This window comes from Micromonospora sp. DT228 (assembly GCF_049841595.1).
GTDB lineage: Bacteria > Actinomycetota > Actinomycetes > Mycobacteriales > Micromonosporaceae > Micromonospora.
This window is the reverse complement of the sequence record NZ_JBNCKO010000003.1, coordinates 167,063-278,564: the sequence shown is the minus strand read 5'-3', so window position 1 is coordinate 278,564 and position 111,502 is coordinate 167,063. Positions and strand designations below refer to the sequence as shown.

General features: G+C 71.1%; 110 protein-coding genes, 4 tRNA genes and 4 pseudogenes (2 of these 118 cut by a window edge). 63 read left to right on the top strand and 55 right to left on the bottom strand.

What is annotated here, in order from left to right; translation table 11 throughout:
• The 4 genes in view from ACLQ29_RS08055 to ACLQ29_RS08040 are tightly spaced (each overlapping or abutting the next) and all read right to left on the bottom strand, a layout consistent with a single transcriptional unit that may run on beyond the window.
• Nucleotides 1-847 carry the 5' portion of a SpoIIE family protein phosphatase gene (locus ACLQ29_RS08055; protein WP_425771005.1) on the bottom strand. The gene continues 167 nt to the left of window position 1, outside the view, so the window shows 847 of its 1,014 coding nt (coding positions 1-847); the start codon lies at nt 845-847; its stop codon lies off the left edge, out of view.
• Nucleotides 844-1,263 carry an anti-sigma regulatory factor gene (locus ACLQ29_RS08050; protein ID WP_425771004.1) on the bottom strand — a complete coding sequence of 140 codons (420 nt, stop codon included), beginning with the start codon at nt 1,261-1,263 and terminating at the stop codon, nt 844-846. Before ACLQ29_RS08050 ends, ACLQ29_RS08055 begins: the two co-directional genes overlap by 4 nt.
• Nucleotides 1,260-1,670 carry an STAS domain-containing protein gene (locus tag ACLQ29_RS08045; protein WP_393365510.1) on the bottom strand — a complete coding sequence of 137 codons (411 nt, stop codon included), beginning with the start codon at nt 1,668-1,670 and terminating at the stop codon, nt 1,260-1,262. The genes ACLQ29_RS08050 and ACLQ29_RS08045 overlap by 4 nt, the downstream gene beginning before the upstream one ends.
• The gene (locus ACLQ29_RS08040) at nt 1,670-2,536 is read right to left on the bottom strand and encodes an STAS domain-containing protein (protein WP_425771003.1); all 867 of its coding nucleotides are present in this window, start codon (nt 2,534-2,536) and stop codon (nt 1,670-1,672) included. Before ACLQ29_RS08040 ends, ACLQ29_RS08045 begins: the two co-directional genes overlap by 1 nt.
• Before the next feature lie 163 nt (nt 2,537-2,699).
• Between ACLQ29_RS08040 and ACLQ29_RS08035 the strand changes: the two genes are divergently transcribed.
• A complete protein-coding gene (locus ACLQ29_RS08035; RefSeq protein ID WP_007454464.1) occupies nt 2,700-3,056 on the top strand; it encodes an STAS domain-containing protein in 357 nt (118 codons plus the stop codon).
• A 13-nt stretch (nt 3,057-3,069) separates the two neighbouring features.
• Here ACLQ29_RS08035 and ACLQ29_RS08030 read toward each other — a convergent pair whose 3' ends face one another.
• On the bottom strand, nt 3,070-4,350 hold the full coding sequence (locus ACLQ29_RS08030) for an MFS transporter (RefSeq protein ID WP_425771002.1): 1,281 nt from the start codon (nt 4,348-4,350) through the stop codon (nt 3,070-3,072).
• A gap of 110 nt (nt 4,351-4,460) precedes the next feature.
• Here ACLQ29_RS08030 and ACLQ29_RS08025 point away from each other — a divergent pair, with 110 nt between their 5' ends.
• The 4 genes from ACLQ29_RS08025 (at nt 4,461) to ACLQ29_RS08010 (ending at nt 6,449) form a co-directional block, all read left to right on the top strand.
• Entirely contained in the window at nt 4,461-5,141 is a 681-nt protein-coding gene (locus ACLQ29_RS08025) for a FadR/GntR family transcriptional regulator (protein ID WP_425771001.1), read from the top strand.
• Nucleotides 5,142-5,180: 39 nt separating this feature from the next.
• Nucleotides 5,181-5,642, top strand: coding sequence for a large conductance mechanosensitive channel protein MscL (mscL, locus tag ACLQ29_RS08020; protein WP_425771000.1), 462 nt, complete (start codon nt 5,181-5,183; stop codon nt 5,640-5,642).
• Nucleotides 5,643-5,723: 81 nt separating this feature from the next.
• Nucleotides 5,724-5,975, top strand: a complete 252-nt coding sequence (locus tag ACLQ29_RS08015) for a hypothetical protein (RefSeq protein WP_425770999.1) — start codon at nt 5,724-5,726, stop codon at nt 5,973-5,975.
• 102 nt (nt 5,976-6,077) lie between these two features.
• Complete coding sequence (locus tag ACLQ29_RS08010; RefSeq protein ID WP_425770998.1) at nt 6,078-6,449, top strand: hypothetical protein; 372 nt, start codon at nt 6,078-6,080, stop codon at nt 6,447-6,449.
• 68 nt (nt 6,450-6,517) lie between these two features.
• On the opposite strand, the gene ACLQ29_RS08005 is transcribed toward ACLQ29_RS08010, so the two are convergent.
• Nucleotides 6,518-7,759: a benzoate/H(+) symporter BenE family transporter gene (locus ACLQ29_RS08005; protein WP_425770997.1), complete on the bottom strand. Its 1,242-nt coding sequence runs from the start codon at nt 7,757-7,759 to the stop codon at nt 6,518-6,520.
• Between the two features lie 57 nt (nt 7,760-7,816).
• Between ACLQ29_RS08005 and ACLQ29_RS08000 the strand changes: the two genes are divergently transcribed.
• The 8 genes from ACLQ29_RS08000 (at nt 7,817) to ACLQ29_RS07965 (ending at nt 14,507) form a co-directional block, all read left to right on the top strand.
• A complete protein-coding gene (locus ACLQ29_RS08000; RefSeq protein WP_425770996.1) occupies nt 7,817-8,377 on the top strand; it encodes a helix-turn-helix domain-containing protein in 561 nt (186 codons plus the stop codon).
• A 115-nt stretch (nt 8,378-8,492) separates the two neighbouring features.
• A complete protein-coding gene (locus ACLQ29_RS07995) occupies nt 8,493-9,212 on the top strand; it encodes a PP2C family protein-serine/threonine phosphatase (protein WP_425770995.1) in 720 nt (239 codons plus the stop codon).
• A gap of 103 nt (nt 9,213-9,315) precedes the next feature.
• On the top strand, nt 9,316-9,654 hold the full coding sequence (locus tag ACLQ29_RS07990; protein WP_425770994.1) for a PadR family transcriptional regulator: 339 nt from the start codon (nt 9,316-9,318) through the stop codon (nt 9,652-9,654).
• Nucleotides 9,651-10,496, top strand: a complete 846-nt coding sequence (locus tag ACLQ29_RS07985) for an ATP-binding cassette domain-containing protein (protein WP_425770993.1) — start codon at nt 9,651-9,653, stop codon at nt 10,494-10,496. Before ACLQ29_RS07990 ends, ACLQ29_RS07985 begins: the two co-directional genes overlap by 4 nt.
• A complete protein-coding gene (locus ACLQ29_RS07980; protein WP_425770992.1) occupies nt 10,493-11,185 on the top strand; it encodes an ABC transporter permease in 693 nt (230 codons plus the stop codon). The genes ACLQ29_RS07985 and ACLQ29_RS07980 overlap by 4 nt, the downstream gene beginning before the upstream one ends.
• A 59-nt stretch (nt 11,186-11,244) precedes the next feature.
• Nucleotides 11,245-12,435, top strand: a complete 1,191-nt coding sequence (locus tag ACLQ29_RS07975) for a GNAT family N-acetyltransferase (RefSeq protein WP_425770991.1) — start codon at nt 11,245-11,247, stop codon at nt 12,433-12,435.
• A 54-nt stretch (nt 12,436-12,489) separates the two neighbouring features.
• Complete coding sequence (locus ACLQ29_RS07970; RefSeq protein ID WP_425770990.1) at nt 12,490-13,239, top strand: ZIP family metal transporter; 750 nt, start codon at nt 12,490-12,492, stop codon at nt 13,237-13,239.
• 68 nt (nt 13,240-13,307) lie between these two features.
• Complete coding sequence (locus ACLQ29_RS07965; protein WP_425771244.1) at nt 13,308-14,507, top strand: hypothetical protein; 1,200 nt, start codon at nt 13,308-13,310, stop codon at nt 14,505-14,507.
• Between the two features lie 9 nt (nt 14,508-14,516).
• Here the strand turns inward: ACLQ29_RS07965 and ACLQ29_RS07960 are convergent, their stop codons facing one another.
• The 3 genes from ACLQ29_RS07960 to ACLQ29_RS07950 form a co-directional block, all read right to left on the bottom strand.
• Nucleotides 14,517-15,599 carry an NAD-dependent epimerase/dehydratase family protein gene (locus ACLQ29_RS07960; protein ID WP_425770989.1) on the bottom strand — a complete coding sequence of 361 codons (1,083 nt, stop codon included), beginning with the start codon at nt 15,597-15,599 and terminating at the stop codon, nt 14,517-14,519.
• A gap of 216 nt (nt 15,600-15,815) precedes the next feature.
• Nucleotides 15,816-16,865 (bottom strand): GlsB/YeaQ/YmgE family stress response membrane protein, encoded by a 1,050-nt coding sequence (locus tag ACLQ29_RS07955; RefSeq protein ID WP_425770988.1) that lies wholly within the window; start codon nt 16,863-16,865, stop codon nt 15,816-15,818.
• Nucleotides 16,862-17,281, bottom strand: a complete 420-nt coding sequence (locus ACLQ29_RS07950; RefSeq protein ID WP_425770987.1) for a PadR family transcriptional regulator — start codon at nt 17,279-17,281, stop codon at nt 16,862-16,864. Before ACLQ29_RS07950 ends, ACLQ29_RS07955 begins: the two co-directional genes overlap by 4 nt.
• Nucleotides 17,282-17,800: 519 nt before the next feature.
• Between ACLQ29_RS07950 and ACLQ29_RS07945 the strand changes: the two genes are divergently transcribed.
• The 4 genes from ACLQ29_RS07945 to ACLQ29_RS07930 all read left to right on the top strand — a co-directional run bounded on the left by ACLQ29_RS07945 (nt 17,801) and on the right by ACLQ29_RS07930 (nt 19,605).
• On the top strand, nt 17,801-18,301 hold the full coding sequence (locus ACLQ29_RS07945; RefSeq protein WP_425770986.1) for a cupin domain-containing protein: 501 nt from the start codon (nt 17,801-17,803) through the stop codon (nt 18,299-18,301).
• A gap of 626 nt (nt 18,302-18,927) precedes the next feature.
• Nucleotides 18,928-19,203, top strand: a complete 276-nt coding sequence (locus ACLQ29_RS07940; RefSeq protein WP_425770985.1) for a type II toxin-antitoxin system RelE/ParE family toxin — start codon at nt 18,928-18,930, stop codon at nt 19,201-19,203.
• Nucleotides 19,193-19,300 carry a hypothetical protein gene (locus tag ACLQ29_RS07935; RefSeq protein WP_425770984.1) on the top strand — a complete coding sequence of 36 codons (108 nt, stop codon included), beginning with the start codon at nt 19,193-19,195 and terminating at the stop codon, nt 19,298-19,300. Before ACLQ29_RS07940 ends, ACLQ29_RS07935 begins: the two co-directional genes overlap by 11 nt.
• Entirely contained in the window at nt 19,300-19,605 is a 306-nt protein-coding gene (locus ACLQ29_RS07930) for a helix-turn-helix domain-containing protein (RefSeq protein WP_425770983.1), read from the top strand. Before ACLQ29_RS07935 ends, ACLQ29_RS07930 begins: the two co-directional genes overlap by 1 nt.
• Nucleotides 19,606-19,776: 171 nt before the next feature.
• Here ACLQ29_RS07930 and ACLQ29_RS07925 read toward each other — a convergent pair whose 3' ends face one another.
• The 4 genes from ACLQ29_RS07925 to ACLQ29_RS07910 form a co-directional block, all read right to left on the bottom strand.
• Nucleotides 19,777-20,145, bottom strand: a complete 369-nt coding sequence (locus ACLQ29_RS07925) for a hypothetical protein (RefSeq protein WP_425770982.1) — start codon at nt 20,143-20,145, stop codon at nt 19,777-19,779.
• The gene (locus tag ACLQ29_RS07920; RefSeq protein ID WP_425770981.1) at nt 20,142-20,456 is read right to left on the bottom strand and encodes a hypothetical protein; all 315 of its coding nucleotides are present in this window, start codon (nt 20,454-20,456) and stop codon (nt 20,142-20,144) included. Before ACLQ29_RS07920 ends, ACLQ29_RS07925 begins: the two co-directional genes overlap by 4 nt.
• A 58-nt stretch (nt 20,457-20,514) precedes the next feature.
• Nucleotides 20,515-21,654 (bottom strand): hypothetical protein, encoded by a 1,140-nt coding sequence (locus ACLQ29_RS07915; RefSeq protein WP_425770980.1) that lies wholly within the window; start codon nt 21,652-21,654, stop codon nt 20,515-20,517.
• Between the two features lie 225 nt (nt 21,655-21,879).
• Nucleotides 21,880-22,146 (bottom strand): SitI3 family protein, encoded by a 267-nt coding sequence (locus tag ACLQ29_RS07910; RefSeq protein WP_425770979.1) that lies wholly within the window; start codon nt 22,144-22,146, stop codon nt 21,880-21,882.
• 233 nt (nt 22,147-22,379) lie between these two features.
• Between ACLQ29_RS07910 and ACLQ29_RS07905 the strand changes: the two genes are divergently transcribed.
• Nucleotides 22,380-22,454 (top strand) — tRNA-Lys (locus ACLQ29_RS07905).
• A gap of 654 nt (nt 22,455-23,108) precedes the next feature.
• Here the strand turns inward: ACLQ29_RS07905 and ACLQ29_RS07900 are convergent.
• Nucleotides 23,109-24,377 carry an acyltransferase family protein gene (locus tag ACLQ29_RS07900; RefSeq protein ID WP_425770978.1) on the bottom strand — a complete coding sequence of 423 codons (1,269 nt, stop codon included), beginning with the start codon at nt 24,375-24,377 and terminating at the stop codon, nt 23,109-23,111.
• A 216-nt stretch (nt 24,378-24,593) separates the two neighbouring features.
• Between ACLQ29_RS07900 and ACLQ29_RS07895 the strand changes: the two genes are divergently transcribed.
• The gene (locus tag ACLQ29_RS07895) at nt 24,594-25,364 is read left to right on the top strand and encodes an IclR family transcriptional regulator (protein WP_425770977.1); all 771 of its coding nucleotides are present in this window, start codon (nt 24,594-24,596) and stop codon (nt 25,362-25,364) included.
• Nucleotides 25,365-25,460: 96 nt separating this feature from the next.
• Here ACLQ29_RS07895 and ACLQ29_RS07890 read toward each other — a convergent pair whose 3' ends face one another.
• Nucleotides 25,461-25,613, bottom strand: a complete 153-nt coding sequence (locus ACLQ29_RS07890; RefSeq protein WP_425770976.1) for a hypothetical protein — start codon at nt 25,611-25,613, stop codon at nt 25,461-25,463.
• A 230-nt stretch (nt 25,614-25,843) separates the two neighbouring features.
• Between ACLQ29_RS07890 and ACLQ29_RS07885 the strand changes: the two genes are divergently transcribed.
• Nucleotides 25,844-27,274, top strand: coding sequence for an extracellular solute-binding protein (locus ACLQ29_RS07885; RefSeq protein ID WP_425770975.1), 1,431 nt, complete (start codon nt 25,844-25,846; stop codon nt 27,272-27,274).
• Nucleotides 27,271-29,307: an ABC transporter permease subunit gene (locus ACLQ29_RS07880; protein ID WP_425770974.1), complete on the top strand. Its 2,037-nt coding sequence runs from the start codon at nt 27,271-27,273 to the stop codon at nt 29,305-29,307. The genes ACLQ29_RS07885 and ACLQ29_RS07880 overlap by 4 nt, the downstream gene beginning before the upstream one ends.
• An 87-nt stretch (nt 29,308-29,394) precedes the next feature.
• On the opposite strand, the gene ACLQ29_RS07875 is transcribed toward ACLQ29_RS07880, so the two are convergent.
• Together ACLQ29_RS07875 and ACLQ29_RS07870 are read right to left on the bottom strand one after the other, a co-directional pair.
• Nucleotides 29,395-29,952: a GNAT family N-acetyltransferase gene (locus tag ACLQ29_RS07875; protein ID WP_425770973.1), complete on the bottom strand. Its 558-nt coding sequence runs from the start codon at nt 29,950-29,952 to the stop codon at nt 29,395-29,397.
• Nucleotides 29,953-30,041: 89 nt separating this feature from the next.
• A complete protein-coding gene (locus ACLQ29_RS07870; protein WP_425770972.1) occupies nt 30,042-30,647 on the bottom strand; it encodes a dihydrofolate reductase family protein in 606 nt (201 codons plus the stop codon).
• Nucleotides 30,648-30,777: 130 nt separating this feature from the next.
• Between ACLQ29_RS07870 and ACLQ29_RS07865 the strand changes: the two genes are divergently transcribed.
• Entirely contained in the window at nt 30,778-31,650 is an 873-nt protein-coding gene (locus tag ACLQ29_RS07865) for a LysR family transcriptional regulator (RefSeq protein ID WP_425770971.1), read from the top strand.
• A 35-nt stretch (nt 31,651-31,685) separates the two neighbouring features.
• Here the strand turns inward: ACLQ29_RS07865 and ACLQ29_RS07860 are convergent, their stop codons facing one another.
• Nucleotides 31,686-32,330, bottom strand: a complete 645-nt coding sequence (locus ACLQ29_RS07860; protein WP_425770970.1) for a TetR/AcrR family transcriptional regulator — start codon at nt 32,328-32,330, stop codon at nt 31,686-31,688.
• Between the two features lie 56 nt (nt 32,331-32,386).
• Here ACLQ29_RS07860 and ACLQ29_RS07855 point away from each other — a divergent pair, with 56 nt between their 5' ends.
• The 3 genes from ACLQ29_RS07855 to ACLQ29_RS07845 are packed head-to-tail and all read left to right on the top strand — an operon-like array spanning nt 32,387 to nt 33,995.
• Nucleotides 32,387-32,680 (top strand): hypothetical protein, encoded by a 294-nt coding sequence (locus ACLQ29_RS07855; RefSeq protein ID WP_425770969.1) that lies wholly within the window; start codon nt 32,387-32,389, stop codon nt 32,678-32,680.
• Nucleotides 32,680-33,594, top strand: a complete 915-nt coding sequence (locus tag ACLQ29_RS07850) for a class I SAM-dependent methyltransferase (RefSeq protein ID WP_425770968.1) — start codon at nt 32,680-32,682, stop codon at nt 33,592-33,594. The genes ACLQ29_RS07855 and ACLQ29_RS07850 overlap by 1 nt, the downstream gene beginning before the upstream one ends.
• A 5-nt stretch (nt 33,595-33,599) precedes the next feature.
• Nucleotides 33,600-33,995, top strand: a complete 396-nt coding sequence (locus tag ACLQ29_RS07845; RefSeq protein ID WP_425770967.1) for a hypothetical protein — start codon at nt 33,600-33,602, stop codon at nt 33,993-33,995.
• 10 nt (nt 33,996-34,005) lie between these two features.
• On the opposite strand, the gene ACLQ29_RS07840 is transcribed toward ACLQ29_RS07845, so the two are convergent.
• Entirely contained in the window at nt 34,006-34,956 is a 951-nt protein-coding gene (locus ACLQ29_RS07840; protein WP_425770966.1) for an alpha/beta fold hydrolase, read from the bottom strand.
• Between the two features lie 80 nt (nt 34,957-35,036).
• Here ACLQ29_RS07840 and ACLQ29_RS07835 point away from each other — a divergent pair, with 80 nt between their 5' ends.
• Nucleotides 35,037-35,684: a TetR/AcrR family transcriptional regulator gene (locus ACLQ29_RS07835; protein WP_425770965.1), complete on the top strand. Its 648-nt coding sequence runs from the start codon at nt 35,037-35,039 to the stop codon at nt 35,682-35,684.
• On the opposite strand, the gene ACLQ29_RS07830 is transcribed toward ACLQ29_RS07835, so the two are convergent.
• Entirely contained in the window at nt 35,668-36,831 is a 1,164-nt protein-coding gene (locus ACLQ29_RS07830) for a low temperature requirement protein A (RefSeq protein WP_425770964.1), read from the bottom strand. The two genes, ACLQ29_RS07835 and ACLQ29_RS07830, sit on opposite strands and share 17 nt — an antisense overlap.
• Nucleotides 36,832-37,004: 173 nt before the next feature.
• Here ACLQ29_RS07830 and ACLQ29_RS07825 point away from each other — a divergent pair, with 173 nt between their 5' ends.
• Nucleotides 37,005-37,469, top strand: a complete 465-nt coding sequence (locus tag ACLQ29_RS07825) for a hypothetical protein (protein WP_425770963.1) — start codon at nt 37,005-37,007, stop codon at nt 37,467-37,469.
• A 35-nt stretch (nt 37,470-37,504) separates the two neighbouring features.
• Here ACLQ29_RS07825 and ACLQ29_RS07820 read toward each other — a convergent pair.
• A pseudogene (locus tag ACLQ29_RS07820) lies at nt 37,505-37,774 on the bottom strand (glycosyl hydrolase family 65 protein); the annotation flags it as partial.
• Nucleotides 37,775-37,967: 193 nt separating this feature from the next.
• On the opposite strand from ACLQ29_RS07820, the gene ACLQ29_RS07815 reads away from it, so the two are divergent.
• Nucleotides 37,968-38,597, top strand: coding sequence for a phosphatase PAP2 family protein (locus tag ACLQ29_RS07815; protein ID WP_425770962.1), 630 nt, complete (start codon nt 37,968-37,970; stop codon nt 38,595-38,597).
• A gap of 25 nt (nt 38,598-38,622) precedes the next feature.
• On the opposite strand, the gene ACLQ29_RS07810 is transcribed toward ACLQ29_RS07815, so the two are convergent.
• Entirely contained in the window at nt 38,623-39,297 is a 675-nt protein-coding gene (locus ACLQ29_RS07810) for a prepilin peptidase (RefSeq protein ID WP_425771243.1), read from the bottom strand.
• A gap of 730 nt (nt 39,298-40,027) precedes the next feature.
• On the opposite strand from ACLQ29_RS07810, the gene ACLQ29_RS07805 reads away from it, so the two are divergent.
• The 12 genes and pseudogenes from ACLQ29_RS07805 to ACLQ29_RS07750 all read left to right on the top strand — a co-directional run.
• Nucleotides 40,028-40,594, top strand: coding sequence for a hypothetical protein (locus ACLQ29_RS07805; protein WP_425770961.1), 567 nt, complete (start codon nt 40,028-40,030; stop codon nt 40,592-40,594).
• Nucleotides 40,588-41,547 carry a hypothetical protein gene (locus ACLQ29_RS07800; protein ID WP_425770960.1) on the top strand — a complete coding sequence of 320 codons (960 nt, stop codon included), beginning with the start codon at nt 40,588-40,590 and terminating at the stop codon, nt 41,545-41,547. The genes ACLQ29_RS07805 and ACLQ29_RS07800 overlap by 7 nt, the downstream gene beginning before the upstream one ends.
• Nucleotides 41,544-42,203, top strand: coding sequence for an SAF domain-containing protein (locus ACLQ29_RS07795; RefSeq protein WP_425770959.1), 660 nt, complete (start codon nt 41,544-41,546; stop codon nt 42,201-42,203). The genes ACLQ29_RS07800 and ACLQ29_RS07795 overlap by 4 nt, the downstream gene beginning before the upstream one ends.
• A 2-nt stretch (nt 42,204-42,205) precedes the next feature.
• Nucleotides 42,206-43,006 carry a ParA family protein gene (locus ACLQ29_RS07790; protein ID WP_425770958.1) on the top strand — a complete coding sequence of 267 codons (801 nt, stop codon included), beginning with the start codon at nt 42,206-42,208 and terminating at the stop codon, nt 43,004-43,006.
• Nucleotides 42,996-44,537: a CpaF family protein gene (locus ACLQ29_RS07785; RefSeq protein WP_425770957.1), complete on the top strand. Its 1,542-nt coding sequence runs from the start codon at nt 42,996-42,998 to the stop codon at nt 44,535-44,537. The genes ACLQ29_RS07790 and ACLQ29_RS07785 overlap by 11 nt, the downstream gene beginning before the upstream one ends.
• A pseudogene (locus tag ACLQ29_RS07780) lies at nt 44,498-45,444 on the top strand (type II secretion system F family protein). The gene ACLQ29_RS07785 and the pseudogene ACLQ29_RS07780 overlap by 40 nt, the downstream one beginning before the upstream one ends.
• A 58-nt stretch (nt 45,445-45,502) precedes the next feature.
• Nucleotides 45,503-46,372, top strand: a complete 870-nt coding sequence (locus tag ACLQ29_RS07775; protein ID WP_425771242.1) for a type II secretion system F family protein — start codon at nt 45,503-45,505, stop codon at nt 46,370-46,372.
• A 25-nt stretch (nt 46,373-46,397) separates the two neighbouring features.
• On the top strand, nt 46,398-46,634 hold the full coding sequence (locus tag ACLQ29_RS07770; RefSeq protein ID WP_425770956.1) for a hypothetical protein: 237 nt from the start codon (nt 46,398-46,400) through the stop codon (nt 46,632-46,634).
• 5 nt (nt 46,635-46,639) lie between these two features.
• On the top strand, nt 46,640-47,086 hold the full coding sequence (locus ACLQ29_RS07765) for a TadE family protein (protein ID WP_425770955.1): 447 nt from the start codon (nt 46,640-46,642) through the stop codon (nt 47,084-47,086).
• The gene (locus ACLQ29_RS07760; RefSeq protein WP_425770954.1) at nt 47,083-47,550 is read left to right on the top strand and encodes a TadE/TadG family type IV pilus assembly protein; all 468 of its coding nucleotides are present in this window, start codon (nt 47,083-47,085) and stop codon (nt 47,548-47,550) included. Before ACLQ29_RS07765 ends, ACLQ29_RS07760 begins: the two co-directional genes overlap by 4 nt.
• Nucleotides 47,547-47,993 (top strand): pilus assembly protein TadG-related protein, encoded by a 447-nt coding sequence (locus ACLQ29_RS07755; protein WP_425770953.1) that lies wholly within the window; start codon nt 47,547-47,549, stop codon nt 47,991-47,993. Before ACLQ29_RS07760 ends, ACLQ29_RS07755 begins: the two co-directional genes overlap by 4 nt.
• 14 nt (nt 47,994-48,007) lie before the next feature.
• A pseudogene (locus ACLQ29_RS07750) lies at nt 48,008-49,087 on the top strand (LysM peptidoglycan-binding domain-containing protein); the annotation flags it as partial.
• A 507-nt stretch (nt 49,088-49,594) separates the two neighbouring features.
• Here the strand turns inward: ACLQ29_RS07750 and ACLQ29_RS07745 are convergent.
• Complete coding sequence (locus ACLQ29_RS07745; RefSeq protein ID WP_425770952.1) at nt 49,595-50,449, bottom strand: DUF2231 domain-containing protein; 855 nt, start codon at nt 50,447-50,449, stop codon at nt 49,595-49,597.
• Nucleotides 50,450-50,635: 186 nt separating this feature from the next.
• Here ACLQ29_RS07745 and ACLQ29_RS07740 point away from each other — a divergent pair, with 186 nt between their 5' ends.
• A complete protein-coding gene (locus ACLQ29_RS07740) occupies nt 50,636-51,436 on the top strand; it encodes a crotonase/enoyl-CoA hydratase family protein (protein WP_425770951.1) in 801 nt (266 codons plus the stop codon).
• Nucleotide 51,437: 1 nt separating this feature from the next.
• Here the strand turns inward: ACLQ29_RS07740 and ACLQ29_RS07735 are convergent, their stop codons facing one another.
• The 9 genes from ACLQ29_RS07735 to ACLQ29_RS07695 form a co-directional block, all read right to left on the bottom strand.
• On the bottom strand, nt 51,438-55,124 hold the full coding sequence (locus ACLQ29_RS07735; RefSeq protein ID WP_425770950.1) for a discoidin domain-containing protein: 3,687 nt from the start codon (nt 55,122-55,124) through the stop codon (nt 51,438-51,440).
• Between the two features lie 188 nt (nt 55,125-55,312).
• Nucleotides 55,313-58,228 (bottom strand): discoidin domain-containing protein, encoded by a 2,916-nt coding sequence (locus ACLQ29_RS07730; protein WP_425770949.1) that lies wholly within the window; start codon nt 58,226-58,228, stop codon nt 55,313-55,315.
• 140 nt (nt 58,229-58,368) lie between these two features.
• Nucleotides 58,369-59,997, bottom strand: a complete 1,629-nt coding sequence (locus ACLQ29_RS07725; RefSeq protein WP_425770948.1) for a glycoside hydrolase family 13 protein — start codon at nt 59,995-59,997, stop codon at nt 58,369-58,371.
• Between the two features lie 140 nt (nt 59,998-60,137).
• Nucleotides 60,138-61,025 (bottom strand): carbohydrate ABC transporter permease, encoded by an 888-nt coding sequence (locus tag ACLQ29_RS07720; protein ID WP_425770947.1) that lies wholly within the window; start codon nt 61,023-61,025, stop codon nt 60,138-60,140.
• A gap of 11 nt (nt 61,026-61,036) precedes the next feature.
• Nucleotides 61,037-61,993, bottom strand: coding sequence for a carbohydrate ABC transporter permease (locus ACLQ29_RS07715; protein ID WP_393365425.1), 957 nt, complete (start codon nt 61,991-61,993; stop codon nt 61,037-61,039).
• Between the two features lie 87 nt (nt 61,994-62,080).
• Nucleotides 62,081-63,460 (bottom strand): ABC transporter substrate-binding protein, encoded by a 1,380-nt coding sequence (locus ACLQ29_RS07710; RefSeq protein ID WP_425770946.1) that lies wholly within the window; start codon nt 63,458-63,460, stop codon nt 62,081-62,083.
• Nucleotides 63,461-63,799: 339 nt separating this feature from the next.
• A complete protein-coding gene (locus ACLQ29_RS07705) occupies nt 63,800-64,804 on the bottom strand; it encodes a LacI family DNA-binding transcriptional regulator (RefSeq protein WP_425770945.1) in 1,005 nt (334 codons plus the stop codon).
• A gap of 490 nt (nt 64,805-65,294) precedes the next feature.
• On the bottom strand, nt 65,295-65,660 hold the full coding sequence (locus tag ACLQ29_RS07700) for a hypothetical protein (protein ID WP_425770944.1): 366 nt from the start codon (nt 65,658-65,660) through the stop codon (nt 65,295-65,297).
• A 489-nt stretch (nt 65,661-66,149) separates the two neighbouring features.
• The gene (locus tag ACLQ29_RS07695) at nt 66,150-67,625 is read right to left on the bottom strand and encodes a dihydrolipoyl dehydrogenase family protein (protein ID WP_425770943.1); all 1,476 of its coding nucleotides are present in this window, start codon (nt 67,623-67,625) and stop codon (nt 66,150-66,152) included.
• A gap of 91 nt (nt 67,626-67,716) precedes the next feature.
• On the opposite strand from ACLQ29_RS07695, the gene ACLQ29_RS07690 reads away from it, so the two are divergent.
• Complete coding sequence (locus ACLQ29_RS07690; RefSeq protein ID WP_425770942.1) at nt 67,717-68,793, top strand: serine hydrolase domain-containing protein; 1,077 nt, start codon at nt 67,717-67,719, stop codon at nt 68,791-68,793.
• Here the strand turns inward: ACLQ29_RS07690 and ACLQ29_RS07685 are convergent, their stop codons facing one another.
• Nucleotides 68,794-70,119 (bottom strand): cryptochrome/photolyase family protein, encoded by a 1,326-nt coding sequence (locus ACLQ29_RS07685; RefSeq protein WP_425770941.1) that lies wholly within the window; start codon nt 70,117-70,119, stop codon nt 68,794-68,796.
• A complete protein-coding gene (locus tag ACLQ29_RS07680) occupies nt 70,116-71,039 on the bottom strand; it encodes a phytoene/squalene synthase family protein (protein ID WP_425770940.1) in 924 nt (307 codons plus the stop codon). The genes ACLQ29_RS07685 and ACLQ29_RS07680 overlap by 4 nt, the downstream gene beginning before the upstream one ends.
• Before the next feature lie 65 nt (nt 71,040-71,104).
• On the opposite strand from ACLQ29_RS07680, the gene ACLQ29_RS07675 reads away from it, so the two are divergent.
• The 8 genes from ACLQ29_RS07675 (at nt 71,105) to ACLQ29_RS07640 (ending at nt 76,671) form a co-directional block, all read left to right on the top strand.
• On the top strand, nt 71,105-72,247 hold the full coding sequence (locus tag ACLQ29_RS07675) for a polyprenyl synthetase family protein (RefSeq protein ID WP_425770939.1): 1,143 nt from the start codon (nt 71,105-71,107) through the stop codon (nt 72,245-72,247).
• Nucleotides 72,248-72,275: 28 nt separating this feature from the next.
• Nucleotides 72,276-73,757 carry a phytoene desaturase family protein gene (gene crtI, locus ACLQ29_RS07670; RefSeq protein WP_425770938.1) on the top strand — a complete coding sequence of 494 codons (1,482 nt, stop codon included), beginning with the start codon at nt 72,276-72,278 and terminating at the stop codon, nt 73,755-73,757.
• Nucleotides 73,754-74,374 carry an isopentenyl-diphosphate Delta-isomerase gene (gene idi, locus ACLQ29_RS07665; RefSeq protein ID WP_425770937.1) on the top strand — a complete coding sequence of 207 codons (621 nt, stop codon included), beginning with the start codon at nt 73,754-73,756 and terminating at the stop codon, nt 74,372-74,374. Before crtI ends, idi begins: the two co-directional genes overlap by 4 nt.
• Nucleotides 74,364-75,308 (top strand): MerR family transcriptional regulator, encoded by a 945-nt coding sequence (locus ACLQ29_RS07660; RefSeq protein WP_425771241.1) that lies wholly within the window; start codon nt 74,364-74,366, stop codon nt 75,306-75,308. The genes idi and ACLQ29_RS07660 overlap by 11 nt, the downstream gene beginning before the upstream one ends.
• Before the next feature lie 77 nt (nt 75,309-75,385).
• On the top strand, nt 75,386-76,165 hold the full coding sequence (locus tag ACLQ29_RS07655; protein ID WP_425770936.1) for a polysaccharide deacetylase family protein: 780 nt from the start codon (nt 75,386-75,388) through the stop codon (nt 76,163-76,165).
• Nucleotides 76,166-76,319: 154 nt separating this feature from the next.
• Nucleotides 76,320-76,392: transfer RNA gene (locus ACLQ29_RS07650), tRNA-Glu, on the top strand.
• 31 nt (nt 76,393-76,423) lie between these two features.
• Nucleotides 76,424-76,497: transfer RNA gene (locus ACLQ29_RS07645), tRNA-Asp, on the top strand.
• A 100-nt stretch (nt 76,498-76,597) separates the two neighbouring features.
• Nucleotides 76,598-76,671: transfer RNA gene (locus tag ACLQ29_RS07640), tRNA-Phe, on the top strand.
• A gap of 224 nt (nt 76,672-76,895) precedes the next feature.
• On the opposite strand, the gene ACLQ29_RS07635 is transcribed toward ACLQ29_RS07640, so the two are convergent.
• Nucleotides 76,896-78,155, bottom strand: a complete 1,260-nt coding sequence (locus ACLQ29_RS07635; RefSeq protein WP_425770935.1) for a hypothetical protein — start codon at nt 78,153-78,155, stop codon at nt 76,896-76,898.
• 166 nt (nt 78,156-78,321) lie between these two features.
• Between ACLQ29_RS07635 and ACLQ29_RS07630 the strand changes: the two genes are divergently transcribed.
• Nucleotides 78,322-78,849, top strand: coding sequence for an SRPBCC family protein (locus ACLQ29_RS07630; protein WP_425770934.1), 528 nt, complete (start codon nt 78,322-78,324; stop codon nt 78,847-78,849).
• A gap of 95 nt (nt 78,850-78,944) precedes the next feature.
• Here the strand turns inward: ACLQ29_RS07630 and ACLQ29_RS07625 are convergent, their stop codons facing one another.
• A complete protein-coding gene (locus ACLQ29_RS07625; protein WP_425770933.1) occupies nt 78,945-79,652 on the bottom strand; it encodes a DUF2786 domain-containing protein in 708 nt (235 codons plus the stop codon).
• 126 nt (nt 79,653-79,778) lie between these two features.
• On the opposite strand from ACLQ29_RS07625, the gene ACLQ29_RS07620 reads away from it, so the two are divergent.
• Complete coding sequence (locus tag ACLQ29_RS07620; RefSeq protein WP_425770932.1) at nt 79,779-80,219, top strand: hypothetical protein; 441 nt, start codon at nt 79,779-79,781, stop codon at nt 80,217-80,219.
• 55 nt (nt 80,220-80,274) lie between these two features.
• Here ACLQ29_RS07620 and ACLQ29_RS07615 read toward each other — a convergent pair whose 3' ends face one another.
• Nucleotides 80,275-80,664, bottom strand: a complete 390-nt coding sequence (locus ACLQ29_RS07615; protein ID WP_387189626.1) for a hypothetical protein — start codon at nt 80,662-80,664, stop codon at nt 80,275-80,277.
• Between the two features lie 155 nt (nt 80,665-80,819).
• On the opposite strand from ACLQ29_RS07615, the gene ACLQ29_RS07610 reads away from it, so the two are divergent.
• Nucleotides 80,820-82,163 carry an ABC transporter substrate-binding protein gene (locus ACLQ29_RS07610; protein ID WP_425770931.1) on the top strand — a complete coding sequence of 448 codons (1,344 nt, stop codon included), beginning with the start codon at nt 80,820-80,822 and terminating at the stop codon, nt 82,161-82,163.
• Between the two features lie 63 nt (nt 82,164-82,226).
• Here the strand turns inward: ACLQ29_RS07610 and ACLQ29_RS07605 are convergent, their stop codons facing one another.
• Both ACLQ29_RS07605 and ACLQ29_RS07600 read right to left on the bottom strand, forming a co-directional pair.
• The gene (locus ACLQ29_RS07605; protein ID WP_425770930.1) at nt 82,227-82,970 is read right to left on the bottom strand and encodes an enoyl-CoA hydratase/isomerase family protein; all 744 of its coding nucleotides are present in this window, start codon (nt 82,968-82,970) and stop codon (nt 82,227-82,229) included.
• Nucleotides 82,967-83,824, bottom strand: coding sequence for a 3-hydroxyacyl-CoA dehydrogenase family protein (locus ACLQ29_RS07600; RefSeq protein ID WP_425770929.1), 858 nt, complete (start codon nt 83,822-83,824; stop codon nt 82,967-82,969). Before ACLQ29_RS07600 ends, ACLQ29_RS07605 begins: the two co-directional genes overlap by 4 nt.
• A 176-nt stretch (nt 83,825-84,000) precedes the next feature.
• On the opposite strand from ACLQ29_RS07600, the gene ACLQ29_RS07595 reads away from it, so the two are divergent.
• Nucleotides 84,001-84,288 (top strand): hypothetical protein, encoded by a 288-nt coding sequence (locus ACLQ29_RS07595; protein ID WP_357243566.1) that lies wholly within the window; start codon nt 84,001-84,003, stop codon nt 84,286-84,288.
• A gap of 43 nt (nt 84,289-84,331) precedes the next feature.
• Here the strand turns inward: ACLQ29_RS07595 and ACLQ29_RS07590 are convergent, their stop codons facing one another.
• Entirely contained in the window at nt 84,332-85,111 is a 780-nt protein-coding gene (locus ACLQ29_RS07590; RefSeq protein ID WP_425770928.1) for a class I SAM-dependent methyltransferase, read from the bottom strand.
• A 55-nt stretch (nt 85,112-85,166) separates the two neighbouring features.
• On the opposite strand from ACLQ29_RS07590, the gene ACLQ29_RS07585 reads away from it, so the two are divergent.
• Entirely contained in the window at nt 85,167-85,556 is a 390-nt protein-coding gene (locus ACLQ29_RS07585) for a PPOX class F420-dependent oxidoreductase (RefSeq protein ID WP_425770927.1), read from the top strand.
• Between the two features lie 82 nt (nt 85,557-85,638).
• Here the strand turns inward: ACLQ29_RS07585 and ACLQ29_RS07580 are convergent, their stop codons facing one another.
• Nucleotides 85,639-85,848, bottom strand: a complete 210-nt coding sequence (locus ACLQ29_RS07580; protein WP_007073996.1) for a BldC family transcriptional regulator — start codon at nt 85,846-85,848, stop codon at nt 85,639-85,641.
• 250 nt (nt 85,849-86,098) lie between these two features.
• The gene (locus ACLQ29_RS07575; protein ID WP_393365386.1) at nt 86,099-86,938 is read right to left on the bottom strand and encodes a hypothetical protein; all 840 of its coding nucleotides are present in this window, start codon (nt 86,936-86,938) and stop codon (nt 86,099-86,101) included.
• A gap of 192 nt (nt 86,939-87,130) precedes the next feature.
• Between ACLQ29_RS07575 and ACLQ29_RS07570 the strand changes: the two genes are divergently transcribed.
• Together ACLQ29_RS07570 and ACLQ29_RS07565 are read left to right on the top strand one after the other, a co-directional pair.
• Nucleotides 87,131-88,213 carry a Glu/Leu/Phe/Val family dehydrogenase gene (locus ACLQ29_RS07570; protein WP_425770926.1) on the top strand — a complete coding sequence of 361 codons (1,083 nt, stop codon included), beginning with the start codon at nt 87,131-87,133 and terminating at the stop codon, nt 88,211-88,213.
• A 301-nt stretch (nt 88,214-88,514) separates the two neighbouring features.
• The gene (locus ACLQ29_RS07565; protein ID WP_425770925.1) at nt 88,515-88,730 is read left to right on the top strand and encodes a DUF3073 domain-containing protein; all 216 of its coding nucleotides are present in this window, start codon (nt 88,515-88,517) and stop codon (nt 88,728-88,730) included.
• A gap of 137 nt (nt 88,731-88,867) precedes the next feature.
• Here the strand turns inward: ACLQ29_RS07565 and amcA are convergent, their stop codons facing one another.
• The 5 genes from amcA to ACLQ29_RS07540 form a co-directional block, all read right to left on the bottom strand.
• Nucleotides 88,868-89,095 carry a multiple cyclophane-containing RiPP AmcA gene (amcA, locus tag ACLQ29_RS07560; protein ID WP_393365381.1) on the bottom strand — a complete coding sequence of 76 codons (228 nt, stop codon included), beginning with the start codon at nt 89,093-89,095 and terminating at the stop codon, nt 88,868-88,870.
• Nucleotides 89,064-90,167, bottom strand: coding sequence for a cyclophane-forming radical SAM peptide maturase AmcB (gene amcB / locus ACLQ29_RS07555; RefSeq protein WP_425771240.1), 1,104 nt, complete (start codon nt 90,165-90,167; stop codon nt 89,064-89,066). Before amcB ends, amcA begins: the two co-directional genes overlap by 32 nt.
• Nucleotides 90,168-90,293: 126 nt before the next feature.
• Nucleotides 90,294-91,448 carry a phosphoribosylformylglycinamidine cyclo-ligase gene (purM, locus tag ACLQ29_RS07550; RefSeq protein ID WP_425770924.1) on the bottom strand — a complete coding sequence of 385 codons (1,155 nt, stop codon included), beginning with the start codon at nt 91,446-91,448 and terminating at the stop codon, nt 90,294-90,296.
• A 59-nt stretch (nt 91,449-91,507) separates the two neighbouring features.
• Nucleotides 91,508-93,046, bottom strand: coding sequence for an amidophosphoribosyltransferase (gene purF, locus ACLQ29_RS07545; protein ID WP_393365377.1), 1,539 nt, complete (start codon nt 93,044-93,046; stop codon nt 91,508-91,510).
• 165 nt (nt 93,047-93,211) lie between these two features.
• Entirely contained in the window at nt 93,212-93,565 is a 354-nt protein-coding gene (locus tag ACLQ29_RS07540) for a sterol carrier family protein (RefSeq protein ID WP_425770923.1), read from the bottom strand.
• 161 nt (nt 93,566-93,726) lie between these two features.
• On the opposite strand from ACLQ29_RS07540, the gene ACLQ29_RS07535 reads away from it, so the two are divergent.
• Nucleotides 93,727-95,700, top strand: a complete 1,974-nt coding sequence (locus ACLQ29_RS07535; RefSeq protein WP_425770922.1) for a hypothetical protein — start codon at nt 93,727-93,729, stop codon at nt 95,698-95,700.
• A 190-nt stretch (nt 95,701-95,890) separates the two neighbouring features.
• On the opposite strand, the gene ACLQ29_RS07530 is transcribed toward ACLQ29_RS07535, so the two are convergent.
• The 4 genes from ACLQ29_RS07530 to purS all read right to left on the bottom strand — a co-directional run bounded on the left by ACLQ29_RS07530 (nt 95,891) and on the right by purS (nt 100,319).
• Entirely contained in the window at nt 95,891-96,646 is a 756-nt protein-coding gene (locus ACLQ29_RS07530; protein WP_425771239.1) for a 2-phosphosulfolactate phosphatase, read from the bottom strand.
• A gap of 4 nt (nt 96,647-96,650) precedes the next feature.
• Nucleotides 96,651-99,308, bottom strand: a complete 2,658-nt coding sequence (purL, locus tag ACLQ29_RS07525) for a phosphoribosylformylglycinamidine synthase subunit PurL (protein ID WP_425770921.1) — start codon at nt 99,306-99,308, stop codon at nt 96,651-96,653.
• Nucleotides 99,309-99,375: 67 nt separating this feature from the next.
• A complete protein-coding gene (gene purQ / locus ACLQ29_RS07520; RefSeq protein ID WP_425770920.1) occupies nt 99,376-100,059 on the bottom strand; it encodes a phosphoribosylformylglycinamidine synthase subunit PurQ in 684 nt (227 codons plus the stop codon).
• On the bottom strand, nt 100,056-100,319 hold the full coding sequence (purS, locus tag ACLQ29_RS07515; protein ID WP_184180400.1) for a phosphoribosylformylglycinamidine synthase subunit PurS: 264 nt from the start codon (nt 100,317-100,319) through the stop codon (nt 100,056-100,058). The genes purQ and purS overlap by 4 nt, the downstream gene beginning before the upstream one ends.
• A gap of 334 nt (nt 100,320-100,653) precedes the next feature.
• Here purS and ACLQ29_RS07510 point away from each other — a divergent pair.
• Both ACLQ29_RS07510 and ACLQ29_RS07505 read left to right on the top strand, forming a co-directional pair.
• Nucleotides 100,654-101,247, top strand: a pseudogene (locus tag ACLQ29_RS07510) (S1 family peptidase); the annotation flags it as partial.
• A 24-nt stretch (nt 101,248-101,271) separates the two neighbouring features.
• Complete coding sequence (locus ACLQ29_RS07505) at nt 101,272-101,835, top strand: YbjQ family protein (RefSeq protein WP_393365366.1); 564 nt, start codon at nt 101,272-101,274, stop codon at nt 101,833-101,835.
• Nucleotides 101,836-102,003: 168 nt separating this feature from the next.
• On the opposite strand, the gene purB is transcribed toward ACLQ29_RS07505, so the two are convergent.
• The 4 genes from purB to ACLQ29_RS07485 all read right to left on the bottom strand — a co-directional run bounded on the left by purB (nt 102,004) and on the right by ACLQ29_RS07485 (nt 108,325).
• Nucleotides 102,004-103,428, bottom strand: a complete 1,425-nt coding sequence (gene purB, locus ACLQ29_RS07500; RefSeq protein ID WP_425770919.1) for an adenylosuccinate lyase — start codon at nt 103,426-103,428, stop codon at nt 102,004-102,006.
• Between the two features lie 60 nt (nt 103,429-103,488).
• On the bottom strand, nt 103,489-105,864 hold the full coding sequence (locus ACLQ29_RS07495; RefSeq protein WP_425770918.1) for a hypothetical protein: 2,376 nt from the start codon (nt 105,862-105,864) through the stop codon (nt 103,489-103,491).
• Nucleotides 105,857-106,837 (bottom strand): glycosyltransferase family 2 protein, encoded by a 981-nt coding sequence (locus tag ACLQ29_RS07490; RefSeq protein WP_425770917.1) that lies wholly within the window; start codon nt 106,835-106,837, stop codon nt 105,857-105,859. Before ACLQ29_RS07490 ends, ACLQ29_RS07495 begins: the two co-directional genes overlap by 8 nt.
• A 195-nt stretch (nt 106,838-107,032) precedes the next feature.
• Nucleotides 107,033-108,325 (bottom strand): acetyl-CoA C-acetyltransferase, encoded by a 1,293-nt coding sequence (locus ACLQ29_RS07485; protein ID WP_425770916.1) that lies wholly within the window; start codon nt 108,323-108,325, stop codon nt 107,033-107,035.
• Nucleotides 108,326-108,380: 55 nt separating this feature from the next.
• Here ACLQ29_RS07485 and ACLQ29_RS07480 point away from each other — a divergent pair, with 55 nt between their 5' ends.
• The 3 genes from ACLQ29_RS07480 to ACLQ29_RS07470 all read left to right on the top strand — a co-directional run.
• Entirely contained in the window at nt 108,381-109,739 is a 1,359-nt protein-coding gene (locus tag ACLQ29_RS07480) for a 3-oxoacyl-ACP reductase (RefSeq protein WP_425770915.1), read from the top strand.
• A 140-nt stretch (nt 109,740-109,879) separates the two neighbouring features.
• A complete protein-coding gene (locus tag ACLQ29_RS07475) occupies nt 109,880-110,695 on the top strand; it encodes a MaoC/PaaZ C-terminal domain-containing protein (protein WP_425771238.1) in 816 nt (271 codons plus the stop codon).
• An 80-nt stretch (nt 110,696-110,775) separates the two neighbouring features.
• Nucleotides 110,776-111,502 carry the 5' portion of an NUDIX hydrolase gene (locus tag ACLQ29_RS07470; protein ID WP_425770914.1) on the top strand. 26 nt of this gene lie beyond the right edge of the window, so the window shows 727 of its 753 coding nt (coding positions 1-727); its start codon is at nt 110,776-110,778; its stop codon lies beyond the right edge, outside the window.

Below are 111,502 nucleotides of genomic sequence, written 5' to 3'. Positions count from 1 at the left end.
CCGGTGCGAGCGGGTAGTCGTACTCCCGGATTGTCGGCCGTTGGTGGCCGGCGATGCCGGGCAGTGACACCAGCCCTCGGCGGCGACCGTCACCTTCGACGACCACGCCGGAGATGTTACCGAGCCCGGCGTAGCGCAGCATGCCGGCCGCCGGCGCCAGCTCGGCGACCGCGAGCGCGGCGCCCCGGGTGTGCGACATGCTCCGGTGCAGGTGGGCCACCACCGCCGCCGGTGGTCCGGCCGGGGCGTTCCGGAACGCGGCGAGCGCCGCGTCGGTGGCGGCGCCGGCCAGCGGGCCGTGCCCGAGCCCGTCGCTGACAAGCACCTGGTGCCGCCCGTCGGCGATCCGGACGGCGTACCCGTCGCCGCTCACCGTCTCGCCGGTCAGCGGTCGGGTGAGGGCGCCGGCCCAGGACGACTCAGCCGCCTCCACCGGCCAGATCTGCACGGCGAGGACGGTGCCCCGGCCGGGCAGCGAGTATCCGTCGAACCAGCTGGCCTGCCGGACGATGGCGCCCAGACCGATGCCGAGAGTGCCGGTGGTGGAGTGCCCGTCCTGTGACGAGACGGTCAGGTCAGCCATGCCGGGGCCGGAGTCGATCGCGATCAACTCCACGCCGGCCTCCCCGGCCCGGCGTACCGGCCGGAGCAGCAGGACGCCGTCGTCGGCGTGCTTGACCAGGTTGCTGGTCAGCTCGGCGGCGACGATGGCCAGGTCGGCGATGCGGGCCGCACTCAACTCCACCTGCGCGCCGAGGCGTTCGGCGGCCCGCCGCACGGCGCTCGCCGTGCTGCTGGCCTCCACCCGGAACCAGATGCCGCTGTCGGTGACCGTGTCCGAGTTCACCGGGACCACTTGGTGACCGTGATCCGCGTGCCTGACCCAGGGGATGTCTCGATCTCGAATTCGTCGACGAGTCGGCGGGACCCGCTGAGGCCGAGGCCGAGGCCACCGCCGCTGGTGTAGCCGTCGGTCATGGCCAGATCGAGGTCGGCGATGCCCGGCCCGGAGTCGGCGAAGACGATCCGGACTCCCTTACGTCGGCCGTTGTCCACAGTCGTCACCTCGACCGAGCCGCCACCGCCGTACACCAGGGTGTTGCGGGCCAATTCGCTGGCCGCGGTGACCACCTTGGTCTGGTCGACGAGGGACAGCTTGACGGCCACCGCCACGCTGCGGACCAACTGCCGGACCCGCACCACGTCCTCGTCGCTGCGGACCGACTGCGCCTGCGGCTGGCCCAGGTCGATGTCCGCGGTCACGTCGTGGCCGTCTCGGCGTCCGGATCGTCGTCGAGCTGGTAGTCGAGCTCGTCGGCGTGGGCCGCCGCGATCAGCTCCATGCCACGCTCGACGTTCAGCGCGGTACGGATGCCGTTGAGTGAGAGCCCCAGTTCGACAAGGGTGATGGCGACGGCGGGGCGCATCCCGACCACCACCGTTTCCGCGTCGAGCACCTTGGAGATCGACGCGATGGTGGAGAGCATCCGCCCGACGAAGGAGTCGACGATGTCCAGCGCGGTGATGTCGATGATGACGCCGTGGCAGCCGGTGTCCACGATCCGCTCGGCGAGATCCTCCTGGAGCTGGACCGCCGTCTGGTCGGACATGTCGAGCTGGATGGAGACGAGCAGGATGTCGCCGATCTTGAGGATCGGCACCCGTTCCATCAGACGCCCCGACGTGGCTGCTGGCGGCGGGCGGTCTCCACCCCGGTGAGCCGCAGTACGTGACGCAGCGCGTCGGCGAGGCTCGCCTTGGTGGCGATGTCACCGAACTCGATGCCGAGCGCCACGATGGTCTGCGCGATCTGCGGGCGGATGCCGGAGATGATGCAGTCGGCGCCCATCAGCCGGGCGGCCACCACGGTCTTCAGGATGTGCTGGGCGACCTGGGTGTCCACCGCCGGGACGCCGGTGATGTCGATGATCGCGTACGGGGAGCCGGTGTCGACGAGGGTCTGCAGCAGCCGCTCCATCACGACCTGGGCCCGCGCCGAGTCGAGGGTGCCGACCAGCGGGACGGCCACCACGCCCTCCCAGAGCTTGACCACGGGCGTGGAGAGTTCGAGCAGCTGCTCGGCCTGGTCGGCGATCAGGCTCTCCCGGGTGCGGACGAAGCTCTCGAAGGTGAACAGGCCCATCTCGTCGACAAGCTTCGAGAAGGCGACGAAGTCGTGCAGCGCGTTGGGGCCGCCGGCCTCCTGCACCAGCTCGGCCAGCACGTCCTTGAGCGCGAAGATGCTGACCGTGGTCTCGGTGGCGGAGAAGCCCTGCCGGGCCCGGCCACGGGACAGCTCGGTGAGCGCGGCGCGCAGCTCGGCGGCACTGTCGGCCGACAGATCGATGTCGCCGCCCTGCTCGCCGGCGGCGACGAGGACGCGGTGCAGGTCCTGGACCTGCCGGCGCAGCTCGGCCTGGCTCAGCCGGCCACGCAACGAACTGGTGACGATCTCGGTCCACCGAGACGTGACCCGTTCGGCCTGCCCGCTGAGCAGCGCGGCGAGCCGACCACTCTCTTCGGTGCTCAACGCCATTTGGAACCCCCTTGACCTGGACCGGGCGGACTCTATCACCGGGGTCTGATCAACTACTTGCCCCGTAGCAACGGAATGACGACGGCCATCGGGTCCCGGCTCCCGTTCTGCGTACGACCCCGGTCGTGGGATACCGTTCCCCCGATAACAGGAGGTCTGGCAAATGTCCTTGACGGTGCACACGGAACAGCGCGGCGACGTGGTCGTCGTGTCGGTCGCGGGCGAGCTGGACATGGCCACCGCACCGCAGTTGCAGGACCAGATCACCGACCTGCTCGACAAGGGTCGTAACCGGCTGGTGTTCGACCTGGCGGACGTCTCGTTCTGCGACTCGACCGGTCTGTCGGTCTTCGTCCGCGCCAAGAACAGCTGCGACGAGGCCGGCGGCGTGGTGCGTCTGGCCGCCCCGCAGCGGGGTGTGTTGCGCATCCTCGAGGTGAGCGGGCTGGTCGAGGTGCTGCACACCTACCCGACGGTGGACGAGGCAGTCGCCGGCGAGCCGACGCCGGCCTCATCCTGAGCTCTGCCGTCCGTCACTCGTCCTCGACGTAGCGGGGACGAGCGATGGCCATGCCCGCTGCCGTCTGCACGGCGAGCGCGCCCAGCAGGAACCCGAGCGGCGCGGTCCAGCCGCCGGTGACCTCGTAGAGGATGCCGACCATCAGCGGGCCGAGCGCGGCGATCACGTACCCGGTGCTCTGCGCGAACGCGGAGAGCGCGACGGTCCCCTCGGCGGTGCGGGCGCGTAGACCGATGGCGGTCAGGATCATCGGGAACGCGCCCTGGCCGATCGCCAGGAGCGCGACCCAGAGCAGCGCGGCACCTCGCGGGGCGAACGCCAACCCCAGGTAGGCGAGCGTCGACGCGGTGGTCAGCCCGAGCACAAGCGGACGCAGGTTGCCCATCCGACCGGCCACGGTGGGCATCAGCAGCGCGATCGGCACGCCCAGCGCGGTCACCCCGGCGAGCAGCAGTCCGGCCGACTCCGGGTGGTAGCCGGCGTCCCGGAACAACTGGGCCAGCCAGCCCATGATCGCGTACCCGCTGAGGGACTGCGCCCCGAAGTAGACGGCCATCGCCCAGCCGAGCCGGGTCCGTGCCGGTCGGACACGCACCGGCGTGGCGACGGCCGCCGTCGGGGTCGAGCGCCGCGCGCCCGCCCGGGTCCGCAGCGCGAGTGGCACCCACGGGAGTACGGCCACCGCGGCCATCACGGCCCAGGCCCCCAGCCCGGCCCGCCACGAGCCGAAGGCGTGCGCGATCGGCACCGCGGTGGCCGCGGCCACCGTCGTGCCGACTGTCAACGCCATCGTGTACGCCCCGGTGACCAGCCCGGTCCGGTGCGGGAAGTGTTGCTTGACAAGCATCGGCAGCAGGATGTTGGCGACCGCGATGCCGGCCAGCGCCAGGGCGCTGGTGAGCACGAAGATCCAGGCCGAGTCGGTGGTGGCCCGGAGCACCTGGCCGGCGGCGAGGGCGACCATGGCGACCACAAGCACCCGGGCCGGTGCCACCCGGCGGACCAGCCACGGGGTGAGCGCGCCGAGGCCGGCGAACGCGATGGTCGGCAGGGTGGTGACCAGACCGGCCATGGTGCCGGAGAGCCCCAGCCCGGCGCGGACCTCGTCGAGCAGGGCGCCGACGCTTGTCACCGTGGCGCGCAGGTTGAGCGCGATGAGCAGCATCCCGACCAGCACGAGCGCGCCACCGGTCGCCGGGTGCGTCCGTCGGCCCGCACCGGTGTCGCGCGTCGGGGGTGGGTCGACGAGGACGGGAGCGGGCGGCGCCGGAGCGGCGGTGGGTGGCGGGGTCATGACCACTAACCTACAATCATGGGATGAATTTTGGGCCGGTGATGTAACCAGTGCCACCGTCTGGCGATTCCCCCTCCGCACCGCAGGTGCCGCCCCGCGGCCAGCCCGCCGTGCCACCCCGTGACCAGCCCGCCGTGCCACCCCGGGGCCACCGGGTCCGGCAGACCATCGAGCAGCTCCGCGCCCGGATCCTCGGCGGCGAGTGGCCCGTTGGCGGGCGCATCCCCACCGAGCCGCAACTCGTCGCCGCGCTGGGCGTGGGGCGCAACACCGTCCGGGAGGCCGTCCGCGCCCTGGTGCACGCCGGGGTGCTGGAGTGCCGGCAGGGCTCCGGCACGTACGTGGTGTCCACCGACGAGCTGGCCCCGGTGGTCGCCCGTCACCTCGGCGACGACCGGATGACCGAGGTCATCGAGGTGCGGCGCGCCTTCGAGGTGGAGGCCGCCCGGCTCGCCGCGCTGCGGCGTACCCCGGAGGACCTGGCGGCGCTCGACGGCGTGCTGGCCGAGCGCGAGGCCGCCTGGCGCGGCGGCCGGGTCGACGCGTTCGTCGAGGCCGACGCGGCCCTGCACACCGCGGTGGTCGCCGCCGCGCACAACGCCATGCTCGCCGAGCTGTACGCCTCGGTCGGCACCGCCCTGCGCAGCACTGTCGCCCAGGCGATGGGTGGCGCGCTCACCCCGGAGCGCTACGTCGACCACACCCGGCTGGTCGAGGCGATCCGGGACGGCGATCCGGACCGGGCGGCGATCGAAGCCGGCGCTTTTCTGGAACCCGCCGAACGGGCATAGGTTGTGCCCGACAGAAAAGCGGACACCTCGGGAGTACGGATGCTCAAGGGTTTCAAAGACTTCATCATGCGCGGCAACGTCGTCGACCTGGCGGTCGGTGTCGTGATCGGCGCCGCGTTCACAGGCGTGGTCACCGCCCTCACGACCTCGTTCCTCAAGCCGATCATCAAGCTGGTTGGCGGCGGAGACGATCAGTTCGCTGGCCAGTGGAGGATCAGCAAGGACAACTACATGGACTGGGCGGGATTCATCAACGCCCTGATCACGTTCCTGCTCACGGCCGCGGTGCTCTACTTCTTCGTGGTGTACCCGATGAACAAGCTGGCCGAGCGGCGGCGTCGGGGCGAGGAGCCGCCGCCCGCGGCGCCGAGCGAGGAGGTCAAGCTGCTCACCGAGATCCGGGACGCGCTGGTCTCCGCCGGCCACACCACCCCCGGTCAGCAGCGTGGGGCGCTTGACGACGTGCTGGGCCGCCGCCCCGAGCCGCCGACGCAGCGCTGACCCGAACGGATGCACATCGGCCCCTGCGGGATTCCCGCAGGGGCCGCACCTTCTCGTACGTGTGTTCGATAGAGTCCCGCCATGGAGCAGCGGAAGCACTTGTGGAACGGGAAGTGGGGGCGGCTGGCCCGACGGGATGTCTTCCTCCGGGTGGACGCCGACCGGTGGCACGTCGAGCAGCGGGCCGGCGGGGCCGAGGGCATCTCCCGGTTCTACGAGTACGGCAGTGCGGACGAGGCCGAGGACACCGTCCGGGCGCTCATCGAGGGTCCGGACACCTGGCGGGAGCTGTCCCCCCGCCCGCCCGGCGGCTGGACCCTCCCGAACGGCTGAGCAGCCAGGCGGCCTGATGCTCCGGCCCAGCCGGGGGTCCCACCGCCTCCGCGCGGAGCGGGCGGGCGTTTAGCGGCGCGCCGCGCTGGGAACCGCAGCGGGATGGACCAGCAGGACGAGCAGCAGGCGACCATCGCACGGATCACCACCGGGATGCCGGTGATCGACTCAGCCGGCACCGAGGTCGGGACCGTGGACCTCGTCCAGCGGGGTGACCCGAACGCGGTGACCGTCCAGACACCCACCGCCGACCCGGGCAGCAGCCTGGACGAGCTGATCGAGGCGACCGCGGTCGAGGAGCCGGACGTCCCGGCCGATCTGGCGGCGCGGCTGCTGCACAGCGGCTATCTGAAGGTCTCGACCGACCTGACCCGCACCGGCGCGGTCTACGTGCCGGCCGACCGGATCGGGTCGGTGGCCGACGGCCGGGTGCTCCTGGCCGTGGGCGTGGCCGACCTGCCGCCCGAGGAGTAGCCCCACCGCCCTGATCGACCCCGGGTTCACGGAAATCGGGGCGTCCGGAGCCTCGGGACAGCACGACTTCATGAAACCCGAGTGGATCTCCCCTCCGCCGCGGGGGCGGGCTGGTCCGGTGCCGTGCGGGTGGGCTGGTCGGGCGAAGGCGGGGCCTGTGGGCGGCGGTGGAAGAGCAGCAGCATCAGGCAGCCCGCGATCAGACCCCAGAACGCCCCGCCCACGCCGATCAGGGTCACCCCGGAGGCGGTCACCACGAAGGTGACCACGGCGGCCTCCCGGGTCGCCGGTTCGGTCACCGCCGCGGCGAGCGCGGTGGCGAGGGCGCCCAGGAGGGCCAGCCCGGCCACCGCCTCGATGAGGATCGGCGGGGCGACCGCGACCAGCGCGGTTGCCACGCCCGCACCGAGGCCGAGCAGGGCGAGCCCCGCACCCGCGGTGACCGAGGCGACCCAGCGGCGCTCCGGGTCCGGATGGGCGTCCGGGCCGGCGGCCAGCGCGGCGGTGATCGCCGCGAGGTTCACCGCGTGCCCACCGGCCGGTGCGGCGAGCAGGCTGGCCAGGCCGGTGGCTCGCAGCGCGGCGCCGAACGGCGGCCGGTAGCCGTAGCCGGCCAGCACCGCCATGCCGGGAACGTTCTGTGCGGCCATGGTGACCAGGAACAGCGGTAGCGCGAGGCCGACAAGCGCCGACGCGTCCCAGGCCGGCGCGGTCAGGGTGATCGACGGGGCCAGCGCGGCGCCGGCCAGTCCGGCCGGCGGCGCGGTCAGCGCGATCGCGACCACCGCCACCAGCAACGCGCCGGGCACCGCCCAGCGGCGGGCGAACCGGTGCAGCAGCAGCCAGCCGATCACCACCGGACCCGCCACCAGGGGCAGCTCCACAAGTGCGCGGACCGGGGCCGTGCACAACGGGAGCAGCACCCCGGCGAGCATCGCGCCGGCCACCGGCTTGGGGATGGCGGCCACCGCACGGCCGAGTGGCGGAAACAGTCCGGCCGCCACGATCAGCGCACCGGAGACGAGGAAGGCGCCCACCGCGACCGGCCAACCGCCAGGCGGCGCGCCGGTGGCCACCAGCAGCGCCGCGCCCGGCGTTGACCAGGCCACGCTCATCGGTATCCGGTGCCGCCAGCCCAGCCAGGCCGCCGCGAGCCCGCACGCCACGCAGAGGGCGAGCAGGCCGGAGGCGGCCTGTGCGTCCGACGCGCCGGCCGCCCGGAGCCCGGCCAGCACGACTGTGAACGAGCTGGCGAAGCCGACCAGGGCGGTCACCACGCCGGCCAACACCGGTTGGACGCGTCCGGCCATGTCCACCCTTCCGGATTGTTCCGTTTACGGAACAACAGTGTGTAGCACGATAGCCGGGTGCCGCAGCCACCACCAGCCCGCCGCCCCGGCCTCGACGTGGATCCCGCCGTCGTCGGCCGCCGCGTCCGCGCCCTGCGCGAGGAGCGGGGGATCTCGCTGTCCACCCTGGCCCGGCTCGCCGGCGTCGGAAAGGCCACCCTCTCCGGCCTGGAGCACGGCACCCGCAACCCGACCCTGGAGACGCTCTGGGCGGTCACCGCGCAGCTCGGCGTACCGTTCACCGCCCTGCTGGCCGAGCCGACCGCCGGGCCCACCGCACAGGGCACCGCGGTCACCGCCACGCTGCTGGAGGTGTTCACCGACACCGACGCGACCTACGAGCTGTACCGGATGCGGGTCGCGCCCGGCCCCGGGCAGGTCTCCCCCGCCCACCAGCCCGGCGTCACCGAGCACGTCACCGTCTTCGCCGGGGTGCTGCGCGCCGGTCCGACCGACGCGCCGCTGACCGCGCCTGCCGGTGGTCACCTCCGCTGGGTGTCCGACGTCCCGCACAGCTACGCGGCGGTGGGAGACGAGGAGGTCGCCGCCAGCCTCCTGCTGCGCTACCCGCGACGCTGAGGCCCGGCCGATCGGTCACGCACCGTTGGGTTCGTCGACGAAAATCGCAATCATTTCTCGACGCACGCAGGAGGCGTAGAGACGAAGGCGGGGTGTTCTTGGCAAGCTTGACCCCATGACGCTGATCCTCCGCTCGGTCATCCTCAACGACATCGGCCTGGTCCGCACCAACAACGAGGACTCCGCCCTCGCCGGTGACCGCCTGATCGCCGTCGCCGACGGCATGGGCGGGCTGCCCGCGGGCGAGGTGGCGAGCGAGATCGTGATCCGGATCCTGGACGAGCTGACCCCGCCCACCGACCCCGACGGCGCCGCCGACGCCCTGCGTGCCGTGGTCAGCACCGCCAACCAGCGCATCCACGCCGCCATCACCGTCGACCCGAGCCGCGACGGGATGGGCACCACGCTCACCGCGGCGCTGCTGGCCGGCGAGACGCTGGTCCTGGCCCAGGTCGGCGACTCCCGCTGCTACCTGTTGCGCGACGGGGAGCTGACCCAGCTCACCCGGGACGACACGTTCGTCCAGGCCCTGGTCGACCAGGGCACCCTCGCCCCGGAGCAGGCCCGCCACCACCCGCAGCGGTCCCTGGTGACCCGGGCCGTGCAGGGCGCCGACACGCCACCGGCGGTCGGTGTGCTCACCGTGGTCCCCGGCGACCGGCTGTTGCTGTGCAGCGACGGGCTCTCCGACTACGTCGAGGACGACGCCATCGCGGCGACGCTTGGCATGTACGCCGACCGCCAGCAGTGTGGCGAGCAGTTGGTGAAGCTCGCGCACCACGCCGGCGCACCTGACAACGTCACGGTCGTGGTCTCCGACGTCGTCGCCCGCTGACCGGGACGGCTCCCTCGGCGGCTCGCCCGAACCAACCGGTTCGGGTACCGCCGGCCATAGTAGGTAGTTGTGCCATCTAGCTTGCACCGCTACTGTCCGACGCGTGGATTCCGACAGGCGCGGGCAGTGGCTGCGGGGGGTGCTCGACATCTGCGTGCTGGCCCTGCTGGCCGACCGCGAGTCCTACGGCTACCAGCTCGCCCAGGCGCTCGACGCCGCGGGCATGGGGCCCATCCAGGGCGGCACGCTCTATCCCGTGCTGCTGCGCCTGCAGAAGACCGGCCTGGTGACCGCGCGGTGGCGGGAGGGCAGCGCCGGTCCGGCCCGCAAGTACTACCGGCTCACCGACGACGGGTACGCGGCACTCCGCGCGGGCGGCAGCGCCTGGCTCACCTTCGTCCAGCCGGTGAACGACATCGTCACGAAGGGGGTCACCCGGTGAACGCCGACGATTGGCTGCGAACGCTCACCGCCGAGCTGCACCAGCGCCGGGTCGCGGCGGACGCCGCCCGGCACGTAGTCGCCGAGGCGGCCACACACCTGCGCGAGGGTGGTGGCGACCCCTGGGTCGTCTTCGGCCCACCCCAGCAGTACGCGGGCGCGGTCGTGGAGAGCATCGGCACCGCGCCCGGACCACGCCCCGGACCGGTCCGGCTGCACGCCGAGGGCATCACCAAGCGGTACGGGCGACAGACGGTGCTGCGCGACGCCACGCTCACCGTCCGGGCCGGACAGATCGCCGCCGTCGTCGGGGCGAACGGCTGCGGCAAGAGCACCTTCCTGCGGATCTGCGCCGGCCTGATGTCACCCGACGCCGGCGAGGTGACCGTCTCCGGCCGGCTCGGCTACTGCCCGCAGTCCGGCGGCACCGCCGACTTCCTGCTCGCCGACGAACACTTCGTGCTCGTCGGCGCCGGTCGGGGCGTGGCCCGCGGGCCGGCGCGCCGGGCCGGTCGGGCGGCGGCGCGGCAGCTCGGCTGGGAGGCCGGCGGGGACGTGCAGGCCCGCCACCTGTCCGGCGGCACCCGGCAGAAGCTCAACCTGACCATGTCCACCCTCAGCGCCCCCGACGTGCTGCTGCTCGACGAGCCGTACCAGGGCTTCGACCAGGGCACCTACGTCAACCTCTGGGACCAGCTCAGTCGGTTGCGCGACGGCGGCGCGGCCATCGTGGTGGTGACCCACCTGCTCAACCAACTCGACCGGGTGGACCTCGTGCTCGACCTGACCCCGACGCAGGAGGCCGGGTGGCACACGCCACGTGTCCAGGGAGGCCGCCGGTGAACCGGCTCGTCGTCGTCGCCGAGATGACCCTGCGGGAGCTGCTGCGGCGTCGGGGCGTACTCCTGCTGTTGTTGTCGATGCCGTTGACCTTCTACCTGATCCGGCGGGACGCCTACCTCGGGCAGTCGGTTCGCTCGCTGCTGCTGGGCGTGGGCTGGGCGGTGAGCACCGCCGCGCTGTTCGCCACCACCGCGGCCCGCGAGTTGGAGCCGAGGCTGCGGCTGGCCGGCTACCGGCCACACCATCTCTACCTCGGCCGGGTGCTCGGTCTGTGGACGGTGGGGCTGGTCATCTCCGTGCCGTTCTTCCTGCTCCCCATGCTCGACGGCGCGGACCTGCGGTACGGCGGCCTGGCCGCCGCGCTGCTCTGCTCCGTCGCGGTGGCGGCGCCGTTCGGGATGCTGATCGGCGCGCTGCTGCCCCGCGAGATGGAGGGGACGCTGCTGCTGCTCACCGTGGTGACGGTGCAGATGTTGATCGACCCGGCCGGGTCCGGGGCCAAGCTGACGCCGTTCTGGTCGACCCGGGAGATCGCCACCTGGGCGGTGGACCACACCGACCAGGGCTACCTGTCCCGTGGCGTGCTGCACGGGCTCGCCGTCACCGCCCTGCTCGTCGTCGGTGTGGCCGCAGTGGTCAACATCCGCCTGCGCCGCCGCCGGCACCTGCGACACCTCCCGGTCGGATGACCGGCGCGGATACCGCGAATCCGGTTGCCGGGGCCAGCACGGCAGGTTGAGATGGGCGGATGACCATCCGCCGAGTGACCGCCGACGAGCGTCTCACCACCAGCTTCCCGCTGGCCGCGTACGCCTTCGAGTCGTCGCCGCTCGGTGCTGCCCGGACCGAGGAGTTCCGCGACTACCTGCCCTACAACCAGGGCAACCGGACGCTCATCGCCGAGGAGGGCGGTGTCACGCTGGCCGCCGTCTCGTCCATCCCGATGCGACAGAACCTGCGCGGGGCGGTGTTGCCGATGGCGGGCGTCGCCGGGGTCGCCACCCACCCGCTGGCCCGCCGGCAGGGGCACGTACGGGCGCTGCTGCACCAACTCCTCGACGAGGTACGCGACGAGGGGCATCCGGTCAGCGCGCTCTATCCGTTCCGGCCCAGCTTCTACGGCCGGTTCGGCTACGTCGGGTTGCCCAAGGCGCGCAGGGTCACCTTCTCCCCGGCGCACCTGGGCTCGCTGCTGCGCGTGGACCTGCCCGGCGAGGTGGGCTGGGAGCGCATCGCCGCCGGTTATCCGGCGTGGCGCGCGTTCACCGAGCGTTGCCTACAGGAGCGGCACGGCTTCGCGCTCTTCCCGGACTACCGGGCGAACGGGATGCGCGACCGGGACGAGTACTGGCTGCTGACCGCCCGCGTCGACGGCGCGGTCACCGGCGCGGTGACCTACCGGATCGACGAGCACGGCGGCACAGTGCACGGCAACGAGCTGCTGGTCAGCGATCCGCTCGCGCGCGTGTTGCTGTTGCAGTTCTTTGCCCGGCACGTCGACCAGGTCGAGCGGGTCACCGTCCAGATCCCGCCGGACGAGCTGCCGGAGCTGTGGTTGACGGACCTGGACGTGCACGTCGAGGCCAAGACAGCGATTCCGGGTTCGTCCGCCCCGATGGCCCGGTTGTTGTCGCTCGACGCGTTGAGCGGGTTGCCGGTCGGTCCCGGTCGGGTGCGGGTCGAGCTGACCGGGGACCGCTGGCTGGCCGGCACCCATCTGCTGGACGGCACGACAGGCACGCTGGAGCTGGTCGCCGACACCGCCGGCCGCGCGCCGACCGCCACCCTCACGGCGGCCGGGCTCTCCGCCCTGGCGTACGGGGTGCTCGATCCGGCCGAGCTGCCGTTACGGGATCTGGGTGTGGTGCCGGTGGACGCCGCCGCGGAGTTGCGCAGCATCTTCCCCCGCCGCGTGCCGTACCTCTTCGCCGACTTCTGAGTCACCCTCACGATCGGGTTTGTCGGCCCGGCGGCCGTGGGTAGGGTCCCGCGAATGCCGGAGTGGTTACAGGCGGGTGGGTGGGGGCTGCTGGCCGGGTCGGCCCTGCTGGTCGGGGCGGCGGTCGGTTGGTTCGCGCGGGTGCCGCAGCGCGTCATCGCGTCGATCATGGCGTTCGGGGCGGGCGTGCTGCTCTCCGCCGTGTCGTTCGAGCTGATCGCCGAGGCGCACGCGCAGGGCGGGCTACTGCCCACCGCGCTCGGCGCGGGCGGCGGCGCGCTCGTCTACACCATGGCCAACCTGGCCCTCGCCCGGCACGGCGCGCGGCACCGGAAGCGCTCCGGCGACCAGCAGCCCTCCGAGGGTGAGCAGCCCGGCTCGGGGTCGGCGATCGCGGTGGGCGCGCTGCTGGACGGCGTACCGGAATCCGTGGTGATCGGCGCGAGCCTGCTCGGCGGCGGCGCGGTAAGCCTGGTCACGGTGGCGGCGGTCTTCCTCAGCAACGTGCCGGAGGGGCTGTCCAGCGCGGCCGGCATGCGTCAGGCGGGCCGATCCCGGCGGTACGTCTTCCTGCTCTGGATCGGGATCGCGCTGATCAGCGGGGTGGCCGCGCTGCTCGGCAACACGTTGCTGGGGGGCGCGCCGCCGGAGGTGCTGGCCGGAATCACGGCGCTGGCCGCCGGGGCGATCCTCGCCATGATCACCGACACCATGGTCCCGGAGGCGTTCGAGAACGCCCACCTGCTCGTCGGTCTCATCACGGTCGCCGGCTTCCTGACCGCCTTCGCTCTCTCCCACGCCTGACCACCGTCCGGACTCCGCCTCGGCTCGACCGAGGACTTTGACACGCGCCCTAGCATCACGGGGTGCGCATGACGTCGGTTGCCGCCCTGCTCGTCCTCGGTGTCGCCACCGCGACCCTGCCCGCCTGCGCGTCGCCCGAGCCGGCCCCCGCCTTCGAACCCGGCTCGTCCGCCTCGCCGGCCGCCCCGCCGACAGGTGCCCAGTCCGAGACGCCGCAGACCCGCGACGGCCTCGGTGGCCCGGGAGCCAGCGCGAGCCCGAAGCCCGCCGCGAAGGTGCTCGCGGCCGGCAACCCGAACGGCAAGGCCACCGTGCCGGCCGAGGCCCGGGCGGTGGACACCTCGAAGCCGACCCGGACCATCGGCACCGGCACCCCGGCGAGCTGCACCTCCGCGGCGGTCGTGAAGGCCGTCGCGGCCGGCGGTGTCATCACGTTCAACTGCGGACCCGCCCCGGTGACGATCAAGATGACCGCCACCGCGAAGGTCCGCAACGCCAACGGGCCGAAGGTCGTGCTGGACGGCGGCGGCAAGGTCACCCTGAGCGGCCAGGGCCAGCGCCGCATCCTCTACCTGAACACCTGCGACGAGGCCCAGGGCTTCACCACCTCGCACTGCCAGAACCAGGACCACCCGCAGCTCACCGTGCAGAACCTGACCTTCGCCGACGGCAACTCCACGGGCGAGAAGGCCGAGGGTGGTGGTGGCGGGGCGATCTTCGTACGCGGCGGGCGGTTCAAGGTGGTCAACTCGCGCTTCGTCCGCAACCGCTGCGACCGCACCGGCCCCGACCTGGGCGGCGCGGCCATCCGGGTGCTGAGCCAGTTCGAGAACAAACCGGTGTACGTCGTGAGCAGCACCTTCGGCGGCGCGTCCGGCCAGGGTGGCTCCTGCTCCAACGGTGGCGCGTTGAGCAGCATCGGCGTCTCCTGGGTGGTGCTGAACAGCGTGCTCAGCCACAACGAGGCGATCGGCAGCGGTGCCAACCCGGCCAAGTCCGGCACGCCCGGCGGCGGCAGCGGCGGCGCGATCTACTGCGACGGCAACGAGTTCACCGTACGGATCGCCGGCACGATCATCGAGAACAACAAGGCCAACGAGGGCGGCGGCGCGGTCTTCTTCGTCAGCAACAACCGCACCGGCACCATGAAGATCGAAAGCTCGACCCTGCGCCGCAACCCCAGCGGAAAGTTCGAGACGCGGGGCTTCCCCGGCATCTTCTTCCTGGGCGCCCAGAACCCCACGGTGACCGGCTCCACGCTCTCCTGACCGGAGAGGTCAGTAGGGGTTCCCCTCGCCGGGCGGGCGGGCGTGGAGGAGTGCGGCGGGGCGGCCGGGCAGGTCCCGTGCGCCGGACATCGGTGGGCTTGCCGTGTGGTCGCCGTCGGCCATTCCGGCGAAGAGTTCCTGGAGCGCCGTCAGCGCACTGATCCTGGGCTGCCAACCCAGCTCGGTCTCCGCGCGCTCGCTCGACATCAGCGGGGCGTTCAGACCCAGCTCCACCCAGCCCGCGTCGACCGGCTGCAACCGCGCCCGCCAGGTCAGCGCCGCCGCCACCCGCAGCACCGGCGCGGCGACCGGCACCGTCCAACCGTGGAAATGCCGAGCCACAAGCTCCGGGGTGAGCACCGGGTCCGCGGCGACGTTGAAAGCGCCGCGCACATCACTCACGACCGCCCGGGCGTACGCGTCGGCCACGTCGTCGGCGTGCACCGCCTGCATCCGCAACCGGCGGTTCGTCGGCACCAGCGGGATCCGGCCGAAGCGCAGCAGCCGCACCGGCGCCAGCGGGCCGAGAAAATAGCGGGTGATCTCCGCGCCGGCGGCCCGCTGGAAAATCAGCCCGGGTCGCATCCGCACCACCCGTAGCGTCGGGTGATCACGCTCGATCCCGTCCAGCAGCGCCTCCACCTCGGCCTTGTGCTCGCTGTACGACGAGCCGGGCACCCCCGTCGCCGGCCACCGCTCACTTATCGGGTGGTCCTTCGGGCCAGGGGCGTAGGTGCCTACCGACGAGGCGTACACCAACGCCGGCACACCGGCCCGGACCACCGCCTCGAACACCGCCCGACTGCCCTCGACGTTTGTCCGCCGCAACACCCGCTGGTCACGGCTGGGCTGGATCTGCCAGGCCAGGTGCACCACCGCGTCCGCACCCGAGAACACCTCGACGAGCTGCCCCGCGGCGCCCGGCGCGCCGATGTCGCAGGAGTGCCACCGCACCTGGTCGTACGGCTCACCGGCATCCGGGGCGGGCAACCGCCGGACCACCCCGGCCAACTCCACGTCCCGCTCCTGGCGCAGCCGCCGCAGCACCGCCGTACCGACATTGCCGCTCGCCCCCACCACCACGATCCGCATGCTCGACCCCATACCCGCCCAGCAGCCGCTCAATCGCCCACGCCGCCGGTGCGGACGGCCCACGGGCCCGCCGCTTAATCCACTCGACTTCCTGAAGGTCGCGGTATCCGAGCAGCCAGGACCGCCCGACTTCCGGAATCCCGAGTCGATCGAGATCGACGGCCGAGGCCGTTGACACCGTGCGGACACCGGAGGTAGCTGAGGGCTGCGGGAAGATCACGCCTCCGCTGCCACCTCCGGCCGATGTCCGCAGGTCGGGCAGGTGCTGTCGAGTGCACTACGCCGGACGGTCCGATGTCGTGTGGCCTGACCCGCGACGGCGATTGTCAGCAGCGCCACGCCCGCGAGAAGGATCGACCCGGTGGTGACGGCGAAGGCCGCCGGGGTGGGTCCGCCGCCGCTGGTACCCCAGATCGCCTGGCTGAGCTGGTCGGCACCGAACAGGCCGGCCGGGGTGGCGAGCAGCAGGGCCGCCCAGAGGCCGGCGTCGTCGGCTCGCAGGGCGCGGCCGAGCCCGACCAGCAGGACCAGCGCGAACATCAGCCCACCGGCCATCGCCAGCAGCTCGGGAGTCGAGCCGTACGAGGTGAACATGCCCCCGCCGCTCTCGGCGGCATTCAATGCAACGGATGCGGCCGTCACACAGCCGGCGGTGAGCGGCGGCAGGCTACGTGCGACCCAGCCGGGGTGGGAGGGCAGCGCGAGGGTGGCCAGGCCGAGCGCGGCGGCGGGGAGTAGCACGAACAGTGGCGGCCCGGGTTGTCCGGTGAGGGCGGCCACGGGCGGCACAACGCCGGTCAACAGGAGAGCACCGGCCGCGACAGAACGGGCCCAGGCCCCGGGAAGCACAGCGGCGGTGAGGCCGACGAGCAGCCAGCCCAGCCAGATGACGGCGCCGAGGGTCTGGACCGGGCCGACCGGGTCCAGTCGGTCGAAGCGGGGGTCTTCGAACTCGACCTGCAGGAGTAGGAAGGTCGCTACTGCGACGAGGGTGTTCAGCGCGGCGGTAGCGGCCAGCGGGAGAGCCGCAACCATCCCTAGCACGCCGTACCCGCGCAGTCGCTCCCGAAGCCCGGCCCCGAGCAGATCGACGGCGTCGTGTGGGGAGGGCCAGCGCCGGCCCGGTTCGACGGTGTCGAGGTACGTCCCGACGATCTCGTCGCCCCGCTCAGCCTGGTAGTCACCCGGGTAGGCCCACAGCAGCCGCCGGTAGCGGGAATCCAGCGGTGACCCGGCCTGTTCCTGCGCGGGGTTGGGCTGGTTCATAACGGACCTCCGGTCGGTCGAAGGATGGGGCGGGCGGCCGCACCTGGGAGGTTGCGAGGGCCGCGTGCGACGCCGCCGGCGGTGCGGCCCGCGGGCCGAGCACGTAACCGCTGCGTGGCGGCCTCGACGTTGCGGCGCAGTCGTTCGGTCTCGGCGGTGAGCACGGACCGACCCGCTTCGGTGAGCCGGTAGTAGCGGCGCAGCCGTCCCTCGACGACCTCCTCGTGGTCCCGCTCCACCAGCCTCTCGTCGGTGAGGCGGTCGAGTGCGCCGTAGAGGGTTCCGGGCCGCAGCGCCAAGCGCCCACCGGAGAGGGCCGCGACGTCGCTGATGATGCCGTAGCCGTGCATGGGCTCCCGCGCGAGCGCGGTGAGGATCAGGAAGGTGGGTTCCCGCAGCGGCGTGGGTGTGGCCATGGCCTCAATATAACGGTGATGAAGCTATACCGGTGACAAAGCGGTGCTGAACTCGCCGCAGGTCTGCGGACACGACCGCTCCCAGTTGTTCGGGCGGCCGGATGCCGACCCCCGGGACCGCGTGCACGAGCACCGCTGGCCGCGGCACTGAACGCCGAGGCCGCCCGCCACCCGGGCTGTCCGGGCTGTTCGGGCCGGGCTGTCCGGGGCACAATTGGATCGTCACGAGTTCGATGCCGCGGTGCGCCAGTTGCGGGAGAGTACGGCGCGCCCTGTCCTCGCCGGCCCCTTCGCCCCGCTGTGGCGCCGTTACCTGGCGACTGCCCTGCGCCGGTGCGTGCAGGTGGTCGAGGCGCAGCAGCCGCGGCGGTAACAGTCCCGGCCAGCCACCGGAAAGCACGCGAGGTGGCGGTGCTCTCCACGAGGATCAAACGAGCGACCCCGTCGAATTGCCACCGTGGGACACGCCGTTGCCCAGCCGATCGCACCAACGACCGCACACCCCAGGAGACGATCACGATGATTCCCGACGACGATCCCACTCGCTCGCTGACCGTGGCGAACCCCGAGGATCCCGACACGACCTACATCTCCCTGGTGGGCGACACCTACGGCATGTTGATCACGGGCGAGCAGACAAACGGCGCGTACTGCCTGATCGACATGCGCGTCCCCGACGGCGGCGGCCCGCCGCCGCACCGGCACGACTTCGAGGAGATGTTCACGATCCTCGAGGGCGAGATCGAGTTCACCTTCCGCGGCGAGAAGCACGTCGTGCGGGCCGGCTCCACGATCAACATCCCGGCCAACGCGCCGCACAACTTCCGCAACACCTCCGGTGCGCCGGCCCACATGCTCTGCATGTGCACCCCGGCCGGGCAGGACGAGTACTTCACCCGCATCGGCGACGTCGTCGCGGGCAGGGACGCACCGCCGCCGCAGCTCTCACCTGACGAACTCGCCGAACGCCGCCGCCGCGGTGCCGAGCTGGCCTCGACCTATCGCAGCGAGTTCCTGTGAGCGGCCAACCGCTGGCGCTGTGACGATATCGAGCCCGAGCAGCAGCATCTCCGTCGGGCTGACTGCGGAAGGGGTCCGAGCCGCAGGGGCGCGGCTGGGACCCCTCGCAGCCTGCGTCTTCCCAGTTCACCTGCCATTGGTGGGCCGCCGGGACTCGAACCCAGAACCTAAGGATTAAAAGTGCGCAGAACGAGACAAAGCCACTTCGGGGCATCGGAGTTTTCTGCCGCCCGGATCCCGGCCGTGTTGTCCTGCTGCGTCTGGGCTGGTCCGCGCCACGTCTATGGGGAGCGACGCCCATGATGAGTGACCGGCGGAGGCGCGAATCCGGCCATCGCGATGTGAGTCCGTCCGGCACCGGAGCATCCGAGCGCCCGTGGAGCACCCCCGGTCCCGGGTGCTGCCCGCTTGCGGGCCACTTCTCCTTGCCTCCGGGCGGTGGAGGACTATGGCGACCGCCCAGCAAGGAGGTCCGAGCCGGTCGCGCCCATCCATGCGCTCGGGGCTGAACTCGGCACCGATGACCGGCGGCAGCGGGAGGTCTCGTCCCTGGCGTCAACTTCTACCCTCGGCGCGCGCTCTCACTTCCAATAACGCAGGCATTATTTCTGGGCTATAGTGGGTGTGTGAGCGAGTGGGAGGTCGGCCTTACCGAGGGCGTCGAGGACTGGCTGCTTGACCTGGCGAAGTCTGACCCCGACTCCGCTGACCAGGTGGCTGCGGCCATTGATCTGCTCGCCGCCGAGGGTCCGGCGCTCGGTCGACCCTTGGTTGATCGAGTCAAGGGCTCGAACTACAAGAACATGAAGGAGTTGCGGCCAGGCTCGGCAGGCGGGAACCGAGATCCGTATCCTGTTCGCCTTCGATCCTCAGCGGGAAGCCATCCTGCTGGTGACGGGTGACAAGAGCGGTAACTGGAAGGGCTGGTACGAAACCAGCATTCTCGAAGCCGACAGGAAGTTCGCCGATCATCTGCGAGAGCTGAAGGGACAGCACTGATGGCGCAAAGCTGGCGGGATGTCCGCTCCCGCATGAACCTCGACGAGGCCAAGGTTGAGCAGCACAAGGAGCGCATGCATGGCGAGGTACGCGCGACGCGGCTGCGTGAGATGCGCGAGAAGCGCGGCCTGACTCAGCAGCAGGTTGCCGACCGCATGAACGTTTCACAGCCGCGCGTCGCCGCGATCGAGAGCGGCGAACTGCCGAAGACTGAGGTCGGCACGGTTGCCCGGTACATCGCTGCCCTTGGCGGCAAGGCCGAGTTTGTTGCCGAGTTCGATGGCGAACGGGTGGCCCTGAGTTGATGTCTGGGGCATGAGGGCGGTGCCGAGTGCTCGGCGTACCAGTTGGTCCCGTAGTGAGGCAGGCCGCGACTGCCTGTAGCCCTTCCGTCGCCACGTCAGCCCTGACCTATCTGAGTTACCGCCGCTCAGAGGTTGTGTGTGGTGGGCGGCTGCGAAACTTCGATTGGGTGTCTATCCCCGCGCGGCACCGGGTGGAAGAGCGAGGAACTGCTCGATGTCGGCGATGGCGTCCTCCACCGTGCCGCCGACCTCCGGGTCGCGCAGCCGGGCGCGCAGGGCGGGCAGGACTTTGTCGGTATCGAGTTGGTGGTGGATGCGGGCAAGGTGGCCAAGGCAGATCGCTGCCGTGGCCCGGACGTCCTCCTCCGGATGATCCAGCACGCGTAGGTAGAAGTCCTGGCACCAGCGCCAGTCCGCATCGTGCAAGGCGAGCCCGACCATCGAGTCGGTGAGGGTGTCGATATCGCCTGCTGCGAGCGCGGCTGTAGCCGTGTCGTGGCTCGCCGGCGCTGGTTCGTAGTAGCTGCGCTGTGTGCTCAAGTCTCGTCCTTCGGCGGCGCGGTCGTCCTGCCCTTCTTGTCTACCAGTCCGCCGCGCTTGAGGGCGTTGCGCATGTCGTCGTTGAGGCCGTCCGAGCTGGTGTCCTCCCAGTTGCGAACATGGCCGTGGTAGATCTCGACGACGTCGTCGCCAGGGCTGGACGGCTCGATGCGGCGGTGCCGATCGAGAATGACAATCTCACCCGTCTGGTGATCGACGCCGATACGGCGACGCTCGTTGGTCTCCTTGATCTGCACCGACCGGTCCAGTGCGCTCTGACCGTTGGTGGGGGCACGGCTCGCGCTGCCCATGGCCAGATTGCGTTCGGTGTCCCGCTGCTTGGGTCGTTGCTGAATCGTGCTCGCCGGGTCAGTCGAGCCCGGCTCGATCGAGCCGGTCCAGCAGGCTCGGCTTACGGGCATGCCGCTCCCGCAACTGCCGCACCCGTTGCCGAAACGCCTCGGCGCCGCCGTCCCGATCGGCCAGCGCCTTCAGGTCGGCCAGCGAGATGATGGCAGCGTCGTACTCCTTCGGTCGCTTCGCCTCGATCATCGCGGACACCCGCTGCCACTCCTGCTCCTGCCGTCCGGCCAGCGCGTTCAGCCGCTGCTCGCGCGCAGCGACAGCCGCCCGCTTCCGACGCTCCGACTCGGCCGCCTCACGCTGCTGGGCGAGCTGCTGTCGTCGTGACCAGCGTTCTTCCGCAGCGGCCAACAACGTCCCGGCGGTGCGTCCGGCAGTGGTGCCCCCGTTCGGTGTCGTGCCGTGGAAGCGCGCCAGCAGCTCCGACCGCAGGTGTACGTCGTCGCCACGCATCAGCCGTACGACCAGGTCGTTCTTCTCGGGCTCTGCCAGTGCCTTCACCCAGCGGGACAGCGCCGCCACCGATGGCGCTTGCTCTCTTAACGGTGAGCTCTCCTTAGCCGCCACGGCGAGCAGGTCCGGGTCCAGCCGCAGGAAATCGACCAAGGCGCGCTGCGATCCGGACAGGTCCTTCAGACCAGGCGGGACGGGCGGCTCCGGCTCGTCGTCGGCAAGCTCGCGGCCCTGTACGCACAGCAGCCACGCCAGGTACAGCAACCGCCGATCCCCGGCGGCCAACTCGGCCCGGGCGGGAAGGATCGCTGCGAGGTGACCACCACCGTCGTAGAAGACTTCGTCGCCGTCCTCGTCTTCGCTGTGCAGGTCGAAAATCACATGGGTGCGGGTTGCCCACGAACGGGCCGACTCCCCGACGCAGTACTCCGCAGCGACGGCCGGTGGAAACACCCCGATTGGCAGCCGCAGCGCGACCCGGTGCGTGCCCCAGTTAGCCAGGTACAGGAACGCGTCGAAGTACCGCTGCATCCACTCCCGCGGGTCACCCTTCAGGTCACCCCACTGGTAGTCGTTGACGAAACTCGACGAGGTGATCCGCGCCCGCGTCGACAGGGCCCGCAGCTCCCGCTGCTGCGCCGATGTCAACGGGTGGTCGACCGCCACGAACTCGTAGTACTGGTACTCGCTCACCGTTGATCCTCTCCGCCCAGCGCCGGCACGCCTCGATCCACTCTGCGCCCGGTGGTGATGGCTCCGGCATTGGAAGATCCAGAAACTACGTCACGAACGGCACCGCCAAGTGCTCCTCGATCATCGAATACAGGCCGATCAACTGCTCGTCATCGTCTAGGGGAAAGTTAATTGGTGCGCGGCGTTCCACTCGGCCCTGGGACGGAAATCCCAACTCGCGGACTTCTAATCAGGCGGGACGAGGGTCGAGGCCGTAGTTGTTCCACCACGACGATCAGTGCCTTCGAAGGCTCCTGCGACTCGGGTCAGTAGCAGCCAGTTACCGTTCAGTGTCAGTGCCGCGTCCTCCGGCCTGCTGGCGAGCAGTCGGTCGACGGCCGCGACCATGTCGGGGACGGCCCTGCCGGACGTGTCGTCCTTGAGCATGTGGAAGACGATGTTGACGTCGGGTTCCCATTGCCTTGCCATCAACCTGACGTCCTGGACCAGCACCCCCCTCTGCACGCGGCCTCTACGGCCGGCACGGCTACACCGCCCGCCCGCCGATCGTCCTGCCGGGCGGTCCAACCCTGCACCCGATGCGCCGCAACCCCGAGTCAGCCGGCGAGCGGCCGTCGGTCATCACCGCTCGGGAGTCGCCGCCGGGCGTAGATCAGCTTCGCTCGTCTGGACCGGGGGGCGGACATCAACCTGGGCGCAGGTGGTCGGGTAGCCTGAAGCGCAGAGGGCTGTTAGCTCAATGGTAGAGCTGAGGACTTTTAATCCTTAGGTTCTGGGTTCGAGTCCCAGGCGGCCCACCATACAAGCGCTTTGCTCAGTCGATCCTGCCGGTGACCATGACGAACCGCATCGCGGGCTAGACCCACTCGGTCAGTCCTTGCTGAGTCCGCAGCGGCACAATCAGTCGACCCCGGCAAAGCCCTGTGAGCGGGCGGGGCACCTGTCGGCCGCTCTGGTGGGCGGCTGCGGCCTAAATGCCTTGGGCTCCGCCCCCGACCCCTCGCAGAGATGCGGTCGCAGGTCCTTACTAGGGGCTACCAGCCTTCGTGCAAGGTCGCCGACTGCCCGACGAGAAGTGTTGTTCGCCCGGCGGAGAATCAGGTAGGGGCCACTACCTAGCGTTAACCTGGGGTGATGATCACGAGGGCCAGGGACGGCCGCAGGTGGCGCATCGGGACGGGCGCTGAGGTTGCCTGGATTACCGCTGGCACGTCGGTGGGCCTGACTGCCGCTGCCGCCATCCCACCGGGTTTCGAGGCCCACGCCACGGTCGTGTTGCCCTTTGCCGATGAGGGACAGGACCAGCACGACCAGGTCTTGCTCGCCCTTCTTTGCGAGCAGTCGGCAGCAAGATGCCGCGAATGGCGAACAGCAGGGCCCAGATGGCGGCGGCATAACCAGCCCAGACCGACCGACGGCGAGTGGAAGCCTCAGTGCCGGTCGCGTCGGCTGAGTCATCGAGCGTCGAAGCTCCCGGTGCTCCGGTAGACGCCTGGCTCGAATTCCTGACCCACGACCCCGCGCCCGGTCAGGACGACTTCGGTGGGCTGCTCAGCCGCGACAACCAAAGCCTGCGGCTCCTGCTCCGCGGGCGCCGAGGGCGGTGCGGGCGGCGCGGACGGTGCCGGCGGCGCGGGCGGCACCCGGCGGGGGTAGAGATTGCGCAGGTACCTCTCCACCGGGTGTTCGACCCAGCGGTAGCAGGCCCAGGCCAGGGCGATGCCCAGCACCGTCCAGATCAGGAGGACCTTGACGTTCGTCCAGCTCGCGGGGCCGGCCTTCACCGTGCCCATCAGCCAGTAGATGACCGACAGGTGAACCAGGTAGAAGGCGTAGGACCAGGCGCCGAGGGCGACAAGTGGTTTGCTCCGGAAGATCGAGGGGCGTCCGGAGATGTCGCGGATCGCCGCCGCGAGCACCACCAGTACGCAGGCGGGCACCAGGCCCTGCTGCGACCAGTGCGCACCCCACCAGCCCAGCTGCGCACCCCACCACAGCAGCAGCACCGAGGCGGGCACCGTGGACAGGGCGACCCACAGATTGAGTTTCGGCCGCCAGCCACGGAGGAGTGCGGCGGCGGCGATCATTCCCAGCAGGAATTCGATGAATCGGATCGGCGGGAAGCGGAGGAACCAGGAGAGCTGGATCCAGTACTCCTTCGGGTCGATCAGATCCTGCACGAAGAACCAGTACGCCCACTCGACGAACAGGCCGGCCGCCGCGATGATCGCGAGCGCCGGCAGCCGCAGCCGCAGCAGCGGCCGGATGACGAACGGGAAGAGCAGGTAGAAGAAGGCCTCGCAGGAGACCGACCAGGCCACCGGGTTGGCGACGAGATGCGCCGCCGGAGGGAACCACGACTCGGTCAGCGACAGGCTCAGCAGGGTGCGCTTCCAGGAGTCGTGCCAGACCTGGTCGAAACTGACCCAGGCGATGGCGGTGCTGACCACGAGCGCGGGCCAGACCCGGGCGAAGCGGCGCCAGTAGAACGTCCCGGTGCCCACCGTGGGAGAGAACGACCAGGTCAGCACGAAGCCGGAAAGAACGTAGAAGAACGTGACGCCGGCGTCACCGAATCGGAAGAAGTCGCCGAGCTTGATGCCGTAGACCGTGGGCAGCTTGATGATCTGGTTCGCGTGGAACAGGAACACGGCGAACGCGGCGAACCAGCGCAGCCCGGTCAGTGACTCGACCCGAGGCATGCGTTCTTTGTGGGAATTCATCGTGATCTGGCACCTTTTGGGCATCGGCCTGACCGAGGGTCGGCTGGCGCTCCAGGCATAATGCCAGGCTTCCATCTGCCGTGGCAGAGGGGCCGGACAGCGGGCGGCGCGCTGGTCGCCGCGTCCCGTACCGGCGTTGACGCAGTTATCCTCTTCAGGTGCTGGTCCGTGTGCGGCGCGCTGACACGGGTCCGGCATTTCGAAGGGACTATCGACATGCCCCGTGTGGTATCGGCGGTCATCCGCGCACTCGACATCCTCGAACTGTTCCTGGACCATCCCCAACTGTCGGCCCGTCAGGTGATGGAGCGGCTCGACCTGCCCCGCACCACAGTTCACGAACTGCTCGTCACGCTCGAGGCCCGCTCGTACCTGATCTCCGTACCGGGCCAGCCGGTGCAGTATCGGCTCGGCATGCCGCTGTTCCAGCTCGGCGCGGCGTTCGCCGGCCGCCTTGATCTGGTCCGCGAGGCGCAGTGCGTCGCGCGGGACGTGGCGGCCGCGTGCGACGAGGCGGTCCACGTGGCCGTGCTCGACGGGGCCGACGTCATCTACCTCGTCAAGTTCGACAGCACCCACCCGGTCCGGATGGTCTCCGCGGTCGGGCGGCGACTGCCGGCGCACTGCACAGCGGTCGGCAAGGTACTGCTGTCGGGCCTCGACCAGGCCGCGCTCAACGAGGTCCTGAAGACGGGCGACCTGCCGGGCATGACGCCGGACAGCATCACCGACCCGGACCGCCTGCGCGCCCATCTCGAACGTGTCCGGGAGGAGAGCGTCGCGGTCGACGTCGGCGAGTCGGACAGCGCCATGCGCTGCGTCGCCGCGGCGATCCGCGATCATTCCGGTACGACGATCGCCGGGATGAGTCTGTCCGCGCCGATCATCCGCTGGACGCCCCAGGCGCACGTGCGGTGGACCGGGTTGGTTCGCGAGGGTGCCGCCGCACTGTCCGCACGGATGGGCTACCGGGCGCAGCCTCGATAGCCGGCCTCGCGCTTTCGGTTCGAAACACCGTCGAAACATTGACATCTGTCAGAATGCTGCTCTAGCGTCGCGACCACTCGATACGGTATCTCGAACTCAGTTCGAAATCTCGAACGGTGGTGGTCCCGTGGCCCGGCCGAACTGGAACGTCAGCGCCACCTTCTCGGCCCGGACGCCGACCACCTCAACCTCGACGTGCCACCCGGCGAGCGGCACGCGACATCTCTCCCACGGCTCGCTCGGACGCACACGCAGAGCGTGCCCGAACGGACTTCCGACGGTGAACGGCGGCACGGGCGGGCCCGACGCCACCGTGGCAACCCCACCAGCTCCGACAACGAGTACGCGATAGCACTGATCGATGCGGCGACGTGCCCGCGGTCGCCGACCAGAGACACACCTTGGAGCACGAGCATCGCACTGTTCGCCATGTACTCCTTCGGCGTCCAGCGGTGCCGAAACGATGGAGGCGATGGTCCATGAAGGACAACCCGGCGTGGTCCCGGCGCGGCTTTCTCGGGATGGGGGTGGGGGTGCTCGGCGCGGCAGGTCTGGCCGCGTGTGGGGGCGACTCCGAGCCAAAGAGCACGGTGCAGCCGGAGGTTCCGCAGGAGCTGATCGACGCTGCGGCGGCGATGAAGGGCTCCTCGATGGGGATGCTGTCGCAGAAGCTCTATTCGACGGCCGCGAACGAAGCACTCGACAGCTCGATCAAGAAGTTCGCCGACACCACCGGCACGAAGATCGAGAACAGCCTGGTCCAGGCCGACGCCGGTGACGTGGTGGCCAAGATCGACGCCGAGGTCAAGGGCGGGGTGGCGCGCGACCTGGCGTTCATGACCGACTCACGGTTCGTCGCGCAGTTCCAGGCGCTGGGTGACCTGGAGGACGTCACGGACGTGGTGACGGCGCTGACCGCCAAGTACGGCGAGCCCTGCGCCGAGGCCAAGAACTTCTGCGTCTTCGACGGCAAGTGGTTCGCGATCCCGTACCACTTCATCGGGATCGGGTCGTTCCTGCGCAAGGACTGGATGCAGGACAAGGGCATCACCCCCAAGGACATCTACAGCTGGGAGGAGCTGCGGGATCTGTGCCTGGAGATCTCCGATCCGACCAAGCGCCGGTTCGGCTGGGGCATGACGGTGAACCGGTCCGGTGACGGCAACGGCATGATCGAGGCGCTGATCAACGCGTACGGCGGGTCGATCGCCTCCAACGACGGCCGGAAGGTCACCTTCAACTCCCCGGAGACGGTGCAGGCGGTTACCTTCCTCGGCGACATCTACACCAACTCCAAGTACAAGGCGATGCTGCCTCCGGGGATCGCGAGCTGGACCGACACCAGCAACAACGAGAACTGGCTCGCCGGAATCCTCGGCTACACCCGCAACCAGTTCAGCGTCTATGCCGACTCGCGGACCAAGAAGAACCCGGTGCACGCGAACACCCACGTGTTCTCCGACTGCATCGGGCCGGCGACCGACAATCCGCTGCTGCTCGGCCAGTCGCAGGGCTTCGTCGTCTTCAAGGGCGCCAAGAACCCGGCGCTCGCCAAGCTCCTGGCGCAGTACCTGGTCAGCGCGCCCGCGCTGCTCGGGGTGGCGAAGGAGGCGCCCGGCCTGGTCATGCCCGCCTGGGAGAAGGTCTGGGATGCCGACCCGTTCTTCACGAGCGGCGACGCGGCGTTCCCCATGCTGCGCAGAATCACTGAACTGAAGCTGCCGCTGAACACGAAGAACGGCCTGGCCTTCCCGCAGAAGGCCAGCGCGGGCCAGCAGGCGGTGGGGTCGGCCTACGTCCTCACCGACATGATGCAGCAGGTCGTGCAGGGAGCGGCGCCGGCGCAGGCCGTGAGTTCCGCCCACGCGAAGATGGTGCAGATCTTCAACCAGCAGGGGCTGCGGCAGTGAGCTCGACCCGTCCCGCGCGGGTCCCGGCGGCGAGGAAATCCCCGCCGTCGGGACCCGGCTCCCTCACGGCGGTCCAGCGGCGGCTGGGGCGTGACTGGCGGCTGGCGGCACTGTTCCTGGCACCGATGGCCGTGCTGGTCGGCGGACTCGTTCTCGTGCCGATCGCCCGGTCGATTGTCACCAGCACCACGGAACGGCACGGGCAGGACAGCGTCTTCGTCGGCCTGGACAACTATCTCGCCCTCGCCGGCGACGAGCAGTTCCACACCGGCGTGGTGAACTCGTTCGTCTTCACCGCGTACGCCGAGGTTTTCAAGGTCGTCCTGGGGTTGGCCGCGGCCCTGCTGCTGCACCATCGACGCCGCGGGCGGGCCGTGCTCGCCGGGCTGCTCCTGGTGCCGTGGGTGGTGCCGACTGTGGTCACGGCGTTCAGCTGGCGCGCGCTGCTCGACCCGATCTTCGGCAGCGTCAACACGCTGCTCACCGCCACCGGGATCGGGCCGCTGCTGGCCAGCGCGCACCTGGTCGACAGCTGGCCGGCGGGCTGGCTGTCCGACCCGTCGCTGGCCATGCCATCGGTGATCCTCGTCAACGTCTGGAAGGGGGTGCCGTTCTTCACCGTGTGTTTCCTCGCGGGGTTGAAGGCCATCCCGGCGGACCTCTACGAGGCGGCGACAATCGACGGCGCATCGGCGTTGCAGCGGTTCAGAAACGTGACTCTGCCCGGACTGCGCCACGTGATCACCGTGACGGTGACCCTGTCGTCGATCTGGACGTTCAACAACTTCGACCTCGTCTGGTTGCTGACGCAGGGCGGCCCGGGCGACGTGACCGCGCCGTACGTGCTCATCGCCTACTCGAAGGCGATCCTGCAACTCCAGTACGGCGCGGGCGCGGCGGTCACGCTCGTCATGCTGCCGATCATCGGCGGGCTGGTGTTCGTCCTGGTCCGGTTGTTGCGCCAGGACACAAACATCAAACTGCCCCGGCGACGCCGGACAGCACGGTGGATCGGGACCCGGCGGTGGGCTCCGACTGCGCGGAAGGCCCTGCCGTGGGTCGTCACCGCGCTGGTCACTGGTTTGCTGGCCTGGGCCTCACCGCAGATCTTCTGGAAAGCGGCGGTGGTCCTCGGGGTGATCCTGCTGATCGCCGCGGCGGTCGGCCGGGTCGTCTCGACCCTTCAGTCCCGAGGCGGTCGCCGGTCGTCGTCAGTGGTATCGGGACTGGGTTCCTGGGCCGCGCTGGCCGGGTTGCTCTTCTTCGTGCTGGGCCCGCTGTACTGGATCGCCGTCACGGCCTTCAAGTCCGAGGGCCAGGTCGTCATGCGTACCGACGACCTGTGGCCGACGCCGTGGACGTTTGAGCAGTTCGGCGCGCTGTTCGACAACCAGCCGTTCGGCCGCTGGTACCTCAACACCCTGCTGGTGTCCGCGGCGTCGACCGCCGTGGCGCTTGTCTGCGCCGCCCTGGCGGGCTACGCGCTGGCCCGGCTGCGGTTCCGCGGGGCGCAGGGCTTCACCGTCACGGTGCTGCTCACCTACGTGATGCCGGGCGCGCTGCTGTTCATCCCGCTGTACCAGATGCTCATCGGCGCCCGGCTGACCGACTCGTTGTGGTCCCTGGTGGTGACGTACCCGACCTTCACGCTGCCGTTCGCCACCTGGCTGCTGGTGGGGTACTTCTCGTCGATCCCGATCGAGTTGGAGGAGGCCGCGCTCGTCGACGGTTGCAGCCGCATCCAGGCGTTCGGCCGGGTGGTGCTGCCGCTGGCCAAGCCAGGCCTGCTGGCGGTCGCGCTCTTCACCCTGACCAACGCCTGGAACGAGTTCCTCTTCGCATTCGTGTTCATCACGAAGGACGAGTACAAGACGCTCCCCGTGGGGATGCAGTCGATGATCGCCGGAGATGTGGTGCCGCAAGGCCAACTCGCCGCCGCGTCGTTGCTGGTCAGCATCCCCGTGGTGGTCATGTACGCCTTCGGGCAGCGCTTCCTCACCGAAGGGCTCACCGCAGGCGCGGTGAAGGGCTGATCGAGCGTACGAGCGGGCCCGCTGGTGCCGATCGGGCACCAGCGGGCCGGCACCGGAGACCCCACGACGACTCCCGCCTGCGGCGGATCAGCGAGTGGCGTCGCCCGCTTCGACATCTGTCCCGATCATCGAAAAGACGGCCAGGTCGTGTGCCTTCTCGCCATCCCAGTCGGCCATCCGTAAGGTGCCCTCCCGCTGGTATCCGGCCTTTTCCGCGACCCGTAGGGAAGCGACGTTGTCGAGCCGGGCGTGCAACTGGACACGTCGCAGTCCGCCGTCGGTGAGCGCCCACCGGCCGACCACGCGAGCCGCGGTGCTCGCGTGGCCTCGGCCACGACAACTGACCCGCACCCCGTAGCCGATTTCGCCGCGTCCGGCCTTCCAGTCGACGTCACGCAACCCGATGCTGCCGACGATCTCGCCACCGGCCACGTCCACAAGCGCCAGGAGCACACCGTCGCCGTCCAGCCGCCGGCGCACGATCCCGGTCATCCACTCGTTGACGTCCGCGACGGTTTGCGGTGAGCCTGGCGGCAGTGCCGTCCGATCGTCCGCCGCCACGAAGGCCGCCACCTGCGCGGCGTCCTGCGGCCCGAACTCACGAATCTCCAGACCACCCGAGACGATCTGCACCGGCGCGAACATGGTGCGGAGCGTAGAGCCCTGCCCGCAGTCGCCGCGCGCCGTTATCCCGCCGAGTGGGGGGAACAGGTTCGGCGCGGCAGGACCGCCGCTCACTCTTTTCCGGTCTGGGCGCGCGTGTAGGTGAGGATGAGCGCGCCACTGTCCAGGACGGTGTGGTCGGTCAGACGCCAGGTACGCGGTGCGAAGACGGCGTCGCGGCCGAAGAGCGGGATGCCGGCGCCGATGGTCAACGGGGCCAGCTTGACGATCAACGTGTCGATCTCGGGGTAGAGGGCGCCGGCCAGGGCCCCGCCGCCGATCACCCAGACGTCCTTGCCGTCGTGCCGCTTGAGCTCTCGTACCGTGGCGATGGGGTCGGTGGCCAGGACCTCGACGGCCGGGTCCGGGCTGCCGCCGAGCGTGCGGGAGAACACCAGGTGGCGCAGGTGCGGGTACGCGTCGGTCACGCCGGCCCGCAGACCCACCTCGTAGGAGTGCCGCCCCTCCAGGACGGTGTCGAAGCGGCTGCCCTCGTCGGTGATGCCGAACGCCTGCCGGGCCGGGCCGGGCAGGGTCTCCGGATACTCGGCGACGAGGTGGCGCAGGTAGTCGTCCGGGAGGGGCCAGAATCCGTCCGGGCCGGTGGGGTCGGCCCCGTCCGGACCGGCGATGAAGCCGTCCAGGGTGGCGGCGATGTAGTAGACGAGCTTGCGCACGAGCGTCTCCTTGGCTGAGGCGTGTTCCTCGCTCCGACGTCGACAAGCGTGCGCGGTGACAACCCCGTCCACAAGATCATTTCTGGTAACGTGCCATAACCCTTCGCTAATTCACGAAACGAGATAAGCGGTGGAGCTTCGGGACATCGAAATCTTCCTCACCCTGGCGGAGGAGCTGCATTTCACCCGCACCGCGCAGCGACTGCACGTGACCCAGGCCCGGGTCAGCCAGGCGATCAAGAAGCAGGAACGGCGGATCGGCGCCGCCCTGTTCGAGCGGAACAACCGACGGGTGGCACTGACACCGATCGGCCAGCGGCTCTTCGACGACATCCAGCCCATGTATCGGGGCCTGTGCGAGGGGATGGATCGGGCCAGGCGCGCCGCACGCGGCAGGACCGGGGTGCTGCGGGTCGGCTCGATCGCCGTCAACCTGCACGACTTCCGCGAGTTGTTCACCGCGTTCGCACAGGGCCACCCCGAGTGCGAGGTGCAACTCCGGCACGTCGACTTCGGCGACCCCTTCGGTCAGCTACGCGCCGGCGACATCGACGTGCAGATCGTGTGGTTGCCCGTCCAGGAGCCGGACCTCACCGTCGGCCCGCTCATCTACACCGAACCCATCGTGCTGGCAGTCGGGGCGAGCCACCCGCTCGCCACCCGTGAGTCGGTCTGCTATGAGGACCTGGCAGACGTGACGGTGATGGGCGGGGCCCGGCCGGACTACTGGCGGGAGATCCTGGTGCCCCTGCGCACACCGAGTGGGCGCCTGATCCGCATCGGCCCGTCCGTCTCCAACTTCCAGGAGATGATCCCGATTCTCGTCACCGGCGAAGCCGTCTCACCGGTCCACGCCCACGCCGCCCGCTACTACGCGCGGCCGGACATCGCGTACGTGCCGATTCGCGACGCCCGGCCCGGCCGGTGGGGCCTGATCTGGCGCACCGGCAACGAGACGGAGCTGATCCGCTCGTTCGCCGACAGCGCACACCGCCTCAGGTAGCCGGAGGTCAGCAACGCCACGGAGCCGGCCGGACGCTATTCGGCGCCGGCGATGATCGCGCCGCTGACGGTGTCCACGTACCACCGCTGGTACTGCTCGATCTCCCATCCGCGTTGCCGGACGAGCCAGTCGAAGTTGCGGACGTCCTGGGCCAACCAGAGGACGTCGGCCACCTGGTCGATGCCCAGGTCGGGGCGTACGCCTCCGGTGCCGACGAGTTCGGCGGCGAACATGGCCATGCCGCGGCGGCGGTCGTCGACGTTCTTGCGCCAGATTTCGGCCGCATCTGGATCGGCGGTGGCCGCGCCGGCAAGCGCGAGCATCACCTGCGCCTGCCGGGCGTTGACCTCGGCCAGGTGCTGGGCGTAGCGGGAGAGCTTGGCTCGGGGGTCGGCGAGTGCGCGGATCTCGGCGACGAAGGGCCGGTCCGGCAGCGCCACCGGTTCGTCGTCGCCGGCCAGTGTGACGTCGACCAACTGGGAGAGCAGTTGCCGCTTGCTGCCGAACACCGCGTACAGGGTCTGGACCGCGACGCCGGCTTCCACCGCGACGGCGGTCAGCGGTGTGGCCGCGTAGCCCGGGTCGACGAACAGCCGGCCAGCCGCCTCGAGGATCGCCCGCCGGGTCTGTCGGGCCTGCTCCTGTCGGCGGGAAGAGTCATAACGTCTCTTGACAACCACCTCTCGACTGTAGTGCTCTATTGGATAGAGTTTCGCTCTATCGAGAGGGGACGGCCATGCCGTTCGGTGTGTTGCAGGAGATGCCCGGTGTCAGCGAGGCGGAATACCGGCAGGTGGAGCGACACCTCGGACCGGACCGACCGCCGGGCCTCCTCGCCCATGTCGCCGGGCCGGCAGAGAACGGCTGGCGGATCATCAACATCTGGCAGGACGAGGCGGCATTCCGCCGGTTCCAGTCCGAACGGCTGGTCCGGGCTGCTGGCCTGGCGGCGCAGGAGGACGGCTTCGACCCGACGAAGGCGGCTCACTTCCGCTCGGTGAGCGTCGACGGTGCCGAGATGCCGTTCTGATGGCCGACACCGCCAGCCTGCGGGCCCGCGGCGCCGCTTTCTGGGCGGGGGCGGCGGCTGGCTGGATTCGCCACGCCGATCGGCAGGACGAGACCGGTCGACCGCTGGGCGCAGCGGCCATGGATCGACTGGCCGCGCGACCCGCCGAACGAATCCTCGACGTGGGCTGCGGCTGCGGCGGCACCACGGCCGAGATCGCCGCCGCGGTCGGCGAGACCGGCGCGGTGATCGGTGTCGACATCGACGAGGCGATGGTGGCCGCCGCTCGACGCCGGTTCCCCGCCGACGGCTACCCGGGCGTCCAGTTCCACGTGGCCGACATCGAGACTGCCGATGTCGCACCGGGCGCCCCGTTCGACGCGGCGTTCGCGCGAATGACACTGATGCTGTTGGCGGACCCGGTTGCCGGCTGCCGCACGATCCGGCGATCACTGCGCCCGGGAGGGCGCCTCGCGGCGACAGTCTTCCGCGACAGCGGCGTCAACCCGTGGCTGTCCGCGGCGATGCTCGGCGCCGCACCGCATCTCGGGCCGCTACCACCGCTCCCGGTCGGTGACGAGCCCGGCCCGTTCGCGTTCGCCGACCCGGCGCGGCTCGTCCGGATCCTCACCAACGCCGGCTTCACCGCCGTCACGGTCACGCCGTGCGATGTCGCCCTGGAAGCTCCGGACGACGCCGACGCGGTGGCCGAATGGCTCGTCGAGGTCGGCCCGGCCGGCGCGGCGTACCGGGCGGCTCCGCCGGCTGGGCAGGCCGCGGCCCGGGCGGGGGTCGCCCGGCTACTCGACCGCTTCCGTTCGCCCGGCGTCGGCTACCGGCTGCCCACCGGCCTCTGGCTCGTCGCCGCCCACTCCGTCGGGGCTGGCAACCCATCCGCCACCCACCACCAACCACGTCAGGACGAAACCGAATGAGAACGATGATCCGTTTGCTCGCGCCGACCGTCTGCCTCGTGGTGGCCACGACGGCATGTACCGCGACCCCCGCGCCCGAGCCCGGGACTGTGGCGTCGGACAGCCCTACCGCGACCGCCGCCCCGTCCGGCGCGGCCGGATCCCCTCCGGCCGGCGGCTCCACGCCGGTGTCGGCGAAGGCGGTGTGCGCCTACCTGGCCGGCCAGTTGCCGACCCTGAAGGGGATCGGGTCCGAGACGGGCGCGATGGCCAACCTCACCGTGAATCTCTATTCCTGGTACGAGTTGCAGGGCCCCGTGCCGACCGGCCGTCAGATCGACGACCAGACCCGGCAGGAATGCCCGGCGACCCGGACCGAGGTGCTGGACATCGCCGGCATGGAGAGCTTCGAGCGGCTGTAGTCGCCCCGCATCACCGGACAGCGCGGGCCGTCGGTGCTTCACCTGCTTCTCGAAAGCGAGCGCTACCGGTTGCCACGAGGAAGTCCTCCAGGATCTCGGTGAACCGCACGGGCTGCTCCTCGGCCACGTAGTGGCCGCAGTCGTCGACGATCACGCCGGTGACGTCGTCGGCCGCCAGCCGCATCGTCTCGGCGGGCGCCGCGCCGCTGTACCGCGCCCCGCCGACGGCGAGCACCGGCAGCGTCAGCCGGGTCTTCCTGCGCTGCTCGTTCTGTGCGATCGTCTCGTCCAGCGCCCGGTAGTACGCGAAGCTCGCCGGCAGCCCGCGCGGGTCCGCGACGATCGCGTCGACGTAGACGTCCACGGCGTAAGCGGGGATCGCGTCCGGGGTGGCGGCCTTCTTGGCGAACTGGTAGCCGAAGAAGAGCCGCTCCCGCCCCCGGACCAGTTCCTCGTTGAGGTCGGTGAGCCGGTTGAAGCCGAAGTGCCAGAGCCGCTGGTTGACCGCGGCCGGGCTGAAGACCGACGGGGTCGGCGTGAGGCCGGGGATGATGGCGTCGACGACGGCGAGCCGGTCCACCCGTTCGGGGTGGTCGGCAGCGAGGGCGTATCCGGTCCACATGCCGATGTCGTGGCCGACCACGTCGAACCTGTCGTGCCCGAGCGCGGCCATCAGGGCGACCAGATCGACGGCGAGGGTGCCGGCGTCGTAACCGTCGTCGGGCTTGTCGGAGAGCCCGGCGCCGCGCGAGTCGACGGCGACGACGGTGTGCGCCCGGGCGAGCGCGGGCATCACGTGCCGCCAGGCGTACCAGGTCTGCGGCCACCCGCCGACAAGCAGCAGCGGCGGGCCGTCCCCGCCGGTGACGGCGTGCAGCCGTAGCCCGTTCACCTCCACGAGGCGACTGGTGAAGACGTCGGTGAACCCGTCGGGCAGCCGTAGCGAACTCAGGTTTGTCATGTCGGCCACCCTACGCATGTTGGAACGATCAGTACAAGACCTTTGGAACGATCAGTACAAGATGTGTAGGCTGACGAACCATGGCGGGCCGCAAGCAATTCGACGTGGACGAGGCACTACGACGCGCGATGCACGTCTTCTGGCGCTGGGGCTATTCGGAGACGTCGATCGATCGCCTCACCGAGGGCACGGGCCTGGGCCGGGGCTCGCTCTACGGCACCTTCGGCGACAAGAGCACCCTCTTCCGCAAAAGCCTCCAGCGGTACGCGCAGACCTACCACCCGCTGTACGAGCAGGCGCTGTCCGGCCCCCACCCGAGCCCGAGCGCCGTTGTGGCTGCCTACCTGCAGGTCACCCTGAACCGCATCGCCGACCCGTCGGTCCCGGATGGCTGCCTGCTCACGGTGTCGGCAACGCAGTTTCCGGCCCTCGACGCGGAGAGTCAGGCGATGGTCCGCGCCATGATCGACGGTTTGCGGGCGATGCTGCGGCAGGCGTTGCTGGCGGCGGGGGCCGGTGAGCAGGAGGCGGCAGAGTTGGCGTTGTGCACGCTGGCGACGAACAAATCCCTGGCGGTGCTGAGCCGCACCGGCTTCTCGAGCCAAGACCTGGCAACCGTCGCCGCAGCCGCCGCCCGTAACCCCTCCCCGGCGCCCCCCGCTGCCACTGATGGCCGAGGGCCGCATGAGCCCGGAGCCCATACTCCTGACTTTAGTCAGGATTCTTGATCCGGCGATAGGAGCGGATGCCGGCGTGGTCCAGGACGACCACCGTGAGCACCACCCCGGTGGCGACCGCGCTGACCGCCAGCAGCGGCAGCCGCAGGACCACCGCCGCACCGGACAGCACGAACAGGGCGGCGACCCGGGGCCAGGAGAGTCGCCGGTGGATCGCCACCGAGAACAGGGTCCGCCCGAGAAGGAACAGCGTCGGACCTCCCAGGATGACGACGGCCGACGTCAGGTCACTCGCCTTCGTGGGGTGGGCGATGCTCAGTTCGGCCCCGACGGCGGTGACCACCAACCCGGCGACCATCACGAGGTGCAGGTAGCCGGTGATGACACCGAGTCGGGCTGGGTCGGCGCGATCGATGGCCGGCCCCAGGCGCTGACCGGCAGGCGTCACGTAGAGCAGACCGATCAGCACGGCGGCGGCGAAGACCAGCAGGAAGGCGGCGGTCTGCGGGGGGTCCAGGTGGGTACCGGCGTACGAGAGACCGGCGACCAGGACGAGTTCGCCGAGCGCGATGATCATGATTTGTTGGTACCGCTCGGCGAAGTGTTCGCTGGCGAGACGTAGTTCCTGCCGGGACGTCCGTCCCAGCCGGGGAGTGGGCCAGCCGATTCGTGGGCCGGTGAAGTCGATCGCGAGAGCGAACAGCCAGAGCGGCACCCGCCACTCCGGCAGGAGCCCACCGACCAGCCACGGCACGGCGGAGACGCTGAACCAGCAGAGGATCCGCAGCGCCCTCTTCTGTCGAGGGTGACCGCGCAGCGCGAACGCGGTCACCGCGCCCCGGGCGATGTGGACCGCGACGTACGCACCGGCGAAGAGCAGGCCCCGCCCGTCCAACGCCTGCGGAATCGCCACCCCGGCCAGCAGGCTGCCCAGCGAGGCACCGACCAGCAGCCACCGGACCCACGGGCTGTCCGGGTCGTACCAGTCGGCGAACCAGGTGGTGGTCACCCAGATCCACCACACCCCGGCCAACAACAGGGCGGTACGCAGCACCCCGGGCAGGGTGAGGTCGTGCAGCAGATGCTCCGCGAGCTGACTGAGGGCGAGCACGAACGCCAGGTCGAAGAACAGCTCCAGGAACGAGGCGCTCAGCGGTGCGTCATCGCCCCGCAGCACTTGTTCGGGCCTGCTCGCCATCGGCGCTCCTCCCGGTGGCCCGCCCTGCGTCCGTCGTACCACCTCGGGTGGGCCACCGGAGGCGAAAGCGGGTCAGCGGGGACGACCCGCCGACCCCTCGTGTCGTTGATCCGGCAGCACCCACAGTCGTCGCTGACCACGGTGGGGGCACCGACTCAACGAGGGGGACGACGATGACCGTTCAGCGGGAGACCGTGCAGGTCGACCACGACCTGTTCCGCGCGGTGTACGACTCGCCCGCGGCACTGCCCGGCCGACACCGCTGGACCACCCCGGAGTCGGACGTCCGGCGGCTGGAAAAGCTGCTCGGCATGCCGGCGCGCAGCATCGGCGCCCCGCTCTGGGTCAGCGGCGACGAACCCGACTGCCCGAAGTGCGGCCGGCGGGTCACCTGGTACGACATCGTCTCGTCGGCAGTCTCCGGCCTGCACGACAAGGCCATGATCGCCACCGTCATCCTCGGTGAGCGCAAGTACGTCAACACCGAGATCCCGGCAGCCATCGCCGGTGTGCGCTGCTCCGACTGCCACACCGCGATCGACGGCCTGCGCAGTTTCAAGTGCCACAACTGGGCGTACGCCTTCGAGGCGCTGGAGGCCGTGCGCGAGCGCATGGCCGGCCACCCCGGGCCGACCTGAGCCCTCCGCGCGAACCCGAGCCGGGCCGGTGTGGCTCAGCCGGCCGAGCGGCGAGTGGGGCGGCGACCGGGCGGGGAGGGCGGCTCCGGCCCGGGATCGGGCACCTGCGGCATCGGCCGGGTGACCGGCTCGGCCTCGGTGATCCGCAGCGACTCACCGTGGTGCCACAGCTCGACCTCGGCATCCGGGCCGGTGCCGGGCAGCTCGTAGCGGGCCTCGGTCGGCGGCACAGTGACTCGCAGCCGGTGGCCACGCCAGCGCAGGCTGAACGCCATCCGGTCGATCCGTCGCGGCAGCCGGGGATCGAAGGAGAGCCGCTGAACTCACCGGGGCAGAGCTGCATGGCCGACGTCCTCGACAAGCCGAGCAGATCCGGCTGAACGAACCCTGGACGAAGGTCAGGAGACCCGACCGACCTTCGACTGCTCCGCTACCCGCTGCCGCGTTCCTAGGGTGTCCCGGAGATGAACAAGGTATGAACGTGAGGTGAGGTGATGCATGGCCGCCAACGGCAGCATGGACGTTCCGGAGATCAGTGCTGAGTGGTACCGCGATGTCGTCGACGCCGCCGCCAGCAGCCCAGAGCCGGTGCAGTGGTTCGTCGGGCACGCCACCGAGGGGGTGATCCTGCTGCTCGGCGCGCTGCTGGTGCTGGCCGCGCTGACCCGTCGGTCCGGCGGACCGCACGACCGGGCCCTCGCCCTGGTCGCGCCCCTGCCGGCGCTGCTCGCGTACGCCGGCAGCGAATGGTTCAAGACCGTGGTGGACGAGGACCGCCCCTGCCGGACGGTCGGGCGCGCGATCATCGCGGGCGCCTGCCCGCCCCCGGGCGACTGGTCGTTCCCCAGCAACCACGCCACGATCGCCGGCGCGCTGGCGGTGACCACGCTCCTGCTCTCCCGCCGACTCGGCCTGGTCGCGCTGCCGTTGGCCGCGCTGGGCGCCTTCTCCCGGGTCTTCGTGGGCGTGCACTACCCGCACGACGTGATCGCGGGCGTGCTGTTCGGTGCGCTGGTCGCCGTGCTGGCAACCCCGCTACTGGCCCGCCCGGCCGCCGAGGCGCTACGCCGTCGAACCGACCGCGCCGAGCGCCCGGTCCCGAAACTGGCGAGCCGCACCCGCCAGTGACCCTCCGCGCCGTCCACGGTTCGCGTCAGTTGGTCAGTAGGAGCGCGCCTACCGTGCCGAGCAGCAGGAACGGGCCGAACGGCAGGTGCGTGCTCCAGCGGGCCCGACGCGTGGCCAGCAGGCCCACGCTCACCAGCGCGGACAGCCCGAAGGCGAGCAGTAGCCCGAGCAGCAGCACCGGCCAGCCGTACCAGCCGAGCAGCGCCCCCACACCGAGCGCCAGCTTGGTGTCACCCAGCCCGAAGCCGCGGCGGCCCAGCAGCAGCGTGGTGCTGGCGAAGAACAGCGCCAGCCCCGCGCCGCCGACGGCAGCCCGCAGCCACGGCCCCGGCTCGCCGGCAAGGACGGCGGCGACGCCGAGCAGCAGCCACGTACCGGCCGCCGCCGGCAGGGTGAGCCGATCCGGCAACCGGTGCACGGCCAGGTCGACGAAGACCGCCGGGATCGTCCAGCCGAGCCACCAGGCCAGCGCCGGCAGCGCCCCGCCCGACGGGCCGACGAGTGCCAGCAGCAGCACCGCGCTGAGCCCGGCCAGCTCGACCGTGCCCGGCGGTGGGCCGACAGGTGCGCGGCAGCGCCCGCACCGGGCCGCCGGGCCCAGCGCGGGCCAGGGTCGGGTCAGGCTCACCGGGGCGCCGCAGGCGTCGCAGCCGGTCCGGTCCGGCAGGCCCGGGGGTACGGCGTAGCGCAGCGCGGCCATCCGCAGCAGCGGGCCGACCGTGAGGAACGCGAGCACGGTCGGGACCCGCACGCGAGCCACGGCCGCGGCGGGTGCCGCCGGGCTCCGATCGGGTGGGTTTTCCCGACCGGGGGCGGCCGCGGGGGGGCCGGTCAGCGCCATGTCCCCGCCAATGCGCACAGGGGTCGCCCCGGGATGGCCAACACGGATCGTGATGGAACGATCGCTGCGGTGTGGCGGATGGCGCGGAAAGCGACCTGCCCACCCGACCACCGCAGGGCGCCCTCCACCGGATCGAAGCCGGGCGCCCCGTCGGGCGGGACCTGTCGTCGACAGGTCGACAACCCCGCCGGGATGCCGGGATGAGGCCGCGATGTCCCCCTCTCAGGGCCGGTGACGAGACTGCGCCGGGCCGATCCGGCGCGACGCCGCCCGGCCACTGACGATCGCTCGCGCCACAATTGCGCCGGACGTAGCGCGGGCACCCGCCACCACCACCCTTCATCACGCAGAGTGTTCGGTTGAATTGCCTCTGTTGCATCGGCGAGCGTCAGCCTATGCTCGCCCCTTGGGTGTGACGCAAGCCTCACCTTAACCACCCGAGGACACAGGACCTGCATTTGTAGAAGATCCGTAACGGTGAATGCGGAAGCGCAATGATCGGCTCCGGATGTGCTGATCCGGGCGCGCTTCCGCATGCCCTGCGGCGGTGATCCGTCACCACGCCGGGCGACCACGAGGAGGCTCGACGGTGCGCGGACGGCAGCTCAGACGAGCGGCGATCTGCCTGCTGGCGGTCGTGGCGGCGATGCCGGTCACCGCCTGCGTCAGCGGGCAGGAGGCCGTCGAAAGGCCGGCGGCAGCCCAGGACGACGGGCAACGGGCAGCTCCCGACGGGGAACGACACGCTGCCGAAAAGGCGGCGCTCGACGCGTACGCCGGTTATTTGGCGGCCTCGCGGACGGCGAGTGGACGCAGCGATCCGCGCGCGCCGGAACTGTCCCGATTTCTCGCTGATCCACTTCTGACCCGTGTGCAATTGTCCATTCGCGACGCTAAGGAGCACGGTGCCGTGCGTACCGGGACGTTGAAGTCGGACCCGACCGTGACCGCCGTGAGCCTGGACGCGAATCCGGCCACCGTCGAGATCCAGGACTGCCTGGACCTGACCGGCTACCGGCTGGTCTACGCCAAGGACAAGCGTGTCGTCCCGGGCAGCGGGGGCGGCAGGCACCTCTCCACCGCCACGGCGACCCGGTATCCCGACGGTCGCTGGCTGATCAACTCGGGCGCGTCGCACCGGGAGCAGCCGTGCTGACCTGGGCAGGAGGGGACGCTCCGGCCCGTACCCTCCGGGCCTCGACAGCGCGGCGGGCCTTCGCCGGGATCGGGCTCGCGCTCCTCCTGGTGGTCGGAACGACAGTGCCGGCCGCCGCGGCTCGGCGCGCCGGCCCCGGGGCCAGCTGCCCGCCCGACCAGCCCGACTGCAGCGTCTGGGACGACGAACCCGGCAACCCGGGCGGCGGCGGCGACAACGGCGGCGGCGACGACGATGACGGCGGTGGCGGCGGCGGTGGCGTCTGCCGGTGGGAAGGGCGGACCGTCCCCTGCTACGACGATCTCAAAGGCTGGTTCAACAGCGGCGACGGCTGCTACTACGAGCTGGCCGAGCCGCAGCGGGAGGCACCCGAGGGTCAGCACTGGTACGTGCGGACCTGCAACGGCGGCGACGACATCGGCAACATCACCGTGGTGTTGCGGGAGGAGCCGCCCGGCTTCGGCGCGCCGCCCAATCCGGAGGAGTTGGCCCGACGCGCCCTGGCGACGATCACGCTGAAGCCGGCGCCGCTGGCGGTCGCGCCCCGCAAGGACAACGGCCCCGGCCTGGTCGGCCTGCCGGTGTGGATGTGGTCCGACAAGCGTGCCGACTACTTCGGCCCGATCCCCGCCAGGGCGACCGATCGGGGCGTGACCGTCACCATCACGGCGGCGGTCGACCGGATCGTCTGGGACATGGGCAACGGCGACCACGTGACCTGTGCCGGCGCCGGCACCCCGTACGACGCGACTGACGACAACCTCGCCGGCCGCACCTCCCCGACCTGCGGCTACCACAAGGGCTACCAGAAGGCCGACACCTACGACGTCACCGCCACCACGCACTGGAAGGTGACCTGGAACGGCGGTGGCGAGAGCGGAGAGATCCTGGTGACCCGGAACAGCGGCATCGTGCGGATCCAGATCAACGAACTCCAGGTGGTGACCCGATGAGCCTCGCGACGCGCAACGGAACCGGATCGGTCGACGCACCTGTCAACCCGCCCAAGGTGGTCCGGCAACGTCGGGTCCGCCCAGGGCTGCTCGGCCTCGCCGTACTCCTGATCGCCCTTGGCGGGCTCGGCGCGGCGTTCGCCGTCACCTCGGTCCGGGCCACCGGCAGCTATCTCGCGGTCGCCCGGCCGGTGGAGGTGGGCCGGGAGATCAGCGCCGCCGACCTGGTCACCGTGCAGGTCGCCGGCGGTCACGGGCTGCGCCCGGTGCCCGCCGGCCGGCTAAACGAGGTGGTCGGCAAACGGGCCGCGGTGAAGTTGGTCCCGGGCACCCTGCTCACCCTGGGGCAGGTCACCGCCGATCCGCTGCTCGGCCCCGACCAGCAGCAGATCGCGCTCGGCCTCAAGACCGCCCAGGTGCCGGCTCGGCAACTGCATCCCGGGGACAAGGTGCTGCTGATCAGCACCCCGGACCGCAGCACCAACGGGGACCCGGCCGCCGTCAGCACCAGGTTCCCGGCCACCGTGATCGACATGGTCAGCCCGGCCAACGACGCCAAGGTGCTGTACCTGGCGCTGCCCACCCGGGACGTGCCCGCGGTGGTGGCCCTCACCGCGCAGGCGCGCATCGCCGTCGTGCTGACCGAAGCGGCCTGAGCATGGCGATCATCGCGCTGGTGTCGGCGAAGGGTTCGCCCGGCGTCACGACCTCCGCGCTGGCCTGCACCCTGGCCTGGCACCGACGGCTGGTGCTCGCCGAGTGCGACCCGGCCGGCGGCTCGATCCTCGCCGGCTACCTCGGCGGCCAGTTGGACGGCCCCCGCGGCATCGGTGAACTGGCCGTCGGGGAGCTGCGCGACGGCAACCTGGAGACCGCGTTCTGGTCACAACTGGTCGACCTGGACGCTCCCCGCCGGGAACGACTGCTGCTGCCCGGGCTTGTCGACCCGGCCCAGGGCGGCAGCGTCACCCCGCTCTGGCAGCGGTTCGCCGACTACTTCACAGCCCTCGACCGTGGCACTCCCGGCTACGACGTCCTGGTCGACTGCGGCCGGTTGCACGTGACCGGACCACCGTGGCCGGTGCTGCGGGCGGCCTCGGTGGTGCTGCTGGTGACCCGGGCGCACCTGCCGGACCTCTCCGGCACCCGCGCGGTGGTCACCGCGATCGAACGGGACTTCGCCGAGCACCGGGTGCCGCCCGGCACCCTGCGGCTGCTGCTGGTCGGCGGCGGACACGGGCGAGCCGAGATCAGCCGCGCCCTGAAACTGCCTGTCATCGCACGGCTGCCACACGATCCGCGTACCGCCGGGGTGCTCGCCCTGGGCGGGACCGTGCGGACCGGACGGCCGCTGATGCGCGCGGCCGCCGCGTTGGAGGTGCCGATCGGCGCGCTCCTGGACCGGCGGCAGGCCCGGTTGGCGTGGCCCGCGCAGCAGGGGGTTCCGGATGCGGTTTGAGCCGGTCTCCACGGATCCTCGCCAGCAGCCACCGGGCGCGACCTCCACCGAGCCGCCGCTGGCCGGGTCGAACGGCCGGCACCAACAGTCCGTGCCGACGCCGCAGCCGACGCCCGCCGCCACACCGCCGACGGCATCGGCGCCGCGACCCCGGATGGACTTCCAGGTGGTCCGGGAGCTACGCCGGGAACTCACCGAACGGCTCACCCTGTGGCAGCGCGGCCGGGAGTTCAGCGCCGACGAGGAGGACACCGAACGAGCCCGGCTGGCCGTCACGGTGGTCGCCCAGTACGCGGACTTCGTCCGCCGGGCCGGCACCCCGATGGCTGCCGGTGACGAGCGTCTGCTGCTCGACCAGGTGACCGCGGAGCTGGTGGGGCTCGGTCGGCTACAGACGCTGCTCGTCGACGACACCATCGAGGAGGTGCACATCCTCGGCTGCGACCAGGTGCGCATCACCAGGCACGGCGGTGGGGTGGACTGGGCCGAGCCGATCGCCGACAGCGACGCCGAACTGGTGGAGATCCTCCAGGCGGCGGCCCGCCGGGCGGGCGCGACCGAGCGGTCGCTGTCCACCGTGAAGCCAACCCTCGACCTGCAACTGCCCGACGGCAGCCGGCTGGCGGCGGTGTTCCTGGTCAGCCACCGCCCGTACGCCGTGATCCGCAAGCACAACACGCTGGACGTGAGCCTCGACGACATCGCGGGCACCCGGGGTGACCTCGACGAGATGATCGATCCGCTGCTGCGCGACTTCCTGCGCGCGGCGATGCGCGCCGGGTTGAACATCATGGTCGCCGGGTTGGCCGGCGCCGGCAAGACCACGATCATCCGGGCGTTGATGAACGAGATCCCGCCCGACGAGCCGTACGTGCTGCTGGAGGAGAGCCGCGAGTTGCTGCCGGCCCGCCGCCGGGAGCGGCACCGGGCGGTGATGAGCTTCGAGGCCCGGGAGGGGCACGGGGAGCGCGGCTTCGACGGCCGTCCGGCCGGTGAGGTGACGATCGCCGACCTGATCCCCCTGTCGCTGCGGATGGGCGTGTTGCGGATCATCGTGGGTGAGGTGCGGTCCCGGGAGATCGTGCCGATGCTCCAGGCGATGACCACCAGCCGGGGCTCGATGTGCACCATCCACGCCCGTACGGCCGCCGGGGTTGGCGAACGGATCGTCGAGCTGGCGTTGGCACACGGCCGCGAGATGACAGTCGACCAGGCCCGCCGGATGGCCGGCAACGCCCTCGACCTGATCGTCTACGTCACCATCGAGGACGAGACCGCCATCGGCGGGCGAAAACACCGGTTCGTCTCCCACGTGGAGGAGGTGATCGGGGCCGGTGAGGCCGGTCGGATCACCACCACCACGGTCTTCGGGCCCGGCCCGGACGGTCGGGCGGTCCCCCGGCACCTGCCGGAGCGGGTCCGCGACCAGTTGCTGCGGGTGGGTTACGACGTGCGGTTGCTGACCCGGTGGGTGGAGGCTGGCGCCGGCGCCTGGCGACGCCCCCGGCAGACCCGACTGGCCCGGCGGTGACCTGATGCTGGCCAGCCTTGAGTTGATCGCGGTGGTCTCCGGGGCCGCCTGTGTGGCCGGGTTGCTGTTGGCAGTGGTCGCGCTCGTCGGCACCCACCGGCCACCCGGGCCTCGTCCGGGAGCCGGGCCGGGTCTGGGTCGACTGTGGCGTGGGCCGGGCGCCACGGTGGCCGAGCAGCGGGCCTACCAGACGCTGCTCGTCGCCGCGCTTGGTGCCGGCGCGTTGGCGTTCCTGCTGACCGGGTTGCCGGTGGTGGGCCTGCTGGTGGCGGTGGCGGTGCCCGGCACCCCGTGGCTGTTCGGGGTGGGCCGGGCCGAGCAGAGGGCGATCGCCCGGATCGAGGCGGTGGGCGAGTGGACCCGCCGGCTCAAGGACGTCTCCGGCACCGGGCAGGGCCTCCAACAGTCGATCATCGGCACGATCGGCAGCGTGCCACCCGGCATCGAGGACGAGGTACGACTGCTCGCCGCCCGCCTACAGGCCGGTTGGCTGGCCCGATCCGCGCTGCTGGCGTTCGCCGACGAGATCGCCGACCCGGTCGGTGACCAGGTGGTCGCGGCGCTGATCCTGCACCTCTCGGACCGGGGCGAGCGGCTGGGTGACGTGCTGGGCTCCATCGCCGGCGCGGCATCCGCCGAGGTGGCCACCCGCCGGGAGATCGAGGCCAAGCGGACGCAACCCCGGTTCGCGGTCCGCTTCCTCACCGGAATGACCCTGGCCACCCTGGCGTACGGGCTGCTCAACGCCGAGTACATCGAGCCGTACGGCTCGCCGGTGGGTCAGGTGGTGATGGCCGCCCTCGGCGCGGCCTTCATCGGCCTGCTGGCCTGGGTGCGGTCGATGAGCCAGCCGCAGCGGCCGTCCCGGTTCCTGCCGGCGCCCGACCCCGCCGAGGTGATCGCGTGAGCGCGAGGAGTGCAGCGCAGCGGAGCGCCGCAGTCGCGAACGAAAGGCGGCTCCCATGATGCTGAACTGGCAGCTCGCCACGGCGGTCTGTGGTGGCGCCGGCATCGGGCTGGGCGTGTTCCTGGTGGTCCGGGAGTTGGCGCCGGCGACCCCGGCGCTCGGGCCGGCGCTGCGCCGGCTGCACCAGCCACCGGGCACCGGCCGGGCCGCCACACCCGCCTCTCGGCGACTGGACTCGCTGACCGGGTTGTCCCGCTGGTTGCGACCGCCGCACCGGCAGCTCGCCCTGATCGGCCAGACTCCCGAGCAGTACGCGCTGTCGGTGCTGCTCTCCGCACTGATCGGGCTGGCCACACCGACCCTGCTCGGGGTGGCGCTGCTGGTGCTCGGCGTCTCGTTTCCGCTCGTCGTACCTGTGCTCGGCAGCCTCGGCCTGGCACTGATCGGCGGGCTGCTGGCACACCGGGCCGTCCTGACCAAGGCCGAGGCCGCCCGGGACGAGTTCCGCGCCGCCGTCTGCACCTACCTCGACCTGGTGGCGTTGCAGCTCTCCGCCGCGCACGGGCCGGTGCAGTCGCTGGAGCGCGCCGCGGCGGTCTGCGACGGCTGGGTGTTCGACCGGCTCCAGGAGTCGCTGCGGATCGCCCAGATGCAGATGCACGCGCCCTGGGACGAGCTGCGCGACCTCGCCGACAAGATCGGCATCCCGGAGCTGGGCGACGTCGGCGCGATCATGCGCTCCTCCGGCAGCGAGGGGGCACAGGTGCACGAGACCCTGCGCAGCCGGGCCGACTCGCTGCGCGACCAGATCCGCACCGACAACCTCGCCCGCGCCGAGGGAGTGACCAGCCGACTCGACATCCCGGGCGCACTTCTGGTCTTCGTGCTGCTCGGCTTCGTTCTCTACCCGTTCGTCGCCCGTGTTTGAAGCCCTCCCCCTGAAGGAGAACGCCATGTCCATCCTCAGCTACCTGCACGTCGTGCTGACGACGCGCCTGGCCGAGCTGCGCCGCGACAGTGAGCGCGGTGACAGCCCGGTGCCCACCGCGGTGATCATCGCCGGCCTGGTCGCCGTCGCCATCGCCGTCACCGCCTTGGCCCTGACCAAGGCCGACAACTGGATGACAGGCATCCCGAACCACCCAGGCGGCGGCACCGCCCCCGGCGCCGGCGAAGGCGCGGGCGGGTAGCCGGGATGCGTCGAGCCGCGTTCCCCGGGTGGCGCCGGGTGGTCACCGCCACCCGGCGTCGCCTCGCGGGTGGCGACCGGGAGCGGGGTGCCAACCCGGTGGAGCTGGCCGTGATGATGCCGCTGATCCTGGTGCTGCTCTTCGCCTCGATCCAGGTCGCGGCCGTCTTCCTCGCCCGCTCGACCGCCTTGCACGCCGCACAGAGCGGTGTCAACGCACAACGGTCGTACCAGGCGCCCAACGGTGCCGGCGTGGACAGCGCGACCCACTTCCTCCAGGCCGCCGGCGGCTGGCTGGTGGGCTGGGACAGCGCCGGCCCGACCTGCGCGATCATCGACGAGATCGAGGTCACCTGCACGGTGCACGGCAGGTCCCTGTCGGTGGTGCCAGGCGTGGACTTCGCGATACGGCAGACCGCCCACGGAACGGTGGAGCGGGTGACCGAGCCATGAACCGCACCGCCGAGCGGGGCTCGGTCTCCATCGAGGTGGCGGTGCTCGCCCCCGCGTTCATCGCGCTGATGGTGCTGGCCGGCGTCGTCGGGCGTACCGCCGTGGCGGCGGAGGCGATCGACGCCGCGACACACGACGCCGCCCGCGCCGCGTCGATCTCCCGGGATTCGGTCACGGCCCGGCAAGCGGCGCTGAAGGCCGTCCAGGATCAGCTGGACTGGCGCGGGTTGGCCTGCGCCAACGATCTGGAGCCGGAACTCACGGCCAGGGTGGGCGGCAGTCCCACCCCGTTCGACGACGCCTTCACCAGCGGGATCGGTGCGGACGCGACGGTGACGGTGACACTCGTCTGCCTGGTGTCGTTCCGGGACATCTCGCTCGACGTCCTGCCCGGCATGCCGGGCGAGCGGCAGATCGAGGCGACCTTCACCTCACCACTGGACCGTTACCGGGGCCGAGAATGACCGCGGATGTCCGGCGTCCCCGCTCGGGCGAACACGGCCGGGTGAGCATCTTCCTGGCGGTGACGATGATCGGCGTGCTGGCCATCGTGGGTCTCTCCTTCGACGGCGCCGGCCAGCTCCGCACCCTGCAACATGCCGAGAATCTCGCCGCCGAGGCGGCCCGCGCCGGTGGTCAGGCCATCGACCGGGCGGCCGCGATCGATGGCCGGCCGACCCGGATCGACAGGGACGACGCGGTGGTGGCGGTCGCCAACTACCTGGCCGCCGCCGGGGGGACCAGCGGCCACACCGTGAGCTTCCCCGAGGTCGCCGGGGAGACCCTGATCCGCGTCACCGTCACGATCACCTACAACCGCTCGATGCTCGGACCCTTCGTCGGCGACAAGTCGGTCACCGTCACCGGCGACGCGACCGCGCGCGCCATCACCGCAGCAGCACCGTAGGAAGGAAGGCAGCCATGCCCGTAACGGCTGGGTCCGTCGTACGGCGGACCGGACGCGTCCTCACCGGCCTCGGCGCACTGGCCGTGCTGTGTGCGCTGCTGGTGGGCGCGCCGATCGCACTGCTGGCCTTCGCCGGCAATCCCCTACCTGATCACCTTCCCACCGTCGCCGAGATCGGCACCGCGCTGACCAGCAGAGACGACGGCCAGCTCTTTCTGCGGGCGCTGGCGGTGGCCGGCTGGTTCGGTTGGGCCACGTTCGCCTTCTCCGTCCTCGTGGAGTTGGGGGCGCAGACCCTGCGCCGCCCGGCGCCGAAGCTGCCCGGGATGAGTCGCCAACAGAAGGCCGCCGCCGCGCTCGTCGGCTCGGTCGCGCTGATCCTCGCGGCCAGTCCGGCCGCCGCCAGCGCCGCCGCGGTCTACGGCGCCCCGGCGTACGCAAGCACGAACGCACCGGCCGCCGCCACCCTGGCCGCGCCGACCCGGGTGGGCGCGACGCCCGACACGGCAGCCCCGCTGACGCGAAGCGGGCTGATCGGCAGGGCCGAGACGGGGTTCGCCGCACCCGGTGGCTCGACAGCCAACGACGAGGCCGCGCCGGTGTACCGAGTGGCGCGGGGCGACTACCTCGGCGAGGTCGCCGAGCGTTACCTGGACGAGTTCGGCGACTACCGACAGCTCGCCAAGCTGAACAAGCTCGACGACCCGGACCGCATCCGCCCTGGTCAGCTGCTCCGACTGCCCACGGAGGCCGCCGACCAGGGTGCCCGGCAGCACGCCACCGGACGGCTCGTCGACCGGCCGGCGGTACCGAAGCCACCCGCGCCCCGGCCGGCGCCCGAACGGGCCGCACCGGCGCGGCCGGCCCCACCACCGACAAGCGGTACGGATTCGGCGGGCCAACCGCCCGCGATGACCGTCGGCGCAGCCCGAGCCGGCACCGAGGACCGGGTGAACCGACCGCTCGCCGTCTCGGCCGTACTGGCGGTGGCGAGCATCGTCGGCGCTCAGATCGGCGCGGTCCTGGGGCTGCGCCGCCGCCCGGCCACCGCCGGCGTGGCTCCCCGGTTGGCCGCGTCCGCCCGCGGTGCCCGGGGCGGTGCGGCCCGGAGCACCGGTGCGAGCACGAGCCGGGGCGTCAGCGCGGCGCGGACCGGTGGGTCGGCGGGAAGTGGTGTCGCCTGGGCCGCGAGGCGGGCGGCCGCGGCCCTCGAAGCGCCCGCGACGCGCGACAACGGCACGACACCGACAAATCCTCGCGACGGCGGCGCCGCACCGAACGGCAGCGGGATCGCACCTCCCGGCAGCGGTACAGCGCACACTGGCGCGTCGGGCTGGGGTGGCGACGAGGGTTGGGCCGGTCGCAGCCCCGACGGCGGGTTGTTCGACGGCGGGCACGGGCTGGACTCGGTACCGGACGGGCCGTCGGTCGGTCGACACCGACGCAGCTGACCCGAAGGCCGAGCACGAGCTGTCCCGCACCGCCACGGGGTGTCGGTGCGAACCGGTGACCCGGGCGCGGCGCAGCGGCGTCAGGGCAGGCGGTTCAGGGCAGGCGGGTCAGGGCAGGCGGGTCAGGGCAGGCTGGTCAGGGCCGGCGCTTCAGGGCAGGCGGGTCTGGAGCACGCCGTTCTGGATCCGGGTGGGCAGGATCTGCTGGTCGTTGCCGGAGGGTCCCTGCATGACCTCGCCGCCGTTGAGCCGGAACGCGCTGCCGTGCCACGGGCAGACCACGCAGGCGTGGCCGTCGATCTCCTGCACCTCGCCCTCGCCGAGCGGACCGCTCTGGTGCGGACAACGCTCCAACATCACGGTCACCTCGTCACCGTGCCGGTAGAGGATGACCGAGATGTCGTCGTCCACCTCCCGGGTGATCAGGGTGCGCTGCGGCAACGTCGCCATGTCGGCGAGCGAGTGCCAGCCGTCGGTCATCCGATGCAACTCGGAGACGCTCTGGTTGACCTGCGCCCCCTGCTTGTACGCGAGGTGACCCCCGACGTACGCCCCGAGGCTCACGGTGGAGAGCCCGAGGAAGCCCAGCGCGCGGCCGACGCCGTACCGACCGGACAGCCGTGCGGCCAGCGAGCCGGCGTAGAGCGCCATGCCGACGGTGTTGGTGGCGGCGTGCACGAGGCCGACCCGGCGCTGGTCCCGGGCGAGTGCCGCCCAGTCGTTCAGCCCGGCGACCGCCGCCGGCAGCGCGCTGACGGTGCCCAGGCCGACCAGCACGGTGGCGGGTCGACGTTGCCCGGGCATGAGGTCCAGCACCGCGGCGCTGATCCACGCGCCGACCGGCACCTGCACCATCGCCGGGTGTAGTGGATGCCCGAGGGTCACCCCGTGCAGCAGGTCCCGCAGTCGCCGCGGACGCAGCGTCCCCAGGACGACCTTCTGCAACCGGTCACCCGCGCGGTCCAGCCGGGAGTCCTGCTCAACTTTCGTCAAAAGTGCTCGCACGAGTACCGACTTCCCGGCGCTCGCCGTCGCAAACCGGTCGACGAGAACAAACCTTGCCGCCCCACCCAAGCCGCCGATCTTGCACTTTGTGTCCCGACAAAACCCGGCACATGTCGCGAATCGGCGACAGAAAGTGCAAGATCGACGGGGATTGTGGGGTGGGGGCGGGGCGGGCATGCTGGCGGGATGGGTGTGCGGGTGGAACGGGTCGGGGCGGTCAGCACTGTGGTGCTGGACCGGGCGGACGTTCGCAACGCCGTTGACGGGCCTACGGCTCGGGCGCTCGCCGACGCGTTTCGGGCCTTCGACGCCGACCCGGACGCCGCGGTGGCCGTGCTCTGGGGGGCCGGTGGCACGTTCTGCGCCGGAGCCGACCTCAAGGCCCTCGGCACGCCGAGCGGCAACCGGGTCGAACCGGAGGGCGACGGCCCGATGGGCCCGACCCGGATGACGCTCAGCAAACCGGTGATCGCGGCGATCTCCGGGTACGCGGTGGCGGGCGGGCTCGAGTTGGCGCTCTGGTGCGACCTGCGGGTCGCCGAGTCCGACGCGACGCTCGGGGTGTTCTGCCGCCGCTGGGGGGTGCCGCTGATCGACGGTGCCACCGTGCGGTTGCCCCGGTTGATCGGCGAGAGCCGGGCCATGGATCTGATCCTCACCGGCCGCCCGGTGCCGGCCGAGGAGGCGTACTCGATGGGTTTGGTCAATCGGTTGGTGCCACCCGGCCAGGCACGGGCCGCGGCCGAGGAACTGGCGGCGGCCATCGCCCGGCACCCGCAGACCTGCCTGCGCAACGACCGGGCGGCGGTGCTGGCCGGTGCCGGACGGCCCGAGCCGGAGGCGCTGGCGACCGAGTTGGCGTACGGGTTGGATTCGCTGGCCACCGACGCGTTCGCCGGTGCGGCCCGGTTCGTGGCGGGCGAGGGCCGACACGGCACGACGCCGCCGGGAGGAGTGCACCTCCCGGCGGCATCCGGTGCTGGCTAGATCAGTTGCGGTTGATGGTGAAGGTTGTCGTGGGGTTCTGGATGTCCACCGCGTTGTTGCTCAGCCGCAGGTTGGTGAAGGTGACCGACCCGACAGCCGGCCCCTGCCCGGCCTCCGGCATCGGGTTGGCCCAGACGGCGAAGCCGGACTTGGCGTCGTAGGCATCACCGCTCTTGCGCGCCCCGCTGATCGAGACGTTCGTGAAGACCGTGTCGGTGATCGGGTTCTGCGGCTGCCCGCCGACGTAGTTGGTCTGGAACATGATGCCGCTGTAGGTCGGGTCGACGATGTCGACGTCGCTAACCCGGATCCCCTGGAACACCTTCGAGGCGGAGAAGACCCAGATCGCCGGGAAGGTCTGCCCACCCCAGAAGTGCCCACCGGCCCGCACGATCGAGATGTTCTCGAATCGGGTCGGCGGGTTGGCGCCGAAGCCGTTCATCGGGTAGCCGAAGTCGAGCGAGCTGATGGTGATGCCCGAGTAGACCAGGGTGTCCGCGATGTAGATGTTGCGGAACGTGTTGCCGTAGCCGCCGTAGACGGCCACACCGGCGGCCCGCCAGGTGAGGGTCGAGGTCAGGTTCTCGTAGACGTTGTCCTTCATGTCGGCGCCGCCCGCGTCGATCGCCGAGAACAGCGCGAAGCTGTCGTCGCCGGTGGCCCGGGCGTCGTTGTTGCTGACCAGGTTGTTGGTGCTGCCGTTTGTCATGTTGATGCCGTCGGCGAACATGTTGCGGATCCGGGAGTTCTTGATCGTCATGTAGTCGGTGTTCGCGCCCCAGTAGAGGCACACCATGTGCTCGTTCCAGATGTTGTCGATCACGATGTTCGACACGTTGGCGAAGTCGAACACCTTGCCCGGACCGTCGATCCGTGAGGTGTAGTTGCCGAAGTAGGCGAAGTTCTTGAACGACGAGTTCGCCGCCGAGTTCTCGGCCCGGAAGCCGATGTCGGTGTTGTCCTGGCCCGCCGGTGCGTTGAACCGGGTGTACCAGGGGCCGGCGCCGGTCACCTGGACCGCCTTGCCGTACACCTGGAACTTCGACGAGGTGGAGTAGTTACCGGCCGGCAGGTACACGCCGACCAGATTGCCGGTGGTGTCCATCCGCACCCGGTCCAGGGCGTTCTGCACGTCCTGGTGGGTGAAGCCGGCCGGCGTGGTGTAGCGCGTCGGGTCCGGGTTGGCGATCGGCGACACCTGCTCGGTGTTGATGAAGTCGATCGCGTAGTTGGTGGTGTTGGCCGCGTCCTTCTGGAGGCGGATCTTGCTGCCGGCCGGGACCGTCGAGTTGAGCATGACGTTGGCTTCGTCGTAGATGTGCCGCGGCCCGCCAGCGCTCGGCGAGTTGCCGGGGCTGGCCTCGCTGCCGTAGAGCCAGGCGTACCGGGACGTCAGGTCGATGGCCTTGTGGAACGTGCCGTTGACGTAGACGTTCAGCGTGGAGCTGATGCCGCCACCGCCCGGTGCGTCCGGGATGGAGAAGCGGGTGACAAGCGTGTTGGTGCTGGCCCGGGTGGTGAACTCGACGTAGCTGCCGGTCGAGTTGAGGGTCACCGCCCGCCGACCGGACGCCTCGCCGGCCAGGTCGCCGATCTCCCGGTTCGGTCCGACGACGCTGGCGCCGCCGCCGACCGCGCCGTCCTCGGCCTCGTACATGTCGTACGGCATGTTGGCGCCGCGACCGACGAAGAGTGGACGGTCGCTCGTGTTGTTGCCCTGCTTGACCGGCAGCTCGTTGCCGTCGGCCGCGAGCACCACCCGGACGGTGTACTTGCCGTTCGCCGCGGTCCAGGTGCCCAGGTTGACCGGGCCGACCGTCGCACCGGCGTTGATCACACCGGAGTACGAGCCGGTCAGGGTACGGACCACGGTGCCGGACTCGTTGAGCACGGTGAGCGTGATGCCGTGCGAGCCGGACGCGGACGCCACACTGCCGGCGTTGCGGATCGACACCGAGAAGGTGACGGTGTTGCCGGCCGACGGGTTGCCCGGCGACCAGGCCACCGACGAGGCGACCAGGTCCGACGTGGCAACCGCGCTGACCACCAGCGGGCTGGGGTTGGAGTAGCTGTTGTTGGTGTCGTCGGACTCGACGACGGCGTTCGACTCGTCGACCTTCGCGCTGAGCGGGTAGCTGCCCGCGTCCCGGGTGCCGATGCTGGCGCTGACAGTCGTCGAGGCGCCGGCCGCGAGGCTACCGACCGACGCGGTGCCGACCCGGGTGGCGCCCAGGTAGAAGGTGACGTTCGTCGCGCCGGAGGCCGTCGAGCCCGCGTTGCGGACTGTCGCGGAGAGCGTGATGGTGCTCGTCTCCACGGGCGCGGACGGGCTGAACGACATGCCGGTCACGGTCAGGTCCGGGTTCGGCGCGGGGGTGCCGAAGACCTGGAACTCGGCCACCTGCCCGGCCGGGGCGCCGGTGTTCGAGGCGATCGAGAGTCGTACGTCGGCCGCCGCGCCGGAGACCGGGATGGTCACCGTGTTGCCGCTGCCCGGGTTGAAGGAGTAGTTCGCCGCGCCCACCAGCGTGGTGAAGGACGACGAGCCCTGGTCCCGGCCCAGCACCGTGATGTTCTGCGTACGCGCACCCCACGCCGAGTCCGGGTTGAGCTTCACGACGACCTGGCTGAGGCTGGCGTTCGCGCCGAGCTGCACGGTCAACGTGCTCGGGTTGCCGTTGCCCTCCCAGTAGGTGGCCACGTTGTTGTCGTTGGCGTTCGTGGCCACGAACGTGTGCACGAACCCGGAGGCGGTGATCGGCTTGCCGACCGCCAGGTTGCTCCCGGTCGGCGGGTTGCCGGTGCCGGTCCGGGTCACGGTGTTGCTGTTCGCCGACTGGTTGCCGGCCGCGTCCCTGGCCCGCACGTAGTACGAGACCGTGGCGCTGTCCGACTGGCTGTCGGTGTAGGTGAGCGTCGAGCCGTTGACGCTGCCGCGCAGCGCGCCGCCCGCGTACACGTCGTAACCGGTGACCCCGACGTTGTCCGAGGACGCGGACCAGGTGAGCCGGATCTGCCCGCTGGCGGGCTGGGTGTACGCCAGGTTGCCGGGAGCGCTGGGGGCCTGGGTGTCGGTGCTGCCGGTGGCGCCGTACACCTCGACCTCGGAGAGCTGCGCGGCCGGCCAGCCGGTGTTGCCGGTGAGCTGCACGCGGACGTAGCGGGTGCTGGCGGCGGTGAAGCTGACGGTCGCGGTGTTGCCGCTGGCCGGGTTGAAGGTGTAGCCGGCGGACGCCTTCAGGGTGCTGAAGGACGAGCCGTTTGTGGAGCCGAGCACCGACAGCGTCTGGGTGCGGGTCTGCCAGTCCGACGACGGCGGCAGCTTGAGCACCACCCGGTCGACGTTGACCGTGGCGCCCAGGTCCGCCTGGATCCACTGCGGGAACGCGTTGTTGGCGCTCTCCCAGTAGGTCGACGCGTTGCCGTCGTTGGCGTTGCCCGCCACGTAGTTCTGGTTGTAGCTGCTGGCGGTCATGGTGGCCGACAGTCCGGCGAGCAACGCCATGCGCGCGGCGGCCGCGGACGGGTCGGCCGCCGGTGCCGCGGTCGCCGTGGGGGTGACGACCGGGGCGGTGGCCAGGAGCATCCCGGCGAGTACGCCGGCGAGGAGCCGCCGGCCACGGGTGCGGGGGACGGGATTGGGCGCGCCGCTCGGCGGCGTGCCTCGTCTGGTGCCGTTACTGGACATGGAGTCGCTACACCTCTTTCGGGGGTGGGTGCGGGTGCGTTGCCGGCGACGGGTGCAGGGGTACGCCCGTCGTTCCGCGACAGGTGGGGGACGGTGCGGTTGGGGGACGGGTCGGCGAGCCGGGGCTACGTCGCACCGGACCGCCCGGATCGGGAGGCCCCCGCCCTGGGCGGACGGGGGCGCCCGAGCTAGCTGGAATAGACCTCGAACTCGCTGAGCTGACCGGCTGGCCAGCCGGTGTTACCGGTGACGGTCAGCCGCAGGTACCGCTGGCTGGTCGCCGTGAAGGTCACGGTGACCGTGTTGCCGCTGGCCGGGTTGAAGGTGTGGCCGGCGGACGCCTTCAGGGTGCTGAAGGACGAGCCGTTTGTGGAGCCGAGCAGCGCGAGCGTCTGCGTACGCGTCTGCCAGGCCGACGACGGTGGGAGTTTCAGGACGACGCGGGACACCGTCCGGTTGGCGCCCAGGTCCACGGTCAGCGACTGCGGGAAGGCGTTGTTGGCGCTCTCCCAGTAGGTGGTCGCGTTGCCGTCCACCGTGTTGGCGGCGGCGTACACGTCGGAGTGGCTGGTCTCGGTGACCGACCTCCCGGCCGCCAGGTTGCCGCTGGGCGGCGGGGTCGTGGGCGGCGCCGTGGTCGGGGGTGGAGTGGTGGGCGGCGCCGTGGTCGGGGGTGGAGTGGTGGGCGGCGGGGTGGTCTGCGTGCCGCCGTACACCTCGACCTCGGACAGTTGGGCCGCCGGCCAGCCGGTGTTGCCGGTGACTGTCACCCGGAGGTAGCGGCGGTCACCGGAGGGCAGGCCGATCGACACGGAGTTGCCCGAGCCGGGGGCGAACACCCGACCGGCGGACGACGCCAGGGTGGCGTACGAGGATCCGTCGGTGGAGCCGAGCACGGACAGGGTCTGGGTGCGTTGCTCCCAACCGCTGGGCAGTTTGAGCACCACCCGGTCGACGGATCGGGCCGAGCCCAGGTCGACGGTGACCGACTGCGGGAAGGCGTTGTTGGCGCTCTCCCAGTAGCTGGCCGCGTTGCCGTCCACCGCGTTGGCCGCCGTGTAGCTCTGGTTGGTGCTGGTCGCGGTCGCCGACCGGTTCAGCGCCAGGTTCCCCCCGCTGGTGGGTGGCGGCGTGGTCGGTGGCGGCGTGGTCGGTGCCGCCGTGGTCGGTGCCGGGGTGGTCGGCGGTGGCGTGGTGGGTCCGCCGCCCCACTGCGGGTCCGGCCACGGGCCGCAGTACGGGGCCGACGTGTACCAGCCGGAGTTGCCGCTGCCCTGGGTGATCTGGAAGCCACCGCCGACGCAGTTGTGCATCGGGTTGCTCTGCGCGATGTTCGTGGCCCGCACGTTCGTGAACGACACCTGGCTGGGTGCCTGCACCTGGAGCGCGTACGTGCCGGCGCCGTCGATCCGCACGTTCGTGAGGTTGATGCCGCTGGTCTGGCCCTCGATCCAGTGCAGCGCCGCGTACGAGCTGTCCAGGATGTCGGTGTCGGTGATGTTGATGGTGGCCTGCTGGAACGACTCGTTGAGGGCGGAGAACCAGATCGCCCCGACGCCGAAGTTCCAGTTGTAGTCCGAGTTGCCGTTGCGGATCAACGTGTTCCGGGCGATCGTCCAGGTGCCCCGGACCGCGGTGTCGCCCTGCACACCCGGATAGCGGTTCGCGACGTGGATGCCGCCGCCGTTGGTCAGCGAGTCGGCCGTCACGTTGTCGGTGATCTTGATGTCTCGGCCGCCGTAGCTGACCAGGTGGTTCGCCAGCAGAGTCACGCCGATGGTGTTGTGGGTGAAGGAGTTGTTGACGTTCGGCACGCTCTGCGCCCACATCGCCAACGCGTCGTCGCCGGTGTTGCGGACGAACGTGTTCGTCACCGTCGAGTTGGTCACGCCGGTGTGGAAGTTCACCCCGTCCGCGGTCTGGTCCAGGATGCGACTGTTGCGGATCGTGAAGTTGTCCATCGGGCCGTCCATCCACGCCCCGACCTTCGTGTTCTCCAGCCACAGGTTGTCGACCACCGAGTTGGTCATCGCCCCACCCAGGGCGTTCACCTGGTCGTCGTCGATCCGCTCGCGGATGTCGCCGATGATGGCGAAGTCCCGCAGCGTGACGTTGCGGCTCGGCCCGTTCGCCTCGTGCGCGCGGACCGGGCCGGTGTAGCCGCCACCGGGGACGTACTTGCCGTAGATGCCGACCGACCGGTTCCGGTCGGTGGGGTGCCGGCCGCCGAGCACCGAATACCAGGGGCCCGCGCCGCGCAGGGTCACCCCGTCGACCACCACGTGGTCCCAGAGGGTGAAGGTGCCGGTCGGGATCCAGACCGCCCGGCCCTGAGCCTTCCCGGCGTCGACGGCCGCCTGGAACTTCGCGGTCGAGTCGGTCGCGCCGCTCGGGTCGGCGCCGAAGTCGGTGACCACGTCAAGCACACCGGAGGGCTTGCTGATCGCCGGGGCGACCAGCTCGAAGTCGGCCAGGTCGATGGTGAACGAGGGCGACTGGGCGGTCGAGGAGACCTGGAACCGGATCTTCGTGCCGGCCGGCTGGGTGCTGCCGAACATCGCCCGGGTCTCGTCGTAGAAGTGGTGCGGGTTGGTGTCGCCCGGGTTGTTGTTGAACGGGTATCCGCCGTAGTACCAGCCGTACCTCGACGTCACCGGGACCGACTTCAGCAGCGACCCGTTGGCCCGCAGGTCGATGGCGGCGTCCCGGCCGGTGCCGGAGGGGCTGTCCGGCAGGCTGTACCGGAAGGTGACCGCGTTGGCCGGCGCGGTGAGGGTGAACTCGACGTACTCACCGACGCTGTCGAGGGTGACCGCCTCCCGGCCGGACGCCTCGGACGGCAGCGTGCCGTAGCGCCGGTCCGGGCCGATCTTCGAGCCGTTGTGGGCGACCTCCTCCGCCTCCTGTTCGACGAACGGGACGGTGGCGCCCCGGCCGGAAATGTCGAAGGGGGACAACCCGGCCGCCGCGGCCGGAGTCGCGGTGCCGGTGACCGCGAGGACTGTCACCGAGGTGGCGGCGAGCAGGGTGGCGGCGATGGCGGCCAACCCTGCCCGGGTCGGGTGTCGAAGGTGGTGCGGGGTGCCGGTGGTGTGGTTGGCCATGAGCTGCGCTCTCCCTTTCGTCAGGCAGGCCAGATCCCCCCGTGTCGGTGCGGTGTGACGCGTTCCCCCTTGCTTCTCCTTTCTTCAGGTGAGGTGGTGGCGGCGGCCGGGACGAGCCGCCGGCACCACCGCGAGCAGAATCAGGTCAGGCCGGGTCCGTCCGCCGCGCGCGGCTCGTCCGCCGATCCGGCGGTACGCAGCCAGACCGCGGTGTCCGACGGCAGCAACCCGTCGTCGAGGGGGCCGCTGGCCAGCAGCAACTCCCCCTCGGCCGGCATCGGCACCGGCGCGTCGGAGAGGTTGACCAGGCAGCTGAAGCCACCGCCACGGCTGAAGGCGAGCACCCCGTCCGGGGCGGGCAGCCAGGTCAGCTCACCGTCACCGAGCGCCGGGTCGGCCCTGCGGGCCTGGATCGCCGCCCGGTACAGCTCCAACATCGAGGCCGGGTCGCCGGTCTGCGCGGTGGCCGTCCGCTCCTTCCAGTCGGCCGGCTGGGGCAGCCAGGGTGCAGCGGCGCCGTCGGGGCTGAACTCGAACGGCGGCTCGTCACCGGCCCACGGCAGGGGTACGCGGCAGCCGTCCCGGCCCGGGTCGATCCGGCCGGACCGCTCCCACATCGGGTCCTGCCGCAGCGCGTACGGGATGTCCTCGACCTCGTAGAGGCCCAACTCCTCGCCCTGGTAGACGTAGGCGGCGCCGGGCAGCGACAGCGAGAGCAGCGCGGCGGCGCGGGCCCGACGGGTGCCCAACTCCAGGTCGGTGGGGGTTCCCTCACGCTTCGCGGCGAAGCTGAACCGGGTGTCCGCCCGACCGTAGCGGGTCACGTGTCGGGTGACGTCGTGGTTGGAGAGCACCCAGGTGGCCGGCGCGCCGACCGGCGCGTGCGCGCTGAGCGTCCCGTCGATGCTCTCGCGCAGCGCCGCAGCGTCCCAGGCGCAGCCGAGGAAGTCGAAGTTGAATGCGGCGTGCAGCTCGTCCGGGCGCAGGTAGTTGGCGAAGCGCTGCCGGTCCGGCAGCCACACCTCGCCGATCAGGGCCCGCTCGCCCGGGTAGGAGTCGGCGACCCGCCGCCAGCCCCGGTAGATGTCGTGCACGCCGTCGAGGTCGTGGAACGGGTGCGGGTGGTCCGGGCGGACCTCGGGCAACTCGCCGTCCTTGACCAGGAGCCCGGCCGAGTCGATCCGGATGCCGTCCACACCCCGGTCGAACCAGAACCGCAGGATGTCCTCGAATTCCGCACGTACCCGGGGGTGGTCCCAGTTGAAGTCCGGCTGCTGCGGGGCGAACAGGTGCAGGTACCAGTCACCGGGGGTGCCGTCCGGGTTCGTGGTGCGGGTCCAGGTCTCGCCGCCGAACTCGCCGACCCAGTCGGTGGGCCGCTGGTCGCCGTTCGGGCCCCGGCCCGGCCGGAACCAGAACAGGTCCCGTTCCGGCGCTCCGGGCCCGCCGGCGAGCGCCGCCTGGAACCAGGGGTGCGCGTCGGAGCAGTGGTTCGGCACCACGTCGACGATGGTCCGGATGCCCAGCGCGTGCGCCTCGGCGATCAGCGCCTCCGCCTCGGTCAGGCTGCCGAAGACCGGGTCGATGTCGCGGTAGTCGGACACGTCGTAGCCGGCGTCGGCCATCGGCGAGGGATACCAGGGACTGAACCAGATCGCGTCGACGCCGAGCGCGGACAGGTGGTTCAGCCGGGACCGGATGCCGGCGATGTCACCGATGCCGTCGCCGTTACCGTCGGCGAAGCTCCGGGGATACACCTGGTAGATCACGGCTCCACGCCACCACGGACTTCTGTCAGCTGTGGACACGAGCACCTGCTTTCTGCGTCAGTACGTCGGCGGGTTCGCCGGACCTGGTTATGTGTCGGGCGAACTGTCGTTGTTCGCCGCGCGGGAGGATACGGTGCCGGCTATCCCTTGATGCTGCCCGTGGTCAGACCGGACATGATGTTGCGTTGGAAGATCAGGAAGACGATGACCGTCGGGATCGCGGCGATGACCGACGCGGCGATAACCACGTTCATGGGCGTTCCGCCCGCGAAGGAGTAGATGCCGACGCTCACCGTCCGGGTCTCCGGCGACGGCATGACCAGCTTCGGCCAGAGGAAGTCCTTCCAGACTGCCGTCATGGCCAGAATCGCGACGACGCCGAGGATCGGGCGGGACATCGGCAGGATGATCGACCAGAGCGTACGCAGCGACGTCGCACCGTCCACCAGGGCGGCGGCCATCAACTCCTCCGGAATCGAGTCGAAGAACCGCTTCAACAAGAAGATGTTGAATGCGTTCGCCACCAGGGGCAACCAGATCGCGAACGGCGAGTCGAGCAGGTTGAGGTGCACGATCGGCAGGTCGATAACTGTCACGTACTGCGGGACGATGAGAACCATCGCCGGAATCATCAGCGTCCCCAGCATCAGCGCGAGAATCACGTTGCCGAAGATCGGCCGGAGCTTGGACAGGGAGTACGCGGCAGCCGCGTCGAAGACGAGCTGGAACAGCACCGCGCCGATCGCGTAGTAGAACGTGTTGAACAACAGCTTGGCGAGTTCCAGGTTGTTCCAGGCGTCGATGTAGTTCTGCGGCTGGGGGTCCTTCGGAAACAGCGTCGGCGGGGTCTGCGCGATCTCCTGGCCGGACTTGAGCGCGCCGGTCACCATCCAGTAGAGCGGCCCGAGGAAGACGAGAGTGAATCCCGCCACGACGACGACCAGCAGCGTCCAGTAGATGATCCTGCCGCGCCCCCGACTGAGCTGGGCATGGGAGATGAGGGTCCGGGTGCCGGATTCCTGTGCCATTCCTCGCCGTCCTAGTCCTGTTTCGCACTCAGCCGCAGGTACACGGCGGAGAAGCCAGCCAGCACCACGAGCATGATCACGCCCAGTGCGGCGGCGCCGTTGAGGTCGTTCTGGAAGAACCCGTGCTGGTAGATGAGGTACGCCACGGTGGTCGCGGAGTCCTCCGCGCCCGCACCGTTGGCGAGGATCAGGGGCTCGATGAAGAGCTGCATCGTGGCGACGATCTGGATCATCGCCAGGAGCGCGAGGATCAGCCGGGTCTGCGGGATCGTCACGTGGCGGATCCGCTTCCAGATCCCGGCGCCGTCGAGTTCGGCCGCCTCGTAGAGCTCACCGGGGATGCCCTGCAGGGACGCCAGGTAGATGAGGACGGCGCCGCCCATGTTCATCCAGGTCGACGCGATCACCATCGCCGGCATCGTCATCTCCGGCGACTGCATCCACTGCGAGGTGGGCAGGTGCAGCGCCTTGAGGATCGCGTTGAAGAGCCCCGCCTCGCTGGGGTCGTACGCGTAGAACTTGAAGAGGTAGAGCGCGGAGGCGGGCGGCAGCATCACCGGCAGGTAGACCAGGATCCGCAGGTAACCCTTGGCGTGCCGGAACTCGTTGAGCAGGACCGCCACGAAGAACGGCACCACGTACCCGAGGACGAGCGCGAGCACCGTGAAGTAGAAGGTGTTCTGCCAGGCCGTCCAGAAGCTGGGGTCGTCGATGATGCGGGAGTAGTTGTCCCAGCCCACCCAGGTCGTCTCGCCGCGCCGGGTCCGCTGGAAGCTCATCACGACGCCGCGGACCATCGGGTACCAGGAGAAGACGACGAAGCAGAGCACCGCGCCGATCAGGAACGCGTGCCCGGTGAGGTTGTCCCGTACCTTGCGGCCGAGGCTTGTGCGCTGCGGCCCCGCCGAGTACGGCGACGGCGGGCGGCCCGGTTTCCTGGGGGTCTCCGGGACGGTGGTGATCGCCAAGGCAACTCCTGGTTGAGTCGGTGACGTCGACGACGTGGTGCGGATGGTGTGGGGGCCGGGTCGGCGTCCCGGCCCCCACACGATCGGTCAGCTCTCCGCGGCGAGGAGCTTGTTGACCTTCTCCTCGGCGGTCTTGAGCAGCGCGTCGATGTTCGCGTTCGGGTTGGTCAGCACACCTGACATCGCGGCGTCGAGGAGCGCGTAGACCGCCTGCGCGTTGCGCGGCTCACCCTTGATCGGCACCGGGGTGGCCTCGAAGAGCGCGAAGTTCGAGGTGTCGACGTTCGCGTTCGCCTTGCGCAGCTCCAGCTCCTGCTTCTGCGCGTCACTGCCGTTGGCGAAGAGCAGCGGCTGGGGCAGACCAACCGGGTAGTTCTGCGGCTTGGCCCGCACGTAGTCGAACTGGCCCTTGCCCGGCGTCAGCTTCTGGTACGCGATCCACTTCATGCCGGCCTTGACCTGCTCGGGGGTCAGGTCCTTCTTGAAGAAGTAGCCCTCTCCGCCGCCGAGCGTCCCCTTCGCCGCACCGTCCTGGCCGGGCAGCGGAGCCATCGCCCAGTCCTGGAACTTGCCCTGGAACTGGCTGACGATCGCCTGGGTGGCGTCCGGTGCGCCGATGAACATGCCGACCTTGCCCGCGCCGGCGTTCGTCAGCAGGTCAGCCCACTGCAGCAGCTGACGGGCGCCCATGCTGTTGTCGCCGTACCGCATGTCCTTGATGTTCTGCAGGACCTGCTTGCCCTGGGCGTTGTTGAAGTCGGCCTTCTTGCCGTCCTCGGTCAGCACGCGGCCGCCCTGCGAGTAGAGCAGGGAGGTGAAGTGCCAGCCGCCGGTGTTGCCGGCGCTGTACTCCGAGTAGCCCGCGATGCCGTTGCCGAGTGCGGAGATCTTCTTGGCGGCGGCCCGGACGTCGGCCCAGGTCTTCGGCGGGTTGTTGACGTCGAGCCCGGCCTGCTGGAACAGGTTCTTGTTGTAGACCAGACCCATCGAGTAGTTCTTGACCGGTACGGCGTAGAGCTTGCCGCCGTCGGTGAAGACCTCCTTGAGCGCCGGGTCGACGCTGTCCCAGGTGGAGATCGTGTCCTTGCTGGCGTACTGGGTGATGTCCATCGCCTGGCCCGAGTCCAGCACCTGCTGAAGGTCGGTCATGTAGCCGTAGAACACGTCGGTCACCGTGCCGCCGGCGAGGCGGGCGGTGAAGTCCGGCGGGTTGTTGCACTGCTCGCCGACGCTGACGCTCTTGACGACGATGTCCGGGTTCTGCCGTTGGAACTCGACGACGTCGTCGTTCCAGTTCTTCAACAGCTCTTTCTGGGCGCCGACCGGCTGGCAGTCGACCGTGATGGTGACCTTGCCGCCGGCGGTCGTGTCCTTGTCGTCGCTCTTCGTGGAGCACGCCGTGAGGCTGAGCCCCAGGCCGGCCACGAGCGCGACCGCCGCAGCCTTTCGGTATTGCGGTACGGACATCTGTCCATCCCTTCGGGAACGGGTGACTCCAATGACCTTCGCTGATCTGCGGTGATACGACCTGACGCCCAGTAGCTGCGTCGGAGCCAGGTGTGAGTGGAGTCACTGTAGCGAGGAGGACTCATTTCGGCAAGGTATCGACCCTGTTCCGAAAGGACACGACGTGATTACGGCAGATGTTGGCAAGCCCGTGAAAGCAGCCGGATATGACAGCTTTTGATCGCTTATGAAGGGCCATTCGGGCAGGTCGATGCTGCTCGCCGTACGCAGCGACGAAAACGGCCGCCGACCGCGTGGAGCGGTCGACGGCCGAAGGCGTCGGGTGGAGCGGGGCTGTCGTTAGCGGCCGGGGGCGGGGGCGGTCGAGCCGCGGACCACCAGCTCGGGCTCGAACAGCAACTCGTCGTGCAGCACGCCGGCACCCTCGATCTGGGTGACCAGCAGGTCAACGGCAGCCTGCCCCATCGTCTCGATCGGCTGCCGCACCGTGGTCAGCGGCGGGTCGGTGCACGTCATGAACGCGGAGTCGTCGAAGCCCACCACCGACACGTCTGCCGGCACCGAGCGCCCCAACCGCCGGGCCGCCCGGATCGTGCCCAACGCCAGGACGTCACTTGCGCAGATGATGCCTGTCACGCCCCGCTCGACAAGTTTCGTCGCGGCGACCCGCGCACCCTCCATCGAGAAGCTGGACCGCTCGACACACTCGGCGTCGGCCTCGTCCCAGCCCGCGGCCCGGATCATCGCGTCCAGCTTGCGTCGGGACGGCACGTGCCCCTCCGGGCCGAGCACCATCCCGATCCGTTCGTGCCCGAGCGAACGCAGGTGCCCGTACGCCTGCTCGACCGCGACCGCGTCGTCGGTGGAGACACGTGGGAAAGCCAGCTCGTCCACGCCCGCGTTGACAAGCACGACGGGAAGGCCCCGGTCGGTCAGTCGACGGTAGTGGTCGTGTCGGGCGTCGGCGAGCGCGTACGAGCCACCGGCGAAGATCACCCCGGAGACCTGGTGGTCGAGGAGCATCTCCACGTAGTCCATCTCGGACACGCCGCCGATGGTCCGGGCGCAGAGGGCCGGGGTGTAGCCGCGCTGGGCGAGCGTCCCGGTGACCACCTCGGCCAGCGCCGGGAAGATCGGGTTCTGCAACTCGGGCAGCACCAGCCCGACCAGTCGGGCGCGTTCGCCCCGCAGTTTCGTCGGCCGCTCGTAACCGAGCACGTCGAGCGCGGTCAGCACGGCGGTCCGGGTCGCCTCGGAAACCCCGTCACGGCCGTTGAGCACCCGACTGACGGTGGCCTCGCTGACGCCCGCCTTCTTGGCAACTTCAGTCAACCGCTTGGTCACGGTCGCAATCGTACGTCACCATCGTGAAAGAAATGAACAGCAAAATGCGCAGCGTTTGCCGTCCGGCTGCCGTAATCTTCCGTTCGTCGTACGGGGGGCATCGGCCGACGAGGCCCGCAAGCTGGTCGTACGCCAGATGCCACCGAGCGCGCCACGAGCAGCGGCCCCACAGGTGAAGACCCGACGCCGCCCTCCCCTACTGGGGTGTTGGTAAGAACCGAGACACCAGGGGCCAATTAGTTGATCTTCGTGGGCGGCCGGCGGGGGTTGAGCTGGTGTCCCCGTAGGGGACCGCTCACCGGGCATCGGTCGAGGTGGTCGGCGTGGTCGCTCCACCGGCTTTGCAGGGTCGGGGCAGGCGACTGATGGTGCTCCACTGTGTGAGTCGGGGTGCCTGCGCCATCCCAGCCCAGGGCTTTGTCAACGCCCGGGATGACCGCGGGCCCGTTACCCCCGGCACCGGGGGTAACGGGCTCATCTGCGAGCTGGTCTACCCGAGACAGATGGCGACGGCCGTAAGGTTTTGAGCCGTCGTTCCCCGGTTGGAGCCTCGTACCGCCCAGCCGTTGCCCGACGCGAACGAGTCAGTGAGGAAGATGTCGAACCCGGATGTCTGTCCGCCTCCTCCGGTGATGATCGTGCCAGCGGGGCAGGTAGCGAAGGAGATGTTGTTCGCGCCCGCCAGCACTGTTACGGAAGTCCCTGTCGTTTGAGACAGTGCAGTCATCCCGGACGGCTTCTTACTCGAGGCGGGACTGGTGTCAGCCGCGTTCGCCCCGCTCAGAGGAACGACCAGCAGAAGACCAATGACCGATATTGCCGCTGCGCTGCTGATGAACAACTTCTTCTTCTGCACGCCTGGTTCTCCCATCGATTGCTGAACACGAGAGACATTCGACCGGACGGTCCGCAGCAGACTACTAACAGCCAGTGATCAGTTACATCGTCAGATGCAGATCTAAAGATGGGCCAAAGTTCGACGCATGACCCCGGCAGGCAACAAAGACGTGACAGGCCTCGACCTTCCACCCACTCACCGACTTTGGCACCGGGGCCGGATCCGGCGCCAGCAACAGATCCACCCCGCCGCAGCGGAAGCCCGAGAGTCGATGTGCGACCCCGGCGTCCAGGTAAGGCTCCCAACTCCACGACCCACACGCGCCCGGGTACACCCCCGCATCAACTGCGCCACTCCGGGCTGACCCATCTGGCTGCCAAGGCCGGCGCCCAAGACTCGCAGCAACATCAGGGATGTTGCTGCCTCACGCAGGCCGGAGGCAGCAACATCCGGGAAGTTGCTCGGATCTTGGGCGAACGGCGCGAGGCGCACGGCGCACGGCGGGCGTCAGGACAGGTCGTGCAGGGCCGCCTCGATGGCGCGGTGAAAGGTCGGGTAGGCGTAGATCATGTGGCGGAGCTGACTCAGCGGCACCGCCGCGTGCACCGCCACCACCAGCGCGGAGAGCACCTCGCCGCCGGCCGGGCCGACCGAGGTCGCGCCGATCAGCACGCCCTGGTCGGCGTCCGCGACGAGCTTGATGAACCCGTCGTCGCCGACCCGGTGGATCCAACCTCGGGTGGAGCTGCCGAGCTTCGTGAAACCGACCTGCACGTTGATGCCCCGCTCGCGGGCCTGCCGCTCGGTGAGCCCGACCGCGCCCACCTCGGGATCGGTGAAGGTCACCCGGGGAAGCGCACGGTAGTCGGCTCGCGGGACGGTGCCGGCCGAGCCGCTCGACCCGCTTGCGGCCAGTGAGCTGGACGCCCCCATCGCGCCACCGACCACGCTTGACGTGCCGCTGGCGTCCGCTCCCGCCGCTGCCTGTCGGGCACGGGCCAAGATGTCGGCGATCACGATGCCCGCCTGGTACATGGCGATGTGGGTGAAGGCCCCCTCGCCGGTCACGTCGCCGACCGCCCAGACGTCGTCGGTGACGTGCAGACGGTCGTCGACCGGCAGGTAACGCTGGCTGGCGTCCACTCCTATCGTGTCCAACCCGAGTTCTTCCAGGTGGGCCTTGCGCCCGGTGACCACCAGCAGCCGGTCGGCGGTGAACTCGGCGCCGCCGCCACCGTGCAGGGTGAACCGGGTCCCGTCGTGCGCGACCCGCTCGGCGCGTACCCCGGTGTGGATCTCCACGCCGTCGGCGCGCAGCGCCGCGGCGGCGACGTCGGACGCCTCCGGCTCCTCGACGGCCAGCACCCGGTCGAGTGCCTCCACCACGGTGACGCGTACCCCGAAGCGGGCGAAGACCTGGGCGAGTTCCAGCCCGATCGCGCCGCCGCCGAGCACCAGCAGGGTCTCCGGCAGTTGGTCGGCCTCGATCGCCTGGTGGTTGGTCCAGTACGGGGTGTCGGCCAGGCCGTCGATCGGCGGCACCGACGGACGGGTGCCGGTGCCCACCACGACCCCGTGCCGGGCCTCGAACACCTGGTCACCGACGCGGACCCGGCGCGGGCCGTCGAACCGGCCACTGCCCCGCACCAGCCGACCACCCAGGCCCGTGAACCGGTCGGCCGCGACCGTGTCGTCCCAGGTGTCGGTGGCCTCCTCGCGGATCCGCTTCGCCACCGGCGCCCAGTCCGGCTGGACCTGCGCCGTCCCGGCCAGGCCGTCGACCCGACGGGCCTCGGCGAGCGCGTTGGCGGCCCTGATCATCATCTTGCTGGGAATGCAGCCCCAGTACGGGCACTCCCCACCGACCAGGTCCCGTTCGACGCCGACGACACTCAGGCCGGCCTCGGCGAGTCGCTCGGCGACCTCCTCGCCGCCGACCCCGAGCCCCACCACCACAACATCCACCAGCTCCGGCTCCGCCACCGCAACAGCATCCCCCAGCGACACCGCCGCAACCACCGGGGCGGACGAAAAGTCGGCACGCTCACCGGTCCGGGGCGCCTACGGTGACGGGATGCACGCACGCTTCGCTCCGGTCCGGGACTGTTTCCACGACCTGTTCACCTCCGGCCGGGAGACCGGCGCCGGCCTGACCATCTGGTACGACGGACAGCCCGTCGTCGACCTGGTCGGCGGTTTCCGGACCGGCGCCGGGCCGGACGGCGAACCGTGGCGGCCGGACACACGTGCCAACGTCTACTCGGTCGGCAAGCCGGTGGCCGCGCTCGGTCTGCTGATGCTCGTCGACCGGGAGCGGGTGGACCTCGACGCGCCCGTCGAGCGGTACTGGCCGGAGTTCCGCACCCCCGCCACCGTGCGCCAGGTGTTGTCGCACACCGCCGGGCTGCCGACCTTTCCGGTGCCCCGGCCCGCCGCCGCGATCGCCGACTGGGCGCTGCTGGCCGGCGACCTGGCCGCCGCCGACCCGGAGTGGTCGCCGGGCTCGGTGGCCGGCGAGCACGCCTGGACGTACGGGCACCTGGTGGGTGAGCTGGTCCGCCGGGTCGACGGGCGGTCGGTGGGCCGGTTCCTGGCCGAGGAGATCGCCGGTCCGTGGCGACTCGACCTCGGTTTCGGGCTGACCGAGGCGGACCAGCGCCGCTGCGCCGAGATGCGCTACGGCGATCCGGGCTGGCCGGGTCGGAAGCTCGGCGAGCCGGGCTCGCTGCGGGCCCGGGCGATGGGCAACCCGGCCGGTGGACTGGACGTGGCCGTGCTGAACAGCCCGCTGTGGCGGGGCGCCGAGATGCCGGCAGTCAACCTGCACGCGACCGCGTCCAGCCTGGCCCGGCTCTACGCCGGCCTGCTCGCCGGCGGCACCCTGGACGGCGTCCGGCTGTTCAGCGCGGAGCTGGTGGCGGAGGCGACAGGGGTCCAGTACGACGGGCCGGACCTGGTGCTGGACCGTCAGGCCCGCTGGACGCTGGGCATGCAGTGGGAGCCCGACGGCAGTTGGGGCATGGGTGGGCTCGGCGGCAGCAGCGCGTGGGCCGACCCGGAGCGCGGCTACACCATCGCGTACGCCACGGCGCAGCTCGCCGAGCACGACCGGGTCGACGAACTGGCCGAGGCGCTGCACTCGGTGCTCTGATCAGCGCAGCCAGACGGGGTCGGTGCCCGGCACCGCGAGCGGCGGCGGATAGTCCAGGCCGCGCCGGAGCTGCTCGGGCAACTTCCACGGTTGGTGGATGGCCTTGCCCTGCACGGTCGCCAGCTCCGGCACCCACCGGCGCACGTAGTCGCCGGCCGGGTCGTACCGTTCGGCCTGCCGGACCGGGTTGAACCCCCGGTACGGCTTCGTGTCGTTGCCGGTGCCGGCGACCCACTGCCAGTTGCCGGAGTTGTTGGCCACGTCCCCGTCGAGCAGAAAGCGGAAGAACACCTTCACCCCCGCACGCCAGTCCTGCCCGAGGTGCTTGGTCAGGTAGCCCGCGGTGATCAACCGGGCCCGGTTGTGCATCCAGCCCTGCGTACGCATCTGCCGCATCCCGGCGTCGACGATCGGCATCCCGGTCCGCCCCTCGGCCCAGGCGGCCAGCGCGTCGTCGTCGTAGCGCCACCGCTCGGTGGCACCCCGCCGGTACGCCGCTGTCGAGATCTCCGGGAAGGCGGCGGTGACCTGGTAGTAGAAGTCCCGCCAGCAGATCTGCCGGACGAACGGCCCGGACCGGTCTCCGGCGCGACCGGCCACCGCCAGCGGGGACACGCAGCCGAAGCGCAGGTACGGGCTGAGTCGGGAGGTGTCGTCGCCGGCCATGTCGTCGTGCTGGTCGCCGTAGCGGTCCAGGTCGGGCAGCCAGTCGGTGAGCCGCTGCCGGGCGACCCGCTCGCCGCCGACCGCCGCGTCCGGCGAGTCCCCGGCCGGCGGCTTCGGCAGGCTGCCCACGCGCACACCGCCGGGCAACGTCACCCGGCGCGGCGCGGCCAACTCCTCGCGCCACCGGTTGGCCGCCCAGGCCCGGTGGTACGGGCTGAACACCCGGTAGTGGTCGCCGCCACCACCGGGCCGCAACGCGCCGGGCTCGACCACGGTCAGCCCGGGAAACAGTCGCAGGTGCAGCCGGTGGCGCTCACACTCGGCGCGCAGCCGCCGCTCCCGACGGCGGGCGTAGTGGCTGACGTCGGCGGAGAGCGCGACAGCGGTGGCACCGACCTCACCGGCCAGCCGGATCGTCTCGGCCACCGGGTCACCGTGGCGTACCACCAGGTCGCCGCCGCGCTCGCGCAGCTCGGCGCGAAGGTCGGCGAGGGCCTGGTGCAGGAACCGGGTGCGGTTGGCCGACAGGTCGGCCAGCTCCGGGTCGAGCACGTACAGCGGCACCACCCGGTCGAAGGCCGCGCAGGTGGTGGCCAGCGCCGGGTGGTCGTGTACCCGCAGGTCGCGGGTGAGGAGCACGATCGCGGTGCCGGCGGTCACCGGGCCTCCGGGTCGACAGTCGGCCCGGGGATGGTGACCGGCGTACCGGTCGAGCTGAGCAGGGCGCGTGCGGCCACCGCCATCCGTCGCCGCTGCGGCACCACGGCCCGCCGGGCGAAGACGTCGTAGTCCTGCGCGGCGACCTCGTCGAGGATGCCGCCGTAGAGGGCGTACGCGGTGCGCATGCAGGCCTGCGAGGCCGGCGCCAGCATGGTGATGCCCGGCGCGGCGGCCGCGTAGTGCGCCTGGGCGCGGGTCACCTCGTACTCGATCAGCTCCCGGGTCCGGGGCGTGCCGCGGCCCCGGGCGCGGGCCTCGACCAGCTCGTCGCGGGTGACCCCGAACTTCGCCAGGTCCTCGTCTGGCAGGTAGGTGCGGCCCCGGTCGAGGTCCTCCGCGACGTCCCGGATGAAGTTGGTGAGTTGGAAGGCGAACCCGAGTTGCCGGGCCGGCTCCCGTGCCGCCGCCGGGTCGGAGCTGCCCAGGATCGGCAGCATCATGGTGCCGATGACCGCCGCCGAGCCCTCCATGTAGTCGAGCAGGTGGTCGTAGGTCGGGTAGGCGGTGACGGTCAGATCCATCGCCATGCTCTTCAGAAACGACGCAAAGTCGTCCCGGTCGAGATCGAAGACGGCGATCGTGTGCAGCACGGCCGGCATCAGCGGGTCGGCGACCGACGCGCCGCGCAGGCCAGCGACGAACTGGCTGGCCCAGTCGTCCAGGCGGGCGGCCCGCTCGGCCGGCGGCAGGTCCTCGGTACGGTCGACGATCTCGTCCGCGTAGCGGGTGAAACCGTAGAGGGCGTGCACATGTCGTCGTTTCCATGCGGGCAGCAGTCGGGTGGCGAGATAGTAGGTGCGGCCGTGACGTTTGTGCAGCTCACGGCACCGGTCATAGGCAGCGGTGAGATCAGTTTCCACCGGCCCTCCCTCATTTATCGACGCACCAATCGACGCAACTCGTAGCCTAGGGTACGCTCAGCCGCATGGCCAACGACGCAGTTGCGGGCAATGCGACTCGTATGGCGGCGGCAGCGCAGGCCGACCGGGACGACCCGGTCCGGGCCGTGCTGGCCGCGTACACCCATGAGCTGGTCACGGCGGTCGACGAGACCCTGACGGCCTTCCTCGACGCCGAGGTCGACTCCCTCACCGAGATCGACACCTCGATGGGCGCCTTCGCCGCCTCCGCGCGAGAGGCAGTCCTCCTCGGCGGCAAGCGGATCCGGCCCACGTTCGCCTACTGGGGTTGGCGCGGGGCGGTCGGCGGCGCCGAGGCCCTGTCGCCCGTGCTGCCCGCGCTTGCCGCGCTGGAGTTGCTGCACACCTTCGCCCTGGTGCACGACGACGTGATGGACGCCTCCACCACCCGTCGCGGCCGGCCCACCGCACACGTCGCGCTCGCCGACCAGCACGTCCAGGCCGGCCACCGCGGTGATCCCGGGCGGTTCGGCGAGGCCGTGGCTGTGCTCATCGGCGACCTCTGCATGGTCTGGGCCGACCAGTTGCTGGCCCACGCCACGGTGCCGTCGGCCCGACTGTTCGAGGTGCGGCGCTGCTACGACCAGATGCGGGTGGAGACGGTGGCCGGGCAATATCTCGACGTGCTCGGCGAGAACGACCCGGCGAGTTGGTCGGTCGACCGGGCGCTGCGGGTGGCCCGCTACAAGACCGCCAGCTACACGGTCCAGCGCCCACTGCTCTTCGGCGCCTGCCTGGCCGGGGTGCCCGCCGACGACCCGCTGGTCTCCGCGTACACCCGCTACGGCCTGGCCGTCGGCGAGGCGTTCCAGCTCCGCGACGACCTGCTCGGCGTCTACGGCGACCCGGCGGCCACCGGCAAGCCGGCCGGTGACGACCTGCGCACCGGCAAGCCGACCGCGCTGCTCATGCTGGCCCGGGAGCTGGCCACACCGGCCCAGCTCACGGCGTTGGAGCGGGCCGCCGACGGGCCGGTCGACACCCTCGCCGAGCTGGTCGCCGAGACCGGCGCGGTGACCCGGGTGGAGCAGATGATCGCCGAGCGGGTCGGCGACGCGCTGGCCGCGCTCGACGCCGCACCCGTGGACCAGACGGCGCGGACCGCGCTGACCGGGCTGGCCACCGCCGCTGCCAACCGGCGGGCCTGATGAGCGACTTGAACGAGGAGGTGGTCACGTGCGGACGGTGACAGGACGGACGGACCGGGTGGTGGTCGTCGGGGCCGGCCTGGGCGGGCTCGCCTGCGCGCTGCACCTGGCCGGCAGCGGGCGACAGGTCACTGTGCTGGAGCGTGAGCCGGTGCCCGGCGGGCGGGCCGGCCGGCTCGCCGTGGACGGCTACGAGTTCGACACCGGCCCGACCGTGCTCACCATGCCCGACCTGATCGCCGAGGCGCTCGGCGCGGTCGGTGAGGAGCTGCGCGACTGGCTCGACCTGACCCCGCTCGATCCGGCCTACCGGGCCTACTACCCCGACGGCTCGACCCTGGACGTGCTCACCGACACCGCGCGGATGGCCGCCGAGATCTCCCGGGTCTGCGGGCCGCGCGAGGCCGACGGCTACCTGCGGTTCGTCGAGTACGCGCGGGAGTTGTGGCGGCTGGAGCGCACCGACTTCATCGAGCGCAACCTGGACGCGCCCACCGACCTGATCACCGGCAACCTCCTCAAGCTGCTCGGCGGCGGGGCCTTCCGACGCCTCCAGACGAAGATCAACCAGTTCTTCCGGGACCCGCGTACCCAGCGGATCTTCTCCTTCCAGGCCATGTACGCAGGCCTCGCGCCGCACGACGCGCTCGCCATCTACGCGGTCATCGCGTACCTCGACTCGGTGGCCGGGGTCTACTTCCCGCGCGGCGGCATCCACGCCGTCTCCAAGGCCATGGCGGGCGCCGCCGAGAAGCACGGTGTGCAGATCCGGTACGACACGACGGTGACCCGGGTGGAGACGGTGAACGGCCGTGCCACAGGTGTGCTCACCGCCGACGGCGAGTTGGTGCGGGCGGACGTCGTGGTGCTCAACCCCGACCTGCCGATCGCCTACCGGGACCTGCTCCCCGCCGCTCCGCAGCGCCGGCTCACCTACTCACCGTCCTGCGTCGTTCTGCATGTCGGCTCCCGGCAGGGATATGACAAGATCGCCCATCACAACATCCATTTCGGACGCGCGTGGAAGGGCACCTTCGATGAGGTCATCCGGCGGGGCGAGCTGATGACCGACCCGTCGCTGTTGGTGACCAACCCGAGCCGGACCGACCCGTCGGTGGCCCCACCCGACCGGCACACCTATTACGTGCTGGCCCCCGTGCCCAACCTGCACCGGGCCCCGTTCGAGTGGCGCGGCGACCTGACCCAGCGCTACGGCGACCAGCTGATCGGCACCCTGGAGGAGCGCGGTTACGTCGGTTTCGGCGCCGGGGTCGAGGTGCTGCGGGCGATCACCCCCGCCGAGTGGGAGGAGCAGGGGATGGCCGCGGGCACCCCGTTCGCCGCCGCGCACACACTCTTCCAGACCGGCCCGTTCCGCCCGTCGAACCTGCACCGCGACCTGCCGAACGTGGTCTTCGTCGGCTCCGGCACCCAGCCCGGGGTGGGCGTGCCGATGGTGCTCATCTCCGGCAAGCTCGCCGCTGGCCGGATCACTGGGGAAGGCCGATGACAAGCCGCGAGGAGCACCTGGTCGAGCTGGTCGACGAGACCGGCAAGGCCCACGGCGAGTTGACGGTCGCGGCCGCACACCAGCCCCCGGGGCAACTGCACCGGGCCTTCTCGGTGCTGCTGGTGGACCCGGACGGTCAGGTGCTGCTCCAACGCCGGGCCGCCGTCAAGACCCGGTTCCCGTTGCGGTGGGCCAACTCCTGCTGCGGCCACCCCCGGCCGGGCGAGTCGCTCGCCGAGGCGGCCAACCGGCGGCTGCGTGAGGAGTTGGGCGCGGGCCCGGTCGAGTTGACCGAGGTCGGCGTCTACGTCTACTACGCCGAGGACCCGGCCACCGGTCGGGTCGAATTCGAGTACGACCACGTGCTGCGGGGCGATTTCCTGCCGGCGGCCCCACTGCTGCCGGACCCGGACGAGGTCGCCGAGTTGCGGTGGGCCGACCCCGCCGCACTCGAAGCCGAGCTGGACCTCGACCCGCGGTCGTACGCGCCCTGGCTGGGCGGGGTGGTGAACCGGCTACTGCACCCCTCGGGCGCCGCGTCGGGCGCACCCGCTCCGGCCGTGACCCCGCCCGGATCGTCGGCGGATGACACGGCGGAGCGGTCGGGTGGTCGATGAGGCGCTGAGCGCGGGCGCGGTCGCACGCCGGCTGGGGGTCGCGGTGACGACCCTGCGCACCTGGCATCAGCGCTACGGGCTCGGGCCCAGCGAGCACATCCCCGGTCACCACCGCCGGTACACGCCCAGCGACCTGGCCCGCCTTGAGATCATGCGACGGCTCACCGCCGAGGGGGTGAGCCCCGCCGAGGCGGCCCGCTGGGCCCGCCAGGCACCCGATCCGATGCCCACCGACACCGTCGCCCCCAGCCGGATCCAGCGACCGGGCCGGGACGGCGGCGGCACCATCCCGGTGGGCCGCGCCGGACCGGCAGCCCGCGGGTTGGCCCGCGCCGCCATGCGGTTGGACGCGGCGGCGATCAGCGAGACGATCGCGCACGCCCTGGCGGCTGGCGGGGTCATCACTACCTGGGAGGGCCTGCTGCGCCCGGTCCTCGCCGGCATCGGCGAACGCCACGCCGCCACCGCAGGTCTCATCGAGGTGGAACACCTGGTGTCCCGCTGCATCTCGGAGGCGCTCGCGGCGGCCAGTCGGGCCACGGTTCCCACCGGGCCGGCCCGCATCCTGCTCTCCTGCGCGGACGAGGAGCAGCACACCCTGCCGCTGGAGGCGCTGGCCGCCGCTCTCGCGGAGGCCGGGGTCAGCTACCGGACGCTCGGCGCCCGGGTGCCGGTCGCCGCCCTCCTGGAGGCGGTCAACCGGACCGGACCGGCCGCCGTGGTGCTCTGGTCGCACACCAGGGCCACCGCCGACCCGGGTCAGCTCAGCGCGCTGCTGGCGGCACCCCGCCGCCCGTTGCTGGTGCTCGCCGCCGGCCCCGGTTGGCGCGCCGACACGCTGCCGGCGGGTGTGGTGCGGCCAATCGACCTGGCCGAGGCCGTCTCGCTCGCCGTCGCGGTCCGTGACTCGCTGGACCAGTCGAGGCGTGACTGACCGCACTGTCGCCCGGGCGACGGCGTGAACTACCGTCGGGGTTTCCGCCTACCCCCGACCCCTCCGGGAGCGAGCAGATGCAAGCCCGCGCCGTTCTGGCGTCCGTTCTCGCCATGGCGCTGGTCTTGTCCGGTTGTGCCCAACCGGACCGCACCATCGCAGCCGCCGGCGCACCGCAGCCGGTGGAATCGACGACGCCCAAACCGTCGCCGCACCCCACCATCGCCAAGCCGCCCAAGCCTCCGCTGCGGCCACTGCCGGCCAAGCTCCCCGCCGGCCTGCGACGCACCACCGGCGCGCGCCCGGTGGTCCTGACCTTCGACGACGGGCCCAACCCGGCCTGGACGCCAAAGGTGCTCGACCAACTGCGAGCCGCAAAGGTGACGGCCACCTTCTGCGTCGTCGGTCGCGAGGTGCAGCGTCACCCCGAGCTGGTCCGCCGGATCATCCGCGAGGGACACCAGCTCTGCAATCACAGTTGGCGGCACGACCTCGACCTGGCCCGGCGACCGGTCGCCGAGATCAGGGCCGACCTGGACCGCACCAACAGGGCCATCCAGGCGGCGGCACCCGGGGCGAAGGTGTCCTTCTACCGGCAGCCGGGCGGCCGGTGGACATCGGAGGTGCTCGGGGTGGCGAAGGATCTCGGCATGCTCCCCCTGCACTGGTCGGTCGACCCACAGGACTGGGACAAGCCGAACGCGGCCACGATCGGCAAGCGGGTCCACGCCGCCGCGCGCCCCGGAGCCATCGTGCTGCTGCACGACGGGGGCGGCAATCGGGCTGCGACGCTCGCCGCCTGCCCCGGTCTGATCGCGGACCTGAAGCAGCGCTTCGGCGTCGCCCAGCTCCGCTAGACCATCGTTGACCTGCGGTTATGACCCGATCCAAGCCCCTGCCGATACCGATTTTGTTGACCGACCCGGCATCACGTATGCTTTCCAAGCCTCCGGCGGGGCCGGATGGGAGCAAGTCCGCTTGAAGTTGCAAATGTGCAATGATGGCGGGGCCGCCCTCATCGTCTAGCGGCCCAGGACGCCGCCCTTTCAAGGCGGTAGCACGGGTTCGAATCCCGTTGGGGGCACGACCGGCGCAAGCCGGAGCAACACAAGCTAGGTCCTGTGGAGCAGTTGGAGTGCTCGCCGCCCTGTCAAGGCGGAGGTCGCGGGTTCAAGTCCCGTCAGGACCGCAGCGCTAGACGCCGCGCCTCGCGCGGCGTTCTGCGTATCGGAGCATGTCTCCCTGCCGCCGGTTCGTCCGGTTGTTGGGTAACATGGGCCGAGCGACACGGCCAGGTAGCTCAGTTGGTACGAGCGTCCGACTGAAAATCGGAAGGTCGGCGGTTCGACCCCGCCCCTGGCCACATAGCCTTTCGCCGGGCTACAGAGGTCCCCACCAGCGGAAACGCAGGTGGGGATCTTGCTGTTCGGGCACCTCTTCCCGGCGGCCGCCGAATAGTGATCCACCCGGCTTCCCGGATATCGCGGCATCCGAGTGCGCGGGATGCCGCGAGATTGCCAAACCCGAGTCGATCACGAGTTGGTGGCGGGTCCGACTGCCTTGGTGGCGGGTCCGGCTGCCCGGCCGTCAGTCGCCGCGCCCCTGCTGGCGGTGCTGCGCCATGCCGCTCTGGATCGCCTCCCACACGCTGCGCCCGGCCTGTCGCAGCGTCTCCCCCGCCTGCTCGGCGAGCTGAGCAGCGCTCTGCGCCGCGGCCTGTGCCCCACCCCGGGGACCACTACCGTCGTCACCAGCTCCGGACGGGCTCGGCCCGGTGGCGGACGGCCGACCGGGTCGGTTGCGGGCTTGCCCGGTCGACGACTCCGTCGGGCCCCCGGCACCCCGACCCGACCCCGACGACGACTCCGCCGGACCCTCGGCACCCCGACCCGACCCCGACGACGACTCCGCCGGGCCCCCGGTGCCCCGCCCCGCCCCGGACGGCCGCTGCCCATCGCCCGGACCTGCCGGTCGCTGCCCATCCGGGTGGTGCCGCTCCCCGTGTCGCCGGCCCGTCGGGTGGTGGCCCTGCGTTCCGTCGGACTCCGGCCGTAGCTGGTCGCCTGGCCCACGGCCACCGGCTCGGAACCCAGGTCCCCCGGCGCTGGGTCCCGGGCCACCAGCGTGCGGCTCAGGGCCTCCCGCAGGTGGCCCCGAACCCGGCCGACCAATACCCGGCCGACCCGCTCCTGGCCGACCCATCCCCGGTCGATCGGCACCCCCTCGGTCGCCACCCGACCGATCGCCGCCCGACCAATCGCCACCCGACCGATCGCCGCCCGACCAATCGCCACCCGACCGATCGCCACCCGACCAATCGCCACCCGACCGATCGCCACCCGACCGATCGCCACCCGACCGGTTGGCTTCCGCGCGGACCGGGCCGACGACGGTGCCGGCGGAGCCCACCTGCTGGCCCGGCCCGCCGGGTACGCCGCCGGAGCGGCGCGCCGACGCCTCGACCGAACCGGCCGCCTGGGCTGACTGCTCTGCGCCGCGGTTCACGTCGTCGAGGGTGGTGACAGCCGTCCGAGCGAGCGCCTCGATGATCTGCGGGTTGTGGTCGAGGGTGTCGAGCGCTCGCCCGAGGATCCTGGTCAACTGCTCCAACCGCACGCGTAGTTGCGCCTCGGCGTGCACCCCGTTGATGTCCAGCTCACCACCGCTCAGGTGCACCCGTACGCCGGCGTCGACCTGGATCAGGTTGGCTACCCGGGCCCGCAGCGACAGGTCGGCGTCCAGGCCGTCGACCGCCAGCCGGATCGAGTCGACGGAGACCTTCGGAATGTCGAGCAGGACGTCCGGGTCCACCCGGTCCGGCTCCCGCTGCTGCGCGCTCTCGCTCATGCTCTCCCGCCCGCCTGCACACCGGCCCGGTCGTCCGGGCCGTTCGGCGCGGTTACCCGCTTTCCGGCCGGGCATCCCGTCCGTGGCGAATCGACAACGGCCTGTCCGGAAAGCGGGCATCGCACGAAGCTGCACACGCGGGCATCAGACGGTATGGTCCGGTCCTATGGGACAGGAAGAGACTGATCCGGCCGACATCCGGCAGGACGGCGACCGGTTCTCCTTACGGTGCAGCCTCCACGTCCCGGTCTCCGCCGAGCGCGCGTTCGCGGTCTTCACCGACGAGCTGACCGACTGGTGGGTCACCGAATACACCTGGTCCGGCCCGGATGCCCTCGCCGAGCTGGGCATGGAACCGCGGGCTGGCGGGATGCTCTACGAGATCGGCCCGTACGGCTTCCGCGCCGACTGGGGTCGGGTGCTCACCTGGGACCCGCCTCGCCGGTTGGTCTTCGTCTGGCAGATCGGCCCCGACCGGGCGCCGGTGCCGGATCCGGCCCGCGCGAGCGAGGTCGAGGTGCTGTTCCAGGCCGAGGGGCCGGAGCGCACCCGGGTCGAGCTGGAGCATCGACACTTCGACAGGCACGGCGAGGCAGCCGAGGGATATCGCGAGGCCCTCACCGCCGGCTGGCACGAGTTGCTCACCCGCTACGTCGCGACGGTGTCACGCCACCAGCCCACCACCCCCGCCTGACCGTCGCCCCAGGATCGTCGGAGCCCGAGCCACGACCACCGAGCCACCGGCGGTCAGCAGCGGCCTGGGCACCGGCCCTGAGCGTCACGCGGCCGTCAGTGGCCGAGTTGCCGTGCCGGTGTGGTGGTGCCGCCGAGGTCCCGACCACCCAGGTCCGCGTGGCGGCCGGCCTCCGCACCCGACCCGAAGCCGGTGCCGCCCAACCTGCGTGGCGGCGCGGTGCGCAGCCGTGGGTACTGCTCGGCGAGCCGCCGCTGCACCCGGTCGGACCGGTCGGCCAGCACCAGCGCCACCGATGGGGCCCCCGACTCGCTGGCCGCCGCCGTCTCCGCCGCCCAGAGCCGGCCTCCGATCACCTCCGCGAAACCGGCCAGCCACGACCGGCGGAAGGCGGCGGGATGGTCGTCGGCCGGCACCGCGGTGGCGGCCAGGCCGTGCGCCGCCTGCACAAGCAGTGAGGTGAAGAGCAGGTCCACCCGTTCCAGATCGCTGGCGAAGCCGAACAGGTGCAGCGCGAAGCCGTTGCCCTGCCGGCGGCGGACGCAGCGGCAGCGCAGTGGTTCGGCGACCGCGGCGAGCAGGCCGACCTTGTCGCGGGCGTACGGGGCGACGACGTCCAGGACCCGGTCGCCGACCGGGTCGGTGGTCGGATCACGGGCGGCGAGCAGCGCCCGGTCCACGCCGTAGCGGGCGATCAACTCGGTCGCCTTGGCGGTGAACGCCTCCGCCTCGGCAGGCGTGCAGGCCGGGTCCTCGGCCTGGGCGAGCAGCTTACGCACCTTGCTCAGCATGGCCTCGGACATGACTACAGAGCTATCACACGGGTCGGACACCACCGGGGCCGCGCCGCAATCAATCGATCGCTATCATCGTCACGATTGATGATCAGTCCTACACGGACGGTCAACCCACCGCTTCCGGAGGAACGCATGGCATCCCCCACCGCTCGGCTGTTCGCCGTCGCCACGGCCACCGCACTGCTCTTCGCCGGCGCACCCGCGCAGGCCGAACCGACCGGATCGGTAGCACCTGTCACCGCCGGGCCGAACGTCTTCGCCCCGCTCGCCACCTGTTACGGCGGGGCGGTCCGGTCCTTCTTCCAGACCGGCCGCTACGGCGGCCAGGCCGGCCAGTTCCGCACCACGACCCGCTGTCGCGACATCAACGTCCGCAACGCGAGCGTGTACGCCACCGAGGCGTGCGTGATCTTCGTCGACAAGACGAGCGCCTGCAACTACTGGACCTACCTCCCGCCCAACTCGGGCTGGACCACGGTGGCGACAAACGTCCGGGACGGCGTGAACTTCCAGGTCCGCTTCGAGAACCTCCGGTACGAGTACGAGCCGCTGATCGCGTACCACGCGTTCTGAGTCACGCCGCGCGGGCGCGGCGTCCGCCCCGCCGGACGTCGCGACCCGACGGGTGTCACTCGGCGCGGCTGCGCAGGGTGGCGATCGTCGAGCCGGCGAGGGTGAGCAGGCAGTCCGGGAGCAGCCCGTCGGCCGCCGCGGCGCCGAACAGCGCCTCTCCGGTCGGTTCGTCCCGATTGGCGTACGCGCTGACGAAGCGGGCCACCCAGCGGGTGTCGTAGTCGGCCTGGTCGATGCCCGGGAAGTCGAGCGCTGCCCCGCTGGCGGCTGGCGCGTCGCCGACCATCGTCGCGGCCAGGCACCAGGCCACCCCGTACGCGCCGCTGAGGCCAGCTCGGTCGACGACCGCGTCGAATGCTCCCACCACCGCGTCCCCATCTCCGGTCAGCGCCGAGCGGAGCACGGCGGTCGCGTCGTCGAACGTCTGCTGTGGTAGGTCCGTCACGCAGCGCACAGTAGGACGGGCGGTCAAGCGACCCGACGCTCGTCACTGTCCGTGTTCAACGCGAGCTACCTGCGCTTTACGCCACCTCCACGGTCCCGCCGATGGCCTCGGCACGCTAATGTGCGCAGCGGACCTTCGCCGGAGGAAGGACGACCATGTTCGTATCACGCCGCTCGCGGGTAGCCTCACTGGCTGCCTGCGCGACGATCCTGCTCGCCACAAGCGCCTGCGGGGATGACAAGGCCAAGGAGACAAGCGCCCAACAGGTGCGCCTCTATGGCACGGACGGCAACATGCTCAACTCCTACCCCGCGGAGTTGAAGGATCGCGCAAGTCTCGTCGACGGGATGAAGGGCACCACGCCACTCGTACCGCTGCCCGACGATTTCAAGAGCCGACTGAAGGCCGTCAATCCGGCGCTGACGGACTACGTGTACTCCGCCGAGACGTACGACGCGGTGGTTGTCGCCGTGCTCGCCGCCCAGCTGGCCGGCAGCACCGACCCGGCTGCCATCGCGAAGCAGATCGTCGCCGTGACCAACGACGGTCAGCGCTGCGAGGACCCGGCCAGTTGCCTGGTGCTGGCCCGAAACGGGCAGGACGTCGAGTACCGCGGCGTCTCGCTGACCCGAGCGGGCTTCACCGACAAGGGTGAGCCGGCCACCGCGAGCTACGCCACGCTGACCTTCGACGGGCAGCAGATCAATGACGGCAAGACCGAGTTCGTCGGCGCGGGCATCGAGTCGGCCGCGAGCACCAAGACGCCGCCGAAGCCGAAGAAGCAGCGGCCGACCGTGGACCCGGACCAACCGCCGCTGATCCTGGGCGGCCTGTTGCCGAAGACCGGTGACCTGTCGATCGCCTACCCGCCGATGGCGGCCGGGGCCGCGCTGGCGATCCGTGAGATCAACGCCGCCGGTGGCGCACTGGGCAAGCCGGTGACGTGGGTGGAGGGCGACGACGGCACCAACCCGGCGGTGGCCAAGGCGACGGTGGCCAGGCACGTGGCCGGGGGCGTCAGCGTGATCATCGGCGCGGGCGGTTCGGGCATCTCCCGGGCGGTGCTGCCGGACGTGGTGCAGGCCGGGAAGATCCTCTTCTCCCCGTCCAACACCGACAGCAGCCTGACCGACGTCGACGACGGGGGCCTCTACTTCCGCACCGCGCCGCCGGACAGCCTCCAGGGCCGCGCGCTGGCCGACGTCATCCTCCGCGACGGATCGCAGAAGATAGTCATCGTCGCCCGCAAGGACTCCTACGGTGAGGGACTGCAGGGCACCGTCCGTGACGAGTTGGAGAAGGCCGGCATCACGAGCGACCGCCTCAAGCTGCTCAACTACGAGCCGCCCGCCGACGCCAAAGCTCCCCCGGTGGACTTCACCGGTGGCGCCAAGGAGATCAAGGACTTCGGCGCGGACGCCGTACTGATCATCGGCTTCGTCGAGTCGGCCTCGGTGATCCGTTCGCTGGCCGACACCGGAGTGCAGATCCAGCAGTAACACCACAGGCGAGAAACGGCCGCACCGGCGCGAGCGTCGGTGCGGCCGTTTCGTTTCCGGGAGTCACCGCGGCCGGCGGCGCTCCAGGAACTCGGTCATCCGCCGGTGCTTCTCCTCGTCCTCGAAGAGCACCGCCTGGCTGACCAGGTCGACCTGTGGGTGCGCGGCGGCCGGCGCGTCCACGGCCAGCTTGGTCAGCCGCAGCGCCAGCGGGGAGCCCAGGGCGATCTCGTCGAGCACCGCGTGCGCCACCGTGAGCAGCTCGTCGGGCTCGTCCACCACCCGGTTCACCAGACCGATGCGCAGCGCCTCCACGGCGTCCACGCGGCGGCCGGTGAAGAGCAGTTCCTTGGCCCGGCCCTCACCGATCAACGCGGGTAGCCGGTGCGTCGCGCCCGCGCCGGCCAGGATCCCCAACCGCACCTCCGGCTGACCGAAGACCGCCCGCGCCGTGCACACCCGCAGATCGCAGGAGTACGCCAGTTCCGCGCCACCGCCCAGCGCCGGGCCGTCGACGGCGGCCACCGTGGGCATCGGCAACGCCCGGATTCGCGCGAAGGCGGCGGAATTGATCGCGGCCAAGGCGTCCGTGCGGCCCCGTTCCCGGAGCTGGGCGATGTCGGCGCCACCGGCGAAGATGCCGGCGGTGCCACCGGTGAGCAGCAGCAGCCGGGGGCGCGCCTCCAACTCGGCGCAGACCTGGTGCAGCTCGGCGATCAGGTCGGCGTCGATGGCGTTGCGCTTCTCCGGTCGGTCCAGGGTCACCACCAGCCGGTCCGGCCGCTCCTCGATCCGCAGCCCGCTCACTGTTTGACCCCGTCGTTCCACACGTAGAAGCCGTGCCCCGACTTCTTACCCAGCCGCCCTTCGTCCACCATCCGTACGAGCAGCGGCGGCGGCGCGAAGCGGTCCCCGTACGCGGCCTGGAGGGTACGGGCGATGTCCAGCCGCACGTCGAGGCCAACCAGGTCGGTGAGCTCCAACGGACCGACCGGGTGCCGGTAGCCGAGCACCATCGCCTTGTCGATGTCGGCGGGGCTGGCCACCCCGTCGGCGACCATCCGGATCGCCTCCAGCCCGAGGGTGACCCCGAGTCGGGAGGTGGCGAAGCCGGGCAGGTCGCGTACGACGACGGGGTCCTTGCCCAGCCGGCCGGCGAGCGCGACGGCCGCGGCGGTGGTCTCCTCGGCGGTGGCCGGGCCGACCACGATCTCCAGGAGGGCCATCGCCCAGACCGGGTTGAAGAAGTGCAGGCCGAGGAAACGCTCGGGCGCGTCCAGCCCGGCCGCCAGCTCGCCGATGGCGATGCTCGAGGTGTTGCTGGCCAGTAGCGCCGGGCGCAGCGCCGCGGCGTCGCGCAGCACCGCCCGCTTCAGGTCGAGCCGCTCCGGCACCGCCTCCACGATCACCTCGGGGGCCGGGGCGACCTCGGCGAGCGTCGGGCGCAACGTGACCCGCTGCCGGTGCGTGGTGGCCTCGTCGGCACCGAGCTTTCCGCGTTGCACGGCCCGTTCCCACAGCTCGGCGAGCCGGTTCAGCGCGGCCCTGCCCCGCTCCGGGTCCACCTCGACGAGTTCGACCGCGTGCCCGGCCCCGGCCGCCACGTACGCGATGCCGAGCCCCATGGTGCCGGCGCCGACGACCACGAAACGTTCGCTCATCACGCCTCCCTGTCCCGCCTGCCGGCGCGCGGGGTCCCCGCCACACCGAGCCGGCTGTTTCGCCCGCTCCGCTCGCTCATGCTGCGACCCTAGACAGCCGGAAGATCCGGCCCATGCTTGGGGGAGCGCGGGATCGGGTAATGACGGCCCGACAATCGAGGGAAGGACCAGTCGACATGAGCCAGGCACCGGAGAGCGTCACCGACTCCGCGATCGTGGAGACCCGGGGCGACGAGCGGGTCGAGCTGCTGCGCGCGGACACCAACAACGACGGCAAGACGGATGTGTGGGTGGTGGACACCGACGGCGACGGCAAGGCCGACCTGTTCCAGTTCGACACCGACGGTGACGGCAAGGTGGACATCACCATGGTCGACATCGACGAGGACGGCCAGCCGGACGAGGTGGTCGACGGTGACGGCGGCCTCCCGCCCGAGCAGCTCCCCCCGACCGTCCAGGTCTGAGCGGTACGACGGCCCCTGCGCTCGCTGGCGCAGGGGCCGTCGCTCACCCGGCGAGGCGCAGGGTGGCCAGGTAGTAGGGGGCGTCCCGGTCGTCCACATCGGTGAGCTGCCAGCCGGTGCCGTGCACAAGCGCGGCGAACTCGTCTGCCGAGCACACCAGGTAGTCGAACCATTCGGTGCTCAGCTCGCGGTAGCGCAGCCGGAGCCGGAGCTGACCCCCGAGCCGGCCCTGACGGCGGTTGCGCTCGTGGTAGCTGGTGTGCAGCGGGTCGCGGGTGCCGTACGGGTCGGTGCCGTGCGCGATGATCTGCGCTCCCGGTCGGGCCAGCGCGGCGAGCGCGGCCAGGAACCCGGGGGCGCGTTGCGGGCCCTCGAACAGCCCGAGGTTGTTGCCGAGCAGCAGAAACGTGTCGTACCGCCGACCGTCGGCGACGTGCGTGTCGACGGTGCCGTGCACCAGCCGCCGGACGCCACGACGCCGGCTGACCGCGAGCGCGCCCGCGGAGGTGTCCAGCCCGGTGACCGGTACGCCGCGCTCCTGCAGCAGCAGCGCGATCCGGCCGGCGCCGGTGCCGATGTCGAGCGTCTCGCCGCGCGCCCGGTCCACCGCCCGGTGGTCGTACGGCTGCCACTCCTGCGGCCCGTCCAGGTAGTGCGCGGCCGGAGCGCCATTGATCAGACCGTCGTCCCGCTCGATGATCTCGATGACCGGCCGGGGTAGTCGGCCGCCGACGAGCGGTCGAGGGCCCACCCCGGTGGCCACGGCAAGCGTGTCCCGCAGCAGTTCGCCGATCACGTCACCGATTTGAGGCTCGCCCGTCACGACGTTCACGCTATCCGGCCACTGGGTGGCCCGCAGCGGTCGTATCCTGGCGGGCGTGACCGTGTTGGACCGGCTGTCCGCCGAGAAGTATCTGCTGCTCACGACCTTCCGCAAGGACGGTCGAGCGGTGCCGACCCCGGTCTGGGCGGTCCGTGACGGTGAGGCGCTGGCGGTCTGGACCCGAGCCGACTCGGGCAAGGTCAAACGGATCCGCAACAACGGCGAGGTGACCCTGGCGCCGTGCGACGTGCGGGGCCGGCCGCATGGCGCGGAGGTGCCGGCGCACGCGACGATCTGCGGCAGCGGGGACACCGGTCGCATTCGCGACCTGCTCAAGCACAAATACCGGGTGATCGGCCGGTTGAGCCTGCTCGGCAGCCGGCTGCGCCGCGGCGAGGGCGGCACTGTCGGCATCCGGGTGACGCTGGCCGAGGTCCGGCGCTGACGGCGGTCTGACCTCGCCCCCGGTCATGGAAAGGGGCGGCGGATCGAGATCCACCGCCCCTGACCGGAAAAACTGGTGCCGCTCAGTCGCCCTGCCGCTGCTGCGGGATCTGACCCTGCAACAGCGCCCTGACCTCCGACTCGCGGTATCGACGGTGACCACCCAGGGTGCGGATGGCGCTGAGCTTGCCCGCCTTGGCCCACCGGGTCACCGTCTTCGGGTCGACACGGAACATCGACGCCACCTCGGCCGGCGTGAGTAGCGGCTCTGGTTCGTGCGTTCGCGATGCCATCGGTCACTCCTCCACATGTATAGACATCGGCCGGGGTCCCGCCGGCCGACGCGTCTCCCATGGTCCGGCTAGTCCCCGATGTCCGACATGGGCCGAACGGATGAAGGTCCCTAGACGGACGGATGAACCATGCCCGATTTTTACGACTTTTACACGGCAGAATCTACCTTATTCGGACTCATGATCACGGTTCGTGATGCGTCAACTACGAGCGTCCCTCACCTTGGGAGCGCTCCTACGACGATTTGTCCTAGTTGCACCGCTCCAGCAGCTGCACCGCGCGCCACCGGGCCACCAACGTGTCGTACGCGGCGGACGCCTCCTCCGCCTCACCCCGCGAGAGCCCCGCCAGGCCGGCGGCGACCAGTTCGGGCGAGTCGTCCGCCGCCAGGGTCTCGTCGGAGAGCAGGTCGACAAGGCCGCCGTAGTCCAGTTCGACAACCGACCGGGGATGGAACTCCTCCAGCCAGCGAGCCGCCTCCTCCACCGCCTCGGTGATCGGCGCCTCGCCCACCGACTTGCGCAGCACGGACAGCGCCCGGGACGAGCGACGGCGGGCCTTGGAGATCTCCGTGCGGTAGCGCAACCACCGCCGGCCCGGCTGGGTCACCAGGTCCCGCTCGGCCGGCTCGAAGAGCACGAACCAGCGCAGCGGCACACCCCACGTGGCGATCTGCTCGTGCACCCGGGGCACCCCGTGCTCCAGCACCCGGGCCCCGCTGCGCCAGTCGTCGATCACCGCCCTCGCCTGCCCGGCGAGCACCGGCGGCACGAACGCGTCGGCCAGCACCGAGGGCACCCCGTCCCGGGCGCTGAGCGCCGCCTCAGCGACCCGGATCCGCAGGTTCCAGGGGCAGACCAGCAGGCTGTCGTCCGTCTCCAGGACGTACGCCTCCTCCGGCAGGTCCGGCAGCCGGGTCCAGCCAGCACCCAGCGCCTCGATCACCGCCGTCCGCTGCCGGCCGGGACCCTCGACCGGGGCCACCGCCCGCCCCTCCGAGACGTAACGGCGCCAGTAGCTCTGCCGGTCTCGGTCGAAGGCGGTCAACGGTTCGTACACGCGCAGGTAAGAAGCGAAGAGCGACGGCACGGCGCGATCCTCCCACGAACCGCACCCGTACGCGGTCAGCGGCCGGACCACGCGCGCCGCAACGTGGGACGGCGGCGGCGCGTCGAGCGCTCGTACGGCGGCCGATACTAGGCTCGATCACACCGGCAGCATCCCGCCGGCGTCCAGCAGGTCCGCGTCCCACAAGGGCGCACACCACTCCAGGAGCCAACAATGGGTGTATTCGCGAGCACCGACGACCCGGTATCGACAGGTCACGAGCAGGTCGTGTTCTGCCAGGACAAGCAGAGCGGCCTGAAGGCGATCATCGGGATCTACTCCACCGCGCTGGGGCCGGCGCTCGGCGGCACCCGCTTCTACCCGTACGTCAGCGAAGAGGACGCCCTCTCCGACGTGCTCGACCTGTCGCGCGGGATGGCGTACAAGAACGCGCTCGCCGGGCTGGACCTGGGCGGCGGCAAGGCCGTCATCTGGGGCGACCCGGAGCAGATCAAGAGCGAGGCGCTGCTGCGCGCGTACGGTCGCTTCGTGGAGTCGCTCGGCGGTCGCTACTACACCGCCTGCGACGTCGGCACGTACGTGGCGGACATGGACGTCGTGGCCCGGGAGACCCGCTACGTGACCGGGCGCAGCGTGGAGCACGGCGGAGCCGGCGACTCGTCGATCCTCACCGCCTGGGGCGTCTTCCAGGGCATGCGGGCGGCAGCCGAGCACGTCTGGGGCACGCCGAGCCTGCGGGGCCGACGGGTCGGGGTGGCCGGGTTGGGCAAGGTCGGCAAGTACCTCACCGGGCACCTGCTCGACGACGGCGCCGAGGTGGTCGCCACCGACGTCAACCCGAAGGCGCTGGCGTGGGTGCGTACCAACCACCCGCAGGTCACCCTCCTGGACGACGCCAGCGCGCTGGCCGCCGCGGACATCGACGTGTACGCCCCCTGCGCGCTGGGTGGCGCCCTGAACGACGAGACCGTGCCGGCGCTGCGCGCCAAGGTGGTGGCCGGTGCGGCGAACAACCAGCTCGCCCACCCGGGCATCGAGAAGCTGCTCGCCGACCGGGGCATCCTCTACACGCCCGACTACGTCGTCAACGCGGGCGGCGTCATCCAGGTGGCCGACGAGATCGAGGGCTTCAACTTCGATCGGGCCAAGCTGCGGGCGACCCGGATCTACGACACCACCCGGGAGATCCTGCGCCTGGCTGACGCCGAGGGCGTGCCGCCGGCGGTGGCCGCCGACCGGCTGGCGGAGCGGCGGATGGCGGACATCGGCCGGCTGCGCGGGATCCACCTGCGCTGAGCGTTCCCGGAGGCGGGTCGACGGGATCCGCCTCCGGGCCTCCGTGGCCGGCTCGGGCTGGGTAAGCTGAAGTCGGGTCAACTTTGATGCGGTTTGTCCGGTGTCACGGGTGCTAACCGTTCCACTCCTTACCCGGTACACTGGGTGACGGCCGGATCGACGCGACGCGCAGAGCCGGCTGACGGTAACCCGAGGTGCCGAACGACGGCATCCCCATGTACCGTAAGAGCCACGAGAGATGCCTGACGTCATCGGGGCCCGCCTTCGGGCTGCCCCGCATTCTGTGCGAGGGGGTCGAGCCATGGGGCGCGGCCGTGCTAAGGCCAAGCAGACGAAGGTGGCGCGGGAGTTGAAGTACCACTCCCCGAACACCGACCTCACCGCCTTGCAGCGCGAACTGGCGGGTGCTGGTAAGTCTGAGCACCACTTCGACGACAACTCGAAAGAGTCCGTCGACGACGATGATGAGGATCACGCGGAGGACGACCCGGATCCCTGGGTCCGTCCGACCCGCTGACCTCTCGACGCAACTGAGCACGCGGTAAGTCCGCGTGCTCACGCACGTTCCGTGCAGGTGTAGTAGCCGACGATCAGGGGCCTGACCCCGACCGGAGTCATTCCGGTCGCTCGACAGGCCCCCGATCGTGGCTCACCTCAGCGTGGGCGATTGTTCCAGTTGTAGAACGTCGGGATGTTCTCGAAGTGGTTCCAGGCGCAGACCGCGCTGGCGCCGTCGCTTCCCGAAACCTCGGAGCGCAGCCTCCGCGCGTCTTCGGCCTCCTGCAGCAGCGCGACGAGCGCAGGACCCGCCTCCCGCACCCGTTCGGTGACGCCGTCGTCCGCTTCGCGCTCAGGGCGCCGGTGACCTGTGGTCTCGGGCATGCTCCAACACTCCCTCCAGTAGGCGGATCTTGCTGTTGCGGCAGTGCTCGGTCTCGGTACCGTCAAAACGCCCCAGCTCGAAGTAACGGTTGGCGGCATGGCCACCACCGCAGAAGCCGAAGTACGGGCAGGAGACCCGACACGCCTCCACGCCGGCCAGAAACTCCCCGACCCACGGCGTCGCCCCCGCACCGGCGAGAATCTCCGCCAGCGGGGCCCGCAGCACGTTGCCGCTGCTGAAGTCGCCGTACCGAGGGTCGCTGAAGCCGGCCAACTCCGGGGACAGGACGATCACCGAGCCGTCGTGGCCGATCGTCGGGATCGGGTCCAGTTGGCGGGGCAGCACCCCGTCCGCCGAGTTGTCGAGCACGGCCGCGGCGTAGCGCAGCGACCACTCGATCTCGCGCAGGTGGATCCGGGGCTCCCGACGCCAGGCCGCGACCAACTCGGCCCAGAAGCCGGTCACCGCCGCCGGGTCGTGGCTGTTGTCGCGGGTGTTGACCCCCTCGGTCTCCTCGATGTTGACGCCCAACACGTCGCACCCAAGGTCGAGGAAGTAGTCGTACAGCTCGGTGGCGAGCCCCGGCTCCGGTCGGGACACCACGGCCAGAGCGGAGAACGGCAGGCCGTGCCGACGCAACGCGGCGACACCCCGCAGGATCCGGTCGTACGCCGGCTGGCCGCCCCGGTTGACCCGGTCACCGTTGCGCTCCCGGGGCCCGTCGACGCTCACGCTCACCCGCATCTCGTGCCGGGTGAAGAAGTCACACCAGTCGTCGTCGATCAGGGTGGCGTTCGTCTGCACGTGATGCTCGACCTCGGGCCCGAACGGGGCCATCAGGTCGGCCAGGTGCTCCCGGCCGGCCGCCAGCGGCTCTCCGCCGTGCCAGACGACCGAGAACCGGCCTGCGGCCGCCCAGGGGTTGACCGCCGCCGCGACCGCCGCGGCCACCGCCACCGGCATCCGCTGGTCGGTGGCCCGAAACGGCAGGTAGCAGTATGCGCAGTCGAGGTTGCAGAGGGTGGTCGGCTGCATGACGACGTACGACGGGACGGCCGCCAGACCGCGCATCCCGCTGAACGTCTGTCCCCGAGCAGCCATCACCCTCCTCCGCCTAGCCTGAGCCCTTCAGGCTAGGCGGCATTGGCCACTCGGGTGAAGCCCTGATCAGGTGCCCGTACGATCACCAGCGCGTGATCAACCGCGGGTGTGCTGACCGACCATCTGCACGTTGCCGGTGCCCTCGATGATCTCGCCGGCCTGCCACGCCTCGACTCCACGGCCGGTCAGGGTGGCCAGCGCGCGGTCAGCGTCCTCGGCCGAGACGATCGCGAACATGCCGACGCCCATGTTGAAGGTCGACTCCATGTCGTGGTCGTCGATGCGACCCTTCGACTGGATCAGGTCGAAGATCGGCTGCGGCTTCCAGGTGGACCGGTTGACCACGGCGTCGACGTGCTCCGGCAGCACCCGGACCAGGTTGCCGGGGATACCGCCGCCGGTGATGTGGGACAGCGCCCGCACCTCCGCCTCGGCGATCAGCTTGAGGCAGTCCTTGGCGTAGATCTTGGTCGGGGTGAGCAGCTCCTCGCCCAGGGTCCGCTGCCGGCCGAAGTCGTCGATCACGATGTCCAGTCGCATCCGGGCGGCGCCGAGCAGCACGTGCCGGACCAGCGAGTAACCGTTGGAGTGCAGGCCGGACGAGCGCATGGCGATCACCACGTCGCCCACCTCGACCCGCTCCGGGCTGAGGATGTCGGCTTCCTCGACCACGCCGACACCGGTCGCGGAGATGTCGTACTCGTCGGGGCGCAGGACGCCGGGGTGCTCGGCGGTCTCCCCGCCCAGCAGCGCGCAGCCGGCGTAGCGGCAGCCGTCGGCGATGCCCGCGCCGATCTCGGCGACCTTGTCCGGCACGACCTCGCCGGTGGCGATGTAGTCGAGCAGGAAGAGCGGCTCGGCACCGCAGGCCACCAGGTCGTCCACGACCATGGCGACCAGGTCGATGCCGACCGTGTCGTGAATGTCCATCTGCTGAGCGATCACCAGCTTGGTGCCCACCCCGTCGGTGGAGGACGCCAGGATCGGGCTCTTGTACTTCTTCGTGTCCAGCCGGAACAGGCCGGCGAACCCACCGAGGTCACCCAGCACCTCAGGGCGGCGGGTCTGACGCACCTTCGACTTGAGCAGCTCCACCGCGCGGTCGCCCGCGTCGATGGAGACTCCGGCGTCGGCGTACGAAACCGAACGTTTGCGGGCCTGCCGGCTGGTGCCGGCAGTCCAGGGCTGTCGGTCGCCGCCGGCGCCGGTCGGGCTGCTTCCTGCGCCGTTGCGCTCGGACACGTGCGTCACGGTTCTCCCCTTTGGTTCTCGGTGCCGCGCCGACGGTGGCCGGGCCGCGCCGGTTGGTGCTACGGGCGGTTTGCGGTAACGCCACCCGGAGTGGCGACGGACGTGCCGTTTGTGTGCGGGGCTTCCGGCGTCGAGTTCGCGACCCGTCGACCCACCCCTTCGAGCACGTGCTTGCCGATCAGGTTGCCGGCCGGCAACTCGATCGGGTACTCCCCATCGAAACATGCCCGACACAGCCGGGTCTTCGGCTGCTCGGTTGCGGCGATCAGGCCAGGAAGGGAAACGTAACCCAGCGTGTCGGCGCCGATGGAGCGCCGGATGCCGTCGTTGTCCAACCCGTTGGCCAGCAGCTCCGCCCGGGTGGCGAAGTCGATGCCGTAGAAGCACGGCCAACTCACGGGCGGGGAGGAGATCCGGACGTGCACCTCCAGCGCCCCCGCCTCACGCAGCATCCGGACGATGGCGCGCTGGGTGTTGCCCCGGACGATCGAGTCGTCCACGACCACCAACCGCTTGCCCCGGACGTTCTCCCGCAGCGGGTTGAGCTTGAGGCGGATGCCGAGCTGACGCAGGGTCTGCGACGGCTGGATGAACGTGCGACCCACGTACGGGTTCTTCATGAGGCCGGCGCCGTAGGTGATGCCGGACGCCTCCGCGTAGCCGATCGCTGCCGGGGTGCCGGACTCCGGCACCGGGATCACCAGGTCGGCCTCGACCGGGTGCTCCTTGGCCAACTGCCGACCGATCTGCACGCGCGCCGCGTGGACGTTGCGCCCGGCGATCGTGGCGTCCGGGCGGGCGATGTAGACGTACTCGAAGAGGCAGCCCTTCGGCTCGGGCGCGGCGAACCGGGTGGAGCGCAGCCCGTTCTCGTCGATCGCGATCAGCTCGCCCGGCTCGACCTCACGGACCACGCTCGCGCCGACGATGTCCAGTGCGGCCGTCTCGCTGGCCACCACCCACCCGCGCTCCAGACGGCCGAGCACCAGCGGGCGGACGCCGTGCGGATCGCGGGCCGCGTAGAGGGTCGACTCGTCCATGAAGACGAAGCTGAACGCGCCGCGCAGCTGCGGCAGCACCTCCAGTGCGGCCGCCTCGACCGACAGATCCGGTCGGCCGGCGAGCAGCATCGTCACCAGTGAGGTGTCGTTTGTCGAACCGTCCGCGACGAGGCCGCGCTCGGCGACCTCCTTCTCCAGCTCGGCGGTGTTGACCAGGTTGCCGTTGTGGGCCAACGCGATGGTCGTGCCGGAGGTGGTGGACCGGATCGTCGGCTGGGCGTTCTCCCAGTTGGACGCGCCGGTCGTGGAGTAACGGGCGTGCCCGATGGCCAGGTGGCCGCGCAGGCTCGCCAGGGTGGGCTCGTCGAAGACCTGGGCCACCAGGCCGAGGTCCTTGTAGACCACCACGCCGGAGCCATCGCTCACCGCGATGCCCGCCGCCTCCTGGCCGCGGTGCTGCAGGGCGTAGAGGCCGAAGTAGGTCAGGTTCGCGACCTCTTCGCCGGGCGCCCAGACGCCGAAGACACCACAGGCGTCTTGGGGGCCAGGTCGTTGGGGGTCAAGGTCGTGGCTCAGCCGGCCGTCGCCTCGGGGCACCTACCGCTCCCTCATGCTGGTCTGGACCGGCTGGGCGGGATCACGGGCGGATCCACACTCGTCTGCCGGGACCACTCTCATCGCCTGACAGTGTACGCGAATCGCCATCGACACAGATAGTCACGTCTTCCATGCTGAGCGTCACGGGAGTAGGACATCGGACGATCAGAGGGGCAGATAGGCCGAGAGGTCCGCCCGGACACCACTCATCTGGACGCGACCCTCGGTGACCGCCTCCGCCCACCCGATCCGCCCGGTGGCCAGCTCCAACCAGGTGTCCGCGGCCATCTCGACCACGTTTGACGGGTTTCCCCTGGTGTGTCGAGGTCCGGGTACGCACTGGATCGCCCCGTATGGTGGTACGCGCACCTCCACCGATCGGCCGGGGGCGCGCTCCGCGAGGATGGCCAACAGCGACCGGACCGCCTCTCGGAACACCGGCCGTTCGGGTGTACGCCCCTCGTCGAGCGCCGACAACGCGGCCGCAACGGCAGCGGACTTAATGTGCGGAGAGGACACGAAGGGACGATACGACCCATCGGCCGAGCACCTGACGTTGGCCCTGGGTCGCGCCGATCCAGTCGGACAAGGCATAGTTGCCGACGGCGTATTCGAACCGTGATGATCCCCGGCCCGGCGCCCCGCCGGTCAGAGGGAAGTCAGCCCGGAAGGCGGTGGACGTGTCAACACACCGACGTGCCTGGAACCAGCGGGCCGGTGTGGTCGTAGCGCTGGTTGCCGGCGCTCTGCTCGCCGTCCCCGCCACACCAGCAATGGCCGCCAAGATCAGCACAGCCGACAACTCGGTCACGATCGACGCAGGCAAGAGCAGCACCGTCAACGTGGTCGTCCGACCGGACCAGGACGAGAAGTCCGCGGACATCGACGTCACCGACCTGCCCGACGGCGTCACCTGCGGGGGTTGCGGACCGATCAACTTCGGTGACTCGACCGAGCCGAAGTCGGTGACGTTGACCCTGACGGCAGGGGCCACCGCGCCCGCGGCCAACGGAAGCTCGGCGAAGATCACGGTCTCGGGAGACGGTAACTCCCGCACGCTCCGGGTCACCGTCAAGGCAGCCGCCGCGCCACCGCCGCCGCAGACGCAGACCGTGCAGTCGGTCTCCGGCAAGGTGGTCGCCCAGGCCGACAGCAAGGCGGTGCCGAACGCGGTGGTCATCCTGCTGGACAGCACCGGCAAGCGCTTCGACACCACGAGCGACGGCAGCGGCAACTTCCGTATCACCGGCAGCTCGGGCAACCCGATCGCACCGGGTCGGCTCGACCTGGGCGCCTCGTTCGACAACGTGCAGGCCCGCAAGACCCTGAACGCCGCTGCCGGGCAGGCCATCACCGGGCAACGGATCAGCCTCGCGATCAAGGTCGAGGTGTCGCCAAGCGTCACGCCGTCCACCACCGCCGAGGCCACGCCCAGCGAGGAGCCGACCGACGAGGGCGCGGGCGACCAGCCCGCCGGCGACGCCAGCGCGGGCCCTCCGGCCAACGCCTCGAAGAGCGACGAAGGCGGCAACGGCGCGGGCTCGTACCTGATCATCCTGCTCGGTGGTCTGCTGGTGGCCGCCGGTGTGGGCACGATCGTCCTGCTCTGGATGAAGCGCAAGGAAAACGGCGGCGACGACGACGCCCCGGCCGCGGCTGGTGGCGGCGCTGTGGTGCCGCCGTCGCGGGGCGGTTTCCGGGGCCCCGACGACCAGACCCGGATGGCCGGTGGCCGGCCCGTCGGCGGGGCGGACCCGACAATGGTCGGCGGTGCCGCGCTGAGCGAGGCGCCGACGATGATGCATCGCCCGGTGGTCGACGACGTCCCACCGGACCCGTACGCCGCGCCGGCCCAGGCCTACGGCGGCGCGGGGCAGCAGGGTTGGGGCGGCGCCGGCTACGGCGACGAGCCGGCACCTGGCGGTTACGGGGCCGGCGGTTACGGCAACGCCCCCGCGTCGGGTGGCGGCTACGGCAACGCCCCCGCCTCCGGTGGCGGCTACGGCACCCCGGCAGGCGCCGAGGGCGGCTACGGCGCCGGTGACGGCTACGGTGCGGCACCCGGTTCCGGTGCTGGTTACGGCGGCGCTCCCGCCCCGGCCGGCGGCTACGGCAACGCGCCCGCCTCCGGTGGCGGCTACGGCAACGCGCCGGCGTCCGGCGGTGGCTACGGCAGCCGCGACTACCCCGCCCAGGGTGGGGGGACCGCCGCCTACCCGCCGGCTCCCGCTGGTGGAGCCGCCTACGGCGAGCGGTACGACGAGCCGACCGGCCGGTACACCGGCGACAACACCCAGTACCCGGCACCGGCCGACCCGTACGCCACAGGCGTCTACCAGCCGGAGCAGGGCCAGGGGTACGGCCAGCCCGACCAGGCTCCGTACGGCGGCCGGGCCGCCGAGCCGACCCCCGGGTACGGCGGCCAGCAGGCCGGTGGCTACGAGCAGGGCGGCGGCTACGGCCAACCGGCCGGCGGATACGAGCAGGGCGGCGGCTACGGCCAGGAGCCTGCACCGCAGCAGCGCGGCGGGTACGACGACCGTGGCTACGAACAGGGCGGCGGCTACGGCCAACCGGCCGCCGGTCGGCCCCGCCCGGAGACCCCGCCGCCGACCGACCGGGGCGGCCGACGTCTCGACTGGCTGGACGACTGACCGACCACAGCGCACGGAAGCGGCCACCCGGATCTCCGGGTGGCCGTTTCACATTCAGGATCCACTCGTGGTCAATGACGTCGCGGTGTCCCGCATTCCTGGACACCCCAATTTCATGCAAGCCGAGTCGATCACCAAAGGCGCGGCCCGGCGCGCGACCGGGCACGGCCCGGCGCGGGTTGAGCGCCGCTCAGGCGGCGGAGAAGACACCCTGCTTGAGCACCGGCACGACATCCGACACGCCGACTTGGACGGCGACGTTCACGTCCTCGGCAAAGCCGCTCTCGGTCAGTTCCCGCCCGGAAACGCTCCCCCGCACCGCGGCGGGCACGTCCGGAGTGCTCGCCAGCGCGGCAAGTGCCATGGCGGCCTCCACGGACAGCCCGCCCGGGACGCCGGAGAGGGCGTCGAGCACCGAGGCGGCGCCGAGTTGGTCCTCCACCGACGGGCGCAGCGACCCGTCCGGCCACCGCTCCCCGGAGGCGATCACACCGATCGGAGCGTCCACCGTGCCGTACCCCTGGCGGCGCAGCCAACCCCCGACGGCCCGTGCGTTACGCAGGCACGCCGCGACCACCGGCAGGCCGGTGGCGCTCGCGGCGGCGCTGATGGCGGAGCCGTTCGGCGAGGGTAGAACCAGATCCGCGACCACCGGCGCGGTGCTCAGTGCGGCGGGCGAGAGCGACCACGGATGGTCCGCGCTCACCCGCCGTCGGCCCACCGCGGCGACCGCGCCGACGCGCACGGCGTACTCGGCGGCCTGCTCACCCCACGGGAACGGGTGCACCCGCATGCCCCGGGCGACCGCCACCTCCACGGCGGTGGTGAACGACAACACGTCCACCACCACAAGCGCCGCGCAGACCCGGCCGAGCTCGGCCGCCCCGGTCAGCCCCCAGTCGAACCGGGCACCGGAACCGGGTTGGCCGTAGACAGCAGCCGCCAACGCCTCAGCGCTCGTCAGGCGACGGTTCGGTTGCACCGGTGTCAGACTCGGACGACCGCCCGGGCTGTGCCGGGCCGATCGGCTCGACAGCGCCGGTCTGCGGGGAAGGCCCCGAAGTGGCGATCGGCTCGGAGAGCACCTCAGCCGGGTCGATCCGCTCGGCCTGGGCGACCGGCAGGGGAACGGCCTCGACCGCGCCTGCCACGCCGGCGGCCGGCGCGGGCACCTCGACTGCCGCCGAACCCCCGAAGAGGCGCGGCAACGTCTCGGTGTGCGCCCTGCGCAGCTCGTCCAGGTCGATCCGGAACTGACCGTGCACCTCGAGCGCGCCACCGGACGGGTCGGTGACACCGATCAACTCGAACGGCACCCCCCGCTCGGCGCAGAGCGCCGCGAACGCCTTGTCGTGGCCGCGCGGCACCGACACCAACGCCCGCGTGGCGGACTCGCTGAACAGGTAGACGAACGGCATCGAGCCCTCGGCGAACTGCTCCGGCACCGCGACCCGGGCACCGACGCCGCGCCGCAGGCAGGACTCGACCAGGCTCTGGGCGAGACCGCCGTCGGAGAGGTCGTGCGCGGAGGCCAGGTGACCCACCCGGGCAGCCTCGGCCAGCAGCTCGGCCAGCGCCTTCTCGCGGAGCAGGTCGACCTGCGGCGGGATGCCACCGAGGTGCTCGTGCGTCACCCAGGCCCACTCCGAGCCGGACAGCTCCACGTTCGTCTCGCCGAGCAGGTAGAGCTGGTCGTGGTCGCCACCGGGCCGCGGCACGAAGCCCATCGGCACCCGGTCGGCGACGTTGTCCAGCACGCCCAGCACACCGACCACCGGGGTCGGGTGGATGGCCGCCGCGCCGGTCTGGTTGTAGAAGCTGACGTTGCCGCCAGTCACCGGAATGCCCAGCTCCAGGCAGCCGTCCGCCAGGCCGCGCACGGCCTCGGCGAACTGCCACATCACGCCCGGGTCTTCCGGCGAGCCGAAGTTGAGGCAGTCGGTCACGGCGATCGGCTTCGCGCCGGTCACCGCCACGTTCCGGTACGCCTCGGCCAGGGCCAGCTTGGTGCCGTTGTACGGGTCCAGTCGGGCGTACCGGCCGTTGCCGTCCACCGACAGCGCCACGCCGAGACCGGTGCGCTCGTCGATCCGGATCACACCGCCGTCCTCCGGCTGGGCGAGCACGGTGTTGCCCAGCACGTAGCGGTCGTACTGCTCGGTGACCCAGCTCTTGTCGCACAGGTTGGGCGACGCGATCATGCGCAGCACGGTCTCCCGCAGCGCCTCCGGGTCGGCCGGGCGGGGCAGCGTCTCGGCCCGGTCGGCCTGCAGCAGGATCAGGTCGGCCGGCTCACGCATCGGCCGGGCGTAGACCGGGCCGTCGTCGACGAGCGAACCCGGCGGCACGTCGACGACCAGGTGGTCCTGCCAGGTGATCAGCAGTCGACCCGGGCTGCCGTCCGGCTCCGGTGCGGTGACCTCACCGATCGCGGTGGCGAGGACGCCCCACTTCTCGCAGGTCTTGAGCACCGCGTCGAGCTTGTCCGGCTCGACGACCAGCAGCATCCGCTCCTGCGACTCGCTGGCCAGGATCTCGTGCGGGTCCATCGAGGGCTCGCGCAGCGGAACCCGCTCCAGCCAGACCCGCATGCCGGTGCTGGCCGCGGCGGCGGTCTCGGTGAGCGCGCAGGTCAGACCGGCGCCGCCGAGGTCCTGGATGCCGACGACCAGCTGGCCGTCGTACAGCTCGAGGCACGCCTCGATCAGCAGCTTCTCGGTGAACGGGTCACCAACCTGCACGGCGGGCCGGCGGGCCTCGCTGCCCTCGTCGAAGGTGGCGCTGGCCAGCACCGAGACGCCGCCGATGCCATCGCGGCCGGTCTTGGCGCCCATCAGGACGACAACGTTGCCCGGGCCGGCGGCGGCCTTGTTCTGCAGCCGACTGACCGGCAGCACGCCCAGACAGAGCGCGTTGAGCAGTGGGTTGCCCTGGTAGGAGGGGTCGAAGACCAGCTCACCACCGATGTTGGGCAGGCCCAGGCAGTTGCCGTAGCCGCCGACGCCGGCAACCACACCGGTGAGCACGCGGGCGGTGTCCGGGTGGTCCGCGGCACCGAAGCGCAGCGGGTCCATCACCGCGACCGGGCGGGCACCCATGGCCAGGATGTCCCGGACGATGCCGCCGACGCCTGTCGCCGCGCCCTGGTACGGCTCGACGAAGCTCGGGTGGTTGTGCGACTCGACCTTGAAGGTGACCGCCAGCTCCTCGGAGACCTGCACGACTCCGGCGTTCTCGCCGATGCCGGCGAGCATCCGGTCGCTGGGCGGAGCCTTCTCACCGAACTGGCGCAGGTGCACCTTGCTCGACTTGTAGGAGCAGTGCTCGCTCCACATGATCGAGTACATCGCCAGCTCGGACTGCGTGGGCCGGCGGCCGAGGATCTGCCGGATCCGGTCGTACTCGTCGTCCCGCAGGCCAAGCTCGGTGTACGGCTGGAGCTCGCCCGGGGTGCCACCGGCGCGCGGCACGGTGTCGACGCCCTCGGTCCACACGGCGGTGGCCAGCGGGGCCGGAGCGGCCGGCTGCGCCGGGCTCGGCTCGGCCGGCTGCGCCGGGGCGGAGTACGCCTCGGGCGTGTCGCGTACCGGGTCCGGATGGGTGGTCATGACCTCTCCTCGCTGCGCTCGTGCCCGCCAGAGATGCGGTTGAGCAGACCGATGATCGTGTCGCCGGTCATGCCGGCGCCCCCACCAGGTGCTTGAGGACCGACGTGAAGAAGCCGAGGCCGTCCAACGAAGGACCGGTGAGCGCCTCCACCGCGTGCTCGGGGTGCGGCATGATGCCGACCACGTTGCCCGCGGCGTTGGTGATCGCGGCGATGTCCCGCTGCGACCCGTTGGGGTTGCCGCCGACGTACCGGGCGACCACCCGGCCCTCGGCTTCGAGCTGGTCCAGCGTCGCGGTGTCCGCGACGTAGCAGCCCTCGCCGTTCTTGACCGGGATGAGCACCTCCTGGCCGGGCTGGAACGCGTTGGTCCACGCGGTGCCGGCCGACTCGATGCGCAGGACCTGGTCCCGGTTGCGGAAGTGCAGGTGCTGGTTGCGGGTGAGCGCACCGGGCAGCAGGTGCGCCTCGCACAGGATCTGGAAGCCGTTGCAGATGCCGAGCACCGGCAGGCCGCCCTGGGCGGCGCCCACGATCGTCTCCATCACCGGGGCGAACCGCGCGATGGCACCGCAGCGCAGGTAGTCGCCGTAGGAGAAGCCGCCGGGCAGCACGACCGCGTCCACCCCGTGCAGGTCCGGGTCACCGTGCCAGAGCCGGACCGGCTCGGCGCCGGCGATCCGGACGGCCCGGGCCGCGTCCCCGTCGTCGAGCGAGCCAGGGAAGGTGACGACACCGACCCGGGCGGTCACGAGCGGGCGTCCGCGGTCTCGTCGGCCTCGACCAGGCGAATGGTGAAGTCCTCGATGACCGGGTTGGCGAGCAACTTGTCGGCAATCTCCCGAGCGCGGTCCAGGTCCGGTTCACCTGTGAACTCGATCTCGATCCGCCTGCCGATCCGAACCGAGGCGACGTCACCGACGCCGAGCCGGGGCAGCGCGTTTGCGACGGCCTGGCCCTGCGGATCGAGGATCTCGGGCTTGAGCATGACGTCGACGACGACGCGAGGCACTGGGCACTCCTGACTGTGTACGCAGTTGGGTGCCGACCCACAACGGGCGAGCGCAGCCAGCGTACCTGGCAGATATCGCCACGGGCGCACCGGCCGGGTGCAGTTCAGGCAGTGATCGACATTACCGGCACCCAGGGTGGCCCGGGGAGCGCGACAGGTGGCCTCAGCAGGACATATACGGCGCTTCCGGTAGCCGAATCGTTACATTGATCAATTCCGATCGAAATCGTGACAACGGTGACCCTCGGCCCTATCGTACATCGATGCAAGTCGATCTGAGCGGCGACGGAGACCCCCGCTGCCGCCCTCCCGCACCTGGCGACCCCGGGTCCGCCCGCAACCCATCATCGGCGGCACCACCGTCGCGTCCGCGCCCTGGGCCGCCGCGGTGCTGAGCAACGGCTCGTTCACCTGCTCCGGCAGCGTCATCGCCGCCCAGTGGGTGCTCACCGCCCGCCACTGCGCCAGCGGCACCATGTCGGTCCGGGTCGGCAGCGTCTACCGCGCCTCGGGCGGGGTCACCCGCACGGTCAGCGCCACCTACACCCGCAACGACCTCGCCCTCATGCGGCTCTCCAGCACGGTCAGCACCTCGACGGTCACCCTGGCCAGCAGCAACCCGCCCATCAACTCGACCAACTCGATCTACGGGTGGGGCATGACCTGCTACAGCGGCTGCTCCGCGTCCAGCCAGCTGAAGACCGCCACCGTGCGGGTGACAAGCAACAGCGCCACCGACGCGTACGGCGGGCAGGCCATCCGCAGCACCGAGATCAGCGGCAACGCCTGGCGGGGCGACTCGGGCGGCCCCCAGTTCTACAACGGCCAGCAGGTCGGCGTCGCCTCCACCGCCGACGGCTACCGCATCCAGAACTACGGCAGCGTTGCGTACAACCGGGCCTGGATCACCTCGGTGGCCGGTGTCTGACGGTTAACACCCCGGGCGGCGCGGATGGTCGGCCCCGGGTCGGCCGTCCGCGCCGCGCTGTTTTGCAGCATCCGATCAGGTGAACAATGCACCCGATCGGGTCAGGCCACTCCTGACAGCATCGGAACCGTGCTGGTCGTGACGACAGAGCAACTGCCCGGCTACGAGATCCGCCAGATCCTCGGTGAGGTCGTGTCCTCGATGGCCCGCACCCGCAACCCGTACCGCGAGGGGGTCAAGAACCTGCGCGGCGGCGCGTACGACCCGATGGCCCCGGACAACCTGACCCGCTGGCGTACCGACTCGGTGTCCCGGCTCGGCGAGGAGGCCCTGCGGCTCGGCGCGAACGCGGTGATCGGCATGCGCTTCGACAGCCGCGACTGCGGCGAGATGTGGATGGAGATCTGCGCGTACGGAACGGCGGTGGTCGCCGTACCCAAGATGCCCGAGGTCATGCCGGCCGACCAGCCGGCGGTCGCCGCGGAGACCGCGGAGGTCGCGGGCTTCACGGAATCGCCAGGCGGAATCGCCGAACCGGCGAGCGCCCCCAACCTCCGCACATCCGCCGAAACCGCAACCGGCGACTAACCCACCCACCCACTCACCCACCCAGGCCCCCGCCCCGCCCACCCAGCCCTGTTGATCATGAGGTTATTGCCCGCCACGTCGGCGTGTCGTGGCAATAACTCATGATCAACGGGATGCAGGGGTGGAGGGGGTGGGGGTGGGGTGGGGGTGGGGTGGGGTGGGGTGGGGTTAGAGGATCGGGGGTGGGGAGTAGGTTGCGGCGTTTGGGTGGTTTTGGACTACCTTGGTGATTCGGCGGGTGATCGATTCGACCTGTGCGGCGGCGGCGCCGACGAAGGCGGAGCGGTCGGCGACAAGTGTGTCGATGTCGGTGCGGGACAGGCCCAGCCGGCCGTCGGCCGCCAACCGGTCGAACAGGTCGTTCTCCGGCGAGCCCTGCTCGCGCATCGCGAGGGCCACCGCGACCGCGTGCTCCTTGATCACCTCGTGGGCGACCTCCCGGCCGACGCCGCGCCGGACCGCCGCCACCAGGATCTTCGTGGTGGCCAGGAACGGCAGGAACCGCTCCAACTCCCGGTTGATCACCGCCGGGTACGCGCCGAACTCGTCGAGCACGGTGAGGAACGTCTGGAACAGCCCGTCGGCGGCGAAGAACGCATCCGGCAGTGCCACCCGGCGGACCACCGAGCAGGACACGTCCCCCTCGTTCCACTGGTCACCGGCCAACTCGCCGACCATCGACAGGTAACCGCGGATGATCACCGCGAAGCCGTTCACCCGCTCGGACGAGCGGGTGTTCATCTTGTGCGGCATCGCGCTGGAGCCGACCTGACCCGGCTTGAAGCCCTCGGTGGCCAACTCCTGGCCGACCATCAGCCGGATCGTGGTGGCCAGCGACGACGGCGCCGCGGCGGTCTGCGCCAGCGCGGCCAGCACGTCGAAGTCCAGCGAACGCGGGTAGACCTGCCCGACGCTGTCCAGCACCCGGGAGAAGCCGAGGTGCTCGGCGACCCGCCGCTCCAACTCGGCCACCTTGTCGGCGTCGCCGTCGAAGAGGTCCAACTGGTCGGCCGCCGTGCCCACCGGGCCCTTGATCCCGCGCAGCGGGTAGCGGGCGATCAGCTCCTCCAGCCGCTCGTACGCGATGAGCAGCTCCTCCGCCGCCGACGCGAAGCGCTTGCCCAGCGTGGTGGCCTGCGCCGCCACGTTGTGCGAGCGGCCGGTCATGACCACCTCGGAATACTCGTGGGCCAGCCACGCCAACCGGGCGAGGGTGGCCACCACCCGGTCCCGGATCAGCTCCAGCGAGGCGCGCACCTGAAGCTGTTCGACGTTCTCGGTGAGGTCCCGCGAGGTCATCCCCTTGTGCACGTGCTCGTGCCCGGCGAGCGCGCTGAACTCCTCGATCCGGGCCTTCACGTCGTGCCGGGTGACCCGCTCCCGCTCCGCGATCGAGGCGAGGTCGACCTGGTCGAGCACCCGCTCGTACGCCTCGACCACACCGTCCGGCACGGCCACGCCCAGGTCACGTTGGGCGCGGAGCACGGCGAGCCAGAGCCGTCGCTCCATCCGGACCTTCTCCTCCGGAGACCAGAGGGCTACCAGTTCGGGCGAGGCGTACCGGTTGGCCAGCACGTTGGGGATCGTCGTCACGTACCTCATTGTCCCGCACCCGCTGGTCGACACCGGGACCGGGCCGGACTGCCTAGGCGGTCAGGGGCGGCTGACCTCGTAGACGGTGACCGAGCCGGCGACCAGCCGAACCTGAGCCAGCCGGGCCAGCTCCGGCGACACCGCGCCCGCCCTGGTGTCGGCGAACAACCACCGGACGCGGTGCCGTGTGCGGAGGCGGTCCAGGTCGGCGACGGTCGGCGCGGTGAACACGCCGTCGTTGAGCGCGAGCAGTTCCTGGTCGGGGAAGTTCTGTCGGGCGTACCCCAGGTTGTCGACGCCGTGCGCGGCCACGACCGCGTCGGTGTACCCCCAGCTCTCCACCACCGTCCGGTGGCCGCCCAGACCGGTCACCCAGAACGCCCGGGCATCGCAGTGCGGGGTGGTCCGCACCGGCCGACAGTGCACGTTTGTCGCGACCACGTCGTCGTCGGCGGCGTGTGCGTCCAGCCACAACGCCGCGCGCATCTCGTCGACGGTCAGGGCGTACGGCTGCGGCCCGGTCGCCGGCACCGGCTCGGTCAGCACCGAGCGGACGACTCCGCCCACGGCGACGGCACCGCTGGCACCGAGCATCGCGGCGGTGACCCCGGCCACCGCGATCGTCGCCACCCGCCGACGACCCCCCGGCGACGGGACGCGCCGCCGCCACAGGGCTGCCACCCCGACGGCGAGCGCGGCGGCCACCGCCACGAACAGCACGTACCGGACGGCCGAGGCGCCCAGCACCCGCAGCCATCCCTCGATGGTCGAGGTGTAGGGGGTGCCGGGACGGGCGATCCGCGGCCACGCGATCCCCGGCACCGTGCCGGCCGTGACCAGCGCCGCCAGCGCGCCGGCCACGGCGGGCACCACCAGCGCCGGCCAGGGTGCCCGGGCCACGGCGAGCGACCAGGCGGTCAACACGGCGCCGACCGGGATGACACCCATCCAGAAGTAGATCTGGCTGATCGACGGGTGCTGGAACACCCAGGTGGTGGCAGCTCCGGCGAGCACCGTCCCGGCGAGCAGCCAAACGGCCGCGTCGGCCCGGTGCTCCCGCTCGACCAGCAGGGTCATACCCACCCACCGTGGCGCCTGGCCCAGCACCCACCAGGCGACCACGGAGAACGCCAGCAGCCAGCCGAGGGCGCCGCCGTCATTGATGCCGGGCGGCAGCGGCGCATCCGGCCAGATTCCGTCGCCACCACCGAGCGTTTCGGAGTACGGGCCGATGAAGTGCAGCAAGGCCAACGCCTGCACCCGCAGCGTGGATGCCCCGCCGCCGGCGAACAACCGGAAACCGAGCGCCATCGCCGCCACGAGACAGGCCAGCGCCACCAACGCAGGTCGTGGCACCCGCCGCTCCCGCCACCAGAACACGACCGCGGTGAGACCCAGGCCGGCGACCAGCGGTGGCAACGCGCTGGACTTCGCCCCCGCACAGACCAGGCCGAGCACCGGGACCAGCGCCCAGGCCAGGCCGAGGGACCGCCCTCGCGCCACGTCGACACAGAGGCCGACGAGCAACAGCAACGGCACCAGCACGTACGTCTGCGACGGGCTGGCGTAGGCCAAGGGCATCTCACCGGACGCGCCCACGGCCGAGCCGAGCGTGACGGTCGTCCCGACGAAGCCCGCGACGGCGACCACCGGGCCGGCCCAGACGGCACCACTCAGGTCGCGGGCGAGTCCGGCCGCGAGTACCACCGCCGTACCGATCACCGGCACCAGCCAGAGTCGCAGCAGCACCGTCGCCGGCGGGATGTCGGTGACCATGCTGGCGCTGGCGATGTGCGCGTCGGAAAGGTAGTGGTAGCGCAGCCCCTCCCCCGCGACGTGCGGCAACTCGAACGGCATCGCCCGGGTCAGCTCCTGCACCAGCCCCAGGTGGTAGAGCAGGTCCTGGTAGTAGCCGCCGGACACCGGAGGCAGCGGCACCATCCGCCACTGGATGTACCCCCAGGCCACCACCACCAACAGCGCTACGCCCATCGCCCAGTGCCACCCGACCGGCAGCGGCCGGCGCTCGCCGAGCCGCCAGTGCCGGCGTAGCCCGGGGACGGCGGCGAAGGCGACGAGTACCGGCAGCGGCCACCAGCGCAGCAGGGACTGCTGGCCGGTCGCCGCGGCCAACGCCCAGGCGACGATCTCGAGCAGCAGGCCGGTGGCCGCGCCGTAGGCGAGATCCTCCGGAAGGTTGCCCCGGCTGCCGCGCAGCGCGCGGTGCACAAGGGTTCCGGGGAGCACCAGGGCGAACACCCAGTACGCGGAGAACCGGGCAAGGTCCGGGGCCGGCACGTCGTCGCGTGACCAGACCACAAGCAGGGCGGCGATGACGAGCGCCCACGGGAGCGTGGTGAGGACCGGCAGGAGGGCGTTCCGACGTGCCGCCGGGGCCGGGGTGTCGATCCGCTCGGCCAGCAGGGTGTCAGCCACGGGCGTTGACCACCGGTCCGAAGTCGGCCCGGCTCTCCGCCACCGTCTCGGCGGCCGGCACCTCGTCCCGTGAGTCGAACCCGACGTGGAAGGCGGGTCGGTTCTGCACGGTGGCGTAGATCCGCCCGACGTACTCGCCCAGCAGGCCGAGGCAGACCAACTGCACCCCGCTGAGCAGCAGCACGGCGACGAACATCGAGGTCCAGCCGGGGATCGTGGCACCGGAGACGTGGACGACAACGCCGAACACGATGAGCGCGAGGCAGAGCAGGAAGCTCGACATTCCCAGCCAGGTGGCCAGCCGCAGTGGCGCGGCGGAGAAGTTCGCCGCGCTCTCCCAGGCCAGGGCCACCATCCGGCGCAACGGATACTTCGTCTCCCCGGCGGCCCGCGCCGCGCGGTCGTAGCGCACCTCGGCGCTGGGAAAGCCGAGCGACGGCACCAGCAGCCGGTAGACCGGGGCGCGTTCGGGCAGTCGGCGCAGCACCTCGACGACGTCGCGGCTGAGCAACCGGAAGTCACCGGCCTGGGCGGGCAGGTCGGCGCCGACGAGCCGGCGCATCACCCAGTAGTAGCCGCGGGCGGTGTTGCGCTTGAAGACCGTGTCGGTGCTGCGGTCGGCGCGGACGCCGTAGACCACGTCCACACCGTTCTCGCGGGCCACCCTGAGCATCTCGGCGATGGTCTCCGGTGGGTCCTGAAGGTCAGCGTCGAGGCTGATCACCCACCGGCCGACGGCACGGTGGAGGCCGGCGGTCAGCGCCGCCTGGTGGCCGCTGTTGCGCCGCAGCCGGAGCACCCGCAGCTGCGGCCAGTCCCGAGCGTGGTCGAAGAGCACCGACACGGTGTCGTCCCGGCTGCCGTCGTCGACGGCGACCACCTCGTAGTCGACGCCGAGCGCGTCCAGCACCGGCCGCAGCCGGGCGACCAGGGCCGGGATGACAGCGGTCTCGTTGAACATGGGGATGACCACCGAAAGGATGGTCGTCCGTGGCAAGACGGACTCCATGGTGTTACGGCCCCGTTCCGCACGCAGGAGCGATCGATGACGCGCCCAGGGCGCGGTAACGATCACCATCACGTGGTAAACCCTCCACCAGCCGGCCGACTCCTGAACGAGCCGTTAACGCCTGCTGGCGGACATCCCCGTAAGGGGCGATCCGCGCGGTCAGCGTTCCAGGATCGCGGTCACGCCCTGGCCGCCGGCCGCGCAGATCGAGATCAGCCCGCGTCCGCTGCCCTTCTCGGCGAGCAGCTTGGCCAGGGTCGCCACGATCCGCCCGCCGGTGGCGGCGAACGGGTGCCCCGCGGCAAGCGACGAGCCGTTGACGTTGAGCCGGTCGGTGTCGATCGCGCCCAGCGGCGCGTCCAGGCCGAGGCGGTCCTTGCAGAACTCCGGCGACTCCCAGGCGGCGAGGGTGGCCAGCACCTGCGAGGCGAACGCCTCGTGGATCTCGTAGTAGTCGAAGTCCCGCAACGTCAGCCCGGCGCGGGCCAGCATCCGGGGCACCGCGTAGGCGGGGGCCATCAGCAGCCCCTCGTCGCCGTGCACGAAGTCGACGGCGGCCGTCTCCGACCAGCTGAACCAGGCCAGCACCGGCAGGTTGCGCGCGGCTGCCCACTCCTCGCTGGCCAGCAGCACCGTGGACGCGCCGTCGGTGAGCGGAGACGAGTTGCCGGCGGTCATGGTGGCCTGCTCGGCGTCCGGGCCGCGGGTGCCGAAGGCCGGCTTGAGTCGGCCGAGCTTCTCCAGGCTGGTGTCGGGGCGGAGGTTCGCATCGCGGGTCAAACCCAGGTACGGCGTCATCAGGTCGTCGAAGAAGTTCCGGTCGTACGCGGCGGCGAGCCGCTGGTGTGAGCGCAGCGCCAGCTCGTCCTGGGAGCGTCTGTCGATCTGCCAGCGCAGTGCGGTGCGGGCGGCGTGGTCACCCATGGACAGGCCGGTACGAGGTTCGGCGTTGCGTGGGATCTCCGGCTTGAACGGTTGCGAGGGGCGCAGCTTCGCCGCGACCTTGAGCCGTTCGCCGAGCGTGCGGGCCGAGTTGAGCTTGAGCAGCGTGCGGCGCATCTCCTCGTTGACCGCGAGCGGCGCGTCGGACGTGGTGTCGACGCCGCCGGCGATGCCCACGTCGAGTTGGCCGAGGGCGATCTTGTTGGCGACCAGGATCGCCGCCTCCAGGCCGGTGCCGCAGGCCTGCTGGATGTCGTACGCCGGGGTGTGCGGGTCGAGCCGGGAGCCGAGCACCGCCTCGCGGGCGAGGTTGAAGTCACGGGAGTGTTTGAGCACCGCCCCGATCACCACCTCGCCGACCCGCTGACCGGCTAGTCCGTAGCGGGCGATCAGGCCATCCAGGGCGGCGCCGAGCAGGTCCGAGTTGGACGCGTCCGCGTAGCGGGAGTTGGAACGGGCGAAGGGGATGCGATTGCCCCCGATGACCGCGACCCGCCGAATGCTCTGCACGATCCGCCTCCTCCAAGATGTGTCACTCGAACCTACTCGCCAGTAGGCTACGCCCATGACCGACAGGTACGCGACTTTCGTCCAATCGGCCGCCGGCCGCGCGCTGGTCAAGCGCCTCGGGCTGCCCGACCCGCCCCGACTGCGCCGGCACCACCCCGGCGACCCGCTGCTGCCCGGGCCGGCCCTGCTCGGCGCGGCCACCGGCGGCCGGCTCGCCGAGCCGCTCGCCACGATCCTGACCACCGCCGGGGTCGAGCTGCGCGACACCGCCACCGCCGCGCCGCAGGACCGGTTCGGCGCCCTGGTGTACGACGCCACCGGGATCACCGACTCGACCGACCTGCGCCAGCTCTACGACTTCTTCCACCCACGGGCTCGGGCGGTGCTGCCCAGCGGTCGGGTGATCGTGCTCGGCACCCCGCCGCAGGAGTGCGCGACGCCCCGCGAGGCGACCGCCCAGCGCGCCCTGGACGGGCTGGTCCGCAGCATCGGCAAGGAGTTCGGCCGGGGCACCACCGCGCAACTCGTCTCCGTCACCCGCGCCGACCGGGACCCCCACACACTCACCAGCCTCGAATCGACACTCCGCTTCCTGCTGTCCGGCCGGTCCGCGTACGTGTCGGGCCAGGTCATCCGGGTCGGTGTCGGCGCGGCGAGCGCACCCACCGACTGGGACCGCCCGCTGGACGGCCAGGTCGTGCTTGTCACAGGCGCCGCCCGGGGCATCGGCGCGGCGCTCGCGAGGGTGCTCGCCCGCGACGGCGCGCAGGTGGTGGCGCTGGACATCCCGGCCGCCGGGGACGCCCTCGCCGCGGTGGCGAACGACATCGGCGGTACGGCCGTGCAGCTCGACCTGACCGCGCCGGACGCGCCGGCCCGGCTCGCCGACCACCTGGCCAGCCGGAACGGCCGGGTCGACGTGGTGGTGCACAACGCCGGCATCACCCGGGACCGGACGCTCGGCCGGATGGACGCCGACCGGTGGGACCAGGTCATCGACGTCAACCTGTCCAGCCAGGAGCGGATCAACGACGTGCTGCTGGAGCGCGGGCTGGTCCCGGCCGGCGGGCGGATCGTCGCGGTCTCGTCGATCGCCGGGATCGCCGGCAACCGGGGGCAGACCAACTACGCGACGAGCAAGGCCGGCGTGATCGGGTTGGTCGACGCGCTCGCCCCGGTCCTGCGCGAGCGGGGGATCAGCGTCAACGCGGTGGCCCCGGGCTTCATCGAGACCCGGCTGACCGCGCGCATCCCGCTCGTGGTCCGCGAGGCGGGCCGACGGATGAACAGCCTGGCCCAGGGCGGCCTGCCGGTGGACGTGGCCGAGACGATCGGTTGGTTGGCCTGGCCGGCCAGCGGTGCGGTCAGCGGCAACGTGGTCCGGGTCTGCGGCCAGAGCCTGCTGGGGGCGTGATGGGCACGCGGAGAGAGCCGGACGACGACCTTTCCCTGCACGAGCTGATCGACGGCCCGACGGAGACACTGTCGGCGGAGACGCGGGCCAGGGCGTTCCAGTCGGAGTCCGGTGGCCGGACCCGGATCGAGTTGGCTCGGATGCCGGCGTCCGGGGCGCTGCACCGGCGGGCGGTGCTCGGCGCGCTGCCGGGTCTCGCCGGCGGGCGGCGTGGCTCCGGCCTGCCGTCGGCCGAGTTGGCCGTGGGCGGGGTGCGGGTGGACCGGGCGCACCTGGCCGCGTACGACCGGGTCTGCGGTTTTCGGCTCAGCGATCGGCTGCCCGCGACGTTTCCGCACGTCCTGGGCTTCCCGCTGGCCCTGCGGCTGATGACCGAGCCGGCATTTCCCATCCCGGTGACGGGCTTGGTCCACGTCGGCAACCGGATCACCATGCACCGCCCGATCGGCGCCGACGAGGCCCTCGACTTCACGACGTACGCGGAGAACCTGCGCCCGCACGACCGGGGCCGGCAGGTGGACGTGGTGCTTGTCGGCTCGGTCGACGGCGAGACGGTCTGGCGCGGCGTCTCGACGTACCTGGGTCGGGAGCGCAAGCCTGGCGGGGGCGAGCGGGGTGAACGCCCCACCGCACCGACCGCCACGGCCCGCTGGCGGGTCGAACCTCGCGTCGGTACGACGTACGCGCGGGTCTCCGGGGATCACAACCCGATCCACACCTCGCTGCTCGGTGCGCGGCTGTTCGGCTTCCGTCGACCGATCGCGCACGGCATGTGGAGCAAGGCCCGCTGCCTGGCCGCCATGGAGAACCGCTTGCCGGAGGCCCACACCGTCGCGGTCGCCTTCAAGGCGCCCGTGTCGCTGCCGAGCACCGTGGACTTCACCCTGCTGCCGGACGGCGGGTTCGCCCTGCACGACTCGCGCGGGCGTCCGCACCTGGCGGGTTTCGTGCGCTGACGAGTTTCCGGCTTGGCAGGAGCGTCCTCGTGCGTTAGGTTGTTCTCAGAGAGAGATGTTCTCAAGCTGAGAGAGACGCGATGAACGAGCAGGAGTTCCTGGAGGCGTACGACCCACGGGCCTACCCGTCGGTCGCGGTGACCGTCGACGTGGTGGCGCTGACCATCCGCGACGGCGCACTGCACCTGCTGCTGATCCAGCGCGGGCAGCCGCCCTTCGCGGGGCACTGGGCGCTGCCCGGCGGCTTCGTCCAACCCGACGAGGACCTGATCGCCGGCGCCCGCCGGGAGCTGGCCGAGGAGACCGGGCTCGGCGGCGAACGATTGCGCCGCGTACACCTGGAGCAGTTGGGCAGCTATGGCACCCCCGAGCGCGACCCGCGGATGCGCGTCGTCTCGATCGCCCACCTCGCGTTCGCCCCCGACCTGCCGGACCCGGCCGCCGGCACCGACGCCGACGCGGCGATCTGGCTGCCGGTCACCGCGCTGACCAGCCGGCAGCTCGCCTTCGACCACGGCCGGATCATCGACGACGGGCTGGAGCGGGCCCGGTCCAAGCTGGAATACACCCCACTCTCCACGCGCTTCCTCGACGCCGAGTTCACGATCAGCGAGCTGCGCACCGTCTACGAGACGGTCTGGGGTCACCCACTGCACGCCGGCAACTTCCACCGCAAGGTGCTCTCCGTGCCCGGCTTCGTGGAGAGCACCGGCACCAGCACCGAACGCGGCGGCACCCGAGGTGGCCCCCGTGCCCGGCTCTACCGGGCCGGCGACGCCCGACTGCTGCACCCGGCGCTGCTGCGCC

What these genes read in the sequence shown, in the direction of transcription:
- ACLQ29_RS07730 (WP_425770949.1), bottom strand. Translation starts at nt 58,228, where the DNA reads ATGGCCAACCACACCACCGGCACCCCGCACCACCTTCGACACCCGACC.
- ACLQ29_RS07895 (WP_425770977.1), top strand. Translation starts at nt 24,594, where the DNA reads ATGCCCCGTGTGGTATCGGCGGTCATCCGCGCACTCGACATCCTCGAA.
- ACLQ29_RS08035 (WP_007454464.1), top strand. Translation starts at nt 2,700, where the DNA reads ATGTCCTTGACGGTGCACACGGAACAGCGCGGCGACGTGGTCGTCGTG.
- ACLQ29_RS08015 (WP_425770999.1), top strand. Translation starts at nt 5,724, where the DNA reads ATGGAGCAGCGGAAGCACTTGTGGAACGGGAAGTGGGGGCGGCTGGCC.
- ACLQ29_RS07920 (WP_425770981.1), bottom strand. Translation starts at nt 20,456, where the DNA reads ATGGGCAGCGCGAGCCGTGCCCCCACCAACGGTCAGAGCGCACTGGAC.
- ACLQ29_RS07810 (WP_425771243.1), bottom strand. Translation starts at nt 39,297, where the DNA reads ATGGCCGCGCTGCGCTACGCCGTACCCCCGGGCCTGCCGGACCGGACC.
- ACLQ29_RS07765 (WP_425770955.1), top strand. Translation starts at nt 46,640, where the DNA reads ATGCGTCGAGCCGCGTTCCCCGGGTGGCGCCGGGTGGTCACCGCCACC.
- ACLQ29_RS07785 (WP_425770957.1), top strand. Translation starts at nt 42,996, where the DNA reads ATGCGGTTTGAGCCGGTCTCCACGGATCCTCGCCAGCAGCCACCGGGC.
- idi (WP_425770937.1), top strand. Translation starts at nt 73,754, where the DNA reads ATGACAAGCCGCGAGGAGCACCTGGTCGAGCTGGTCGACGAGACCGGC.
- ACLQ29_RS07775 (WP_425771242.1), top strand. Translation starts at nt 45,503, where the DNA reads ATGCTGAACTGGCAGCTCGCCACGGCGGTCTGTGGTGGCGCCGGCATC.
- ACLQ29_RS07885 (WP_425770975.1), top strand. Translation starts at nt 25,844, where the DNA reads ATGAAGGACAACCCGGCGTGGTCCCGGCGCGGCTTTCTCGGGATGGGG.
- ACLQ29_RS08040 (WP_425771003.1), bottom strand. Translation starts at nt 2,536, where the DNA reads ATGGCGTTGAGCACCGAAGAGAGTGGTCGGCTCGCCGCGCTGCTCAGC.
- ACLQ29_RS07630 (WP_425770934.1), top strand. Translation starts at nt 78,322, where the DNA reads ATGGGACAGGAAGAGACTGATCCGGCCGACATCCGGCAGGACGGCGAC.
- ACLQ29_RS07620 (WP_425770932.1), top strand. Translation starts at nt 79,779, where the DNA reads ATGGCATCCCCCACCGCTCGGCTGTTCGCCGTCGCCACGGCCACCGCA.
- ACLQ29_RS07720 (WP_425770947.1), bottom strand. Translation starts at nt 61,025, where the DNA reads ATGGCACAGGAATCCGGCACCCGGACCCTCATCTCCCATGCCCAGCTC.
- ACLQ29_RS07950 (WP_425770987.1), bottom strand. Translation starts at nt 17,281, where the DNA reads ATGGCCACACCCACGCCGCTGCGGGAACCCACCTTCCTGATCCTCACC.
- ACLQ29_RS07755 (WP_425770953.1), top strand. Translation starts at nt 47,547, where the DNA reads ATGACCGCGGATGTCCGGCGTCCCCGCTCGGGCGAACACGGCCGGGTG.
- ACLQ29_RS07740 (WP_425770951.1), top strand. Translation starts at nt 50,636, where the DNA reads ATGGGTGTGCGGGTGGAACGGGTCGGGGCGGTCAGCACTGTGGTGCTG.
- ACLQ29_RS07675 (WP_425770939.1), top strand. Translation starts at nt 71,105, where the DNA reads ATGGCCAACGACGCAGTTGCGGGCAATGCGACTCGTATGGCGGCGGCA.
- ACLQ29_RS07760 (WP_425770954.1), top strand. Translation starts at nt 47,083, where the DNA reads ATGAACCGCACCGCCGAGCGGGGCTCGGTCTCCATCGAGGTGGCGGTG.
- ACLQ29_RS07845 (WP_425770967.1), top strand. Translation starts at nt 33,600, where the DNA reads ATGATCCGTTTGCTCGCGCCGACCGTCTGCCTCGTGGTGGCCACGACG.
- ACLQ29_RS07970 (WP_425770990.1), top strand. Translation starts at nt 12,490, where the DNA reads ATGCCGGAGTGGTTACAGGCGGGTGGGTGGGGGCTGCTGGCCGGGTCG.
- ACLQ29_RS07955 (WP_425770988.1), bottom strand. Translation starts at nt 16,865, where the DNA reads ATGAACCAGCCCAACCCCGCGCAGGAACAGGCCGGGTCACCGCTGGAT.
- amcB (WP_425771240.1), bottom strand. Translation starts at nt 90,167, where the DNA reads ATGCGCGGTCTGGCGGCCGTCCCGTCGTACGTCGTCATGCAGCCGACC.
- ACLQ29_RS07625 (WP_425770933.1), bottom strand. Translation starts at nt 79,652, where the DNA reads ATGTCCGAGGCCATGCTGAGCAAGGTGCGTAAGCTGCTCGCCCAGGCC.
- ACLQ29_RS07655 (WP_425770936.1), top strand. Translation starts at nt 75,386, where the DNA reads ATGCAAGCCCGCGCCGTTCTGGCGTCCGTTCTCGCCATGGCGCTGGTC.
- ACLQ29_RS07505 (WP_393365366.1), top strand. Translation starts at nt 101,272, where the DNA reads ATGGTCGGCCCCGGGTCGGCCGTCCGCGCCGCGCTGTTTTGCAGCATC.
- ACLQ29_RS07770 (WP_425770956.1), top strand. Translation starts at nt 46,398, where the DNA reads ATGTCCATCCTCAGCTACCTGCACGTCGTGCTGACGACGCGCCTGGCC.
- ACLQ29_RS07900 (WP_425770978.1), bottom strand. Translation starts at nt 24,377, where the DNA reads ATGAATTCCCACAAAGAACGCATGCCTCGGGTCGAGTCACTGACCGGG.
- ACLQ29_RS08030 (WP_425771002.1), bottom strand. Translation starts at nt 4,350, where the DNA reads ATGACCCCGCCACCCACCGCCGCTCCGGCGCCGCCCGCTCCCGTCCTC.
- ACLQ29_RS07815 (WP_425770962.1), top strand. Translation starts at nt 37,968, where the DNA reads ATGGCCGCCAACGGCAGCATGGACGTTCCGGAGATCAGTGCTGAGTGG.
- ACLQ29_RS07475 (WP_425771238.1), top strand. Translation starts at nt 109,880, where the DNA reads ATGCCGGCGTCCGGGGCGCTGCACCGGCGGGCGGTGCTCGGCGCGCTG.
- ACLQ29_RS08045 (WP_393365510.1), bottom strand. Translation starts at nt 1,670, where the DNA reads ATGGAACGGGTGCCGATCCTCAAGATCGGCGACATCCTGCTCGTCTCC.
- purL (WP_425770921.1), bottom strand. Translation starts at nt 99,308, where the DNA reads ATGACCACCCATCCGGACCCGGTACGCGACACGCCCGAGGCGTACTCC.
- ACLQ29_RS07795 (WP_425770959.1), top strand. Translation starts at nt 41,544, where the DNA reads ATGAGCCTCGCGACGCGCAACGGAACCGGATCGGTCGACGCACCTGTC.
- ACLQ29_RS07580 (WP_007073996.1), bottom strand. Translation starts at nt 85,848, where the DNA reads ATGGCATCGCGAACGCACGAACCAGAGCCGCTACTCACGCCGGCCGAG.
- ACLQ29_RS07690 (WP_425770942.1), top strand. Translation starts at nt 67,717, where the DNA reads ATGCACGCACGCTTCGCTCCGGTCCGGGACTGTTTCCACGACCTGTTC.
- ACLQ29_RS07710 (WP_425770946.1), bottom strand. Translation starts at nt 63,460, where the DNA reads ATGTCCGTACCGCAATACCGAAAGGCTGCGGCGGTCGCGCTCGTGGCC.
- ACLQ29_RS07825 (WP_425770963.1), top strand. Translation starts at nt 37,005, where the DNA reads ATGACCGTTCAGCGGGAGACCGTGCAGGTCGACCACGACCTGTTCCGC.
- ACLQ29_RS07830 (WP_425770964.1), bottom strand. Translation starts at nt 36,831, where the DNA reads ATGGCGAGCAGGCCCGAACAAGTGCTGCGGGGCGATGACGCACCGCTG.
- ACLQ29_RS07565 (WP_425770925.1), top strand. Translation starts at nt 88,515, where the DNA reads ATGGGGCGCGGCCGTGCTAAGGCCAAGCAGACGAAGGTGGCGCGGGAG.
- ACLQ29_RS07480 (WP_425770915.1), top strand. Translation starts at nt 108,381, where the DNA reads ATGACCGACAGGTACGCGACTTTCGTCCAATCGGCCGCCGGCCGCGCG.
- ACLQ29_RS07735 (WP_425770950.1), bottom strand. Translation starts at nt 55,124, where the DNA reads ATGTCCAGTAACGGCACCAGACGAGGCACGCCGCCGAGCGGCGCGCCC.
- ACLQ29_RS08005 (WP_425770997.1), bottom strand. Translation starts at nt 7,759, where the DNA reads ATGGCCGGACGCGTCCAACCGGTGTTGGCCGGCGTGGTGACCGCCCTG.
- ACLQ29_RS07945 (WP_425770986.1), top strand. Translation starts at nt 17,801, where the DNA reads ATGATTCCCGACGACGATCCCACTCGCTCGCTGACCGTGGCGAACCCC.
- ACLQ29_RS07570 (WP_425770926.1), top strand. Translation starts at nt 87,131, where the DNA reads ATGGGTGTATTCGCGAGCACCGACGACCCGGTATCGACAGGTCACGAG.
- ACLQ29_RS07790 (WP_425770958.1), top strand. Translation starts at nt 42,206, where the DNA reads ATGGCGATCATCGCGCTGGTGTCGGCGAAGGGTTCGCCCGGCGTCACG.
- ACLQ29_RS07595 (WP_357243566.1), top strand. Translation starts at nt 84,001, where the DNA reads ATGAGCCAGGCACCGGAGAGCGTCACCGACTCCGCGATCGTGGAGACC.
- ACLQ29_RS07835 (WP_425770965.1), top strand. Translation starts at nt 35,037, where the DNA reads ATGGCGGGCCGCAAGCAATTCGACGTGGACGAGGCACTACGACGCGCG.
- ACLQ29_RS08010 (WP_425770998.1), top strand. Translation starts at nt 6,078, where the DNA reads ATGGACCAGCAGGACGAGCAGCAGGCGACCATCGCACGGATCACCACC.
- ACLQ29_RS07930 (WP_425770983.1), top strand. Translation starts at nt 19,300, where the DNA reads ATGGCGCAAAGCTGGCGGGATGTCCGCTCCCGCATGAACCTCGACGAG.
- ACLQ29_RS07855 (WP_425770969.1), top strand. Translation starts at nt 32,387, where the DNA reads ATGCCGTTCGGTGTGTTGCAGGAGATGCCCGGTGTCAGCGAGGCGGAA.
- ACLQ29_RS07850 (WP_425770968.1), top strand. Translation starts at nt 32,680, where the DNA reads ATGGCCGACACCGCCAGCCTGCGGGCCCGCGGCGCCGCTTTCTGGGCG.
- ACLQ29_RS07960 (WP_425770989.1), bottom strand. Translation starts at nt 15,599, where the DNA reads ATGCGGATCGTGGTGGTGGGGGCGAGCGGCAATGTCGGTACGGCGGTG.
- ACLQ29_RS07610 (WP_425770931.1), top strand. Translation starts at nt 80,820, where the DNA reads ATGTTCGTATCACGCCGCTCGCGGGTAGCCTCACTGGCTGCCTGCGCG.
- ACLQ29_RS07965 (WP_425771244.1), top strand. Translation starts at nt 13,308, where the DNA reads ATGACGTCGGTTGCCGCCCTGCTCGTCCTCGGTGTCGCCACCGCGACC.
- ACLQ29_RS07975 (WP_425770991.1), top strand. Translation starts at nt 11,245, where the DNA reads ATGACCATCCGCCGAGTGACCGCCGACGAGCGTCTCACCACCAGCTTC.
- amcA (WP_393365381.1), bottom strand. Translation starts at nt 89,095, where the DNA reads ATGCCCGAGACCACAGGTCACCGGCGCCCTGAGCGCGAAGCGGACGAC.
- ACLQ29_RS07875 (WP_425770973.1), bottom strand. Translation starts at nt 29,952, where the DNA reads ATGTTCGCGCCGGTGCAGATCGTCTCGGGTGGTCTGGAGATTCGTGAG.
- mscL (WP_425771000.1), top strand. Translation starts at nt 5,181, where the DNA reads ATGCTCAAGGGTTTCAAAGACTTCATCATGCGCGGCAACGTCGTCGAC.
- ACLQ29_RS07600 (WP_425770929.1), bottom strand. Translation starts at nt 83,824, where the DNA reads ATGAGCGAACGTTTCGTGGTCGTCGGCGCCGGCACCATGGGGCTCGGC.
- ACLQ29_RS07635 (WP_425770935.1), bottom strand. Translation starts at nt 78,155, where the DNA reads ATGAGCGAGAGCGCGCAGCAGCGGGAGCCGGACCGGGTGGACCCGGAC.
- ACLQ29_RS07840 (WP_425770966.1), bottom strand. Translation starts at nt 34,956, where the DNA reads ATGACAAACCTGAGTTCGCTACGGCTGCCCGACGGGTTCACCGACGTC.
- ACLQ29_RS07995 (WP_425770995.1), top strand. Translation starts at nt 8,493, where the DNA reads ATGACGCTGATCCTCCGCTCGGTCATCCTCAACGACATCGGCCTGGTC.